Annotated in this window: 91 protein-coding genes (2 of these 91 only partly in view); 50 read left to right on the top strand and 41 right to left on the bottom strand. The window is 61.5% G+C overall.

Features of this window, described 5'->3' with window-relative positions; all coding sequences use genetic code 11:
* The 6 genes from atpG to glmS all read left to right on the top strand — a co-directional run.
* Positions 1-496, top strand: partial view of a F0F1 ATP synthase subunit gamma gene (gene atpG, locus AC1M7R_RS11155; RefSeq protein ID WP_072397487.1) — the 3' portion only. The gene continues 365 nt to the left of window position 1, outside the view; the window shows 496 of its 861 coding nt (coding positions 366-861); its start codon lies beyond the left edge, outside the window; the stop codon is at positions 494-496.
* Positions 497-523: 27 nt separating this feature from the next.
* On the top strand, positions 524-1,900 hold the full coding sequence (gene atpD, locus AC1M7R_RS11150; RefSeq protein WP_053149215.1) for a F0F1 ATP synthase subunit beta: 1,377 nt from the start codon (positions 524-526) through the stop codon (positions 1,898-1,900).
* 45 nt (positions 1,901-1,945) lie between these two features.
* On the top strand, positions 1,946-2,371 hold the full coding sequence (locus AC1M7R_RS11145) for a F0F1 ATP synthase subunit epsilon (protein ID WP_072397485.1): 426 nt from the start codon (positions 1,946-1,948) through the stop codon (positions 2,369-2,371).
* A 114-nt stretch (positions 2,372-2,485) separates the two neighbouring features.
* A complete protein-coding gene (gene glmU, locus AC1M7R_RS11140; protein WP_072431321.1) occupies positions 2,486-3,853 on the top strand; it encodes a bifunctional UDP-N-acetylglucosamine diphosphorylase/glucosamine-1-phosphate N-acetyltransferase GlmU in 1,368 nt (455 codons plus the stop codon).
* 201 nt (positions 3,854-4,054) lie between these two features.
* On the top strand, positions 4,055-4,831 hold the full coding sequence (locus AC1M7R_RS11135; RefSeq protein ID WP_072431322.1) for a DeoR/GlpR family DNA-binding transcription regulator: 777 nt from the start codon (positions 4,055-4,057) through the stop codon (positions 4,829-4,831).
* A 1-nt stretch (position 4,832) separates the two neighbouring features.
* Positions 4,833-6,665, top strand: coding sequence for a glutamine--fructose-6-phosphate transaminase (isomerizing) (gene glmS, locus AC1M7R_RS11130; RefSeq protein ID WP_490610407.1), 1,833 nt, complete (start codon positions 4,833-4,835; stop codon positions 6,663-6,665).
* A gap of 85 nt (positions 6,666-6,750) precedes the next feature.
* Here glmS and AC1M7R_RS11125 read toward each other — a convergent pair whose 3' ends face one another.
* Positions 6,751-7,176, bottom strand: a complete 426-nt coding sequence (locus AC1M7R_RS11125; protein ID WP_490610406.1) for a VOC family protein — start codon at positions 7,174-7,176, stop codon at positions 6,751-6,753.
* A 163-nt stretch (positions 7,177-7,339) separates the two neighbouring features.
* On the opposite strand from AC1M7R_RS11125, the gene nudK reads away from it, so the two are divergent.
* On the top strand, positions 7,340-7,936 hold the full coding sequence (gene nudK / locus AC1M7R_RS11120; RefSeq protein WP_072397475.1) for a GDP-mannose pyrophosphatase NudK: 597 nt from the start codon (positions 7,340-7,342) through the stop codon (positions 7,934-7,936).
* A 23-nt stretch (positions 7,937-7,959) separates the two neighbouring features.
* Here nudK and ftrA read toward each other — a convergent pair whose 3' ends face one another.
* The gene (gene ftrA, locus AC1M7R_RS11115; RefSeq protein WP_072431325.1) at positions 7,960-8,955 is read right to left on the bottom strand and encodes a transcriptional regulator FtrA; all 996 of its coding nucleotides are present in this window, start codon (positions 8,953-8,955) and stop codon (positions 7,960-7,962) included.
* Positions 8,956-9,283: 328 nt separating this feature from the next.
* On the opposite strand from ftrA, the gene AC1M7R_RS11110 reads away from it, so the two are divergent.
* The 5 genes from AC1M7R_RS11110 (at position 9,284) to AC1M7R_RS11090 (ending at position 14,181) form a co-directional block, all read left to right on the top strand.
* Positions 9,284-10,510, top strand: coding sequence for a cation:proton antiporter domain-containing protein (locus tag AC1M7R_RS11110; protein ID WP_072397471.1), 1,227 nt, complete (start codon positions 9,284-9,286; stop codon positions 10,508-10,510).
* Positions 10,511-10,568: 58 nt separating this feature from the next.
* Positions 10,569-11,363: a HalD/BesD family halogenase gene (locus AC1M7R_RS11105; protein WP_072397461.1), complete on the top strand. Its 795-nt coding sequence runs from the start codon at positions 10,569-10,571 to the stop codon at positions 11,361-11,363.
* A gap of 82 nt (positions 11,364-11,445) precedes the next feature.
* Entirely contained in the window at positions 11,446-12,192 is a 747-nt protein-coding gene (locus tag AC1M7R_RS11100) for an iron-containing redox enzyme family protein (protein WP_072397459.1), read from the top strand.
* Positions 12,189-13,118 (top strand): EamA family transporter RarD, encoded by a 930-nt coding sequence (rarD, locus tag AC1M7R_RS11095; RefSeq protein WP_072397457.1) that lies wholly within the window; start codon positions 12,189-12,191, stop codon positions 13,116-13,118. Before AC1M7R_RS11100 ends, rarD begins: the two co-directional genes overlap by 4 nt.
* 73 nt (positions 13,119-13,191) lie before the next feature.
* Positions 13,192-14,181: an aspartate-semialdehyde dehydrogenase gene (locus AC1M7R_RS11090; protein WP_072397455.1), complete on the top strand. Its 990-nt coding sequence runs from the start codon at positions 13,192-13,194 to the stop codon at positions 14,179-14,181.
* Between the two features lie 59 nt (positions 14,182-14,240).
* On the opposite strand, the gene AC1M7R_RS11085 is transcribed toward AC1M7R_RS11090, so the two are convergent.
* Entirely contained in the window at positions 14,241-16,454 is a 2,214-nt protein-coding gene (locus tag AC1M7R_RS11085) for an LTA synthase family protein (protein ID WP_083526362.1), read from the bottom strand.
* 228 nt (positions 16,455-16,682) lie between these two features.
* Between AC1M7R_RS11085 and AC1M7R_RS11080 the strand changes: the two genes are divergently transcribed.
* Both AC1M7R_RS11080 and AC1M7R_RS11075 read left to right on the top strand, forming a co-directional pair.
* The gene (locus AC1M7R_RS11080; RefSeq protein ID WP_490610405.1) at positions 16,683-17,585 is read left to right on the top strand and encodes a LysR family transcriptional regulator; all 903 of its coding nucleotides are present in this window, start codon (positions 16,683-16,685) and stop codon (positions 17,583-17,585) included.
* Between the two features lie 126 nt (positions 17,586-17,711).
* Positions 17,712-18,338: a glutathione S-transferase family protein gene (locus AC1M7R_RS11075; protein ID WP_072431329.1), complete on the top strand. Its 627-nt coding sequence runs from the start codon at positions 17,712-17,714 to the stop codon at positions 18,336-18,338.
* Positions 18,339-18,416: 78 nt separating this feature from the next.
* On the opposite strand, the gene AC1M7R_RS11070 is transcribed toward AC1M7R_RS11075, so the two are convergent.
* The 8 genes from AC1M7R_RS11070 to AC1M7R_RS11035 are packed head-to-tail and all read right to left on the bottom strand — an operon-like array spanning position 18,417 to position 27,415.
* On the bottom strand, positions 18,417-19,547 hold the full coding sequence (locus AC1M7R_RS11070; RefSeq protein ID WP_490610404.1) for a glycosyltransferase family 4 protein: 1,131 nt from the start codon (positions 19,545-19,547) through the stop codon (positions 18,417-18,419).
* A gap of 1 nt (position 19,548) precedes the next feature.
* Positions 19,549-20,679, bottom strand: a complete 1,131-nt coding sequence (locus AC1M7R_RS11065) for a glycosyltransferase family 4 protein (protein ID WP_072431331.1) — start codon at positions 20,677-20,679, stop codon at positions 19,549-19,551.
* Complete coding sequence (locus AC1M7R_RS11060; RefSeq protein ID WP_490610403.1) at positions 20,670-22,031, bottom strand: glycosyltransferase family 4 protein; 1,362 nt, start codon at positions 22,029-22,031, stop codon at positions 20,670-20,672. Before AC1M7R_RS11060 ends, AC1M7R_RS11065 begins: the two co-directional genes overlap by 10 nt.
* The gene (locus AC1M7R_RS11055) at positions 22,028-23,293 is read right to left on the bottom strand and encodes an ABC transporter ATP-binding protein (protein WP_072431333.1); all 1,266 of its coding nucleotides are present in this window, start codon (positions 23,291-23,293) and stop codon (positions 22,028-22,030) included. Before AC1M7R_RS11055 ends, AC1M7R_RS11060 begins: the two co-directional genes overlap by 4 nt.
* On the bottom strand, positions 23,293-24,090 hold the full coding sequence (locus AC1M7R_RS11050) for an ABC transporter permease (protein ID WP_072397409.1): 798 nt from the start codon (positions 24,088-24,090) through the stop codon (positions 23,293-23,295). The genes AC1M7R_RS11055 and AC1M7R_RS11050 overlap by 1 nt, the downstream gene beginning before the upstream one ends.
* Positions 24,090-25,532, bottom strand: a complete 1,443-nt coding sequence (locus tag AC1M7R_RS11045; protein WP_072397408.1) for a mannose-1-phosphate guanylyltransferase/mannose-6-phosphate isomerase — start codon at positions 25,530-25,532, stop codon at positions 24,090-24,092. The genes AC1M7R_RS11050 and AC1M7R_RS11045 overlap by 1 nt, the downstream gene beginning before the upstream one ends.
* A 3-nt stretch (positions 25,533-25,535) precedes the next feature.
* Entirely contained in the window at positions 25,536-26,504 is a 969-nt protein-coding gene (gmd, locus tag AC1M7R_RS11040; protein WP_072397407.1) for a GDP-mannose 4,6-dehydratase, read from the bottom strand.
* Entirely contained in the window at positions 26,501-27,415 is a 915-nt protein-coding gene (locus AC1M7R_RS11035; protein WP_490610402.1) for a GDP-mannose 4,6-dehydratase, read from the bottom strand. Before AC1M7R_RS11035 ends, gmd begins: the two co-directional genes overlap by 4 nt.
* Positions 27,416-27,822: 407 nt before the next feature.
* Between AC1M7R_RS11035 and AC1M7R_RS11030 the strand changes: the two genes are divergently transcribed.
* From AC1M7R_RS11030 to AC1M7R_RS11000, 7 genes are all read left to right on the top strand, one after another.
* Positions 27,823-29,460, top strand: a complete 1,638-nt coding sequence (locus AC1M7R_RS11030; protein WP_072431335.1) for a glycosyltransferase — start codon at positions 27,823-27,825, stop codon at positions 29,458-29,460.
* The gene (locus AC1M7R_RS11025; protein WP_072431336.1) at positions 29,454-30,746 is read left to right on the top strand and encodes a glycosyltransferase; all 1,293 of its coding nucleotides are present in this window, start codon (positions 29,454-29,456) and stop codon (positions 30,744-30,746) included. The genes AC1M7R_RS11030 and AC1M7R_RS11025 overlap by 7 nt, the downstream gene beginning before the upstream one ends.
* Positions 30,743-31,624 (top strand): class I SAM-dependent methyltransferase, encoded by an 882-nt coding sequence (locus AC1M7R_RS11020; RefSeq protein ID WP_072397384.1) that lies wholly within the window; start codon positions 30,743-30,745, stop codon positions 31,622-31,624. Before AC1M7R_RS11025 ends, AC1M7R_RS11020 begins: the two co-directional genes overlap by 4 nt.
* On the top strand, positions 31,621-32,775 hold the full coding sequence (locus tag AC1M7R_RS11015) for an acyltransferase family protein (RefSeq protein WP_072397585.1): 1,155 nt from the start codon (positions 31,621-31,623) through the stop codon (positions 32,773-32,775). The genes AC1M7R_RS11020 and AC1M7R_RS11015 overlap by 4 nt, the downstream gene beginning before the upstream one ends.
* A complete protein-coding gene (locus AC1M7R_RS11010; protein WP_072397366.1) occupies positions 32,769-33,581 on the top strand; it encodes a class I SAM-dependent methyltransferase in 813 nt (270 codons plus the stop codon). Before AC1M7R_RS11015 ends, AC1M7R_RS11010 begins: the two co-directional genes overlap by 7 nt.
* 80 nt (positions 33,582-33,661) lie before the next feature.
* Positions 33,662-34,855: a DUF3142 domain-containing protein gene (locus tag AC1M7R_RS11005; protein ID WP_072397365.1), complete on the top strand. Its 1,194-nt coding sequence runs from the start codon at positions 33,662-33,664 to the stop codon at positions 34,853-34,855.
* Positions 34,842-37,004, top strand: coding sequence for a hypothetical protein (locus AC1M7R_RS11000; protein ID WP_271900307.1), 2,163 nt, complete (start codon positions 34,842-34,844; stop codon positions 37,002-37,004). The genes AC1M7R_RS11005 and AC1M7R_RS11000 overlap by 14 nt, the downstream gene beginning before the upstream one ends.
* Before the next feature lie 57 nt (positions 37,005-37,061).
* Here AC1M7R_RS11000 and lpdA read toward each other — a convergent pair whose 3' ends face one another.
* Positions 37,062-38,462, bottom strand: a complete 1,401-nt coding sequence (lpdA, locus tag AC1M7R_RS10995; protein ID WP_072431339.1) for a dihydrolipoyl dehydrogenase — start codon at positions 38,460-38,462, stop codon at positions 37,062-37,064.
* A 209-nt stretch (positions 38,463-38,671) separates the two neighbouring features.
* Between lpdA and hflK (AC1M7R_RS10990) the strand changes: the two genes are divergently transcribed.
* The 5 genes from hflK (AC1M7R_RS10990) (at position 38,672) to cfaB (ending at position 45,981) form a co-directional block, all read left to right on the top strand.
* On the top strand, positions 38,672-40,633 hold the full coding sequence (gene hflK, locus AC1M7R_RS10990; protein ID WP_072431340.1) for a protease modulator HflK: 1,962 nt from the start codon (positions 38,672-38,674) through the stop codon (positions 40,631-40,633).
* A 29-nt stretch (positions 40,634-40,662) separates the two neighbouring features.
* Positions 40,663-41,664 (top strand): protease modulator HflC, encoded by a 1,002-nt coding sequence (gene hflC, locus AC1M7R_RS10985; protein WP_168199063.1) that lies wholly within the window; start codon positions 40,663-40,665, stop codon positions 41,662-41,664.
* Entirely contained in the window at positions 41,661-42,713 is a 1,053-nt protein-coding gene (gene hflK / locus AC1M7R_RS10980; protein WP_072431341.1) for a protease modulator HflK, read from the top strand. The genes hflC and hflK (AC1M7R_RS10980) overlap by 4 nt, the downstream gene beginning before the upstream one ends.
* Complete coding sequence (locus AC1M7R_RS10975; RefSeq protein ID WP_490610401.1) at positions 42,710-44,605, top strand: heavy metal translocating P-type ATPase; 1,896 nt, start codon at positions 42,710-42,712, stop codon at positions 44,603-44,605. Before hflK (AC1M7R_RS10980) ends, AC1M7R_RS10975 begins: the two co-directional genes overlap by 4 nt.
* Positions 44,606-44,793: 188 nt before the next feature.
* Positions 44,794-45,981, top strand: a complete 1,188-nt coding sequence (cfaB, locus tag AC1M7R_RS10970) for a C17 cyclopropane fatty acid synthase CfaB (RefSeq protein ID WP_072397355.1) — start codon at positions 44,794-44,796, stop codon at positions 45,979-45,981.
* Between the two features lie 89 nt (positions 45,982-46,070).
* On the opposite strand, the gene cls is transcribed toward cfaB, so the two are convergent.
* A complete protein-coding gene (cls, locus tag AC1M7R_RS10965) occupies positions 46,071-47,510 on the bottom strand; it encodes a cardiolipin synthase (RefSeq protein ID WP_490610400.1) in 1,440 nt (479 codons plus the stop codon).
* Between the two features lie 141 nt (positions 47,511-47,651).
* On the opposite strand from cls, the gene AC1M7R_RS10960 reads away from it, so the two are divergent.
* On the top strand, positions 47,652-48,173 hold the full coding sequence (locus tag AC1M7R_RS10960; RefSeq protein WP_072397352.1) for a DUF3617 domain-containing protein: 522 nt from the start codon (positions 47,652-47,654) through the stop codon (positions 48,171-48,173).
* Positions 48,174-48,186: 13 nt separating this feature from the next.
* Here the strand turns inward: AC1M7R_RS10960 and AC1M7R_RS10955 are convergent, their stop codons facing one another.
* The 5 genes from AC1M7R_RS10955 to AC1M7R_RS10935 all read right to left on the bottom strand — a co-directional run bounded on the left by AC1M7R_RS10955 (position 48,187) and on the right by AC1M7R_RS10935 (position 52,005).
* Complete coding sequence (locus AC1M7R_RS10955) at positions 48,187-49,062, bottom strand: metal ABC transporter substrate-binding protein (protein ID WP_271900316.1); 876 nt, start codon at positions 49,060-49,062, stop codon at positions 48,187-48,189.
* A gap of 10 nt (positions 49,063-49,072) precedes the next feature.
* Entirely contained in the window at positions 49,073-49,939 is an 867-nt protein-coding gene (locus AC1M7R_RS10950; protein ID WP_490610399.1) for a metal ABC transporter permease, read from the bottom strand.
* Positions 49,939-50,607: a metal ABC transporter ATP-binding protein gene (locus AC1M7R_RS10945; protein WP_076405897.1), complete on the bottom strand. Its 669-nt coding sequence runs from the start codon at positions 50,605-50,607 to the stop codon at positions 49,939-49,941. Before AC1M7R_RS10945 ends, AC1M7R_RS10950 begins: the two co-directional genes overlap by 1 nt.
* A complete protein-coding gene (gene folE2, locus AC1M7R_RS10940; RefSeq protein ID WP_092180484.1) occupies positions 50,604-51,500 on the bottom strand; it encodes a GTP cyclohydrolase FolE2 in 897 nt (298 codons plus the stop codon). The genes AC1M7R_RS10945 and folE2 overlap by 4 nt, the downstream gene beginning before the upstream one ends.
* A gap of 106 nt (positions 51,501-51,606) precedes the next feature.
* Positions 51,607-52,005: a glutamine synthetase gene (locus AC1M7R_RS10935; RefSeq protein WP_490610398.1), complete on the bottom strand. Its 399-nt coding sequence runs from the start codon at positions 52,003-52,005 to the stop codon at positions 51,607-51,609.
* Between the two features lie 128 nt (positions 52,006-52,133).
* Between AC1M7R_RS10935 and zigA the strand changes: the two genes are divergently transcribed.
* Positions 52,134-53,342, top strand: a complete 1,209-nt coding sequence (zigA, locus tag AC1M7R_RS10930; protein ID WP_490610397.1) for a zinc metallochaperone GTPase ZigA — start codon at positions 52,134-52,136, stop codon at positions 53,340-53,342.
* Positions 53,342-53,989, top strand: coding sequence for a DUF1826 domain-containing protein (locus tag AC1M7R_RS10925; RefSeq protein ID WP_176776507.1), 648 nt, complete (start codon positions 53,342-53,344; stop codon positions 53,987-53,989). The genes zigA and AC1M7R_RS10925 overlap by 1 nt, the downstream gene beginning before the upstream one ends.
* A gap of 73 nt (positions 53,990-54,062) precedes the next feature.
* Here the strand turns inward: AC1M7R_RS10925 and AC1M7R_RS10920 are convergent, their stop codons facing one another.
* On the bottom strand, positions 54,063-54,416 hold the full coding sequence (locus AC1M7R_RS10920) for an NADH:ubiquinone oxidoreductase (protein ID WP_072397335.1): 354 nt from the start codon (positions 54,414-54,416) through the stop codon (positions 54,063-54,065).
* 28 nt (positions 54,417-54,444) lie between these two features.
* Here AC1M7R_RS10920 and AC1M7R_RS10915 point away from each other — a divergent pair, with 28 nt between their 5' ends.
* Positions 54,445-55,410 carry a CobW family GTP-binding protein gene (locus AC1M7R_RS10915; RefSeq protein ID WP_072397333.1) on the top strand — a complete coding sequence of 322 codons (966 nt, stop codon included), beginning with the start codon at positions 54,445-54,447 and terminating at the stop codon, positions 55,408-55,410.
* Positions 55,411-55,422: 12 nt separating this feature from the next.
* On the opposite strand, the gene AC1M7R_RS10910 is transcribed toward AC1M7R_RS10915, so the two are convergent.
* Positions 55,423-55,845 (bottom strand): DUF3301 domain-containing protein, encoded by a 423-nt coding sequence (locus AC1M7R_RS10910; RefSeq protein ID WP_072397331.1) that lies wholly within the window; start codon positions 55,843-55,845, stop codon positions 55,423-55,425.
* A 119-nt stretch (positions 55,846-55,964) separates the two neighbouring features.
* Between AC1M7R_RS10910 and pdxY the strand changes: the two genes are divergently transcribed.
* Entirely contained in the window at positions 55,965-56,837 is an 873-nt protein-coding gene (gene pdxY / locus AC1M7R_RS10905) for a pyridoxal kinase PdxY (protein WP_072397329.1), read from the top strand.
* Between the two features lie 21 nt (positions 56,838-56,858).
* Here pdxY and AC1M7R_RS10900 read toward each other — a convergent pair whose 3' ends face one another.
* Positions 56,859-57,344 (bottom strand): acyl-CoA thioesterase, encoded by a 486-nt coding sequence (locus AC1M7R_RS10900; protein WP_072397327.1) that lies wholly within the window; start codon positions 57,342-57,344, stop codon positions 56,859-56,861.
* A 259-nt stretch (positions 57,345-57,603) separates the two neighbouring features.
* Here AC1M7R_RS10900 and AC1M7R_RS10895 point away from each other — a divergent pair, with 259 nt between their 5' ends.
* Positions 57,604-59,367 carry a cation:proton antiporter gene (locus tag AC1M7R_RS10895; RefSeq protein WP_072397325.1) on the top strand — a complete coding sequence of 588 codons (1,764 nt, stop codon included), beginning with the start codon at positions 57,604-57,606 and terminating at the stop codon, positions 59,365-59,367.
* 13 nt (positions 59,368-59,380) lie between these two features.
* Here the strand turns inward: AC1M7R_RS10895 and AC1M7R_RS10890 are convergent, their stop codons facing one another.
* From AC1M7R_RS10890 to uvrD, 3 genes are all read right to left on the bottom strand, one after another.
* Positions 59,381-59,788: an SMI1/KNR4 family protein gene (locus tag AC1M7R_RS10890; RefSeq protein WP_072397323.1), complete on the bottom strand. Its 408-nt coding sequence runs from the start codon at positions 59,786-59,788 to the stop codon at positions 59,381-59,383.
* A gap of 139 nt (positions 59,789-59,927) precedes the next feature.
* Complete coding sequence (locus tag AC1M7R_RS10885; RefSeq protein WP_072397321.1) at positions 59,928-60,803, bottom strand: Tim44 domain-containing protein; 876 nt, start codon at positions 60,801-60,803, stop codon at positions 59,928-59,930.
* Between the two features lie 296 nt (positions 60,804-61,099).
* Positions 61,100-63,283, bottom strand: coding sequence for a DNA helicase II (gene uvrD, locus AC1M7R_RS10880; RefSeq protein ID WP_072397314.1), 2,184 nt, complete (start codon positions 63,281-63,283; stop codon positions 61,100-61,102).
* Positions 63,284-63,542: 259 nt separating this feature from the next.
* Here uvrD and AC1M7R_RS10875 point away from each other — a divergent pair, with 259 nt between their 5' ends.
* From AC1M7R_RS10875 to AC1M7R_RS10865, 3 genes are all read left to right on the top strand, one after another.
* Entirely contained in the window at positions 63,543-66,434 is a 2,892-nt protein-coding gene (locus AC1M7R_RS10875; protein ID WP_072397312.1) for a putative bifunctional diguanylate cyclase/phosphodiesterase, read from the top strand.
* 145 nt (positions 66,435-66,579) lie between these two features.
* Positions 66,580-67,446, top strand: coding sequence for a transcriptional regulator HexR (hexR, locus tag AC1M7R_RS10870; RefSeq protein ID WP_003187110.1), 867 nt, complete (start codon positions 66,580-66,582; stop codon positions 67,444-67,446).
* A gap of 173 nt (positions 67,447-67,619) precedes the next feature.
* Positions 67,620-67,829: a PA3496 family putative envelope integrity protein gene (locus AC1M7R_RS10865; RefSeq protein ID WP_072397311.1), complete on the top strand. Its 210-nt coding sequence runs from the start codon at positions 67,620-67,622 to the stop codon at positions 67,827-67,829.
* Here AC1M7R_RS10865 and AC1M7R_RS10860 read toward each other — a convergent pair.
* Entirely contained in the window at positions 67,771-68,733 is a 963-nt protein-coding gene (locus AC1M7R_RS10860; protein ID WP_072431353.1) for a LysR family transcriptional regulator, read from the bottom strand. The genes AC1M7R_RS10865 and AC1M7R_RS10860 overlap by 59 nt on opposite strands.
* A gap of 188 nt (positions 68,734-68,921) precedes the next feature.
* On the opposite strand from AC1M7R_RS10860, the gene AC1M7R_RS10855 reads away from it, so the two are divergent.
* Positions 68,922-70,337: an acetyl-CoA carboxylase biotin carboxylase subunit gene (locus AC1M7R_RS10855; RefSeq protein ID WP_053149054.1), complete on the top strand. Its 1,416-nt coding sequence runs from the start codon at positions 68,922-68,924 to the stop codon at positions 70,335-70,337.
* 12 nt (positions 70,338-70,349) lie between these two features.
* Positions 70,350-72,158, top strand: coding sequence for a sodium-extruding oxaloacetate decarboxylase subunit alpha (gene oadA / locus AC1M7R_RS10850; protein ID WP_072431354.1), 1,809 nt, complete (start codon positions 70,350-70,352; stop codon positions 72,156-72,158).
* A gap of 180 nt (positions 72,159-72,338) precedes the next feature.
* Here oadA and AC1M7R_RS10845 read toward each other — a convergent pair whose 3' ends face one another.
* The 3 genes from AC1M7R_RS10845 to AC1M7R_RS10835 all read right to left on the bottom strand — a co-directional run bounded on the left by AC1M7R_RS10845 (position 72,339) and on the right by AC1M7R_RS10835 (position 76,328).
* Positions 72,339-74,462, bottom strand: coding sequence for an autotransporter outer membrane beta-barrel domain-containing protein (locus AC1M7R_RS10845; protein ID WP_490610396.1), 2,124 nt, complete (start codon positions 74,460-74,462; stop codon positions 72,339-72,341).
* Positions 74,463-74,673: 211 nt separating this feature from the next.
* Positions 74,674-75,510, bottom strand: a complete 837-nt coding sequence (locus tag AC1M7R_RS10840) for an amino acid ABC transporter permease (protein ID WP_072397296.1) — start codon at positions 75,508-75,510, stop codon at positions 74,674-74,676.
* Positions 75,507-76,328, bottom strand: coding sequence for an ABC transporter substrate-binding protein (locus tag AC1M7R_RS10835; RefSeq protein ID WP_072397295.1), 822 nt, complete (start codon positions 76,326-76,328; stop codon positions 75,507-75,509). The genes AC1M7R_RS10840 and AC1M7R_RS10835 overlap by 4 nt, the downstream gene beginning before the upstream one ends.
* A 111-nt stretch (positions 76,329-76,439) precedes the next feature.
* Between AC1M7R_RS10835 and AC1M7R_RS10830 the strand changes: the two genes are divergently transcribed.
* Positions 76,440-77,339, top strand: coding sequence for a homocysteine S-methyltransferase family protein (locus AC1M7R_RS10830; RefSeq protein ID WP_103894719.1), 900 nt, complete (start codon positions 76,440-76,442; stop codon positions 77,337-77,339).
* 528 nt (positions 77,340-77,867) lie between these two features.
* Positions 77,868-83,015 carry an OTU domain-containing protein gene (locus AC1M7R_RS10825; RefSeq protein ID WP_490610482.1) on the top strand — a complete coding sequence of 1,716 codons (5,148 nt, stop codon included), beginning with the start codon at positions 77,868-77,870 and terminating at the stop codon, positions 83,013-83,015.
* A gap of 127 nt (positions 83,016-83,142) precedes the next feature.
* Here the strand turns inward: AC1M7R_RS10825 and AC1M7R_RS10820 are convergent, their stop codons facing one another.
* Genes AC1M7R_RS10820 through AC1M7R_RS10810 form a run of 3 tightly spaced genes read right to left on the bottom strand, consistent with a single transcriptional unit; the run spans position 83,143 to position 84,924 of the window.
* Positions 83,143-83,823 carry a GNAT family N-acetyltransferase gene (locus AC1M7R_RS10820; RefSeq protein WP_072397292.1) on the bottom strand — a complete coding sequence of 227 codons (681 nt, stop codon included), beginning with the start codon at positions 83,821-83,823 and terminating at the stop codon, positions 83,143-83,145.
* Between the two features lie 10 nt (positions 83,824-83,833).
* Positions 83,834-84,280 carry a GNAT family N-acetyltransferase gene (locus AC1M7R_RS10815; protein WP_072397290.1) on the bottom strand — a complete coding sequence of 149 codons (447 nt, stop codon included), beginning with the start codon at positions 84,278-84,280 and terminating at the stop codon, positions 83,834-83,836.
* 2 nt (positions 84,281-84,282) lie between these two features.
* A complete protein-coding gene (locus tag AC1M7R_RS10810; RefSeq protein WP_072459035.1) occupies positions 84,283-84,924 on the bottom strand; it encodes an FMN-binding negative transcriptional regulator in 642 nt (213 codons plus the stop codon).
* Between the two features lie 99 nt (positions 84,925-85,023).
* On the opposite strand from AC1M7R_RS10810, the gene pdxR reads away from it, so the two are divergent.
* On the top strand, positions 85,024-86,589 hold the full coding sequence (gene pdxR, locus AC1M7R_RS10805) for a MocR-like pyridoxine biosynthesis transcription factor PdxR (RefSeq protein ID WP_490610395.1): 1,566 nt from the start codon (positions 85,024-85,026) through the stop codon (positions 86,587-86,589).
* Positions 86,590-86,624: 35 nt separating this feature from the next.
* Here pdxR and AC1M7R_RS10800 read toward each other — a convergent pair whose 3' ends face one another.
* From AC1M7R_RS10800 to AC1M7R_RS10780, 5 genes are all read right to left on the bottom strand, one after another.
* On the bottom strand, positions 86,625-91,238 hold the full coding sequence (locus AC1M7R_RS10800) for a dermonecrotic toxin domain-containing protein (protein ID WP_076405907.1): 4,614 nt from the start codon (positions 91,236-91,238) through the stop codon (positions 86,625-86,627).
* A 123-nt stretch (positions 91,239-91,361) separates the two neighbouring features.
* Positions 91,362-92,462, bottom strand: coding sequence for a polyamine ABC transporter substrate-binding protein (locus AC1M7R_RS10795; RefSeq protein WP_076405909.1), 1,101 nt, complete (start codon positions 92,460-92,462; stop codon positions 91,362-91,364).
* Positions 92,463-92,473: 11 nt separating this feature from the next.
* Complete coding sequence (locus AC1M7R_RS10790; RefSeq protein WP_072431363.1) at positions 92,474-93,505, bottom strand: histone deacetylase family protein; 1,032 nt, start codon at positions 93,503-93,505, stop codon at positions 92,474-92,476.
* A gap of 347 nt (positions 93,506-93,852) precedes the next feature.
* Complete coding sequence (locus AC1M7R_RS10785) at positions 93,853-94,212, bottom strand: DUF6124 family protein (protein ID WP_072397282.1); 360 nt, start codon at positions 94,210-94,212, stop codon at positions 93,853-93,855.
* Positions 94,213-94,750: 538 nt separating this feature from the next.
* Positions 94,751-95,743 carry an AraC family transcriptional regulator gene (locus AC1M7R_RS10780; protein ID WP_072397277.1) on the bottom strand — a complete coding sequence of 331 codons (993 nt, stop codon included), beginning with the start codon at positions 95,741-95,743 and terminating at the stop codon, positions 94,751-94,753.
* Between the two features lie 176 nt (positions 95,744-95,919).
* Here AC1M7R_RS10780 and AC1M7R_RS10775 point away from each other — a divergent pair, with 176 nt between their 5' ends.
* Positions 95,920-99,345 (top strand): dermonecrotic toxin domain-containing protein, encoded by a 3,426-nt coding sequence (locus AC1M7R_RS10775; RefSeq protein ID WP_490610394.1) that lies wholly within the window; start codon positions 95,920-95,922, stop codon positions 99,343-99,345.
* Between the two features lie 45 nt (positions 99,346-99,390).
* On the opposite strand, the gene AC1M7R_RS10770 is transcribed toward AC1M7R_RS10775, so the two are convergent.
* From AC1M7R_RS10770 to aspA, 3 genes are all read right to left on the bottom strand, one after another.
* Entirely contained in the window at positions 99,391-100,395 is a 1,005-nt protein-coding gene (locus AC1M7R_RS10770; RefSeq protein ID WP_072431365.1) for an asparaginase, read from the bottom strand.
* Positions 100,396-100,527: 132 nt separating this feature from the next.
* Complete coding sequence (locus tag AC1M7R_RS10765; protein ID WP_072397272.1) at positions 100,528-101,973, bottom strand: alanine/glycine:cation symporter family protein; 1,446 nt, start codon at positions 101,971-101,973, stop codon at positions 100,528-100,530.
* Positions 101,974-102,421: 448 nt separating this feature from the next.
* Positions 102,422-103,846, bottom strand: coding sequence for an aspartate ammonia-lyase (gene aspA / locus AC1M7R_RS10760; RefSeq protein WP_072397269.1), 1,425 nt, complete (start codon positions 103,844-103,846; stop codon positions 102,422-102,424).
* 204 nt (positions 103,847-104,050) lie between these two features.
* On the opposite strand from aspA, the gene AC1M7R_RS10755 reads away from it, so the two are divergent.
* The 5 genes from AC1M7R_RS10755 (at position 104,051) to AC1M7R_RS10735 (ending at position 107,861) form a co-directional block, all read left to right on the top strand.
* Entirely contained in the window at positions 104,051-104,968 is a 918-nt protein-coding gene (locus AC1M7R_RS10755) for a LysR substrate-binding domain-containing protein (RefSeq protein ID WP_072397267.1), read from the top strand.
* Positions 104,969-105,301: 333 nt separating this feature from the next.
* The gene (gene purE, locus AC1M7R_RS10750) at positions 105,302-105,793 is read left to right on the top strand and encodes a 5-(carboxyamino)imidazole ribonucleotide mutase (protein WP_003196369.1); all 492 of its coding nucleotides are present in this window, start codon (positions 105,302-105,304) and stop codon (positions 105,791-105,793) included.
* A gap of 12 nt (positions 105,794-105,805) precedes the next feature.
* Complete coding sequence (locus AC1M7R_RS10745; protein ID WP_072397265.1) at positions 105,806-106,891, top strand: 5-(carboxyamino)imidazole ribonucleotide synthase; 1,086 nt, start codon at positions 105,806-105,808, stop codon at positions 106,889-106,891.
* A gap of 100 nt (positions 106,892-106,991) precedes the next feature.
* Positions 106,992-107,237 (top strand): GlsB/YeaQ/YmgE family stress response membrane protein, encoded by a 246-nt coding sequence (locus tag AC1M7R_RS10740; protein ID WP_039593587.1) that lies wholly within the window; start codon positions 106,992-106,994, stop codon positions 107,235-107,237.
* A gap of 87 nt (positions 107,238-107,324) precedes the next feature.
* On the top strand, positions 107,325-107,861 hold the full coding sequence (locus AC1M7R_RS10735) for a DUF3299 domain-containing protein (RefSeq protein ID WP_072397263.1): 537 nt from the start codon (positions 107,325-107,327) through the stop codon (positions 107,859-107,861).
* A gap of 73 nt (positions 107,862-107,934) precedes the next feature.
* Here AC1M7R_RS10735 and AC1M7R_RS10730 read toward each other — a convergent pair whose 3' ends face one another.
* Complete coding sequence (locus AC1M7R_RS10730; RefSeq protein WP_072397582.1) at positions 107,935-108,834, bottom strand: D-hexose-6-phosphate mutarotase; 900 nt, start codon at positions 108,832-108,834, stop codon at positions 107,935-107,937.
* A 57-nt stretch (positions 108,835-108,891) separates the two neighbouring features.
* Positions 108,892-109,296 (bottom strand): acyl-CoA thioesterase, encoded by a 405-nt coding sequence (locus tag AC1M7R_RS10725; RefSeq protein ID WP_024777863.1) that lies wholly within the window; start codon positions 109,294-109,296, stop codon positions 108,892-108,894.
* Positions 109,297-109,766: 470 nt separating this feature from the next.
* On the opposite strand from AC1M7R_RS10725, the gene AC1M7R_RS10720 reads away from it, so the two are divergent.
* The 4 genes from AC1M7R_RS10720 to pstA all read left to right on the top strand — a co-directional run.
* Entirely contained in the window at positions 109,767-111,065 is a 1,299-nt protein-coding gene (locus AC1M7R_RS10720; RefSeq protein ID WP_072397261.1) for an MFS transporter, read from the top strand.
* 158 nt (positions 111,066-111,223) lie between these two features.
* Positions 111,224-112,222: a phosphate ABC transporter substrate-binding protein PstS gene (locus tag AC1M7R_RS10715; protein WP_072397249.1), complete on the top strand. Its 999-nt coding sequence runs from the start codon at positions 111,224-111,226 to the stop codon at positions 112,220-112,222.
* A 467-nt stretch (positions 112,223-112,689) separates the two neighbouring features.
* A complete protein-coding gene (locus AC1M7R_RS10710; RefSeq protein ID WP_172834652.1) occupies positions 112,690-114,723 on the top strand; it encodes an ABC transporter permease subunit in 2,034 nt (677 codons plus the stop codon).
* Between the two features lie 15 nt (positions 114,724-114,738).
* A protein-coding gene (pstA, locus tag AC1M7R_RS10705) for a phosphate ABC transporter permease PstA (protein WP_072397246.1) crosses the window boundary here: on the top strand, positions 114,739-115,343 show its start. 1,066 nt of this gene lie beyond the right edge of the window; only the first 605 of its 1,671 coding nucleotides appear in the window; its start codon is at positions 114,739-114,741; its stop codon lies off the right edge, out of view.

The raw sequence follows: 115,343 nt of genomic DNA, 5'->3' as shown, positions 1-115,343 counted from the left end.
TGCGGCTTTCTTCCGCAACTTCGGCGGTAACGTCGTCGCCGCTATCAGCCACCTGGGTGAAGAGCCGTCGATCAATGACTTGATCGGCAGCGTCAAGGTGATGCTGGATGCTTATCTGGAAGGCCGGATCGACCGCCTGTCCGTGGTATCCAACAAGTTCATCAACACCATGACGCAACAGCCAACCGTGGAGCAGTTGATTCCACTGGTGGCGACCCCGGAACAGGAACTCAAGCACCACTGGGACTATCTCTACGAACCCGATGCCAAGGAGCTGCTTGACGGCTTGATGGTCCGCTACGTGGAGTCGCAGGTGTACCAGGCGGTGGTCGAGAACAACGCAGCCGAACAGGCCGCGCGGATGATCGCGATGAAGAACGCTACTGACAACGCCGGTGATCTGATCAGCGATTTGCAGCTGATCTACAACAAGGCGCGTCAGGCTGCGATCACCCAAGAGATCTCGGAAATCGTCGGCGGCGCTGCCGCGGTTTAACGGTTCAAATATTCAGAGGATCCAGCTATGAGTAGCGGACGTATCGTTCAAATCATCGGCGCCGTTATCGACGTGGAATTTCCACGCGACAGCGTACCGAGCATCTACGACGCCTTGAAGGTTCAAGGCGCCGAAACCACCCTGGAAGTTCAGCAGCAGCTGGGCGACGGCGTGGTTCGTACCATTGCGATGGGCTCCACCGAGGGCTTGAAGCGCGGTCTGGACGTCAACAACACTGGCGCAGCCATCTCCGTACCGGTCGGTAAAGCGACCCTGGGCCGGATCATGGACGTACTGGGCAACCCGATCGACGAAGCTGGTCCGATCGGCGAAGAAGAGCGTTGGGGCATTCACCGTCCTGCGCCGTCCTTCGCTGAACAGGCTGGCGGCAACGACCTCCTGGAAACCGGCATCAAGGTTATCGACCTGGTCTGCCCGTTCGCCAAGGGCGGTAAAGTCGGTCTGTTCGGTGGTGCCGGTGTAGGCAAGACCGTGAACATGATGGAACTGATCCGTAACATCGCCATCGAGCACAGCGGTTATTCCGTGTTCGCCGGTGTGGGTGAGCGTACTCGTGAGGGTAACGACTTCTACCACGAGATGAAGGATTCCAACGTTCTGGACAAAGTGGCACTGGTCTACGGCCAGATGAACGAGCCGCCGGGAAACCGTCTGCGCGTAGCCCTGACCGGCCTGACCATGGCCGAGAAGTTCCGTGACGAAGGTAACGACGTTCTGCTGTTCGTCGACAACATCTACCGTTACACCCTGGCCGGTACCGAAGTATCCGCACTGCTGGGCCGTATGCCTTCGGCAGTAGGCTACCAGCCGACCCTGGCTGAAGAGATGGGCGTGCTGCAAGAGCGCATCACTTCGACCAAGCAAGGTTCGATTACTTCGATCCAGGCCGTATACGTTCCTGCGGACGACTTGACCGACCCGTCGCCGGCGACCACCTTCGCCCACCTCGACGCCACCGTCGTACTGTCTCGTGACATCGCTTCCCTGGGTATCTACCCAGCGGTAGACCCACTGGACTCGACTTCGCGTCAGCTGGACCCGAACGTGATCGGCAACGAGCACTACGAAACCGCTCGCGGCGTTCAATACGTACTGCAGCGCTACAAAGAGCTGAAGGACATCATTGCGATCCTGGGTATGGACGAGCTGTCGGAAACCGACAAGCAGTTGGTTGCCCGTGCTCGTAAGATCCAGCGCTTCTTGTCGCAGCCGTTCTTCGTGGCTGAAGTCTTCACCGGTGCTTCGGGTAAATACGTTTCCCTGAAAGACACCATTGCTGGCTTCAAAGGCATCCTCAACGGTGACTACGACCACCTGCCAGAACAAGCGTTCTACATGGTGGGCGGCATCGAAGAAGCGATCGAGAAAGCCAAGAAACTGTAATCCCGGCGCCCGGCAACGGGCGCTAATTTAGGTTGAGGCAATCAGATGGCTATGACAGTCCATTGCGATATCGTCAGTGCGGAAGGAGAAATTTTCTCCGGTCTGGTCGAGATGGTGGTTGCGCATGGTGAGCTGGGGGATCTTGGTATCGCCCTGGGTCACGCACCGCTGATCACGAATCTGAAACCAGGTCCGATCCGCTTGATCAAGCAGGGCGGGGAAGTCGAGGTGTATTACATCTCCGGTGGTTTCCTCGAGGTTCAGCCGAACATGGTCAAGGTCCTTGCCGACACCGTGCAACGTGCTGCCGACCTGGACGAAGCCTCCGCTCAGGAAGCCGTCAAGGCTGCCGAAAAGGCGCTGAGCGAAAAAGGTGCAGACTTCGACTACGGTTCTGCTGCTGCACGTCTGGCCGAGGCTGCAGCCCAGCTGCGCACCGTCCAGCAGATCCGCAAGAAGTTCGGCGGTTAAGCCGTCAGCTTTCTGTGCGATTGATTAAAAAGGGTAGCCTCGGCTACCCTTTTTTCTTTTCTGACACTCATTATCTGGTCGCAGCCGCTGACCACCCAGGATTGGTAGCCAGTCATGTCTCTCGAAATCGTTATCCTCGCGGCCGGTCAAGGCACTCGCATGCGTTCGGCGCTGCCCAAGGTCCTGCACCCGGTTGCCGGTAATTCCATGCTTGGCCACGTTATCCACAGCGCCCGCCAACTCGATCCACAGCGAATCCATGTGGTGATCGGCCACGGTGCCGATGCGGTTCGCGAACGCCTGGCGGCTGATGACCTGAATTTTGTCCTGCAGGACAGGCAACTGGGCACCGGCCACGCGGTGGCCCAGGCCGTGCCGTTCATCAGCGCCGATACCGTACTGATTCTCTACGGCGACGTGCCGTTGATCGAAGTCGATACCTTGCAGCGCCTGCTCGAGCATGTCACCCCGGACCAACTGGGTCTGCTGACCGTCGAGCTGGACGACCCGACCGGTTATGGCCGCATCGTGCGCAATGCCGCTGGCCAGGTTACGGCTATCGTCGAACAGAAAGACGCCAATGAAGCCCAGCGGGCTATCATCGAGGGCAACACCGGGATCCTGGCCGTACCGGCCAAGCGCCTGGATGGCTGGCTGAGTCGCCTGTCGAACAATAACGCACAAGGTGAGTACTACCTGACCGATGTGATTGCCATGGCTGTCGCTGACGGCCTGGTGGTGGCCACCGAACAACCCCTGGACGCCATGGAAGTGCAGGGGGCCAACGATCGCCGGCAGTTGGCCGAGCTGGAGCGCCACTACCAATTGCGCGCGGCCCGTCGCCTGATGGCCCAAGGCGTGACCCTGCGAGATCCCGCCCGTTTCGATGTACGTGGAGAGGTCAGCGTGGGCCGCGATGTGGTCATCGACATCAATGTCATCCTCGAAGGCAAGGTTGTCATCGAAGACGACGTGGTCATCGGCCCGAACTGTGTCATCAAGGACAGTACCTTGCGCAAAGGCGCGGTGATCAAGGCCAACAGCCACCTTGAAGGCGCGGTGATGGGAGAAGGCAGCGACGCAGGCCCGTTTGCCCGCCTGCGCCCTGGCAGCGTGCTGGAAGCCCGCGCCCATGTGGGTAACTTCGTCGAGCTGAAGAATGCTCATCTGGGGGAAGGCGCCAAGGCCGGGCACCTGACCTATCTGGGAGACGCGGAGGTTGGCGCTCGCACCAACATTGGGGCCGGTACCATCACCTGCAACTACGACGGGGCCAACAAATGGAAAACCGTGTTGGGCGAGGATGTGTTCATTGGCTCGAACAATTCCTTGGTAGCGCCTGTGGATATCTCCAGTGGTGCGACCACGGCGGCCGGTTCCACCATCACCCAGAATGTGGATAATGCCCAATTGGCGGTGGGACGGGCTCGTCAACGGAACATCGATGGCTGGAAACGACCGGAAAAGATCAAGAAGCCCTGAAAGTTATCCACAGTCCCATTTGAAAGCGGGCTTGCCTGCGAAATGATGTGTCATTTCACTGCTCCGGTGCCTGACATGCCCCTTCGCGAGCGAGCCCGTTTTTGCATCGAATTTCTGAATTTTTCTTCCTCCGTCTTGACGGAAACTCCGCAATGGGTTTTGATTAGTTACGTTATCTTTCGAATCGAAACTTAGGCCGCCATGTCCAAGCGCAACACACCACAACGTCGCCACAATATTCTGGCGCTGCTTCAAGAGCAGGGCGAGGTGAGTGTGGATGAGTTGGCCAAGCGCTTCGAAACCTCGGAAGTTACGATTCGCAAGGATCTGGCCGCCCTGGAGGCCAATGGCCTGCTGCTGCGCCGTTACGGTGGTGCTGTACCGATGCCGCAGGAGCTGGTGGCGGAAAACGGTCAAACCGTTTCCAAATACAAACAGGCCATTGCCCGGGCCGCCGTGAAGCGGATCCGCGAACACGCGCGGATCATCATCGACAGTGGCAGCACCACCGCCGCCATGATCCCTGAACTCGGCTTGCAGCCTGGGTTGGTGGTGATGACCAATTCCCTGCACGTCGCCAATGCCTTGAGCGAACTGGAACACGAACCGGTGCTACTGATGACCGGTGGCACCTGGGACCCTCATTCCGAATCGTTCCAGGGCCAGGTTGCCGAGCAAGTTTTGCGTTCCTATGACTTCGACCAGCTGTTCATCGGTGCCGACGGCATCGATCTGGTTCGCGGTACGACCACCTTCAACGAACTGCTGGGCCTGAGCCGCGTGATGGCTGAGGTCGCTCGCGAAGTGATCGTGATGGTGGAGGCCGACAAGATCGGTCGAAAGATCCCCAACCTGGAACTGCCGTGGAGCAGCGTCCATACCCTCATTACCGATGATCGCCTGCCCGTGGAGGCACGCGATCAGATTCAGGCCCGCGGCATCCATGTGATCTGCGCGTCTGTCAGCCAGGAGAAATAACATGTGTGGAATCGTCGGCGCCGTCGCTGAACGCAACATCACGGCCATCCTGCTCGAAGGCCTCAAGCGCCTGGAATACCGCGGCTATGACAGCGCCGGCGTGGCGGTTTTCACCAACGATGAACAATTGATGCGCATGCGTCGTCCGGGCAAGGTCAGCGAGTTGGAGCAAGCGCTGGACGCCGAGCCACTGATCGGTCGCCTAGGCATCGCCCACACCCGCTGGGCCACTCACGGAGCGCCTTGCGAGCGTAATGCCCACCCGCATTTCTCCGGTGATCTGGCGGTGGTGCACAACGGCATCATCGAAAACCACGAAGCCCTGCGCGAACAGCTCAAGGCCCAGGGCTATGTCTTCACGTCGGACACCGATACCGAAGTCATCGCTCACCTGCTCAACCACAAGCTCAAGGAACTGGCTGACCTGACCGTGGCGCTCAAGGCGACTGTCAAGGAACTGCACGGTGCCTATGGCCTGGCGGTTATCAGCACCAGTCAGCCAGATCGCGTGGTGGCGGCCCGCAGCGGCAGCCCGCTGGTGATCGGCCTGGGCCTGGGGGAAAACTTCCTGGCGTCCGATCAGTTGGCGCTGCGTCAGGTCACCGACCGTTTCATGTACCTGGAAGAGGGTGACATCGCCGACATCCGCCGGGACAGCGTGCAGATCTGGGACCTCGATGGCAAAGCCGTCGAGCGCGAGACCGTCCAGTACCGTGACGGCGCCGAGGCCGCCGACAAGGGCGAGTTCCGCCATTTCATGCTCAAGGAAATCCACGAGCAACCGGCCGTGGTGCAACGCACACTCGAAGGCCGCATGAGCCAGAACCAGGTGCTGGTCCAGGCGTTCGGTCCACAAGCGGCCGAGTTGTTCGCCAGGGTTCGCAATGTGCAGATCGTCGCCTGCGGCACCAGTTATCACGCCGGCATGGTTGCCCGTTACTGGCTGGAAGAGCTGGCGGGTATTGCGTGCCAGGTCGAAGTGGCCAGCGAATTCCGCTATCGCAAGGTGGTGGTACAGCCGGACACCTTGTTCGTCACCATTTCCCAGTCCGGCGAAACCGCCGATACCCTGGCGGCGCTGCGCAACGCCAAGGAACTGGGCTTCCTCGCCAGCCTGGCGATCTGCAACGTCGGCATCAGTTCACTGGTGCGTGAGTCCGACCTGACCCTGCTGACCCAGGCCGGCCGGGAAATCGGCGTGGCGTCCACCAAGGCGTTCACGACCCAACTGGTGGGCTTGCTGTTGCTGACCCTGTCCCTGGGCCAGGTACGTGGCACGCTGGCGGCGGGCGTCGAGGCAAGGCTGGTGCAAGAGTTGCGTCGTCTGCCGGCTCGCCTGGGCGAGGCGCTGGCGATGGACAGCACCGTGGAAAAAATCGCCGAGCTGTTCGCCGAGAAGAACCACACCCTGTTCCTCGGGCGTGGTGCGCAGTTCCCGGTGGCGATGGAAGGAGCGCTCAAGCTCAAGGAGATTTCCTATATCCACGCCGAGGCCTATCCGGCCGGCGAGCTCAAGCATGGTCCGCTGGCGCTGGTGGACAACGACATGCCGGTGGTCACCGTGGCACCGAACAATGAACTGCTGGAAAAGCTCAAGTCAAACCTGCAGGAAGTGCGTGCCCGTGGGGGCCAGTTGATCGTCTTCGCCGACGAAAAGGCCGGGATGACCAATGGCGAAGGCACCCACGTGGTGCATATGCCGCACATCCACGACATCCTGTCGCCGATCCTCTACACCATCCCGCTGCAGTTGCTGTCGTACTACGTCGCGGTGCTCAAGGGCACCGACGTGGACCAGCCGCGCAACCTGGCGAAGTCTGTGACGGTGGAGTGAGTGGATTGCGCCGGGTGGCTGTACACACACGCTTAAGCCGCCCTGCCGTTAACGTGCTTACGCAAACGGATCTATCCGGCGCACCTCATCCCCGAGGGCCTGAAACAGGAGGCCCTTTCAGCTCCACCTTGTTGCCATCCGGATCATGGCAATAGATGGACGGACCGTTGCCTTCAGCCCCGTAACGCGTGGCGGCTTTCTCCGCCGGTACGCCTACCGACGCCAGGTACTGAAGGATATCTTCCTCGACGAACGGTTCGATGCGCAGGCAGACGTGGTCCACGTTCGAATGCTGATGATCGGCGAATCCGCCGCCCTCCCGGTCGAGGGGACCGTTCAGGTCCACCAGGTCGATCAGCGAAGAACCTGCGGCGAGGTGAATCATGCCCAGGTCATCGCGACGCTTCTGGATGGGGCATCCGAGTTTTTCCGTATAGAACTCCAGGCTGCGGTCCATGTCGAGAATACGCAGTACGACATGGTCGATATGACTGACTTTGAAGGGAGTCATTTTCCTATCTCCAGGGGGCGGGGTCTTCTCCAGTTGCCTGGGCCGGTGAGGCATGGACAAGACTATCAGGAAGTCGTCCGGCACGATTTGTTGTCTGTTCAAGTCGACAGGCTGGCAGGTGCGCTATCGTGCCTTTGGTTTTTCATCCTGATGGAGCGGCTCAATGACACAGGCAAGCAATACCCGGGATCGTGTCCGTATCAAGCAGGTCGAGGTCCTCTCGGACAATTGGTATGTGCTGCGCAAGACTACCTATGACTACCTCGGCCGCAATGGCCAGTGGCGCGAGCTGACGCGCGAGACGTATGACCGCGGCAATGGCGCCACTATCCTCCTGTATAGCAAGGCCAAGCAGACCGTGGTGCTGACCCGGCAGTTTCGCTTCCCCGCTTTCGTCAACGGGCACGATGGCCTGTTGATCGAGACCTGCGCCGGCCTGTTGGACAATGACGATCCGCACACCTGCATCCGCAAGGAAACCCAGGAGGAAACCGGTTACGTCGTCCAGCATGTGCGCAAGGTGTTCGACGCATTCATGAGCCCGGGGTCGGTGACCGAACGGGTGCATTTTTTCGTCGGCGAATATTTCGACGAAGACAAGCAACACGAGGGCGGTGGGCTTGAGGCCGAGGGCGAAGAGATCGAAGTGCTGGAACTCCCGCTCGATCAGGCCCTCGGCATGATCGAGACCGGAGAAATCTGCGACGGCAAGACCATCATGCTGCTGCAGTACGCCAAATTGCATCGGCTGTTGGATTAGATCCGGCAGGGCGCCTGGTGGCTTCAATAGTTGGCCACCCAGGCCGCCTGAGCGCTGACCTCGCCGCCGCCGAACCTTTCCCGATAGGCCGAGGGCGGCAAACCGACAGCGTTCCTGAACGCCGCCCGGAAACTTTCCACCGACCGATAGCCACAGGCCTGGGCGATACCGGCTGTGCTCTGGTCGGTGGTTTCCAGCAGTTCCCTGGCCCGGTTGAGTCGTTCCTGTTGCAGCCAGGCCTTGGGTGAAAGGCCCGTGGTTTCAATGAAGCGACGCAGGAAGGTGCGCTCGCTCATGGCAACGCGGGCCGCCATCTCGCACACGCTCAGGGGCTTATCCAGGTTTTCGCGGATCCACTGCAGCACGCGACTCAGTTCGTTGCGAGGCGACTTGCATACGGGCGCGACGATGAATTGCGACTGGCCCCCCGTTCTCTGCGGGGCCATGACCAGGCGGCGAGCCACGGAGTTGGCAATATGGGTGCCGAAATCCCGGGCGATCAGGTGCAGGCAGGCATCGATGCCCGCTGCGCTGCCGGCGGAGGTGATGATTTGCCCGGAGTCGACATACAGCACGTTCGGGTCCACCTTGATGAGCGGGAAGCGTTCGGCCAGTTCGCGGGAAAATTGCCAATGGGTCGTCACCGTCTCGCCGTCGAGCAATCCGGTAGCGGCGAGCACGAACACCCCCGAGCAGATCGACAGCAGGCGGGCGCCCCGGGCATGGGCCCTCCTGATGGCTTGCAGCAAGGCTTCTGGGGGCGGATCACGACGATTGCGCCAGCCGGGGACGACGATGGTCTGTGCCGTTTCAAGCTCTTCCAGCCCCGCATCGACGGAGATCTGCAGGCCGCCCAAGGCATGCATCGGCCCCGGATCGACTGCGACGATCCGATGGCTGTACCAGGGGACATCCAGCTCTGGACGAGGCAGGCCGAATATTTCCAGGGCGATACCGAATTCGAAGACGCACAGGCCTTCATAAACAAGGATGGCCACAGTTCCGGGTTGAGCGTGCATTTGGCGTAAAATCACCGTTTATTGTCGTCTGCTGCACTGTAGCGGACTGGCCCATGTCCCTACAATCGCTGACAGGCAATCAGGAAAAAACAAGACGGTTGCACCTTACAAAGGTGACAGTCGCATGACCGGTGTCCACCCCAACACACCGGTAGGGATTGTCACCTTCCAGAATTATTCCTGCTTTATACAAAAAATCGATTGAACGAGTGGTTGATGCGCGCGCGCCCCATTGAGGTTTCTCAAGGATGTTGTCTGGCTGGCGATGGCGTTGCGGAAGTTTGACGGTTGTATCCGGATTAACCTGGACGTTGTGAAGGAATGGACTATGTTGCTGATCCAGATACTGTTTGTGATGTTGTCGGCAAAGCTTCTGGGCGCGGTATTCAATCGCTTGGGGCAACCTCAAGTGGTTGGGGAGATGATTGCCGGTTTCGTATTGGGGCCCGTCGTACTGGGGCAGTTGTTTCCGGTATTCCATCAACAACTATTCGATAGTCAGGCCATTACCCAACTGAAGGTACTGAGTGAACTGGGCATTCTATTGTTCATGTTCGTCATCGGTGCCGAGTTCCGTTTCCCATTGACCCAGAGCCGGACTGGTTTAAAGGCGATCATCATCGGTTGCTTCAGCATTGTCATTCCCTTCTCTCTGGGCGCCGCGATTGCCCCCTGGCTATTCGAGCATTTCGCCACGCCCCAGGTCTCCAGGCTGAGCTTCGTCCTTTTCATCGGCACGGTGTTCTCGGTCACTGCCTTTCCGGTGCTGGCGCGGATCCTCAAGGAGCGCGGGATGCTCGGCACGCAAACCGGTGCGATTGCCTTGTTGGCCGCCGCCATGAGCGATGTGGTGGCCTGGATGCTGATTGCCGCCGTGGCGATGGTGAACGGCCAGGACAGCAACTGGATGGCGCTGGCAGCCCGTGGCGCCTGTCTGTTGCTGCTGGTGGCGTTCTCTTTCCTGGTGCTCAAGCCGCTGCTGGCCCGCTGGCTCGCCGCCGAAGGACGTCTCGCACAGCCCATGGTGCTGGTGGCGTTGCTGGCCGGTGTGCTGATCTACGGCAGCCTGACCCATGCACTTCAGGTGCACGCGGTGTTCGGCGCCTTCCTGTTCGGGCTATGCCTGCCACGGGAGCAGCGGTTGCTGGACATGATCATCGAACGTCTGGAGCACGTCTCGCTGATCATCCTGATGCCTTGTTTCTTCACGCTCGCGGGATTGAGCACCACCGCTTCGGCGTTCTCCGGCCTGGGCCTCCTGGGATTGCTGGTAATCCTCCTGGTGGCAGTGGTCGGCAAGGTCGCCGGCAGTGGGCTGGGCGCTCGGCTGGTGGGGTGCTCCTGGTCGACATCGTTGACCGTCGGCGCCCTGATGAACACCCGCGGGCTGATGGAACTGGTGGTGCTCAAGATCGGACTGGACATGGGCATCATCGGGAACGGGCTGTTCACGGCCCTGGTGATCATGACCATCATCACGACGCTGATGACCGGTCCGCTGATGAGTCTGCAAAACAGGAAAGTGTTTTCTTCGTGGGCCCTGAGCAAACCGTGATGCGCGGTACCCACATGGATTTGTACAACCGACCGATAACAATGGAATGGAGCGATAAATGAGCGAACAAAAATCCAGCCTGGTAGTCGAGGTAATGGAGCAGCAACTTTCCAAACACTTCCAGGCCCTCTTGCAAGATGAAAACCGCATGAAGCAGATTCGTAATGAATTTCGCCGCGATGGGTATTTCAACTTCAAGAATTTCTCGTTTCTCCCCAAGGATCTTCTGCAGAACGTTCACACTGAAGTTCATGCGCTGTTGGATGAGTACTCGGTCCGTCGCGATGTCACCGTTCCCTCGACCGGTAATACCTATCGCAAGATGTATAACGTCAACCAACCGGAAATCGCCGAGGGTGGTCAATACATTCCGGCGCTCTACAAATCTGAATCGCTGCGCAATTTCCTGGGCAACATCGCCGGCGACGACCTGGCCTCCTGCTGGGAGCAGGAGCAGTACCTGATCACCAAGCTGAGCCATCCAGGCGATACCCACGGCTGGCACTGGGGCGACTACCCCTACACCATGATCTGGATCATCGAAGCCCCCGAGGACCCGGCGATCGGTGGCGTCCTGCAATGCGTGCCGCACAGCGAATGGGACAAACAGAACCCACGGATCTGGGAATACATCCTGAACAATCCGATCAAGTCCTATCACCACCTCAAGGGCGACGTGTACTTCCTCAAGTCCGATACCACCCTGCACCACGTCGTGCCGATCCAGCAGGAAACCACCCGCATCATTCTCAACACCTGCTGGGCCAGCGCCCACGACCGCCGCACCGACGTGGCCCATGAAAGTATCGAAGTGATCTGGGATACCAAGGCCAGGACCGCCGAAGAGGCCTGACCAGTGAACGACCGGGCGGACGGGTGTCCGTCCGGTTTTCTATTCGAATCAACGTTGCCCCCGGGGCTCAAGGAAGCAGGCCATGTCCATTACTCAAGAAACCTTTCAATCCGAAACCGCCTACGTCGTGCGCAACGAAGGTGTCGACCTGGAGCTCAAGCTGTTCATGGATGAGCAGATCGACTACATCCTCAAGCACCGGGCCACCGAACACCCGTTCCTCAATACTTACGCGCAGCACGGCCTGCCGCCGGAGCAGAGCAAGGTGCTGTACCTGGAGACCTTGCACTACTTCAAGTACCTGCCGTTCTACGTGTGTGGCATTTCCACCATCACCCGCGACGAAGCGGTATTGCGCACCATCGCGTTCAACGCCCGTGACGAACTGGGCGAAACCCAGTCCCACTCGGACCTGTATCGCAAGTTCCTGCTCGACAAGGGCATCAGCGAAGAGCAGATCGACTCCTACAAGTGCCTCCCCAGCACCCAGGCCCTGAACGACGGTATCTGCGCGCTCTACAGCAAGCCACCGCTGCAGAAGGCGCTGGGCGGCCTGTTCGCCGACGAAGCGATGTCGGCGTCGATGGTTTCCAAGTACAACGACGGCTTGATCAAGGAAGGCGTGAGCGAGCGCGGCCGTTTCTTCTGGACCTTGCACATGGAAGTCGAAGTCGGCCACTCCAATGCCGTGTTCAACGTCATGGAGAAGCACCTGCAGACCCCGGAGGAGCGTCGTCTTTTCGCCGAGGGCATCGAACAGTACCTGCACCTGATGGAAGTTTACTGGGACGGCATCGAGCGCAAACTCAACAGTGAGGTACGTCAATGACCGTCAAGAACGAATCCGGGCAAGGCGTGGCCTTCGGGCTGGGCGCCACACTGCTCTGGGGATCCTACCCACTCTGGTACAAGCCCCTGGCCGGTCTCGACGCCTACCACCTGCTGTCGTGGCGGGTGGTGTTCGCCGAGCTGTTTCTCGTGGCCCTGGTACTGGTGACCGCACGGGTCGCAACCTTGCGTTCCACCCTCAAGACGGTTCGCCCGACCAACGTGCTCACCGTATCCGCCGTGCTGGGGCTGTGGTGGCTGATGTACATCTACGGAATCATGACCGGGCGGGTGCTGGAGGTGGCTTTCGGCTATTTCCTCAGCCCGATCATGAGCATGGTGGTGTCGCGGTTGATCTTCAAGGAGCGCCTCACGACCTTGCAGACCTGGGCCATTTTCCTGGCCGTCACGGGCGTGACCCTCATGGCGTTCGAGCTGCTGAACCTGCATTCCTTCCCTTGGATCGCATTGGTCATCGGCTTCTGCTATTCCTTCTACGGCATCTTCAAGAAGAAGGTTCCCGGCGATCCGGTGGTCATCCAGACCCTCGAAATCGCGGTACTGTTGCCGTTCGCGGCAGTGTTCCTGCTCTGGGCACAGGCCCAGGGGATGGGGCATCAGTTCCTGCAGTCGGGTACCCGGGATCTGCTGCTGGTTGCGACGGGGCTGATCACAGTATTGCCTTTGTGGTGGTACAGTCTGGCTGCCAAGCAACTGTCGATGATCACGCTGGGCTTCTTGCAATTTGTCCCGCCAATCTGCAACTTCCTGTTGGCGGCGTTCGTTTATGGTGAACCGGTCTCGTCGTTGAAACTGGCGGCTTTCTCGTTCATCTGGCTGGCGCTTGCGCTGTTTACCTGGAACTCCATCCGGGTCCAGCGCGCAGCGGCAGCCGCCAGGTTGTCCGTGCAGATGCGCACGGCATGACGTACCTGCCCGTGCCGCCGCCTGGCGGCGCGGGTTTGTCGGATAAGGTTTTGGATAAGGGAATCGAGTCGAAATGAAGAAAGTGGCCGTAGTGGGTTGTACCGGTGCAGTGGGCATGACCATGCTGCAATTGCTTGAGAACACCGATTACGAAGTGGTCTGCATGGCCTCTGAGCGTTCGGCGGGCAAGCGTTTGAAAGCGGGCAATACCGAGCACCTGATCGAACCCTTTTCGGTCGAAGGCTGTGCCTCGTGCGATATCGTTTTCCTGTGTGTTTCCGGCTCCTTCGCCCTGGAATATGGCGAGCGTCTGGCCGAAAACTCCTATGTCATCGACAACTCGTCGGCTTTCCGTTACCACAAGGACATTCCGCTGCTGGTGCCGCCGATCAACGGCCAGCGCTACAAGGGTGAGAAACTCATCGCCAACCCCAACTGCTCCTCGGCCATCGCGCTGATGGTACTGGGACCGCTGCATGACACCTATGGGCTGGAAAGCGCCATCATCTCCACCTACCAGGCCGCCAGCGGTGCGGGTCAGCCGGCCATGCTGGAACTGCGGGAGAAGGCCAAGGCCTTCAGCGATTATGGCGACCAGGACGGCAGCGAGAACTTCGCCCATAACCTGGCGTTCAACGTGATTCCCCAGGTCGATTCGTTCGAAGACAACGGCTACACCCGTGAAGAAATGAAAGTGGTCTGGGAGCTGCGCAAGGTCCTGGACGAGCCGGAACTGGCCATCAGCACCACCGCCGTCCGGGTGCCAACCCTGCGTTCCCACGCCGAGAGCCTGAGCCTGCGCTTCAGCAAGCCGATCAAGTCACTGGAGCAGGTGCGCGAATTGTTGCGCGCCGCGCCGGGGGTCGAGGTGGTGGATGAGCCTGCGAAGAGCATCTACCCGATGCCGATGACATCTACCTACAAGCACGCCGTGGAAGTCGGGCGGATCCGCTACAACCTGATCTATGGCGAGCACGGGCTGGACCTGTTCATCAGCGGCGACCAACTGCTGCGTGGTGCGGCGCTGAACGCGTTCGAGATCATGCAGTTGGTCAATGACTGATCGATCAACGCCCTGAACAGAAAACGCGCAGCCACATCCAGTGACTGCGCGTTTTTTGTTCAACTGGATTGCGCTTCGCTGTCGTCCTGCATGTCGTCCAGGTATTCCGGCTGGTCCGTCTGCTCCGGCAGTTCGGTGACGACGCTGAAGTCACTGATTTCGATGGCACCCTCCCCATGGCCCAGCAAGTGGAAGGAAAACGCCTTGCGCGCTTGAGGGTTATCGAAACTGATGTCCATCACCAGCGGCTGATCGGAGGTCACCGCCACGTCTGTCGGCAGGTCCATCGGCACATCCCGTTCGAACTCCTTGGCCTTGAGGGAAATGTAGGCCGCATGGTTCGCGTCCACGGCGCGGATATTCAGGCTGACACGGGTCTGGGAACCCTTGGGCATTTCCAGGTACTGGGCGCCGATCAGGTTATCGGTCCAGTCGTTGGAAACCTGGGCTGGAAGCGGGATCCTCTCGGAGCTGCCGAACTGATAGCGCTGGTTCAGGGGCGTGGGCAGCAGGGTCTGGTCCAGTGCCACGGCCCGGGCCTTGATCAACCGGGCGCGCCGGCCGCTGTATTGCCCGGCATAGGTGGCCTGGTCGGCGACGAAGCCTTCGCTGGCGTAATAACGGCACCGTTGCAGGAAGTCGCACTCGGTGAACGTGCCCTTGCCGTCGTGATAACGCAGCTTGCCGTTGGTGAACGACATGATTTCCCGACCCGTCGCGTAGTCCCTGAACAGCGAGCGGCCGGACAGTGACGTAGGCACCGCAAAACCGAAGTAATCGAGGACCGAGGCGGTCAGGTCCACATGGCCGTGCACACCGGGCTTGATCCTGGGCAACGGTTCCGGCGCCAGCGTCAGGTTGAACCCCCAGGACGATGCCAGGCGTATGTCGTCCAGCCCGTGGGACTCGTCCGAGGTAATGACCACCAGCGTATTTTCCAGGATGCCCTGACGTTCCAGGCCCGCCAGGAAACTGTCCAGGGCATCGTCCAGGTAACCCACGGCGGCCTGCTTGGCAGTGTCGTAGCGCAGCAAATAGTCTTCCGGCGCGGAATAGGGCTGATGCGTACCGACCGTCAGCAGGGTGAGCATCCAGGGCTTGTCCGTTTGTTGCAGCTGCCCGACGTAGTTCAGCGCGCCTTCGAAGAATGTCCTGTCGTCCTTGCCCCAGGGGAAATCCAGGTAGGCCGGCTTGGTGAACCACTCCATGCCCAGGGTCGTGTCGAAACCGATATGCGGCATGATCCGGTCCTTGGCCATGAACCGCAGGCCAGCCCCTTGCAGGAAGTGAGTGGAAAACCCGTGCTGGCGCAGCTGCGCCGGCAGGCAGGCCCGGTTGCGCTGGGTCTGGTTCAGCATCTCGACACCCTTGGGTGTGCCGTCGTCGAGCTTGTCGTAGTCGCCACATAGCATTGCATAGAGGCCACGGATGGTCTGGTGGCTATGCAGGACATAATCGGGGGTGTTCATGCCGCGTTCGGCCCAGGCACTGAGGCGCGGCATCAGGTCTTCCTGGTAGCTGCTTTTCAACGCCTGGCGGTTGGCGCTTATGTAGGCGCCGGGGATGCCTTCCAGGGCAATGATCAGGACGTTGCGCGCCTGCCCCGGCGCTGCCAGCAGTCTTTGTCCATCGAGGTCCAGCCGGGTAAGGCCTTCCATTGGTGGAGTGAGGACGTCTTCACCGCCGTCGAGCCATAGCTGGGCCCGTTCCTGCCCGGCGGCAATGCCTGCGGTCACGAGCTGATGGGGCAGGTTGAACAGGTTCCACTGGTCTGCCTCGCTGGGGCGCCAGGATTGCACCGCGCCGTGGGCCAGCAACAGCAGCGTGGGCAATGCCCAGGCGTGGCGTGGCAAGCGTGGCGCCAGGGGCGGTGGGCTAGTCTTCTGGACCGCCAGCCAGAGCACCAGCGCCGTCAGCTGGAGGGCTGCCAGCCAGGGATGGGCGAAGCCACCGCTGGTGGAGTTCTCGACGAATTGCGGGTCGAGCAGGTAATGCAGGTCCGAAGGGTTGGGCATTCGACCGACCGCGCTGATCAGTTCGATATTGGCCAATGTCAGTGCACTCCAGGCCAGCAGTACGGGCAGTACCAACCATCCGGGACGACGGTGGAGCAGCGCGATCAGCAAGCCGCCGCTGCCCAGGTCCGACAGGTAACCCAGGGGCTCGGACCAGCCCAACGCCAGGCGCATGACCAGAGGAACGAGCAATACGCATCCGGCCAGGGCGACAAGGGAGGCGAGGGGATGGGTCAAAGCACGGTAAGTCTTGTTCATGAAACAGGCCTTTGAAGGGAGTCAGCCGCACACCAACCCTGGGAAGCAGGCTTGTCCACAGGGTTTTGACTTGTCATTGAAAAGGGAATGGTAACAAGCGAAGCCGTCTATGGCCGATTGTCCTGGCGCGTTGCGCTGTGGTTCGCTTGCCCGAGCCTCTACAATGGCCGTGCGGTGCGGCTTCGGGGGCGCACAAAACTTGTATCAGGATTTCTCGTCGGGGGATGGATGGACAGGTTCCAGGAAATGCAGGTGTTTGTCGCCGTGGCCCAGGAGTCGGGTTTTTCCGCGGCTGCGCGGCGTCTCGGATTGTCGGCAGCCAGTGTCACCCGTGCGGTGGCCGCGTTGGAACAACGCATTGGCACGCCTTTATTGGTACGCACCACTCGTAATGTGTATATGAGCGAAGCAGGCCAACGCTTCCTCGAGGACTGTCGGCGGATCCTGACCGACCTGCAAGAGGCAGAAGACTCGGCGGCCGGCAGTCACGCCCAGCCCCGCGGACAGCTGACGATTACCGCCCCCGTGCTGTTCGGCCAATCATTCGTTACCCCGGTGCTGGTGGATTACCTGCAGCAGTACCCCGAAGTCAGCGTCAATGCCTTGCTGCTGGATCGAGTTGTCAGCATGGTGGAAGAGGGCATGGACGTTGCCTTGCGGATCGGCGAGTTGCCGGACAGCAACCAGCATGCGGTGCGTGTCGGCGAAGTACGACGGGTCGTTTGCGCATCCCCGGATTTCTTTACTCGCCATGGCCGGCCCCGGCATCCGGAGGATCTGGAGCGCATGCTGGTGGTGGCATCTTCGGCCATTGGCCAGATCAGGCATTGGACCTTCCTCGACGCCGGGCAACCGTTGACGGTCCGGCCAGTGCCCCGCCTGGTGGTGACGGCCAACCAGGCCGCCATCACGGCGGCCTGTCGAGGCCTGGGGATGACGCGGGTCCTGTCTTACCAGGTGGCGAGTGAGGTCCAGAGCGGGGCGTTGGAAATCGTGCTGGCCGACTTTGAACTGCCGCCCCTGCCGATTCACGTGGTGTACCAGGGAGGGCGCAATGCGCCGGCGCGGGTTCGCAGTTTTGTCGATTTCACGGTTAACGCTCTGCGCAAACACCCGGCCTTGAAAGGCTGAGGCATTATTTCTCTTGGTGAAATGATGGATTGCGTTTCCGGGTGATTCTCCGATGTCCGGTGGAAGGGGAAGATGACCCCATCGACGCCGTTCTGCTGATGGCGTCACTTCCAGCGGAGTCGCCCCATGAAACCCATCAAGCTCTATCATTTCCCCCTTTCCGGCCATGCGCATCGTGTCCAGCTGATGCTTTCGCTGCTCGAACTGCCTGTCGAAGTGATCTTCGTCGACCTGGCCAAAGGCGCGCACAAGCAACCGGATTTCCTGGCCATCAACCCGTTCGGGCAGGTGCCGGTGATTGACGATGACGGAGTGATACTGGCCGATTCCAACGCCATCCTGGTGTACCTGGCACAGAAATATGGCGAAGGTCGCTGGCTGCCCACCGATCCGGTCGGTGCTGCCCAGGTGCAGCGCTGGTTGTCGGCGGCGGCCGGGCCGATTCATTCGGGGCCAGCCACCGCACGCCTGATCACGGTGTTCGGCGCGTCTTACAACGCCGAAGATGTGATTGCCCGCTCCCACGCATTGCTCAAGGTGGTCGACCAGCATCTGGGTGGTAGCGCTTATCTGGCGGGTGATGCCGTGACGATTGCCGACATCGCTGGCTACACCTACATTGCCCATGCTCCGGAAGGCAATGTATCCCTCGAGCAATACCCTCATGTGCGTGCCTGGCTGGCGCGCATCGAAGCCTTGCCAGGGTTCGTGGGCATGCCGCGTACCGCCGTGGGCCTGCAAGCACATGCCTGAAGAAGTGGTCATCATCTGGGGTGGGGGGACGGTTCCTCTCACCCCTTTGGCTTGTTTCCCCTTCGCAGAAAGACCTTTTCAGGCATAGCTGAGCGCTTTTTCCTGCAGCAGCCCTTCATACAACTCCACCCATTTGCGGCCCATTTCTTCAGCGGTGAACAACTGCTTGTAGCGGGCTTCTGCCTTGATACCCATTTCCTGGGCCCTGGTGGGGTTTTCCCACAAGGTGCGCATCGCCTCACGCAATGCCTCGGGCTGACTGGGGGGGACGACAAGACCGGTTTCGTTATGGATATTGATGTAGCTGGTGCCCGTACCGATCTCGCTGGAGATCATCGGCTTGCCGTACATCGCGCCTTCGAGCAGGGAGATCCCGAAGGCTTCGGAGCGCAGGTGCGAAGGAAACACGATGGCGTAGCTCAGTTCCAGCAGGGCCACTTTGTCCTCGTCCCCCTGGTAGCCGAGAAAATGCAAGTTACGTAGCCCCAGCGCCGCCGCTTGGGCATGCAATGCCTTTTCCAATGGACCTGCTCCCACGATGACGACCGGATAATCCACCCCCTTGAGGGCGTCGAGCAGGATATGCAGGCCCTTGTAGTAACGCATCACACCAACGAACAGGAAGAAGCGTTCACCCAGTTTCGCCCTCCACCGGGCCATGCGCTCGGCGTCGGGTTGTGAATAACGGGCTTTGTTCAAGCCATAGGTGATGACCCGGGTCTTTTCGCGATAGGCCCTTAGTACCTCGCTGGTCTCCACATAGTTGGGAGACGCTGCGACGATGCGATCGGCGCCGTTGAGAAAGCGCCGCATCAAGGGACGATACAACTTGAGCAGGTGCCGCTGGCGAACGATGTCCGAATGGTAGGTCACGACGTAGGGCTTTTTTATGAAACTGCAGAAGTGCACCAGGTCCATCATTGGCCAGGGGAAGTGGTAGTTGATCACGTCGACTTCAGCGGCCAGTTCGCGAAACTTCCTGAACACGCTGTAGGAGAAACCGGTGGAAGCCAGCTGGAAATCCATCCGGGTCTGATGGACATCATGCCCATGGATCCTGATCGGCCCGAGGGCGGGATGTTCGCTCAGAGTCAGCACCGTGTTATCGATGTTCAATCGGTCGGTGCTGTCGCATAGTTGGAAGATGGCCTGTTCGATGCCGCCAATGGAGTCGGGTAGATAAGTTCTATAGAAATGCAGGACTCGCAATTCAGCCTCCCAACACCTGGCGATATGCCTGGGCAGTTATCTTCGCACACCGTTCCCAAGTAAAAAGGGCCGCTTGTTGCAGTCCTGCTTCCTGACAGGCCTGCCAATGCAACCGATCCTCTATCAACCGGCACATGGCGTCACGCATGCCTTGCGGATCGTCGGGCTGGCAATAATTGCCTGCGCTCCCGGCCACTTCCGGCATCGCCGAGCAACGGGTCGTGATGACCGGTATGCCGCTGGCCATGGCTTCCAGCAACGGAAGGCCGAAGCCTTCATAAAGCGATGGGAAGATCAATGCCCTGGCCCCCGCCAGTAAATGGGCGACCTGTTCATCGGGCAGGTAACCTGCCAGGCAAACATGACCGCTGGCCATGGCCTTTTTCAACTCGTCGTTGAGTTGTGCGTGTTGCCATCCGCTCATTCCCACAATGAACAAAGGAAAAGCCTGACGGATGGATTCAGGTAACCCAGCGTGCGCCCGTAGGGCCAACGACAGGTTCTTGCGCGGTTCCAGGGTGCCGACACATAGGAAGTAGCGGCCTGCTTCCAGGCCATGGGCCTTGAGCACGGAATCGACCGTCTCAGGGCTGCGCGGGTGGAAGCGCGCCGCAACCCCCAGCGGGGCAACCCTGAAGCGCTCGGTCGGCAGGCCGAAATGTCGCTGTGCTTCGTCGGCGATGAACTGCGAGTCGGTCAGGATCAATTGCGCCTGTTGCACCGCATGGTCCAGCCGCCGCTCGATTTCCCTGAGCCGCGCCGGCGGTTGCGTATCGGGGTGGCGCAGGTGAGTCAGGTCATGCAGGGTCATGACCGTAGGCCCTTCGAAAGCCAGCGGCCACAGGCTTGGCTCGTGGTACAGGTCGATGGTCTCGCAGCGACGTTGATCGAAGCGCCGCTGTTCCATCCAGCGTCGCGCCCGATACGCGCCTGGAACCTGTCGAAGCAGGGGAGCAAGGCGCGAATAACCCGGCAGGGTCGCTTGCGGCAGCTGTGAACTCCAGCCCCAGCCATGGAACAAGGACAGCTGCACGTCCGGTTCCCGGGCCAGGGCGGTGGCCAGTTCCGCCACATAGTGGCCGATGCCGGTGCGAGGCCCCCTGAGGATTTGTGCATTGAGGGCTATCCGCATACCGGTTCTCTGTCGGCGAGCACATTGTGTCGCTCGATGCGTTCCACCAGTTGCTCACTGGCCTGGCGCCAACTCAACCATTGCCATTGATCCAAGGGGCGGGTGGCCGGAAAAACGCCGCTGTGCTCCATGCCGGTGACCAGGTCCGCCAGGCTTTGAGGATCGTCGAGATCGAAATAGGCCATGAATTCACCCCCGATTTCGCGAAACACCTCGATGTCGCTGCCCATCGCCGGAAGCCCGCGCTGCATGGCTTCGACCAACGGCAGGCCAAAGCCTTCCACATAGGACGGAAACACCAATGCGGTGGCTTGCAGGTAAGCGTGTTCCAGGCTCTGGTCCGAGGCATCGTTGAACACGAACAGGCGCCGATGCAGTTGTGGATGGCGACGGATGCGTTCGATCAGGGCTTCGCATTTCCAGCCGATCTTCCCGATGATGCACAGCCGTGCCTGCGAGCCGGCAGCCCAGGCCCGTTCGAATGCATCGAGCAGGTACGAGTGGTTCTTGCGTGGTTCGATGGTGCTGACCATCAGGAACACCGGTTCGGGCTGCTCGAACAGGCGCTGTAGCTCCCGGTCAACGGCGCCATCGGCGTCCGCCAGGTCCAGTTCGCTGCCCAGGTGGAAATATTCGAACCAGCGCTCCTCCACGCGCTGTTCGCCGATACGGCGCACCATTTCCTGGCGTACCTGGTCCCGGATGGTGGCGGAAATGGCGACATAGCCGTCAGCCGTGCGGGCGATCCAGTCGAACCAGCGGTTGAACACCTTGACCAATCCTTCGTCGCAGAATTGCGGATGGGTCAGGGGGATCAGGTCGTAGATCACCGAAACGATCCGGACGCCATCGCGCTTGAGCTGCTCGGCCAGCGGAAAGAAGTCCGCGTGCCAGGAGGAGTCCAGCAATACCAGGATGTCGTCGGGCCGGTGTTGCAGGGGCACGATGCGTTTCGGGGCGGGGTTACGCCTGAGGAGGTGATCGATCAAGCGGATCGGAAGACTCAGGCAACCGAAGACAAACAGCCGGCAGCCAATGTACAACAGGCCTCTGGCCCACCGGGAGTGGCTGAAGGGGCGTCGTGATTCCAGGGTCCGGTGTCTGAGCCAGAAAAGATTGGCTGCGCGCTCCAGCCACCCGCGTAGGCTGACCAGGTCCAGCCCTTTGTAGGGCAGTGGTATAAGGCTTTTTACTTCGTAGAGCTTGCCCTTGAGCATTACCACAGGCAAGCACTCGCGCTCCTGGTTTCTTGCTTGCAGTTCGTGAACCACATTGCGCACGACTCGTTGGATGCCGGAGTTGGCCTTCGGGTTTTCATAGACGTAGGTGCATTCCACCAGCAGGCGGCTCATGGCAGCTCCTCTTGTGTTAAAGCTTCGGTGGTGGACAGGCCTTGCCTCTGGATGCTGGTACGGGCCTGGAGCCAGGAGCAGCCGACGAAGTCTTCCTGACGGTTGTTGATGACGTGGAACACCAGCCCGTAGTCGCGCCACTCGAAATTGCGATCCAGGTGTGAATCCAGGCGCGACAGGCTCAACGCCACGGAATAGTTGCCCTTGCCCAGGCGCATGTCGAAATTGAAACGGAAAGTGACGTGTTCGCCGGCCAGCAGGTCGGTCACGGCCTGGTCCTGGCGATGGGTATTGATGCCGTACATGGGTTGTCCCAGGCGGTCCTTGATCAAAAATCCCAGCACCAGCCGCTCGATGTCCTGGCGCACTTCGACCCGGACCTGCAACACCACGGGCTGGCCGACTTCAGCCACTTCCACTGGTTGTCCCTGGCTGTTGAGCAATTGAACGTCGAGGATGCCGGCTTCGCCGGTACCGGAGATGGTACGCACCTGGCCATTGGCGAGCATCTCCTGGCGCACCACCTGGCCTTCGCGCTGGGCCAGCATGGCGTTGTAGTAATCCATCACTTCTTCCGGCTTGCCGCGCATGGCCATGCGCCCGTTTTCAAGCAGGATGGCGGTGTCGCAGATCGATTGAATCGCCGAGCGGTCGTGGGACACGATCAACAGCGTGGTCCCGGCCTTGCGGAAGCTGCGGATGCGCTCGAAGCTCTTGTGCTGGAAGTAGGCATCGCCAACCGACAGGGCCTCGTCGACAATCAGGATGTCCGGGCGTCGGGCGGTGGCGACGCTGAACGCCAGGCGCATCTGCATGCCGCTGGAATAGGTTCGTACCGGCTGGTCGATGGCGTCGCCGATCTCGGCAAACCCTTCGATCTGCGGCATCAGCGTTTCGATCTCCTCGACCTGCATGCCCAGCAACTGACCGGCCATGAGGGCGTTCTGGCGGCCAGTGAAGTCCGGGTGAAACCCCATTCCCAGTTCCAGCAGCGCGGCGACACGCCCCTGCAGCCGGATGTGGCCGCAGGTGGGTTGGGTCGTGCCGGTGATCATCTTGAGCAACGTGCTCTTGCCCGCGCCGTTGACGCCGACGATCCCCACGGCTTCACCGGGCTGGATCTCGAAATCCACCCCCTGCAGGACCCAGTGCAACTGATGGCGCTGGCGGGAAAAGGGGATCAGCCATTCGAACAGCCGGCTCCAGCGGTTCGGATACTGCTTGTAGGCCTTGCCCAGGCCACTGACGTGCAAATATCCCATCAGAGTTCATCCACCATTTCACCGCCGCGCAGGCGAAACATCCGCAAGCCCAGCACGCACAGCAGCAACCCGGCGACCAGCAACGGCAGCAGGGACTGCCAGGCCGGCCACTGGTTGTAAAGAAACAGGTTCTGGTAGCCCTGCATCAGTGCGGTCATGGGATTGAGGGCCAGCAATCGCTGGATCGGCTCTGGCAGGATGGTGATCGGATAAACGATCGGTGTGAGCCAGAACCAGAACTGCAGGCAGATGCCGAACAACTGCCCCACATCGCGGAAAAAGACGTTGAGGATCCCCAGCAGCAGGCCCAGCCCTGCGGCGAATATCATCTGCACCGCCAGCAACGGCAGCAATGCCAGCAACGCCATGCCAGGCCAGCGGCCGGTCAACAGGAGAAAGCCGAGGAACAGCCCGAGGATGATCGCGAAATTGATCCCCGCGTTGAGCAGCACGATCAGTGGCAGGCAGATCCTGGGGAAACTGATCTTCTTCAGCAGATTGGCATTCTCCAGAAACATGCCCTGGCTGCGGGTAGTGATTTCCGCGAAGAAACCCCAGGTGAGCAAGCCGGCGCAGAGGTAGACGCTGTAGGCCATGCCGTCTTCCACCCCCGGCAGGCGCGCACGCATGATGTGGGAAAAGATCACGGTGTAGACCAGGATCATCGACAGCGGGTTGAGCACCGTCCACAGCGCGCCGAAGAGCGAGTTGCGGTACCGGGCCTGGAATTCGCGCTTGACGCTGCCCAGGATGAAGCCGCGATAGCCCCACAGGGCGCGATGCAGGGTCAGCAGCATCAGACGGCCCTGCCGTAGTGGTCTTCGAAGCGGACGATGTCATCTTCGCCCAGGTATTCGCCGCTCTGCACCTCGATGATCACCAGGTCGATCACCCCCGGGTTTTCCAGGCGGTGGCGATGTCCGGCGGGGATGAACGTGGATTCGTTCTTGGCCACCAGGTGTGGGTCGGAGCCGTTATTGGTGACCTTGGCCATGCCTTCGACCACCACCCAATGCTCGTTGCGGTGATGGTGCATCTGCAGTGACAGTGCCGCGCCGGGCTTGACCACGATGCGCTTGATCTTGAAGCGCGGGCCCTGTTCCAGCACGGTGTAGCTGCCCCAGGGGCGGCTGACGGTGCGATGCAGGCGGTAGGATTCGTGCTCCTTGTCCTTGAGCTGGCGTACCACGCAGCGTACGTCCTGGGCGCGGTCGGCGTGGGCGACCAGGATGGCGTCGGCGGTGTCGACGATGATCAGGTTTTCCACACCCAGTGTGGCCACCAGCCGGCCTTCGCCCTGGACGTAATTGTTCCGGCTGTCGATAAACAGCGCCTCGCCGCTGACGCGGTTGTTCTGGGCATCGGCGGGCACCAGCCCGGCGACGGCGCTCCAGGAACCTATGTCGCTCCAGTCGAAGGCCGCCGGGATCACCACGACATTGCCGGAGCGTTCCATCAGGGCATAGTCGATGGAGATATCCGGCATCTCGGCGAAATGGGTGGCGGACAGCTCCTGCTGCACGCAGCCCGAGGTTTCCACGGCAGTGCTGACCGCCACGCAGGCCCGGGCCTGTTCGAGCAGTTCGGGGGCGTGGATCTGCAACTCGGCGAGCAGGGTCTTGACGGAAAAACAGAACATGCCCGAATTCCACAGGAACCGACCGCTCTCCAGATACTGAGTGGCGGTCTGCAGATCGGGTTTCTCGACGAAGCGCACGACCTTGGCCGCACCTTTGGTATCCAGGGGCTTGCCCCGTTCGATATAGCCGAAACCGGTTTCCGGCGTGGCAGGCAGTACGCCGAAGGTCACCAGGTGGCCGCCTTTGGCCAGTTCCATGGCGTGCTCCACCGAGGCCTTGAAAGCGGCTTCGTCGCGGATCAGATGATCGGCAGGCATCACCATCAAGATGGCATCGTCCCCATGCATGGCCTGCACCGCGAGCGTCGCCGTGGCGATGGCCGGCGCGGTGTTGCGACCCGTGGGTTCGAGCACGAAATGACCGCGATGGCGGGTCAGATTGGCGCTTTGATAGTGGTCGCGGCTCTGGAAGTAGTACTCGCGATTGGTCACGGTGACAATGTCGCCCCGGCCATCGAACAGGCTGGCGGCGCGACGGTAGGTCTTGCCCAGCAGGGACTGGCCATCGGGCAGGCGCATGAACGGCTTGGGTTGGCCCTCGCGGGATACCGGCCACAGCCGCGTCCCGGCACCGCCGGAGAGAATCACGGGAATCAGCATGGCCTACTCCTTGGCGACGCGTTTCATGTCCGCATCCATCATCATGCGGATCAGGGTGTCGAGATCGGTCCTGGGCTTCCACCCCAGGACTCTTTTCGCCTTGGCCGGGTTGCCGAGCAGCACCTCGACCTCGGCCGGGCGGAAAAACGCCGGGTCGATCTTCACGAAGTCGCGGTAATCCAGGCCCACATGTTCGAAGGCGATCCTGCACATTTCCCGCACGGTCGTGGTGACGCCGGTAGCGACCACGTAGTCGTCGGGTTTGTCCTGCTGCAGCATCAGCCACATGGCTTCGACATAATCCCCAGCAAAGCCCCAGTCGCGCTTGGCGTCGATGTTGCCCAGTCGCAATTCCTGCTGCTTGCCCTGCTTGATGCGGGCCGCCGCGTCGGTGACCTTGCGGGTCACGAACTCGATGCCGCGCAGGGGCGATTCATGGTTGAACAGGATGCCGCTGCTGGCATGCAGGCCGAAGCTTTCGCGATAGTTGACGGTGATCCAGTGTCCGTACAGCTTCGCGACGCCATAAGGGCTGCGTGGGTAGAACGGCGTATGTTCATCCTGTTGCTCGGCCTGGATCAGGCCGAACATTTCACTGGTGGACGCCTGGTAGAAGCGGGTGCCCGGACTGAACTGGCGAACGGCTTCGAGCAGGTGGGTCACCCCCAGCCCGTCGACGATGCCCGTGGTGACCGGTTGGTCCCACGAGGCCGCGACAAAGCTCTGGGCCGCCAGGTTGTACACCTCGTCCGGTGCGGCCTTGATGACCGCCCGTTGCACCGAACAGGCGTCGGCCATATCGCCATCCAGGTAAACGATCGCGTCTTCGATACCCATCTCTCGCAGACGCCAGCGCGAATCGCTGCTGCGTCGCGCCACCAGACCATGGACCTTATACCCCTTGTCGAGCAACAACTTGGCCAGATACGCGCCATCCTGGCCGGTTATCCCTGTGATCAATGCACTTTTCATTCTTTTTGTACCCGTATCTCCCAGTCGGACAGGATCGCCCGCAAGGATTGTTGTGTTGTTGTTTCAGGTGTCCATCCAGTGGCTTGTTGGAGCTTGGCAGGGCTGCCATACACGCGTCGTTGTTCTGCGCGGCGAAGACGCGCGGGGTCCTGGATCAGTTGCACATCGACCTGGGCAAGATCTCCCAGGTATTCGATCAGGCTGCGAATGCTCTGCTCGCGACCCGAGCAGATGTTGTAGATCTGTCCTGGCGTACCTTGGTCCAGCAGCGCCAGGTAGGCCGAGATCACGTCGTCTACATCGAGAAAATCGCGGGTGACGTCAATGTCCCCCACTTGCAGGCGGGGTGGTTGCAGGCCCTGCTTGATACGGCTGATCTGCCGGGCGGCGCTGGCGATGACAAAACTGTCCTTTTGCCCGGTGCCGATGTGATTGAACGGGCGCGCCACGATCACAGGCCAACCTTCGCTCATGCCCCATTGCAGGCTCAGCAGCTCGGCGGAAAGCTTGCTCACGGCATAAGGGTTGCGTGGTGCGGGAGTGTGCAATTCGGTAATCGGCAACTGGTGGTCGCCGACCTGGCCGTAGACATCGCCGGAGCTGACATACAGGAACGTGCCAGTGAATCCCCGGGCCTTGAGGGCCTGAAGCAGATTCAGGGTGCCAAGCAGATTGATCTGCAGAGTGCGCGCCGGATCGCGAAAGGCTTCGGGAACGAATGTCTGGCCGGCGAGGTGTATCACCGCATCAGGCACGTGCGACCAGAGATTTTCCAGGGTCTTGCCATCAGTGAGGTCGTAGCGAGCGGACACGGGCATCACTTGCCACGTGCAAGCGCAGGTATCCAGGCGCGATTTGATATGACGTCCCACGAAACCGCCGAGGCCCGTAACGAACAGACGTTTTTTCAAGCATCAGCCCTCTTGAGGCAAAACTTCGTCTGTCGCTGCATAAGTAGGAAATATCCGTAAGTTCGGAGAAATCATTCCCAAAAACAGCCCAGATGAAGGGTTTTGTAATTATTTGCTTATCAATCTGTGCCAATTTTGCGGCAATTTCAACACTGCAAGTCGTGACCGGTCAGTTCTCATATTTATAGTCGTTTTATTCTCGCCGATCGGTTCACGAACCTTGGGAGGATGTGTTTAGAATGCCCCTCGTCAATATGGCTGCCCCGGTTCGATTTCGATTCGAACGACAGGGTGCAGGCCGCTAATAACAAGAACGAGACGGGCTGGTGGACACTCGACAAGCGCGGTGCGGTCCACCACCGTCATGAAAGGAAGTTGCCGGGATTGCGGCTTCCTGATGGGATGCCATGAACTTCATCATTTACTCGGACGTAAACGATCACTCCATCAGCCAGAGCCTTGGCCGCCCTGAGTACAGCTATTACTTCGTACTCAAGGCTTATCGCCCCGTGCTCGAAAGCTTGGGGCGGGTACATGTGGTGGCATCGGTCGCCGAAGTCGATCCGCTGTATCAGACCTTGCAGCAGTCCGGAGAGGATTGCCTGTTTCTCTCGTTTTCACCGCCCCACAAGACCCCCACCGACCTGCTTTGCCCGATGGTCTGCGTGGTGGCCTGGGAGTTCGATTCGATTCCGGCCGAGCACTGGGACAACGATTTGCGCCATGACTGGAGCCGTACGCTGGCCCGCCATGGCCGCGTCATTACCTTGTCCAGTCATACGGCCGAAGCAATCCGCAGGTCGCTGGGCGAGGATTTCCCGGTGCTGGTCCTGCCGACACCGCTGTGGGAGCGTTTCGCGGCGATTCGTGAACAGTACCCGAGTACGCCCATCAATCCGGGCACGGTCCTGGAGATCAAGGGATGCATCATCGACAGCCGACCCCTTGGCCTGTCGGCGGACGGTTTGATCGCGCCCCTTCTCGAAGACGCGCCGCCGGCGGATCCTGTCGTACCTCAGGCTCCTCCTGAGGACGTCGTCCAACCGCTCATCGAGACGCCAGCCCCGACCTGGCGACGTCGTGCATTTCTCAGCCGTCATTACTTGCGCGAAATCCTCCGCGCCTTCAGGGACGACAGCGAGCAAGGACCGTTGTGGCTGGTCAGGCACAACCTGCTGTGCTGGTACCGCGAAGCGGTGCGTGACCTGGTGCCGGTGCCCGTGCGCATTGCCGTGAGCCGGCTTCTGAGGGGGCCGGCCGCGCCCGTGCTGGACGTTGCGTTGCACATCGCCGAGCCGACACCGCCCGAACATCCCCAGGCAATCCTGCCGGATACCAGTCAGAGGGTGGAAACCGAAGTCAGCGGAGTGGTGTACGTCAGCGTGTTCAACCCCGATGACGGTCGAAAGAACTGGCATCACCTCATCACGGCCTTCTGCTGGGGCCTGCGGGACGTCGAGGATGCCACGCTGGTGTTGAAAATGACCCAGAACGACCTGTCGACCTATTACGTCGAGCTGCTCACCTTGTTGTCCCAGTTGTCGCCGTTCAGTTGCCGAGTCGTGGTGATGCATGGATTCCTGGAGGACGAGCAGTTCGCCCGGCTGTATGGCGCGGCGAGTTTCTATGTCAATGCCTCCCGTTGCGAAGGGCTGTGCCTGCCGCTGATGGAGTTCATGTCCTGCGCCCGGCCGGCGATCGCCCCGGACCACACGGCGATGCGTGACTACATCGATCCCCAGGTGGCCTTTATCGTCAAGTCCAGCCGCGAGCCGACCATCTGGCCGGAAGATTCGCGCATCCTTTACCGCACCTTGCGCCATCGGCCCGACTGGGGTTCGTTGAAACTTGCCTACCAGCAGAGCTACGCCCTGGCCCGGCATCAGCCCCAGGCCTACCAGGCCATGGCCTTGGCAGCGAGCGAGCGCATGCGCGGCTATTGCGGTTTCGACCCGGTGCGCCAACGCCTGGCGGATTTCCTGGCGGCGCCCGGTTGCGACGATCCATTGCCGGACGTGATCGAAGCGGGGGCCGCCTCATGCTGATCATCATTTATTCGGAAACCAACCAGAGCAATATCCTGGAAAACCTAGGCAAGCCCGAATACAGCTATTACTTCGTGCTCAAGGAGTTTCGCCCGGTTCTGGAACGGCTGGGGCGGGTGATCGAAGTGACCCGGCCGGACGACGAAGTGGATCAGCTTTATGCCGACTGCCTGGAGCGCGGCGAGGCGTGTGTGTTCCTGTCGTTTTCCCCGCCCCACCGCACCGCGGTCCACTATGCCTGTCCGACGGTTCCGGTATTTGCCTGGGAGTTCAGCACGATTCCCACTGAAAGCTGGCTGGGCGAACCTCGGCACGACTGGCGCACGGTGCTCGGCGCGACAGGCAGGGCGATCACCCATTCCAGTTTCACCGTCGACACTGTCCGCGCGGCGATGGGTGCCGACTTTCCCATCGTCGCCATTGCCGCGCCGGTCTGGGATCGCTTTGCGGCCCGTGGTGCGCTGCTGGCGCAAAGACCGACGGTGGAGCACATGCGTCTGCAACTGCGCGGCCTGTTGATCGACAGCCGCACCACCGACCTGCGGCCCTATGGCCCGCCAGTGCACCGGGCCGGCACCCCGGTGGTGCTCGATGGTCCGGCACAGGATCACGAGTTGCTGCTGGACGGCGTGATCTACACCTCGGTGTTCAACCCGTACGACGGGCGCAAGAACTGGAAGGACATGATCAGCGCGTTCTGCACCACGTTTCGCGACGTGGCCGATGCGACCCTGGTGCTCAAGCTGACTCACCACGATGTCGCCGAAGCGCTGGAGGACATGCTGCACCACGTCTACAAGAACCAGACGTACCGCTGCCGCATCGTGCTGATCCACGGGTACCTGGCCGATGCGGACTACGAACGGCTGGTAGAGGCCACTCGCTATGTGGTCAACAGTTCCTACGGCGAAGGGCAGTGCCTGCCGCTGATGGAGTTCATGTCCTGTGGCCGGCCGGCGATTGCGCCGTTGAACACGGCGATGGCCGACTACATCGACCACGACAATGCCTTCGTGGTGGATTCCACCGAAGAGCTGACCGCCTGGCCTCACGACCCTCGCGCGGCATTTCGAACCTTGCGCTATGTCACGGATTGGGACTCGTTGTGTTCGGCCTATCGTGCCAGCTATGACGTGGCGAAAAACGACCCCGAGCGCTATCGCCGCATGTCGGCCCAGGCCGTGCGCAGCCTGGAGAAATTCTGCAGCCAGGCCAACGCCGAGCAGCGCTTGCGGGACTTTCTCGAGCAGTTGTCCGGGCGGCAGTGGAACGCCGGGCAATCATGATCCGGCGGCTCATGGCCTGGCTCAGGCCTCCCGTGGAGCCCACGCCGCCTGCGCCGGCTGCTGTTTCGCCCCGGGACATCGGCCTTGTCGATGCGACGCTCGACGGCTGGTTCAACAACGCCACCGGCGAATTGCTCAAGGGCTTCGCCATCGGCGCCAACGACACGTTGCTGGATGTGGGTTGCGGTGAGGGCGTGGCCACGTTGTTCGGGATGCGCCAGGGTGCATCGGTGATCTTCACCGACAGCGAATACGACAAGGTGCGCGACCTGGCCCGCCAGGTCGGGCGCCACGCCAGGTCGACCGCAACGCCATTCCTGGGGCTGGTAAGCAATAGCCTGCCGCTGCCCCTGGCCGATGGCTGCGCGGACAAGATCGTGTGCATGGAAGTCCTCGAACATGTCGACCAGCCAGCGCCGTTCATGGCTGAACTGGTGCGCATGGGTCGCCCGGGGGCGCAGTATCTGCTCAGCGTGCCAGCGCCGGTGGGCGAGCGCTTGCAGCAAGGCATCGCGCCGCCGGCCTATTTCCAGGCCCCCAATCATGTGCAGGTATTCGACGCCGAGCAGTTCGCCGCGCTGGTGGAGGACGCCGGCCTGGTGATCGAACATCGCCAGGCCAGCGGGTTCTTCTGGGTCATGGGCATGATCTTCTTCTGGGCCAGCGAAAGGGCGGCCGGACGCATCCTCGAAGGTGCCGTTCGTGACCGGATCCAGGCCCCATACCCGCCGCTGATGCAATCGTGGGCGAGTGCGTGGCAGGCCTTGCTGTCGCAACCCGACGGCCTGGCGATCAAGCAGGTGCTCGATGGGTTCATGCCCAAGAGCCAGGTCATCATCGCTCGTAAACCCGATCCTTGCGCCGAGGCCCCGTCGTGACCAGCAAACGAATCATGGACATCGAATTGCTGCGCGCCGTTGCCGTGATCGGCGTGCTGTTCCATCACATACAAGGCATGCCGTTCCCGGGTGGATGGCCAGGCCTGGCGGCGCTGTCCGGTAGCTTCCAATTGTGGTGGGGCGTGGACCTGTTCTTCGCCATATCCGGTTTTGTCATCGGTCGTAGCCTGATCCCGCAACTGCGCGGTTGCGCAAGCCTCCGGCAATTCTGGGTCGCCACGCGTGCGTTCTGGATCCGCCGGGCGTTCCGTCTGTTGCCGTCGGCCTGGCTCTGGTTGCTGCTGGTGCTGCTTGCAGCGTTTTTCTTCAACCGTTCCGGTGCGTTCGGCAGTGTGCAGGCCAACGTGCAGGCCACCTTGGCCGGGGTCCTGCAGTTCGCCAACCTACGCTTTGCCGATGCGTTCATGCGCTATGAATACGGTGCCAGTTTCGTGTACTGGACGCTGTCGCTGGAGGAGCAGTTCTATCTGATCCTGCCGCTGCTGGTGTTCGTTTCGCGGCGGTACCTAGTCTGGGTGCTGCTGGCCATAGTGCTGGTGCAATTCTTCACCTGGCGTGCGGTGTGGCTGTCGGTCGTGCGTACCGATGCCCTGGCCCTCGGGGTATTGTTGTCGATCTGGAGCCTGCGTCCCGGCTACTGGCGGTTCGAGCCCAGGTGGTTGCGCTGGCCGGGTCTTGGCGTAGCGTTGCTGGCAGGTCTTGGCGGCGTCATGGCCTGGCTCGCCACCGAACAGTTCAATCTGTCCTTCTACCGCCTCGGCGTCATCGCGGTTCTCAGCGCCGTGCTGGTGTGGGTCGCGTCCTATGACCGGGATTACCTGCTGCCCCGTAGCCCGCTGAAAGCCGCGCTGACCTGGGTCGGCAGCCGTTCCTACGGGATCTATCTGATCCACGTCCCGGTGTTTTTCCTGCTGCGCGAGCTGTGGTTCCGTCTTGCCCCGTTGGGGTCGCCGGACCTGGCCAGCCATCCCTGGCTGGCCCTGGCTTGCGGCTTGTCGCTGATCGGACTGTTGAGCGAACTCAACTACCGGCTGGTGGAAATGCCCATGCGCAATCGTGGTGCTCGACTGGTCGAACGCCTTCGAGCCGCACCTTGCGTCCTTCCTGTCTCTGGAGCCCCTTCATGCTGAGCCTTTTGAAGAAACTCACCACGGGCACGCCCGCGCCCGCGACGCCAGCGGCTGACAAGGTCGATCCGTATATGCTCGGGCTGCACGATGCGATGCTCAGCGGCTGGTTCAATCAGCGCACGGGCGAACTGTTCACCGGCTTCCCGGTTACTCCCCAGGACACCTTGCTGGACGTGGGCTGCGGCGACGGCGGCAACGTGCATTTCTGCGGCATGCGAGGCGCGAAGATCATCATCGCCGATATCGATGCCGCCAAGGTCGAGGCCACGCGCCAGCGCCTGGGCGATACGCCGGCGCGAGACATCGAATGCCACGTGACCGATTGCAACCCGCTGCCCATCGCCGACGGCACGGCCACGCGGGTGGTGTCCACGGAGGTGATCGAGCATGTCGACGACCCGGCGCAGTTCCTCGCCGAACTGGTGCGTGTCGGTCGACCCGGTGCGCTGTACCTGTTGAGCGTGCCGCACCCCAGCTCCGAAGAACTGCAGAAGGACATTGCCGCCCCGGAATATTTCCAGAAGCCCAATCACATCCGCATCATCGGTGAAGAACAGTTCAAGGCGATGGTCAGCGAGGCCGGGCTTGAGGTGTTGAGTCACAGCCAGTACGGCTTCTACTGGTCAATGTGGATGCTGCTGTTCTGGGAGGCCAAGGTCGATTTCAGCAATGCCGATCATCCATTGCTCAACCACTGGGCCGACACCTGGCAGGCGGTGCTCAATTCGCCTCGGGGCGCGCAGATCAAGCAGGCCCTGGACGGGGTCGTGGCCAAGAGTCAGGTGATCATCGCGCGCAAGCCTTGATCGATACCTGATTGCTCATAGAATGCCCGGGGCGCTGGACGCCCCCCAGTGTCGATGTGACGCGCAATGCGGTGAAACCCATGACTTCTTTATTCCGGCCAGCGCTGGCGCTCGCCGTTTTGCTTTTATCTGGCTGCGAACGACCCCCGGCTCGTCCTCTCGATCAACAGCTGTACATCTGGCAACGCCAATGGGTTCCGGCCCATGACGCGGCGCTGCGCCAGAGTCATCAGGATTTCTCCGGGTTGCGGGTGCTGGCGTTGCAGGCGTTCCCACAGGCTGGCTGGAGTCGGGCGCGGATCGATGCGGCGTTGCTCAAGGCTGACGGTCGGCCGCTGATTGCCGTGATTCGCCTGGACGGCCAGCTCAAGACGCTGGACCAGGACGAGATCGTCGCGCAGATCCAGCAGGTGCTCAAGCACTGGCAAGCCCAAGGCCTGGCGCCGACAGGGGTCGAGATCGACCATGACGCCGGTAGCGCCCGGCTGCCGGGCTACAGGACCTTCCTGGCCCGGTTGCGGCAAAGCTTGCCGGCCGATCTGAAACTGAGCATTACCGCGCTGCCGGCCTGGCTCGACAGCCCTGAATTGCCCGGCTTGCTGGAAACCGTGGACAGCAGTGTGCTGCAGGTCCATGCGGTGAGCGATCCGCGGCAGGGGTTGTTCGATCCGAAGCAGGCCCTGCGCTGGGCCGAACGTTGGGACCGCGTCACTATGCGGCCTTTTTACCTGGCGCTGCCGGCCTATGGGGTGGCACTGCTGAGCCAGGAAAGTGGCGCGCCGGTGGTGGAGAGTGAGGTGCCCATCGACCTGGGCGGCGAGCGCAAGGAGTTGTTGGCCGACCCGCAGCAAGTGGCCGGGCTGGCCGCCGGCCTGCGGGCCGATCCGCCGGAACATCTGGCGGGGTTGATCTGGTTTCGCCTGCCCTTGAGCGGCGACCGGCGCGTCTGGAGCCTGACTACCCTTGGCGCGGTGGCTCGGGGGGACAAGCTCGACAGCCGGCTGGCCCTGGAGCTGGAAGAAAAGGGTGGCTTGTACGATATCCGCCTGGTTAACCGGGGCAACCTCGACAGCCCCTGGCCCCAGCGCCTGACGCTGGCGGTAGGTGGATGTGATGGGGTCGATGCCCTGGCTGGCTACACGTTGCAACAAACGCCCGGACTGCTTACCTTCACCCGCATTCAGGAAGGCCGCCTGGCCGCTGGCGCCCAGCGGGCCGTCGGCTGGGCACGCTGTACAAAAATTGAACAAGGAACTTTCAATGTCTACCCCTAAGTGGTCTCGTCGCCTGCTCTGCCTGAGCCTTAGTCTGCCGCTGGGCCTGCCGTGGGGCGAGGCGCTGGCCTGTGGCCCCGATTTTCCCGCGCGCCTGCTGGACAACCGCGCCCAGACGCTGGCCGAATTGCCTGAAGGCAGCTTTCGTTTCGAGGTCAGCCGCCTTGGCCAGGCCATCGCGGGGCTCAAGTCGGCCAGCGAGGCGACTCGCAACCCGGACTACAACTATGACGACATGCCTGGCTACATCGCCCAACGTGACCAGGCCGAGCGGATCGGTCTGACCCCACCGCAGCAAGCGGTGGTGGAACGGGTGCGGGCTCTGAACGATATTGACCAGGCCCGCGCCGAAGCGGCGAACCTGCCTGCCGAGTTGCGGCTGTATGCCATTGGCGCGGCGGCGTTCAACCTGGGCGATCACCAGCAGGCGGCGCAGGCCTTCCAGGAGTTGCTGGCGCTACCGGCCGATCAGCGCCCGTTGCGCAGTACCTGGGCCGCATATTCCCTGGGGCGGTCGTTGTTCGCCATGAGTACCGAGGCAGGGCGCGGCGAGCCGGCGACGTTGCGCGATCAGGCGCGTGCGGCATTTCGCCAGGCCCGCGAGCTGAGCATCGGTGGTTTCAGCGACCCGCTGGAACTGGGAATCGCCAGCCTCGGCGAAGAGGCCAGGGTGGCCTATACCGCCGATGACTGGGACAGCGCCATCGAGTTGTACGCGAGCCAGTTCCTGCATGGATCCCAGGTCGGCTACAGCTCGTTGCTGTATCTGGCTGCCGACCTGGCTGCGCAGCCGGACGAGCGTCTGGATGCATTGCTCAAGCGTGCGGGTGTGCAGCGGTTGCTGACCGGTTATCTGCTCAGCCGTGTCGGTTGGTGGGACGGCGAGGAGCCGTCCGGGGAGAAGCGCCTTTTCCAGCGCCTGCAGGCCAGCAGCCGTGCAAGCCTGGACAACGCCGACCGGTTGGCGGCGGTCAGTTATCAGCACGGTGACTACGCTGGGGCCAAGGCCTTTGTGGAGAAGGCCGGCGATACCGGGTTGGCGTGGTGGGTTCGGGCCAAGCTGGCCTTGCGCGACGCGGATAAAGCGGCTGCGGCGGCGGCCTACGCCAAGGCGGCCCAGGCTTTTCCCCAAGAGGAAACCTGGGGCGGCCGGCGCAACGCGGATTGGGATTTCGAGGTGGTGCAGCCCAAGTGTCGGGTCGAAGGCGAAAGCGCGATCCTGGCCCTGCAACGGGGCGATTACCTGCAAGCCTTCGATCAGCTTTACCGTGGTCAGAGCAATTACTGGTACGACGCCGCGACTGTCGCCGAACGGGTGCTGACGGTGGATGAATTGAAACAGTACGTCGACCAGCAAGTCCCGGCCCCGCCGGCGTTGAGCCAGGAGGATCGCGACAATTACGTGCCATTGCCGGTCGCCGCGAGCCTGCGCAACCTGCTGGGCCGCCGCTTGCTGCGTGAGGGGCGCTACGACGAGGCGCCGGCCTATTTCGACAATGCCGACCTGCAGGCCAAGGCCCGGGCCTACGCCCAGTTGCTTCAGCAAGCCGAGTCCAAATGGTGGCCAACCCGCCGGGCCGAGGCCTATTTCAACGCTTCCTGGATCGCGCGCCGATGGGGCATGGAACTGCTCGGCTACGAGATGGCTCCGGACTATGCCACTTTCGAGGGCAACTACAGTCTCGAACCTGTCGAACTCAAGGTGGGGCCGCTGATGGCCGAGGGTGAGGTAAAACGCCAGCAAGCCAGCGCCGCCCAGCCAGACCTGCGCTATCACTATCGTTTTGTCGCCACGGCGTTGGCCAGTCAGGCGGCTGACAACCTGCCCCATACCAGCCAGGCGTTCGCGGCGGTGCTGTGCAAGGCAGTGGGGTACAATTCCAGCCTGGAGGAGCAAAGCGCGTTGTATCAGCGTTACGTGAAAGAGGGGCCCTATGTGACCTGGGCGGGTGATTTCGGTCATCAATGCCAGGAGCCGGATTTCCGCAGCGCTGACAAGCGCTACGTCACCCAGGCCCTGGAGTCGCTGCGCTCTGCGCTTCGACCGTATAAGCGCTGGTTGCAGGTTGGCGGCCTGGCGTTGGTGGTCGCGGTCGGGCTTGGGTTGATCAGCCGGCGGCGCAACAAGGCGCGGGTATCGGCCAGCTGAAGAGCCGCTGTCCTGACTGTCCCGCGGGAACCGCTCCCACGGGACCGTCCTTGGAAGCTACATCTGCGTCGCCATGCCCTCCACATCCATCGCCGCCTGGCGTAATGCTTCCGAGCGGGTAGGGTGTGGATGGCAGGTCAGGGCGATATCCTCGGCCGAGGCGCTGAACTCCATGGCGACGCAATATTCGCCAATCATTTCACTGACGCTCGGGCCTACCAGGTGCACGCCGAGGATTTCGTCAGTCTGCTCATCGGCCAGGACCTTGGCGAAACCTTCGGTCTCGTGGTTGATTTTCGCCCGGCTATTGGCCGTGAAAGGAAATTTGCCCACCTTGTAGGCGCGACCTTCCGCCTGGAGCTGTTCCTCTGTCTTGCCGACGCTGGCCAGTTCCGGGCGGGTGTAGATGACGCTGGGAATCAACGCATAGTTGACCTCCCCGGCCTTGCCGACGATCTGTTCGATGCAGGCCATGGCCTCGTCTTCAGCCTTGTGAGCCAGCATCGGCCCGGACGTGACGTCGCCGATCACCCAGACGCCAGGTGCTTCGGTTCGATGTTGCCTGTTGGCGAGCATGCCGCGTTTATCGGTGCTCAGCCCGACGTTCTCGAGTCCCAACCCCTGGGTGTAGGGCCGACGACCGATGGCCACCAGCACATAGTCGGCTTCGAGAAGCTGCATCTCGCCGCCGGTTGCAGGCTCGATCTGCAACTGCACGCCTTCTGCCGACGTGACGGCACGGGTAACCTTGGACCCCAGCTTGAACTGGATGCCCTGTTTGCCCAAGGCCCGCTGCAGGGTTTTCGCTGCCTCGACGTCGGTGCCTGGGCAAATGCGATCCAGGTATTCCACGACTGTCACCTGGGCGCCAAGCCGCCGCCAGACCGAGCCCAGTTCCAGGCCGATGACCCCTGCGCCGATCACCACCAGGTGCTGCGGCACTTCACTCAAGGACAGTGCCCCGGTGGAATCCAGGATGCGCTGGTTATCGATCTCCACCCCGGGCAGTGGCGTGGGTTCTGAGCCGGTGGCGATAACGATGTCTTTGGCGCTCAGTTGCGTCTTGCTGCCGTCGTCGCCAGTGACGGTCACTTTTCCAGGGCCGTCGATATGGCCCCAGCCTTTGATCCAGTCGACCTTGTTCTTGCGAAACAGAAATTCGATGCCTTTGGTCAGGCCTGCCACGCTGGCGTCCTTCTGTTTCATCATCTGCGCGAGATCGAGAGTGGGGCTGACCTTGATGCCGAGATTGGCGAACTCCGATCCTGCGGCCGCTTCGTAGAGTTCCGAGGCGTGGAGCAGGGCCTTGGAAGGCATGCAGCCGACGTTCAGGCAGGTGCCGCCCAAAGTGGCCCGACCTTCGACGCAAGCAGCCTTCAAGCCCAGCTGGCCGGCGCGAATCGCCGCGTTATAGCCACCCGGGCCGCCGCCCAGAATGATCACGTCATAATTGCTCATCGCTGCTCTCCCGTTCGGCCAAAAAATTATGAACGTAATATGAGCGTTTTCGAGGATTACGGTCAAGGCTTCCCATGTTGGCTTGGCGCAGCTTTCATGAAGCAAACAACACAGAAATTTCACAGGAATCGTTATAGGGTAACGTTCCTCAACGAAGCGGCCGTGGTTTCGCCCACAGCCCGATTCTGTTTCCTTGAAGCTGGGGTGGTATGCAAGTCGATCTAGATGGCGAAGGGGTGAGTGCGGTTGGGCTACCGCGTTTCCAACAGGCACCGTTCCAAGGGCGGCGCCTGAAGGGCATGGCCTGGGTGCTGGGCACCCTGGCGGGCCTGGGGTTGGTGCTGGCATTTTTTATCGGGCTGTTCGCACCGCAATCATTGTGGCCTGCCCTGCTGGTAAGCCAGTGCGCTGCCTTGCTGGTGCTGGTCGCGGGCTTGCAATCGGCCTGGTGGGTGACGCGGTGGCGTACCCGGGCGCTGCTGCCGAGCCAGGATATCCCGGCGGCTGACATTGAGCCTGTGGATGAACTCGGTTGGTACGAGCGACTCCTGGACGGTATCAGTACGCGCTGTGGTCGCCTGCTGGGCTATATCGGTGCCCCTACGCTGTGGTTGATCGGTTGGGCAATGGTGGTGCTGTTGAGCCTGGAACAGGCCTGGAACCTGGCGTTGCCACCCGCCACGCTGGGTGTGGCGGCCAGTATTGGCGCGGTATTTTCATTGACGCTGGCGTTCGGTTTACTGGTTTTCGAACGCCAGTTGGGTCAGCAATCCATCCTCGAATGGCCGGAGGCGCCGCCGCTGGCGCAGCTGACGCGGCTGGCGATTATCGTCCTGGTCATTTGCGCCTTGTGCCTGTTGTTCTCCTCGCAAACGTCCATTTGGCCGGTACGGTTGGCGGTGTGGGCGGGGGTGTTGCCGGGCGTGGTGGCCGTGGAGCTGCTGCTCAGGGCATTGCTGTCTGTGTTCAGCCCACGCCGGGACGCCCTTGAGCCGACGCTGCTGGGGCGTAGTGTCCTTGCCGACCTGCTGCGCTGGCCGCCGCGTCCCTTGCAGGCGTTGCAACATGAATTGCACAACCGTTTCGGCATCGACCTGCGGCAAGTCTGGGCTTTCAGTTACATGCGCCGTGCCTTTTTCCCGGTGCTGATGTTGGTCTCGCTGGTGGGCTGGTTGTTGACGGGGGTGTATGAAGTGCCACTGCAGGGGCGTGGTGTCTACGAACGGTTCGGTGAGCCGGCCCAGGTCTTCGGTCCGGGCCTGCATGTCGGATTGCCTTGGCCATTGGGCCGGGTGCTGGCTGTCGAAAATGGCGTGGTCCATGAGTTGGCCACCAGCGTTGGCGACAACCGCGGGCCTGCGCAAGCCGAACCGGCGGAGGGGCCAGCCCCGGCGATTGCCAACCGGTTGTGGGACGCCAGTCATGTGAACGATAAATCCCAGGTCATTGCCAGCCGCCGGGCCGACCAGCAGGGCTTCCAGATCATCAACATGGATGTGCGCTTCGTCTACCGCATTGGTCTTGACGACAAGGCCGCGCTCGCGGCGACCTACCACAGCGCCGATGTGCCCGCGCTGATCCGCAGTACCGCCAGCCGTATCCTGGTGCATGAATTCGCCTCGCGCACCTTGGACGGTTTGCTGGGAGCGGATCGTGTCAGCCTGGCCGATGAGATCGGCCGAGCGGTGCAGGCCGATTTGCAGGCCCTGGACAGTGGTGTGGAGATCCTGGCCACAGTGGTGGAAGCGATCCATCCACCGGCAGGTGCGGCCAACGCCTATCACGGGGTGCAGGCGGCGCAGATCGGCGCCCAGGCATTGATTGCCAGGGAGCGCGGCGCGGCAGCGGAGCAGACCAGCCAGGCGCAGTTGCAGGCCGCCATGGCCTATGACCAGGCCCAGGCCAGCGCTCGGGAAATCAATGCCACCGCACAGGCCGCCGACCTGCGCTTCGGTGCTGAGCGCAAGGCCTTCGCCGCTGCGGGTCATGCCTTCGTGCTTGAACAGTACCTCAGCCAACTGAGCCAGGGCCTGGGCCAAGCCAGGCTGCTGGTGCTCGACCATCGCCTGGGAGGCAGCGGCAACGCACCGACCATTGACCTGCGGACCTTCACCTTACCGGCCGACCCTGCCGAGCCGCGTAATCTTGCCCAGCCAGGAGCTGTCCATTGAGCCCTTTTCCCCACGATCACCACGACCACATCGGTCACGATCACGGCCACGCCGGACATCATCACGGACATCATCACCATCATGGTGAACCCCAGGAAGCCGGGCCGTTCCCTTGGCGCCGAATGGGCTGGGCAGCACTGCTGGTGGCGTTCGCGGTGGCGGCTGCGAGTCTGGTACAAGTGCGGTCCGGAGAGGCCACCGTCATTACGCGTTTCGGCAATCCGGCCAGGGTCCTGCTGCAACCAGGCCTGGGCTGGCGCTGGCCGGCGCCGTTCGAGGCGGCAATCCCGGTGGACTTGCGGCTGCGCACCACTTCCAGTGGTTTGCAGGATGTGGGGACCCGAGACGGATTGCGGATCATCGTGCAAGCCTACGTGGCGTGGCAGGTACAGGGCGACCCGGACAACGTCCAACGCTTCATGCGAGCGGTGCAGAACCAGCCGGACGAGGCGGCACGGCAGATTCGGACCTTCGTAGGCTCGGCGTTGGAAACAACCGCTGCCAGTTTTGACCTGTCGGACCTGGTCAACACCAACGCCAGCCAAGTGCGCATCGGCGAATTCGAGACCCAATTGCGCCAGCAGATCGATCAGCAACTGCTCGCCACGTATGGGGTGCGGGTGTTGCAAGTGGGCATCGAACGCCTGACCTTGCCTTCGGTGACCTTGACCGCCACAGTGGATCGCATGCGCGCTGAGCGCGAGACCATCGCCACTGAGCGCACCGCCATTGGCAAGCGCGAAGCGGCGCAGATCCGCTCCGCTGCCGAGCGTGATGCGCGGATCATGCAAGCCGATGCCACTGTGAAGGCTGCCGATATCGAGGCGCAGTCTCGAGTCGAAGCCGCTCAGCTTTACGGCAAGGCCTACGCCGGTTCGCCCCAGCTCTATAACCTGCTGCGTTCCCTGGACACCCTCGGCACCATCGTTGGCCCTGGCACGAAACTGGTTCTGCGGACCGACGCGGCCCCGTTTCGAGTGTTGGTGGACGGGCCGCCGGCCGTGGAACCAAAAGGTGGAACACAACCATGAGTGTGGTTCCACGTGGAACAAACGAGTTGTCCAGCCCCTGGATCCAGGCCGGACGCCTGACATTTCTGGCGCTTTACGCGGTTACGGCCCTGGCCGCTGTGGCCTGGGCGTTTTCCAACGTCCGGCAGATCGATCCGCAGGAACGGGCTGTGGTGCTGCATTTCGGCGCACTGGATCGGATCGAAAACGCCGGGCTTCTATTGGCCTGGCCTCGTCCTGTGGAACAGGTGGTTTTACTGCCTGCGGCGGATCGGGTTCTGGAAAGGCGCGTAGAGAGCTTGTTGCGTTCGGACGCCGCCCTGCAGGCGGACCGAGTCGCCAGTTTCGCTACGCCGGTCAGCGACGCACTGGCCGGGTCCGGTTATCTGCTGACCGGCGACGCAGGGTTGGTGCAACTGGATGTGCGCGTGTTCTACAAGGTCACCGAACCCTATGCCTTCGTACTTCAAGGAGAACACGTGCTGCCGGCCCTGGATCGACTGGTGACTCGTAGCGCTGTCGCATTGGCTGCGGCTCGGGACCTGGACACGATTCTGGTGGCTCGGCCAGAGCTGATCGGCAGTGATAACCAGGCCGCCGAACTTCGCGAGCGCCTGCGTGGCGATCTGGTTCAGAGCATCAACCGTCGTCTGGCCGAGCTGGCGACCACGGGACAGGGGTTGGGAATCGAAGTGGCGCGGGTCGATGTGCAATCGAGTCTGCCGGGGCCTGCGGTGAGTGCGTTCAATGCAGTGCTGACGGCCAGCCAGCAGGCCGACAAAGCCGTCGCCAATGCGCGAACCGAAGCCGAAAGATTGACCCAGTCCGCCCGTCAGGAAGCGGACCGGGCCCTGCAGGTCGCCCATGCCCAGGCCAGTGAGCGGCTCGCCAAGGCGTCGGCCGATACCGCTACGGTGCTCGGCCTGACCAAGGCTCAGGGTAGTGATCCGCAGATGCTGCTGCGCCTGTATCGCGAACGCGTGCCAGCCATTCTTCGCCAGGCCGGTTCAGTGACAACGGTCGATCCGAAAGACGATTCCCACCTGATCATCCAGGGAGCAGAACAATGACCGCACCCACCATTGCCGCTCCGATGTTGTCTCGCGACGAGCAACGTACTGCCGCGCGGCAACTGACCCTGGCCATGTTGGCCCTTGGTCTGCTTGCGTTGGGTCTGGCCTGGCGAGGATGGGCACCGGAGCAGTCGGGCGTCAGCCAATTGCTGCTGGGGGTCGCCTCGCTGTTGGTGGCTATGCCAGTGATGAGGTCGGCTTGGTACAGCCTGCGCTATCCGAGCCTGCACGGGATCACCGACCAGTTGATCGCCCTGGCCATGCTAGGCGCCTGGGCCACGGGGGATCTGCTGACGGCCGCGCTGTTGCCGATCATCATGATCTTCGGCCATGTGCTGGAGGAGCGAAGCGTGATTGGCTCCCAGGAGGCCATCCATGCCCTGGGCCGATTGACTCGCAGCCAGGGTCGCAAGGTTCTGGCGGACGGTTCGATCGTCGATGTCGACAACGCGACGCTCCAGCCGGGCGACCTGGTGGAGGTCAGGGCAGGGGACCGGGTGCCCGCCGACGGTCGGGTAGTGTCGGGCCAGGCGAGCCTCGACACGGCTCCCATTACCGGCGAGTCGGTACCGTTGGAAGCGGCGGTGGGCACTCAAGTGTTCGGCGGCGCGATCAATCTCGATGGGCTGCTGCGCCTTGAAGTCACGCGAACCGGCAACGAATCGACGTTGGGCAAAGTCATCGCCCTGATGCAGAACGCGGAGCGCTCCAAGCCACCCATCACCCGGCTGCTGGAACGTTATGCCGCAAGTTATCTGGTGCTGGTGTTGCTGCTGGCGGCAGTGACCTGGTTCATCACCAACGATGCCCAGGCAATGCTGGCGGTGCTGGTGGCCGCGTGTCCGTGTGCACTGGTGCTGTCGGCACCGGCGACGGCGATTGCCGGCATCGCGGTGGCGGCGCGTCATGGCATCCTGATCCGCAGCTCGGCTTTCCTGGAAGAGTTGGCGGACCTCACGTCCCTGGTCGTGGACAAGACCGGCACCCTGACCTACGGTGCCCTGCGTCTGCAATCCATCGAGAGCGACTTGGAGGATCGCGCCTTCCTGCTGCCGTTGGCGGCCAGCCTCGGTTCGGCCAGCAGCCATCCTGTCAGCCGCGCATTGGCCGGGTTGGTGGAACAGGACCAGCGCCTGTCCCTGGCACAGATTCAGGAGCGCCAGGGACTGGGCGTGGTCGCGATGACCGAGCGGGGTGAGGCAGCGCTTGGACGGCCGGAGCTGTTCGCCCGGTTGGGGATCGAGACCTCTGCGATCCCCAACCACGACGGCCCGATAGCCGGATTGGCCCTGAATGGACAATTCCTCGCCTGGTTGCTGTTGGCCGACAGCGTCAAGCCGGAAGCACAACTGGCCATGACCGAATTGCGTGCGTTGGGCCTGGGGCGACAATTGCTGCTGACCGGTGACCGCGAGAGCGTGGCCAAAGCCCTGGCTCGGGACATCGGCATCGGCGATGTACAGGCCCAGGCTCTGCCGGAAGACAAACTCAAACGGGTCATGGCGGAAATCGATCACGGTTTCCGTCCCATGGTGGTGGGCGACGGTATCAATGATTCACTGGCGCTCAAGGCCGGTGTCGTCGGAATCGCGATGGGGTCGGGAGGTGCAGACATTGCCCTGGCGTCGGCGGACGTGGTGTTGATCGGCAGCGACCTGAGGCGGCTCGGTACCTGCGTGCGGCTCAGCCGCCAATGCCGTCGTACGCTGCAGGTCAACGTAATGATTGGCCTGGGCTGGACCCTGGCGATCGTCGCTTTTGCCGCTTTCGGCTGGCTCGGTGCGGCAGGAGCGATGATCGCTGCGCTGCTGCATAACCTGAGCACTCTGCTAGTGTTAGGTAATGCCGGACGGTTGTTGCGCTTCCATGAGCCTTTGTCGAAAGTTTGAAAAGCGGCCCATTGGACAGAACTGCGCGCGATGTGCAATCAAGGGTGGAAAGGGTATGCATCAGGGCCGTCCCGGCTCAAGGAGCGACTTCGGGAGGTAATAGAAAAAGGCTATATATTCGATAGGCAGCTATTTTTCTACGATGGTCTACCCTGATTTCAGACGTCTGAAACAAGGGGGGATATCTCATGCTCGCGCAACTTCCACCGGCCTTACAGAATCTGCACCTGCCGCTTCGGCTACGGCTCTGGGACGGCCATGAATTCTCGCTGGGTGCCGACCCCAGCGTCACGATCGTGGTCAAGGACCCACAGATGGTCGCGCAATTCACCCATCCCAGCCTGGATGCCCTGGGCGCGGCGTTCGTAGAAGGCAAGCTCGAGCTTGAAGGCTCGATCAACGAAGTGATCCGGGTCTGCGACGAGTTGAGCCAGGCCCTGGTGGACGAAGAGGGCGACAACCCTCCGGTGCGCTCGGTCCACGACAAGGAAACCGACGCCAAGGCCATTTCCTATCATTACGACCTGTCCAACGCCTTCTATCAGCTATGGCTCGATAGCGACATGGTCTATTCCTGCGCCTATTTCGAGACGGGCAGCGAAACCCTCGAACAAGCCCAGCAAGCCAAGTTCCGACATCTGTGTCGCAAGCTGCGGCTGCAGCCGGGTGACTACCTGCTGGATGTAGGGTGTGGATGGGGCGGCCTGGCCCGTTTTGCGGCACGGGAGTTCGGCGCCAAGGTGTTCGGTATTACCTTGAGCAAGGCGCAATTGGCACTGGCCCGTGAGCGGGTCAAGGCCGAAGGCCTGGAAGACCAGGTCGAACTGCAACTGCTCGATTACCGCGACCTTCCCCAGGACGGTCGCTTCGATAAGGTGGTCAGCGTCGGGATGTTCGAACACGTCGGCCATGCGAACCTGGAGCAATACTGCAAGACGTTGTTCGGCGCTGTGCGTGAGGGTGGCCTGGTGATGAATCATGGCATCACGGCCAAGCACACCGACGGGCGTCCGGTCGGTCGCGGCGCGGGTGAGTTCATCGAGAAGTACGTCTTCCCCAACGGCGAGTTGCCGCATCTGGCGATGATTTCCGCTCACATCAGCGAAGCGGGCCTGGAGATCGTCGACGTGGAGAGCCTGCGCCTGCATTACGCGCGTACGCTGGATCACTGGAGCGAACGGCTGGAAGACAACCTGGAAGCAGCGTCGAAGGAAGTCTCTGAGCAGGCCCTGCGCATCTGGCGTCTGTACCTGGCCGGCTGCGCCTATGCGTTTGCCAAGGGTTGGATCAACCTGCATCAGATCCTGGCGGTGAAGGCCCATGCTGACGGCAGTCATGACCTGCCTTGGACCCGAGACGACATCTACCACCCCTGATCGGGCCGTTACGAAAAGCCTTGATACTCGTTCATGCAGCGTTGAAACCGCCTCGCCTGACCTTCGTCTCAAGCTTTTTCGTACGGAGCCTAAAGTACCGGGGAAATGAGCCGGGCGACCCGCATGCCGATCTTTTGCAGACGGTGGGTCTCCCGGCTTTCCTGTTTGGCGATTTCGTGGGCCTGGGCGAAATCTGCCTCCAGCATCTGCTCGACCTCTGTGGCGAAGGGGGTATCCACCGTCAGGAGCATCACTTCAAAATTCAACCGGAACGAGCGGTTGTCCAGGTTCGCGCTGCCGATGGCGCTGATTTCCCGATCGATCAACACCACTTTCTGATGCAGGAAACCCGGCTCGTAGCGGAACACCCGTACCCCGGCGCGGACGGCTTCGAAGGCGTAGAGGCTGGAGGCGGCGTAGACGATCCTGTGGTCCGGCCTGGAGGGCAACAGAATGCGCACATCCACCCCCCGCAACACCGCCAGGCGTAGCGCGGCGAATACCGCCTCGTCAGGAATGAAATACGGCGTCGTGATCCATACCCGTTCGCTTGCCGCATGGATCGCTTCGACGAAAAACAGCGAGCACGTCTCGAAGGCATCCGCCGGCCCACTGGCCAATAACTGGCACAGCACGCCGTCCTCCGGATAGGTGTCAGGCAGGATCAGGGGCGGCAATGAGCGGGCAACCCAGAACCAGTCCTCGGCAAATGATTCTTGCATGCTTGCAACCACTGGGCCGCTCACCTGGACATGGGTGTCGCGCCACGGCGCCAGGGGCGGCATCTCCCCTAGATATTCATCGCCCACGTTATGGCCGCCGACGAAGCCGAGGACCCCGTCCACGGCGACGATCTTGCGGTGGTTACGAAAGTTCACCTGGAACCGGTTTAGCCAGCCACTGCGGGTCGCGAAGGCTTTGACCTGAACGCCTCCGTCGCGCAGGGCCTGGACATAACGGTGGGGCAGGGAGTGACTGCCGATACGGTCATACAGCAGATAAACCGCTACACCTTCGGCAGCTTTCTTCAACAGCAACGCCTGCAGACGTTGACCGAGGCGATCGTCATGGACGATGAAGAACTGAATCAGGACGGCTTCCCTGGCGTTATCGATGGCTTGGAAGATGGCCTCGAAAGTGGCCTGTCCGTCGATGAGCAAGCGTACCTGGTTGTTCGCCAGGCAGGGCGTGCGCCCCAGTTTCGGCATGGCGCGCAGCGAGGCGTACGCCTGGGAAGCGCGTGCGGCCAGCGCCTCTTCCACCCAGGGGCGCCAGTTCAGCTCGGAGACGGCCTTGCGCATTTCATCGTTGGCCTGCCGGCGTGCCTGGATGTAGCCGTCGAAGGTACTGCGGCCGAAGACCAGATAGGGAATCAGCGTCAGGTATGGGATGAACACCAGTGACAGGGCCCATGCGATCGAGCCTTGGGCCGTTCGCACCGTCAGTACCGCATGAACCGCGGCGATGGAACCCAGGGTATGAAGCAGCGCGATGAGGTAACCGAAAACATGCGGGCCGAAATAGTCCATGGAGTCGTCTTGCTCCTGAGTTCCAATTGCTTAACAGACCATGTTCCAGGACGAATGTCGCTAATTAATTCACCTGTGCCAAGCCTGAACCGAAGCCCATGGACGACGTCTAACGGCCACCTGTCCTCTGGAGTTCTTGCAATGAATGTTCGTCTGCTGGGTTTGGCCTTGGCGGTTGGCTTATCTGTTCCTATGGCCGCTCAGGCGCAGATGCTTCAGCCAGGCTTGTGGGAATTGACCACTAGCAACATGAAAGTCGATAACCAGAACCTGCCGGACCTGCAGCTGATCCTGGGCCAGTTGCAGAACCAGATGACCCCGGAACAACGGGCCATGCTGGAGAAGCAAGGCATCACCATGGGCGGGAAAGGGATCCGGGTGTGCCTGACGCCCGAGCAGGTCCAGACCAATGACATCCCCTTGCAGGACCCGCAATCGGGATGCAAGCAGCAGATCACCGAGCGCACCGGTAACCAGTGGAAGTTTCGCTTCAGCTGCCCGAAAGCCCAGGGGAGTGGGATCGCGACATTCCAGAGCGATCGTGAATTCACCACCAAGGTCAACGGTACGTTCAATGCCACCGGCATCCAGCAGAACGGCAGCCTGGACACCCGTGCAGTCTGGCTGGGACAGGATTGCGGAACGGTCAAGCCGAGGGCTTGACCGACCGCTTGAGTCAAGGCCGACTCAACGCGTCGTACAAAGTGTTGAGGTTGTATTCGAACAGGCCGATAAAGGTGCTGGCCGACCCACTGGCAGCCAGGGCATCGGAATACAGCGTGCCACCGATATGCGCGCCACTTTCGTCGGCGATCTGCTTGAGCAGGCGCGCATCCTTGATGTTCTCCATGAATACGGCCTTGACCTTCGCCTGGCGGATCTGGGTAATCAGCGCTGCGACTTCAGCGGCCGATGGTTCCCGTTCGGTGGACAGGCCCTGGGGCGCCATGAACTCGATGCCGTAGGCCTGTCCCAGGTAACCGAAGGCATCATGGGACGTCACGATCTTGCGATTGCCGGGTGGCAGTGAACCGAACCGGGTCCTGGCTTCAGCGAGTAGCGCATAGATCTTGTTCAGATAGGCTTCGCTGTTGCGCACGTAGTCGGCTTTGTTGGCCGGATCCGCGGCTTCCAGCGCCTTGCTGATGTTGCGTACATACAACTGCGCATTCGCCAGGTTGTGCCAGGCGTGCGGGTCGGGGACTGTCTCGCCGTCTTCGTCCAATGAACGGGGAATCACTCCGCGGCTGGCGCTGATCACCGGCGCAGCGGTTTCGGTACTGGCCACCAGGCGATCCAGCCACGGCTCGAAGCCCAGGCCATTCTTGATGATCAATTTTGCACTGAGCAGCGCCTTGGCATCGTCGGGTGTGGGTTCGTAGGTGTGGGCATCGGCGTCGGGCCCCACCATGTTGGTGATCTGGACATGCTCGCCACCAACCTGTCGGGTCATATCGGCAAGGATGCTGAAACTGGTGACTACCTGGAGCCTTTCGGCGGCGGACAAGGACGTGGATAACAGCAGGCTGAACAGTACGAGCAGGGCGCGCATCGGAAACACCTCATGGGGATGTGAGCAAAGGCGGGCGGCGCAGCAAACCATGTACCGGGCCGAACACCACGGACAACAGATACAACCCGCCCGCCACCAGTACGATGGCTGGCCCGCTGGGCAGCGAGAAGTAAAACGACAGCAACAGGCCGAACCCTACCGAGAGACAGCCGAGCATTGCCGCAATGAGCATCAGCCTCGGCAGGCGACGGCTCCAGAAACGCGACGCGGCCGCCGGCAGCATCATCAAGCCTACGACCATGAGTGCGCCGATCGCCTGGAAACCGATCACCAGATTCAGGACCACCAGAGTCAGGAACACGCCATGGGCCAACGGTCCGAGCCGGCTTACGGTTTGCAGGAACAGCGGATCCAGGGTGTCGAGCAACAGGGGGCGGTAGATCAGCGCCATGGCCATCAGGCTGATACCCGACACCCAGAGCATGCCGGTGAGTGTCGGTTCGTCCACCGCCAGGGCCGAACCGAACAACAGGTGCAGCAGGTCCAGGCGTTTGCCCGCCACCCCCAATATCAGCACACCGGCCGCCAGTGAAATGGGATAGATCGCTGCGAGACTCGCATCTTCTCGCAGCCCGGTGCGGCGGGTGATCCAGGCAGCCAGTCCGGCCATGCCCAGGCCCGCGCCGAGTCCCCCCACTGTCAGGGCGGGCAGGCTCAGGCCGGCGAACCAGAACCCCAGCGCGGCGCCGGGCAGGATGCCGTGGGCCACCGCGTCGCCGATCAGGCTCATGCGGCGCAGGATCAGGAACACACCCAAGGGCGCCGTGCTGCATGCCAAGACCAGGCCGCCAAGCAAGGCCCGTCTCATGAACACAAACTCCTGGAAAGGCTGCCAGAAGTGGATGGCCGCAAGCATCAGGCCACCCTTGTGCAAGGTTGCTGTGCGATCAATTCATGGCTGCGTCCCAAGGTGCAGCCGGAGTGCTTGATTAACAACGTATGGGGAATATGCTCGCGCACCGCAGCCAGGTCGTGGCAAACCACTACGAGCGTGCGCCCCTCGGCATGCCAGCCATGGATGTGTTTCCACAGCAACGCCTGGCCTTGTTCATCGAGGGCGGCGTGGGGCTCGTCGAGCAATAGAAGTGGCGCTTCGGTCAGGCTCAGGCGAGCGAGCAGGGCCCGTTGCAGTTCGCCTCCCGACAGCGCCATCAGCGGGCGATGTTCCAGGCCACGCAACGCCCAATCTTCCAGAACGGTGTTGAGCCGCTGGCTGCGCAAGGCTGGCGAATCCCTACGACCCCATGCGCCAGCAACCACCAGCTCCTGAAGGCTGATGGGGAACTGACGATCCAGATGTTGTTGCTGCGGCAAAAACGAGACGCCACCGCGGTGCCGGACTTTCAGCGTGATCTTGCCGGACAGGGGCTTTTGCAATCCTGCCATCACTTTCAGCAGGCTGCTTTTGCCAGAACCATTGGCGCCGACAATGGCCGTCAGGCTGCCGGCGGGCCGTTCCAGATACAGCGCGGGCGTTAGCGGTCGTCCTGGAGGCCCCCAACGCAAAGCCTGGCAGTCGATCATGACCGCTCCCGGTTCCAACGACTTTCGGCAACTGCATCATGGGCGTGAAGGCTTTCGGCATGAACCACACGGACATCGAATGCGACAACGTCTTTTGAACGGCGCAAGGCCAGACTGAGTCGTCGAGCGGCATCCTCGCAGAACATCAGGTTCTGGCCGTTGGCGAGGGCGAATGCCTGTTCGTCGGCGCGCTTGACTGCGGTTTGCACGGCGGTGCCCAGCGCCGCTTCGGCTTCGTTGATCAAAAATTGCAACGGCAACTCAATCACGGTCGTAGCCAAGCGTATACCCAGGGTCGCTGTGCTGCGCTGGCTATGAGGGGTGGCGACGATGCCTTTTGAGGATCCTAGCCAGGCCAGAATTTCTGCATGCTCAAGGGCCTTATTGGCAAAGTCGTTCACAAACTGCTGCTGAATCAGCTGACGAGCGAGGGCCGCCGAACAGGGGCACGTAGATGAGTAGGGAATCTCGATGTTCAGTTCCACGTGGAACATTGCATGTTTCTGATGAGCCTTGATGCTTATCGGATAGCGTTTCCAGCCGCCAAGGGGACTGACCAGCGCCGGGCGTTTGAGTAGCAATTCGGTATGGACGGTCAGGGACGCAGAGCTCGAAAGGCCTTCATGGCTGGCGAGGAATTGCTGCAGTACTCGCTCCAGCAAGGAAGGCGACAAGGGCTCGCTCTCGAGCATTTCCAAGGCAAGATACAGCCGGGACATGTGAATACCCCGGGCATCAGCGTCATCCAGGCTGACTCCAGCGTCTGCCCTTGCACTCAGGCGCTGGCCTTCGATCAATACCGGTATCGCGACGCCGTGCATGCCCACCCAATCGAGAGGACCGGCTTGGCGTGAGGCCTGCGCAGCGACGTCTGGCAGCGTTAACGCGTTCATGGGTTAGATCCATCGTGAGGTCAGATCTAATGTTATAGTGTAACAATTAGCCCGGCCAGATCTTTTTCATGAATAGAGTTTTAATCTGTTCGTTCCACGTGAAACATCAGCGGGAATCCTGACAACCGCTGACGCGTCCGCATACAAATTCTCCTGCGCTACCACCGGAGCTGGAGAAGCGATTGATGGTCGTCCAACCGACGCGGCGGCTGTAGCCAACCCAGCTTTCACCGTCGGAAGCCAGTCCTGTGAAAAAGGTCAATTGTCCGTAGCGACTGTTGGTCTGCGCCCAGTAGCGGCGCGTTTCTGCGTCAAACCCCCGAAGATAAATTGTATTGCCAGCAGTCATCACGCTGTAGGTATTGCCGCGCTCATCCGCACACGACAGCAAATTCGCGCTACGGGTGCAGTTTGCCGATAAAGCGCTCTGGCCCTGGGGCGATGCCAGTGATGAAAACGGTAGAAAAAGCGCGCAGGGCAATAAAAATACGAAAAAAAACCGCATGGGGATTTCCGATGATGGACATTGCAGGGTGGCGTAGATTTATTGTTATAGTATAACGTAAATCACAGAACGAGTCGCAGCACGCTGATGCAGCGTCAGCAACGGCCGCCCCGATGAGGATACAACCCATGCCCAATCGCCTTCCTGTTACGGTGCTGTCCGGATTTCTCGGCGCCGGCAAAAGTACGCTGCTCAACCATGTGCTGCGCAATCGCGAACAACTGCGTGTTGCCGTGATCGTGAACGATATGAGCGAAATCAACATCGATGGCAGCGTGGTTCAGCGCGATGTCACCCTTAGCCGCGCTGAAGAAAAACTGGTGGAGATGAGCAATGGTTGTATCTGCTGCACGCTGCGCGAAGATCTGTTGGCCGAAGTCGGCCAGCTCGCCAGGGAGGGGCGCTTCGACTATCTGCTGATCGAATCCACCGGCATTTCGGAACCCTTGCCCGTGGCGGAGACCTTCACTTTTCGCGATGAAGAGGGGCGTAGCCTGGCCGATGTTGCCCGACTCGACACCATGGTGACGGTGGTCGACGGAGTGAACTTCCTGGCTGATTACCAGGCCGCCGAGAGCCTGGCCGCCCGAGGTGAAACCCTCGGCGAAGAAGATGAGCGCTCCATCACAGACCTGCTGGTAGAACAGATCGAATTCGCCGACGTGATCCTGATCAGCAAGATCGATCTGATCGGTCGTCAGGAACGGGAAGAACTGACCGCGATTCTCCAGCGTCTCAATACCCAGGCACGGATCCTTCCCATGGTCATGGGGCAGGTGCCGTTGGAGGAAATACTCGACACCCGTCGTTTCGACTTCGAACGCGCAGCACAAGCACCCGGCTGGCTACAGGAATTGCGTGGCGAGCATGTGCCGGAGACCGAAGAGTATGGCATCGCCTCGGCGGCCTATCGGGCACGCCGACCGTTTCATCCCGAGCGTTTCTTCAGCCTGATCGACCGCCCATGGACCAACGGCAGGCTCCTGCGCTCCAAGGGTTTCTTCTGGCTGGCCAGTAAGCCGGAAGAGGCGGGCAGTTGGTCCCAGGCTGGAGGTTTGATGCGTCATGGATTTGCCGGCCGTTGGTGGCGATTCGTGCCCAAGAGCCAGTGGCCACGGGACGAAGAAAGCACTGCCGCCATCCTGAAGAACTGGCTCCCGGGCACGGGAGATTGCCGCCAGGAATTGGTCTTCATTGGCCAGCACATCGATTTCGAATGTCTCACCGCAGCGCTGGACGCCTGTCTGCTTACGGACGAGGAAATGGCCCTGGGAGTCGAGGGTTGGCGGCTGCTGCCGGATCCATTCGGTGCATGGCACGACGAGGTTGCGGCGTGATCTTGGCGGCCGGCCTGGAACGCGGACAGGTCCGCCAGGTCCAGGGCGATACCCCTCGGGCCCTGACGCAGATTCTGGACGATGGCGTCAATCTGGCGGTGTGGCAACGCCAACTCCCGCTGCACATCAGCGATTTTGCCGCGATGGTGCTTTCCATGGAACAGTCTCTGGCGCAGTCGTGGGTGCTCGATCTGCCAGAGGAGGACTCCCAGCCGGAGCTGAACGGTCTGGCTGCCGGTTTCAGCGATCTGCAAGGCTACGAAGGGTTCAGGGCTGATGTCGCCTGGCTGGTCGGCGCGTTTGCCTGCCTGCTGGGCGCCACGCGTGTCGGCCTGCGCCTGCGAACCCTGGACAAGGCCATGTGTCCGCGTTTCCACGTCGACCATGTGCCGGTGCGGCTCGTTACCACCTATGCCGGCCCCGGCAGCCAGTGGCTCGAGGAAGGCGCCATGGATCGCCGATGGCTCGCCCACCCTGAGGCCGAGCCCAGGGATCCACAGATGATCCAACAGCTTGGCCACGGTGACGTGGCCCTGCTCAAGGGCGAGAAATGGCTGGGCAACGAGGGATTTGGCCTGATCCATCGCTCGCCGGAACCGACCCAGGGGGAGCGCCGACTGATTCTTACGCTGGACTGGCTTGCCTAGGCTCTTGCAGCTCTGTACTCGGCCGCGCCCCGTTTCGCCTGCCTGGCCTTCCTCACGGGACTTCGCATAGCGCCTAGGGTTTGAGCCAGCTTCCCTGGTTTTTCCCTTCACAGAACGGCTTGAGGTAGGCGGCGTCACTGGCCACACCGTAATAGTGAATATCCTGGCGATAGGGCATATTGGCCACCTGGGCGTCGCTGCAGATGCCGAACGCACCGCCAGGACACTGATCGACGTATTGCACCTCGACTTTCTGCCCGGCCAGGCTTGGCTGGCAGAACCCGTCGGCGAACAGCTTTGGTGGAATGCTGCGGTTCTGCTGGCATACTTTCACGTCGAGCCGCTCCGCCTGGCTATGGACCACGCAAGCCTGGGCCAGCACCTCGCTCGAAGCCAGTGCCAGTAATAAGCAGCCAATCACCCGCATTTTTCACCTCCATCGAAAGCCGTCGCCCATGCTGCAGAACATTCCCACCCATGTCATCGCAGGGCCGTTGGGGGCTGGCAAGACCAGCCTGATCAGACAATTGCTCGCCCAGCGCCCGGCCGACGAACGCTGGGCCGTGCTCATCAACGAGTTCGGCCAGATCGGCCTGGATGCTGCGCTACTGACCCAGGCGGCCGATGGTATCGCACTGGGGGAGGTTGCCGGAGGCTGCCTGTGTTGCGTCAACGGTGCGCCGTTTCAGGTTGGCCTCGGTCGATTATTACGCAAGGCCCGGCCGGACCGATTGTTCATCGAACCTTCGGGCCTCGGTCATCCGGCGCAATTGATGCGCCAATTGCGGCAAGCGCCGTGGCTCGGCGTGCTGGCGGTCCAGCCATGCGTGCTGGTGCTGGACGCCCGGGCATTGTCAGACGACAAGCCGTTGGCTGATGCGCAACGACAGACGCTTCCCACCGCCGGACTGCTGGTGCTGAACAAATCCGAAGGTCTCACGGACGCCGATCGTGCCCGCGTGATGGAGCGGCTGCCGGCGATTCCATCGTATTGGACACAGCAGGCGAACTTGCCCATCAGCCGTTTGCCGGGCCTGGCCGCAACGGGAGGCGGGGTTGTGGGTAACTTGAACGTGCCCAAGGACGTGGGTCAGCTCCCGGCTGTCTGGAGCGATCCAACGGTGCCGATCTGCCTGCACCAGCAGCAGGAGGGGGGCTGGAGCATCGGTTGGCGCTGGCATCCGAGCCAGCGTTTCGACACGGCGGCACTGACGCGATGGCTGCAAGGTCAGGTCTGGAAGCGGGCGAAGCTGGTTATCCACAGCACCGAGGATTGGGTTTCAGCCAATGCACTGGAGGGGGCGGCGCTGGATTGGCAAAGCAGCGAGTGGCGGCAGGATTCCCGGCTTGAATTGATTTTCGGCGAGCCGCAAGACGTTCCGACCCTGCAGGTTGGCCTGGCCAATTGCCGACGGTCATGAGTCAGCGGTGGTTCAAGGCTTCCACTTGTTGTGTTCCTGCCGCCATTGGCTCAACTCGATGACCTCGGCCCGAGGCCTGGCCTGGACCGGTTCAGCCAAGGTTTCGGGCGACTCTTCGAACGGCATCGGATACGGCGCCAGCTCGATGTGTGCGCTGTGGGCGCCGAATTGGGTGATAGTGCCCGAATGGCGGGACTCGCCAGTGACTGTGAACTCGAAATTGTAGATCCGCGCCAGGCGCCGTCGGCCACTGGCATCCTTCACAAACCCGATCTTCTTCAGCGCGACGTTGCCATCCAGCAGCTCGATCCTGAGGTTGGCACAATGCTGCATGACCCTCGCCAATGCCCGTTCGCGCAAGCCGTGGTTGTGCCACAACCAGGCGCCACCGGTAGCCAGCAGCATCAGCACGAAGATGTTTCCAAGAGTCAGCATGAACGAAGTGCTCCAACAAGTTGCCGTCAGCTTAACTGTGTCGCCGGTCTGTCGTACAGGCTGTGTTTAGTCGCATACTGCGCGGCTTGAATTTCAATCGTTTTACGGAAACCACCCGCATGAAACGTACGCCTCATCTGCTCGCCATACAGTCTCACGTGGTATTCGGTCATGCTGGCAACAGCGCCGCCGTGTTTCCCATGCAGCGGGTCGGGGTCAACGTCTGGCCGCTCAACACCGTGCAGTTTTCCAATCACACCCAGTATGGCCAATGGGCCGGGGAAGTTCATGCGCCCCAGCAGATACCGGCATTGATCGAAGGTATTGCGGCGATTGGCGAGCTGGGTCATTGCGATGCGGTTCTCTCCGGTTACCTGGGCAGCGCGGCCCAGGGTCGGGCGATCCTGACCGGCGTGGCCCGGATCAAGGCTGCCAATCCCAAGGCGCTGTACTTGTGCGACCCGGTCATGGGGCATCCGGAGAAGGGCTGCATCGTCGCGCCCGAGGTGAGCGAGTTCCTGCTGGAAGAGGCCGCCGCGGTAGCGGATCTGATGTGCCCGAACCAACTGGAACTGGACAGTTTTTCCGGGCGCAAGGCGCAATCGCTGCTCGACTGCCTGGGCATGGCGCGTGCGCTGCTGGCTCGTGGTCCCAAGGCCGTGCTGGTCAAGCACCTGGCGTATCCTGGCAAGGCCGAGGACAGCTTCGAAATGCTGCTGGTAACCGCCGAAGGCAACTGGCACCTGCGGCGACCATTGCTGGCATTCCCGCGTCAGCCGGTGGGGGTAGGCGACCTGACATCCGGATTGTTTCTGGCGCGGATACTGCTGGGTGACAGCCTGGTGGCGGCGCTTGAATTCACTGCCGCCGCGGTGCATGAGGTATTGCTGGAAACCCAGGCGTGCGCCAGTTATGAATTGCAACTGGTGCGCGCCCAGGATCGCATCACCCATCCACGTGTGCGGTTCGAGGCTGTGCCGATCCACTTGTGACCGACACCGCTCCAGCTTCCGTCAAGGCGCGTCCGCCTTGATCTCCTGATAGCGCTTCTCCAGCTCCTGGCGAATCTGCCGGCGTTGCTGGGCTTGCTCGTAGCGGCGCTTGGCTTCGCTGTTCTGTGGCTGCAAGGGCGGTACGGGGGCGGGTTTGCGCTGGTCGTCCACCGCAACCATGGTGAAGAAGCAGCTATTGGTATGGCGAACCGAGCGCTCGCGGATGTTCTCGGTCACCACCTTGATGCCCACCTCCATCGAGGTGTTGCCGGTGTAGTTCACCGACGCCAGGAAGGTCACCAACTCACCGACGTGAATCGGCTCGCGAAAAATCACCTGATCCACCGACAAGGTCACCACGTAGCGGCCAGCGTAGCGGCTGGCGCAGGCATAAGCGACTTCGTCGAGGTATTTGAGCAGGGTGCCGCCGTGGACATTGCCAGAGAAGTTGGCCATATCGGGGGTCATCAACACCGTCATCGACAGTTGGGCGTTTCCGGGTTCCATAACGTTCTCACGGATCAAGGCAGCGATTAGGGAAGTGCACCTCTGCGGGCGCTGGTCAGTGGCCTGCTCGACCTTTTTGCAAAACCACCGATATCGGGACGCTGCGCCTGTGGCTGCCGTCACGCGTCGATGGATCTGTTTCCTTATATTGCACCGTCTTTTTGTCAGAAGTCGCGGTGTTAACCTGCAAAAGCCCATCGCGAGGGCATTTCCTACAAGAGAAACGGACTTATCCAGTCGGCGACAGGGAGCCCTACAGATGCATGCCATCAACTTCATTCAAGACTTGGCGATCATCATGCTGGCAGCCGGGCTGGTGACGGTCTTGTTTCATCGTTTCAAGCAACCGGTGGTGCTGGGCTACATCGTTGCCGGTTTCCTCATCGGTCCCCATACACCGCCGTTTGGCTTCATCCACGACGAAGACACGATCAAGACCCTCGCTGAGCTCGGGGTGATCTTCCTCATGTTCTGCCTGGGCCTGGAATTCAGCCTGCGCAAGCTGTTCAAGGTGGGTGCCACGGCATTCATCGCCGCGTTCCTCGAAATCGTGTTGATGATCTGGATCGGTTATGAAATAGGCCGCTGGTTCGACTGGAGCACCATGGACTCGCTGTTCCTGGGCGCGATCCTGGCGATCTCTTCGACCACGATCATCGTCAAGGCACTTAACGACCTGAAGATGAAGAACGAGCGTTTCGCCCAGTTGATCTTCGGGGTATTGATCGTCGAGGACATCCTTGGCATCGGTATCATCGCCTTGCTGTCGAGCATCGCTGTCAGCGGTACGGTGAGCTCCGGCGAGGTGTTTTCCACGGTCGGCAAGCTTTCGCTGTTCATGATCGTCGCGCTGGTGATTGGCATCTTGCTGGTGCCGAGGCTGCTGGCCTATGTGGCGAAATTCGACAGCAACGAGATGCTGCTGATCACCGTCCTGGGCCTGTGTTTCGGCTTCTGTCTGTTGGTGGTGAAGCTTGAGTACAGCATGGTGCTGGGGGCTTTCCTGATCGGTGCGATCATGGCCGAGTCCCGACAGTTGCTGAAGATCGAGCGCTTGGTGGAACCGGTACGCGATCTGTTCAGTGCGATTTTTTTCGTGGCCATAGGCCTGATGCTCGACCCGGTCATCCTGCTGCAGTATGCCTGGCCGATCGCGGTGATCACGGTCGCGGTGGTACTGGGCAAGATGCTTTCCTGCGGCCTGGGTGCCTTTATCGCTGGTAATGACGGACGCACATCGCTGCGGGTAGGGATGGGGCTTTCACAGATTGGCGAATTTTCCTTCATCATCGCTTCACTGGGGATGACTCTGCAGGTCACCAGCGACTTCCTTTACCCGGTCGCGGTCGCCGTCTCGGTGCTGACCACGCTGCTGACGCCTTACCTGATCCGAGCCGCGGATCCGTTGTCCGTCAAATTGGCGACCGTGGTACCGCAACGGCTATCGCGGGTATTGGGGATGTATGGCGAGTGGCTGCGCAACATCCAGCCCCACGGTGAGAATGCGTTGATCGCCTCCATGATCAGGCGGATCTTGTTGCAGGTAGGCATCAACCTGGCCCTGGTGATCGCGATCTTTGTCTCGGGCGGCTATTTTGCCGAGCGCATGTCGGTTCATATGCAAGCCTGGATCAGCGACCCAAGCTGGCAGAAAGCATTGATCTGGGGTGGGGCGCTGCTACTGTCGCTGCCGTTCCTGATCGCCGCGTACCGCAAGCTCAAGGCGCTGTCGATGATGCTGGCAGAGATGGGGGTGAAGGCGGAAATGGCCGGCCGCCATACCCAGCGCGTACGTCGGGTGATCGCCGAAGTGATCCCGATCCTTTCGCTGCTGGTGATTTTCCTGCTCCTGGCAGCCTTGTCGGCCAGTATCCTGCCGACCAACAAGTTGCTGGCATTGATTGCAGTGGTGGCAACGGCCGTAGCGGCACTGCTCTGGCGTTGGTTCGTCCGGTTGCACACCAGGATGCAGGTGGCCTTGCTGGAGACCCTGGACAACCACAAGGAGTCGTCCGGGCATTGACCGGCCCAGGGGGTCAGCTCTCCAGCCAGACATCCCGTGCCCAGTGCCAGACGGACTCCCAGGTTTCCTCGGCAAGCAACTCGTCTTCGGCCTGCCACAACACGACGGTGCCGTCTTCTTCGACGCAGTAGTAGTCGTCGCCGTCCTGACAGATCGGGATCAGGCTGCGGTCGACACCGGCATCCCAGGCGTTGGCGGCCACGTCCGGCAGGTAGGTATGGGATTGTGGATCGGTGACGGTCACCGGCTCCAGGCTGCCATAGACGACATCGCTGACGGTCAGCAAAAACTCTCTGAAGACAAACGGGATGTCGATGAACAGCTGTTCTTCGATTTCTACCAGCAGGTCTTCGTCGGGCAACTCCAGTGGAACCGGTACGGGTTCGTTGGCTTCACGCAGTTGTTCGATAATTTCTTCCACGTCCGGGGATCCTCTTTCTCGATGGCGCGGTTTGTATGGAGCGGTTTATACAGTAGCTCGCCATAGATGCAACCGCGAAATAGAAAACCCCGGCCTGAGCCGGGGTTCTCTTATTTCAACCTGCAAAACGCGCAAAGGTTCAACCGTTCTGGCGGATACCTGCCACCAGCCAAGGCTGGTTGTCGCCCTGGGCGCGTTCCATGTTCCAGCTTTCGCTGAACGCTTCGCCCTGGTCGAAGCGAGAGTTCTTCGATACACCGCTGAAGGTCAGGGTAGCGATGGTCTTGTCGGCGCGATCATCGACGCCGTCCAGTTGTACCTGCAGGTTGTCGATGTAGGTGGACTGGAAGCCGTCACCCAGTTCCGCACGCTCGCGCTTGAGGAACTCCAGCAATTGCGGGGTCACGAACTCGGCGATCTTGTCCATTTCGTTCGCGTCCCAGTGTTGCTGCAGGGACTGGAAGTGGGTACGCGCGGCTTCGACGAAACGCTCTTCGTTGAACCAGGCCGGAGCGTTGATCACTGGACGGGCGGCCACCGGAGCGGCCGAGCCACCGAAGATGGAGCCGGCGGAAGGCTGCTGGTTGAATACTTCACGCTGCATCGGTGCATGGCCGGCCGGGGCGAATTGCTCCTGCTGCTTGCGACGACGGGCGGCAATGAAGCGGAAGACCAGGAAGGCGATGACCGCCATGATCAGGATGTCGAAGATCTGCATGCCCTGGAAGCCGTCGCCCATGAACATGGAAGCGAGCAGACCGCCGGCCGCGATGCCGGCCAATGGGCCGAGCCAGCGCGAAGCACCGCTGGCCTTGGTGGCGGCGCCAGCGGCACCGGCCGCGCCTGCGGTGGCGGCAGTGGACCCGGCAGCAGAGGACGGCGCCATCTGGCTGGTCTGGTGAGTCGGGGCCGCGCCCGAGCTTTTACCACCGCCAAAACGCTTGGCGGCATTGGCGTCGATGGCCATCGTCAGGCCGATGCACAACGCCATGGCGATGCTAAGAAAACGTTTCATATAAAGGCATTCCCATTTGTGGATAGCACGCGCGCCATGTTGCACAGGTGAACTGTTGCTGGCTAGCGGCAGAGTGTTTCGGGCTTTTGCGTGACAGGTTAGGTTCAGCTTCAATCGCGCAAGAGGGCTTGTTCGCTTTGGGCTGTAGGAAAGAGGAACAAGTTCTATCGGAAATATTTTCCAGAAAACTGTAGGAGCGAGCTTGCTCGCGATAGCGGTGTCTCGGTCAGCATCCATATTGACTGACCGACGGCTATCGCGAGCCAGCTCGCTCCCACAGGGGCCTACACAACTCTCTAGATCGCTTCCAGCTTGGCGTACCCCAGCATCAGCCATTTGCTGCCTTCGCTGAAGTTCACCTGGACCCTGGCCTGGGCGCCGGCGCCTTCGAAATTGAGGATCACGCCGTCGCCGAATACCGAATGGCGCACGGTCTGGCCCAGGCTGAAGCCGGTCTCCGGGATATCGCTGCCGCCGAACAGGCTGCTGGTGCCTTGCGACTGGCTGCCACCGAATGGTCGACTGACACTGTTGGACAACCGGACTTCCTGGATCAGGCCCTTCGGTACTTCGCGTACGAAACGCGACACCTTGTTGTAGGTTTCGCTGCCGTACAGGCGTCGGGTTTCGGCGTAAGTCAGCACCAGGTTCTGCATGGCCCGGGTGATGCCCACGTAGGCCAGGCGCCGCTCTTCTTCCAGGCGCCCCGGTTCTTCCAGGCTCATTTTGTGCGGGAAGAGGCCTTCTTCCATGCCCACCAGAAAGACGTAGGGGAATTCCAGGCCCTTGGCGCTGTGCAAAGTCATCAGTTGGATGCTGTCTTCATGCTCGTCGGCCTGGGTATCGCCCGCCTCCAGGGAAGCATGGCCCAGGAAGGCCGACAACGGCGACAGGTCGGCGTCTTCTTCGGTGTTCTCGAAGTTGCGCGCGGCGCTGACCAGTTCCTCGAGGTTTTCCACCCGGGCCTGGCCTTTCTCGCCTTTTTCCGCCTCGTGGTAGGCAATCAGCCCGGACTGCTCGATAACGGTCTGGGTCATCAGGTGCAGCGGCATCTCTGCGCACTTGGCCGCCAGGTCGTCTATCAGCTCCATGAAGGCCTTCAGGGCGCCGGCGGCGCGGCCGGTCACGCCTTTGTTGGCCACCAGCTGGCGCATGGCTTCCCACATGGATACGTGGCTATGGCGGGCGTGTTCGCGAATCGCCTCGACGGTCTTTTCGCCGATGCCACGGGTCGGCACGTTGATCACCCGCTCCAGGGCGGCATCGTTGCCGCGGCCCTCCAGCAGGCGCAGGTAGGCCATGGCGTTCTTGATTTCGGCTCGTTCGAAGAAGCGTTGGCCGCCATAGATCCGGTAGGGGATCCGTTCGCGCAACAGGGCTTCTTCCAGGACCCGGGATTGGGCGTTGGAGCGATACAGGATGGCGATGTCGCTGCGGGAGAGGCCGGTCTTCAGCGCGCTCTGGATGGTTTCCACCACATAGCGGGCTTCATCGTGTTCGTTGAACGCGGCGTACAGGTTGATCGCTTCGCCTTCATTGCCGTCGGTCCACAGCTCCTTGCCCAGGCGCCCGGTATTGTGGGCGATCAGTGCGTTGGCAGCCTTGAGGATACCGGCGGTCGAGCGATAGTTCTGTTCGAGGCGGATGACCTCGGCGTCGGGGAAGTCCGCTGAATACTGGTGGATATTCTCGATCTTGGCGCCGCGCCAGCCATAGATCGACTGGTCGTCGTCGCCCACCACCATCAGGCTGTCGCCGCCCTTGGCCAGCAGGCGCAACCAGGCGTACTGCACGGCGTTGGTGTCCTGGAATTCGTCCACCAGGACATGCCTGAAGCGCTTCTGGTAATGCTCCAGCAGGCCCGGATGATCGCGCCACAGGTCCAGAGCCCGCAGCAGCAGCTCGGAAAAATCGATGACGCCGGCCCGTTGGCATGCCGCCTCGTAGGCTTCATAGATGCCGCGCATGGTCGCCAGGAACAGGTCGCCACTGGCCTGGATATGCTGTGGTCGCAGGCCTTCGTCTTTCTGACCGTTGATGAACCATTGGGCCTGGCGGGCGGGCCAGCGCTGTTCGTCCAGGCCCAGCTCGCGGATCACCCGCTTGACCAGCCGCTGCTGGTCGTCGCTGTCGAGGATCTGGAAGGTCTGGCTCAGGCCGGCTTCCTGCCAGTGCGCCCGCAGCAAGCGGTGCGCCAGGCCGTGGAACGTGCCGACCCACATGCCGGCCGGGTTGATGCCCATCAACTGCTCGATGCGATGACGCATCTCGGCAGCGGCCTTGTTGGTAAAGGTCACCGACAGGATCGAATGAGGCGAGGCGTTCTCGACCTGGATCAACCAGGCGATACGGTGCACCAGCACTCGGGTCTTGCCGGAGCCGGCACCGGCCAGGACCAACTGACGGCCCACGGAGGCGGCTACGGCCTGGCGTTGGGCGTCGTTGAGGGAGTTCAGCAGAAGGGAGAGATCATCGCGCATCGGGGCATTCTAGGGCGCGGCGTCACCCCGGGCAAACCAAGCTTTGCAGCAACCGATAAAAGACCGGTCGGGGATGACCGGTCAGTCATGGTGCAGGAGCGTTGCCAGGCCTCGTGCGCAGCGTTCGAGGAACGTCGCAATGGCGAATTTTTTGCGTATTTTTATGAGCCTCGGCAGTGTGGGATAAGCCCGGGCTTGTGTATGCTCGGTGCTCTTTCGGGTTCTCCGTGCCCCTGTGATAAGAACAAGAACAGTGCCTATGACCCTCAATTCCGATCTGGCGGGCCCTTGTGTGGAACCGCGGGTCATTCGCAAGCAGTACGCCACGGAGATGGCGGTAGAGCGTACACGGTTGCTGTACCAGGGCTCGCTGCTGCCAACCTTGTTCATGCTGGTCAACGGCCTGGTCTGCGCGGCGCTGTTGTGGGATCCGTCACGCTATGTCCTGGTCAGCGTCTGGCTGGTGTGGCTGTTGTCCCTGGTGGCGCTGAGGGTGATCCAGGTGGCTGCCTTCGATTCGGCGATCCCGGGCCGCCAGGCGCATCCCATCTGGCTGCGGATGTTTTTGCTGGGCTCGGCGATGACCGGCCTGACGCTGGCCATTGCCGGCATCGCCCTGGCCCCGACCGACAACTTCCAGCAACAGGCCTGGGTGTTCGGCCTGATCGGCGCGGCCACCCTGTCGGCCAGTGTCGCCTATGCGGTGAGCCTTCCCGCCTACCTGTCTTTTACCTTGCCCTGCCTGCTGCCGGCGATCGGTTTCCTGTTCTGGGGCGACGACCAGCAGCAGCACGGATGGGGCTGGCTCGGCCTGGCTGTACTGGTATCGCTGAGCGTGGTGGCCTGGCAGGTCAATCGACTGATGCAGAACGGCATGCTGCGACGTTTCCAGAATCAGGCATTGATCGAACATCTGCAGCAGACACAGATTCGTAGCGCGCAGCTCAACGAGGCGTTGGCCAGGGAAGTCGAACAGCGTCGTCTCGCCGAAGAGCGGTTGCGCGCCGCCCAGGTTGGCCTCGAGGCGCGCGTGGCCCAGCGCAGCCTTGAACTGGAGGTGGCCAGCCAGGCCCTGAGCAAGAGCGAGGCGCGCCTGGCCTTGGCCCTCAAGGCCAGCGAGCTGGGGTTGTGGGACTGGAACCTGCAGACCGACGAAGTCCACCATACCCAGCTCAAGGAGTTGTTCGGGCTGGAGCGCGAATACGTCACGGCGATGCTCAGCCATCTCACGCCCCGCCTGCATCCACAAGATCTGCCAGCGCTCAAGCGAGCCCTGATCGAGCACCTGAAGGGCCGTAGCGAGGACTACCAGATCGAATATCGCATTCGCCACAGCGACGGGCATTGGGTTTGGATCGAAGACCGCGGGCGGGCCGTGGAACGTAGCGCCAGCGGCCGGGTGTTGCGGATGGTCGGCACTCGACGAAACATCAGCGCCAGCAAAGAGCTGGAACAGCAGCGGCAATTGGCTGCTACGGTGTTCGAGGCCGCCAGCGAAGGCATCGTGATTTTCGATCCCAACTACGCACTGCTGGCCGCCAACCAGGCATTCACCCGGGTCACCGGGTTCAATATCGATGACATGCTGGGTTGCAACGTGGTGGATCTTCCGTGCAGTCGAGACGCCCGGCGGCACTATCCGGTCATTCGCCAGGCCCTCAAGGCGCACGGCACCTGGCAGGGCGAACTGGTCGAGGCTCGGGCCAACGGCGAGCTGTACCCGCAATGGCTGCAACTGAACGTCGTGCGCGATGTACGAGGAAATGTCAGTCATATTGTGGGCTTCTTCGCCGATCTTTCGGCGAGGCGCGAATCCGAGGAGCGGATGCGCTACCTCACCCACTATGATGAGCTGACGGGGCTGGCGAACCGGTCGCTGTTCCGCGAGCGGTTGCATGAAGCCCACCAGCGTGTGCGACAGGGAGGGCGGCGCAGCCTTGCATTGCTGCATATCGACCTGGATCGCTTCAAGTTGCTCAACGACAGCCTGGGGCATGACATTGCCGACCAGTTGCTACAGAAAATGGCCCGGCGCCTGATCAACGCGTTGCCCGAGGCCGACACCATCGCCCGACTGTCCGGCGATGAGTTCGGGGTGCTGTTCGATGCCTACGGCAATCTTTCCAGCCTGGCCCGGGTGGCGACCCGCCTGTCCGCCAAGTTGCGCCTGCCGCTGACCATCGAAGGTCATGAGCTGGTGGTCAGCGCCTCCATCGGCATCAGCCTGCTACCCGATAACGCGCGTGAAGTCGCCACCCTGGTCAGCCAGGCAAACATGGCCATGCAACATGCCAAACACCTGGGAGGCAACAATTTCCAGTTTTTCACCGACAGCCTTCAAGCCAGTACGCTGGAGCGGCTGCAGCTGGAAAACCAACTGCGCAAGGCCCTGGAAGAGCAGCAATTGAAGGTGTTCTACCAACCCAAGCTGTGCCTGGCGACCGGTCGTCTGAACGCCGCCGAAGCCTTGGTGCGCTGGGATCATCCGACCATGGGCCGCGTACCGCCGGGGGAGTTCATCGGCCTGGCCGAAGAGACCGGGTTGATCGGGCCGATTGGCGAGTTCGTGTTGCGCCAGGCCTGCTGGCAGGCGTGCGAATGGCAGCGCCAGGGGCTTTCGCCTATCAGGGTCTCGGTCAATCTGTCGGTGCATCAGTTGCGCCAGGGCAAGTTGGTCAGCCTCGTGCGGCAAGTGCTGGAAGAAACCGGCCTGGCTCCTCATTGCCTGGAATTGGAACTGACCGAGAGCCAGTTGCTCGACAGCGTCGAACACATCATCGCCACCTTCCAGCAACTGCGAGACCTGGGGGTCAAGCTGGCGATCGACGATTTCGGCACCGGCTATTCCTCGCTGAGCTACCTCAAGCGTATCCCGGTGGATTACGTGAAGATCGACCAGGCGTTCATTCGTGGGCTGGAAGAGGGTGGCGAGGATGCTGCGATCACCCGGGCGATCATCGCCATGGCCCATGGCCTGTCGCTCAAGGTGGTGGCCGAGGGTGTCGAGCACCAGGGCCAGCTGGCGTTCCTGAAGGCTGAACAGTGCGATGAAGTGCAGGGCTACCTCATCAGCCGTCCGCTCGAGTCCCAAGGCCTGGCCGCGTTGTTGCGCGACAAGCCGGGCGATTCATGGCTCACCTCTGCTACATGACGCGCATGCGGCATGGAATCGGGCGATCGAGTTACGTATCGGGCGGGCAAAAAGGCAATTCATGTAGTATAACTACAAGCTTGGCTACATCACTGCTGCATCCGGCATCTGCCAATAACGCCGCCAATAACAAGAGTCCAGTCCCTTGAACCTGTTGCAACACATCGCCCAGTCACGCCACCTGCTGCGCAAATCGGAACTGAAAGTCGCCGATCACGTACTGCTCGATCCTGCGGCCGTGATGCACAGCTCCATGGCTGACCTTGCCCACAGCGTCGGCATCAGCGAGCCGACCATCGTGCGGTTCTGCCGCGCCATCGGTTGCTCGGGTTTCCAGGACTTGAAGCTCAAGCTGGCGCAAAGCCTGGCGGCCGGCGCAAGCTTCGGTCAGTTTGCGATCCATGAGGACGACTCGGTTGCCGACTACAGCCTGAAGATCTTCGACACCACCTTGCATACGCTGATGGAGGTTCGCGAGAAGCTCGACCCGGTGGCCTTGCAAAAAGCCGTGACGGCCATGTCCCAGGCCCAGCGCGTCGAATTCTATGGCTTCGGCGCTTCGGGCGCCGTGGCGGCCGATGCCCAACACAAGTTTTTCCGCCTGCTGCTCACTGCGGCAGCCTATTCCGACCCGCACATGCAGGCGATGTCGGCGGTCACGTTGAAACCCACCGATGTGGCGATCTGCATTTCCCAGTCGGGGCGCTCCAAGGACCTGCTGATCACCGCCAACCTGGTGCGCGAAAGCGGCGCCTCGCTGATCACCCTGTGCCCGAGCCAGACGCCATTGGCCGAGCTCTCGACAGTGAACCTGGCCATCGACGTGCACGAAGACACTGAAATCTACACACCGCTGACCTCGCGTATCGCGCACCTGGTGGTCATCGATGTGCTGGCGATGGGGGTTGCCATGGCGCGCGGCCCGAGCCTGGTCAACCACCTCAAGAGCGTCAAGCGCAGCCTTCGCAGCCTGCGGCTGTCGCCCAAGTCGGTCAAGGCACTGGACGACTGAGCCAATCATCAAGGCAAGCGCCGTTGTGGCGAGGGGACAAGTCTCCTCGCCACAGGCTCAACCCTCCCCAAGATCCCATCGCTCGAATTCATCGTTCTGTAACCCGCGCGCCGCCAAAACGTCATCCCAAGCCTTCATCTTGAAACTCCCGTATACGTCTTGGGAGTCTCGACATGACCCAGTCCTACGAAGAACGCAGCGCCGTCAAAACCCGTCGCCAGCAGGAAGACCAACGCCGCATGGCGTTCCGTCGTGCGATCGAAGACCGCTTCGAACAGCGCCAGCTCCTGGCCGAAATCAGCGAATTTCCTGACGCGACAGAATTCAATTACTGGCAGGCAACGCCGGTGGCTTCCCGTCGAAACGCTCAACCAGGCCAATGATCTGGGCGCGCTCACCGCGAACGAACGCCAGGAAGGCGTGGGCCACCGGTGACAAACGCTTCGCCCTGGCCTGCACCAGGCACCAGCTTCGGTAGAGCGGCAACTCTTCCACCGGCAGCTCGATGAGTGCGCCGGACGACAATTCCCGGCTCACGGCGTGGCGCGTCAACAACGCCACGCCCAGCCCCGCCACTACGCATTCGCGTTGGGCTTCGGCCGAGGCCACTTCCAGCGTCTGGGTGAAATGCACCCGCTTTTCCTTGAAATATTCCTCGCAGGCCAGCCGCGTTCCCGACCCGGGCTCGCGCAGCAACAGTGTGTAGGGCTCCAGGTCCTGCAGGCGCAATGCCCCCATGTGACACAGTGGGTGATCCGGCGGCGCCACGGCCACGATCGGATTATTGAGAAACGGCAGGAACTCAAGCCCCATGTCCTGGGGCACCATGGACATGATCACCAGGTCATCGCGGTTGTCCGAAAGCCGCCGGATCACTTGTCCGCGATTGACCACAGTAAGGTTCAGGTTGACCTCCGGATGCTGGCGCTTGAACGCGGCGAACAGGTGCGGCACGAAATATTTCGCGCTGGATTCCACCGCCAGTTTCAATTGCCCCTGCAGCGAGCCCTGCATGTCCGAAAGCTGCATATCGAGGTTCTCCAGGCGCCCGAAGATATCCCGGCTGGCGCGTTGGAGGGCTTCGGCGGCTTCGGTCATGTAGAGTTTTTTCCCGACATACTCGAACAACGGCTGGCCAATCAGCTCTTCAAGGGATCGAATCTGTAGGCTAACGGCTGGTTGCGTGAGAGACATTTCCTCGGCAGCACGGCTGTAGGACCTCAGGTCGCACACTTCATTGAAAATTTGCAGTTGACGCAAAGTCATACGCATCAATGACTTACGCATTTTTCACTCACCTTGGTCCGATCCCGATAACGCAACTATAAGTCTTGGCTTATGCGTGACCCAATAAATATTCATTTTTGTTAATCCCCGCCCAGTACTAGTGTGGAGCTGCGACCAATTGTTACATCTGGTCACGCGTCGGCCTGAACGTCCAGGCCGTGGTATCACCGGCTCAAGGGAACCTCCAATTGATAACAAAGATCCTGATCGCCAACCGCGGTGAGATTGCCGTCCGAATCGTGCGCGCCTGCGCCGAGATGGGCATTCGCTCGGTCGCGGTCTACTCCGACGCGGACCGCCATGCCTTGCATGTCAAGCGCGCGGACGAGGCCCACAGCATCGGCGCCGATCCGCTGGCCGGTTATCTCAACCCGCGCAAGCTGGTGAACCTCGCCGTGGAGACCGGCTGCGATGCCTTGCATCCCGGTTATGGCTTCCTTTCGGAAAACGCCGAACTGGCGGATATCTGCGCCGAACGCGGTATCAAGTTCATTGGTCCGGCAGCTGAAGTCATTCGACGCATGGGCGACAAGACCGAAGCGCGTCGCAGCATGATCAAGGCAGGCGTGCCGGTTACCCCAGGCACCGAGGGCAACGTTTCGGGTATCGAGGAGGCGTTGGCCGAGGGCGACCGGATCGGATACCCGGTGATGCTCAAGGCAACGTCCGGCGGCGGTGGCCGCGGTATTCGTCGTTGCAACAGCCGCGAAGAACTCGAACAGGCCTTCCCTCGCGTTATCTCCGAAGCCACCAAGGCGTTCGGTTCGGCGGAAGTGTTCCTGGAAAAATGCATCGTCAACCCCAAGCACATCGAAGCGCAGATCCTGGGGGACAGTTTCGGCAACGTGGTGCATCTGTTCGAGCGGGACTGCTCGATCCAGCGTCGCAACCAGAAGCTGATCGAAATCGCTCCCAGCCCACAGCTGACGCCCGAGCAGCGTGCCTACATCGGCGATCTGTCGGTGCGTGCCGCCAAGGCCGTGGGCTATGAAAACGCTGGCACCGTGGAGTTCCTGCTCGCCGAGGGCGAGGTGTACTTCATGGAAATGAACACCCGGGTTCAGGTGGAGCACACCATCACCGAAGAAATCACCGGGATCGATATTGTCCGCGAGCAGATTCGCATCGCCTCCGGCCTGCCGCTGTCGGTCAAGCAGGAAGACATCCAGCACCGTGGATTCGCCCTGCAGTTCCGGATCAACGCCGAGGACCCGAAGAACAATTTCCTGCCCAGCTTCGGCAAGATCACTCGTTATTACGCGCCTGGCGGTCCCGGCGTGCGTACCGACACGGCGATCTACACCGGCTACACCATTCCGCCGTTCTACGATTCGATGTGCCTGAAACTGGTGGTCTGGGCGTTGACCTGGGAAGAAGCCATGGACCGTGGCCTGCGGGCCCTGGACGACATGCGCCTGCAAGGGGTCAAGACCACCGCGGCGTATTACCAGGAAATCCTGCGCAACCCCGAATTCCGTAGCGGTCAGTTCAATACCAGCTTCGTCGAAAGCCATCCTGAATTGACCAACTACTCGATCAAGCGCAAACCCGAAGAGCTGGCCCTGGCCATCGCTGCCGCCATTGCCGCCCACGCAGGCCTGTAAGGAATCATGACAATGTCCAAGAAGATCCACGTAACCGACACTATCCTGCGCGACGCTCACCAATCGCTGCTTGCCACCCGCATGCGCACCGAAGACATGCTGCCTATCTGCGACAAGCTCGACAAAGTCGGCTATTGGTCGCTGGAAGTCTGGGGCGGCGCGACCTTCGATGCCTGCGTGCGTTTCCTGAAGGAAGATCCGTGGGAGCGCCTGCGCCAACTGCGTGCCGCACTGCCCAACACTCGCCTGCAAATGCTGCTGCGCGGCCAGAACCTGCTGGGTTATCGCCATTACAGCGACGACGTGGTCAAGGCGTTCGTGGCCAAGGCCGCCGTCAACGGCATCGACGTATTCCGGATTTTCGACGCGATGAACGACGTGCGTAACCTGCGCGTCGCCATCGAGGCCGTGAAGGCCGCCGGCAAGCATGCCCAGGGCACCATCGCCTACACCACCAGCCCGGTGCATACCATCGAGGCGTTCGTGGCCCAGGCCAAGCAGATGGAAGCCATGGGTTGCGATTCGGTGGCGATCAAGGACATGGCCGGTTTGCTGACCCCGTATGCCACAGGCGAGTTGGTCAAGGCGTTGAAGGCCGAGCAATCGCTGCCGGTATTCATCCACTCCCACGACACCGCCGGCCTGGCCGCGATGTGCCAGCTCAAGGCCGTCGAGAACGGCGCCGATCACATCGACACCGCCATTTCCAGCTTCGCCTGGGGCACCAGCCATCCAGGTACGGAATCGATGGTCGCGGCTCTCAAGGGCAGCGAGTTCGACACCGGCCTGGACCTGGAACTGCTGCAGGAAATCGGTCTGTATTTCTATGCCGTGCGCAAGAAATACCATCAGTTCGAAAGTGAATTCACGGCGGTGGACACCCGTGTCCAGGTCAACCAGGTGCCCGGCGGGATGATTTCCAACCTGGCCAACCAGTTGAAAGAGCAGGGCGCGCTGAACCGCATGAACGAAGTGCTGGCGGAAATCCCGCGAGTACGCGAAGACCTCGGCTTCCCGCCGCTGGTGACTCCGACCTCGCAGATCGTCGGCACCCAGGCGTTCTTCAACGTACTGGCCGGTGAGCGCTACAAGACCATCACCAACGAAGTGAAGCTCTACCTGCAAGGCGGTTACGGCAAGGCGCCGGGCCAGGTGAACGAAAAACTGCGTCGCCAGGCCATTGGCAGCGAAGAGGTGATCGACGTGCGTCCGGCCGATCTGCTCAAGCCGGAAATGACCAAGCTGCGTGGCGAGATCGGCGCGTTGGCCAAGTCCGAAGAGGACGTGCTGACCTACGCCATGTTCCCGGACATCGGTCGCAAGTTCCTCGAAGAGCGCGAAGCCGGCACCCTGACGCCAGAGGTGTTGCTGCCGATCCCTGAGGCGGGCGGCGTGAGCGCGGCGGCGGGTGAGGGTGTGCCAACGGAATTCGTCATTGACGTCCACGGCGAAACCTACCGCGTCGACATCACCGGCGTGGGCGTCAAGGCCGAAGGCAAGCGTCACTTCTACCTGTCCATCGACGGTATGCCGGAAGAGGTCGTGTTCGAGCCCCTCAATGAATTCGTCGGAGGTGGCAGCAGCAAGCGCAAGCAAGCCACTGCGCCGGGCCACGTCAGCACCACCATGCCGGGCAACATCGTCGACGTGCTGGTCAAGGAAGGCGACGTAGTGAAGGCCGGTCAGGCCGTGCTGATCACCGAAGCCATGAAGATGGAGACCGAAGTGCAGGCCGCCATCGCCGGCAAGGTCACGGCCATTCATGTGGCCAAGGGCGACCGGGTCAATCCGGGCGAGATCCTGATCGAGATCGAAGGCTGAGCGAACAGCCTCGATACAACCGTTTAACCTCGGGGGGGCATGTGCTCCCCTTTTTTTTCGAAAGCCAGGTCACCGGGAGGGTGAAGCCAATTCGCCAAGGCGATGGTGCGACCGACATGCGTGCAGGCGGCTCCACCGCTGTTGCGAGCAGGCCTTTCTCACAGGAAGGCACCGAGGCGATCAGAACATCATTCGCCACTGCCCCATCAAGGCGTGACTGCGGTTGTCGTTGCCCGTTTCACCGCTGTAACCCAATCCCAACGTGTGGCGTGGCGAAACAGCCAGGTCCAGCCCGGCTTCCACCAACAGGCTGTCCCGGTCCAGGTCGGATCCTTGCACCGTATAGGTTCTGCCTCCCTTCACCAGGCTCTGGCGGGCGCTGCCTCTGACATCGCCGTAGAGGTGTCTCCAGCCGACATTCAAGCGAGGGGTCAATTGCGTGCCCTGGTCAAAAGCCAAGGCCGTGGCGAGGCGCAGGCCCAGGGTACTGCTGTAATGGTCCTCGGTCTGGCGATCGACCCTCAGCGCCGAGTCGCCGCCCTTTTCCGTGTAGCGGTCGCGTTGATAGCGCTGATAATCCAGCTGGGCATAGGGTTCAAGATCGTAACGGCCGAGGTCGAAGCGATAGCCGAGTTGCCCGAAGACCTGTTGCGTGCTGGCATCGTAGCGGCCCTTGAGATGATCGTTGAAACCATTGAACACCACATGGCGCTTGGTGCTGCCGTCATGATCGCCATGAACGGCGCCCAGGCGCAGTGCCATCGGTCCGTCCTGGCGCCAGGCGTAAGCGCCCAGGTACCAACTGTCGAGGCCTGCGTCGAGTCGGTGACCGTCCAGCTGTGTCCGGGTCTCGCTGCCCATCATGCCCAGGCGCCATTCAGGGCTGATCGCCCAATCGGTCCCCAGCATCAGGCCCTTTGTGGAATGCTTCAGCGCATCGCTCCCCAATTGCCTGCCGATCGTGCCGCCATGGCCGATGGCCTGGATCCAGACCTGACCGTCGACAGGCCGCTGGCCCATGGCGGACAGCATCCCGGCGCTGATTGGCGCGATGCTGTTCAACGTGGCATTGGCCAGGTTAGCGGTAGTCTGGCCGGCCAGTTGCTCGATGGCATCGGCCGCCACGATTCTGTTGCTTCCCAGCAGCGCGTTGACCGCGGCGTTGGGTGTTCTGGCCGGTGGGGTGACTCGTAGCGCAGCGGCGGGTTTGGAAGGCATGGTGGGCGCATTCGGCTTGGTGGCAACCGCTTTGGCGAGGGCGGGTGTCTCCACGGGCTTGGGCTCTGGTGGCTCGACCGGTTGTGGTTCTTCGATGCTGGCCGCCAATTGCTTCCCGTTGTCGGAAGTTGCGGCGGTCTCGAGGAGGGTGTCGTTGCGGACGTAGGTCAGGCCAACCTGAGTGTCGGTGTAATGCGCAGTGGCCGTCATGAATGGGAGGTTGTCGATGACCGTACCAAACTCACCCACGACGTTGCCCGCACGAATGACGGTATGTTCACTGGAGGAAAGGCTGTCGGCCGGTACGGCGACGATTGTCAGGGTCGAATCATTCAGCGTCGCGGTGCCTTCGACCTGGATCGAGGCACTGCCTCCATTGGCGTCGATGCCATAGACCAGCTCGGCGCTTCTCGACAGTTCGAGATTGCCCGTAATCGAGGGGGCGCCGACATCTGGGCCTACCTCCCACCGTCCCGCCATCGTCAGGAAATCCACGGTTCCGTTGCCGCTGAAACTGGCCGCTTCATGTACATGTACTCCGCCATGCGCGGTGCCTGAATGGGTCATGCGACCCCCTGGCTCGACCATCACGCCATTGGCCACGGCGCCCTTGTTATCGAATGCACCGAGCACCCCGATCCGTCCGTCGATATGTCCGGTATTGACCAGCGTGGCTTGAGGCTCCACCACACCCCAGCCGGCGAAACGAGCGGTGTGTTCCCATTCGCCCTGGGAGACCTGCAAGGCCTCGAAATTACGGGTCTCCCCCAGGACGGGATGCTTGGCCAGGTCCAGTCGCAGCATGTTGGTTCCGCCGCCGCCATCCATGGAACCGGGGAACTTCGCGTTTGCGCTGACAATCACCAGGTCGTTCTTGCCTGTCCATTTCGCGTTGCCTTTGCGGGGGACGTTGGCGTTTTGTTTCCTGGTGTCGGCCGCTTCGGCGAAGGCCTCCAGGCGTTGCTGTTGCTCGGCGGTCGTGGGGATATGAGCCGGTTGCTGAGCCATCGAAACATTGGCGCAACCCAGGGCCAGGGCAATTGCCAGGGCCAGGCGTCGGGGAAGATATGAGTGTTGGATAGGCATCGAGTACGGCCTCTCAAGGGTGGAGGCCGCACTTTAAAAATTCCAACCTGGCCGCGATGCCGGGCGGATTCCCCGACATTGGCGGGAGAGAGCAGATCGAACATGTAGGCTGGTCGGGTCGTGCTCAGGTTATCCGCCGCGTTGCCTTCCACGGCTTGTGGCGTTGCCCTACAGTTTCCTCGGACCTGTGCGTTAGACCGTCCAAGAGCCTTTAGCTGCGTTTGAGATAAGCCTTCCCGTAATGCCGTTCCATCCGCGCCTGGATCAGCTCCAGCGCGATGGACATCAGCCAGTAGATGATCGCCGCCGTGGTGAGCATCTCGATGTAGCGGTAGCTGGAACGTCCGTAGGACTGTGCCAGGAACATGACTTCCCAGACCCCCATCACCGAGATCAGGGATGAATCCTTGAGCATGGAGATGAACTGGTTGGTGGTGGGCGGGATGATGGTGCGCATGGCCTGGGGCAGGGTGACCCGCCAGAAGATCACGGTTTCGCCCATGCCCAGGGCCAGCGAGGCTTCGCGCTGACCATGAGGAACGCCGAGGATGCCGGCGCGGAAGATTTCGCTCAGGTAGGCGCCGTAGTTCAGCGACAGGGCGATCACCCCGGCGGCGATGGCACCCGGCACCACGCCCAATTGGGGCAGGCCGAGGTAGATCAACAGGATCTGGATCAGCAGGGGGGTGCCGCGGAAGAACGATGCGTAGAAGCTGGCGATGCCGAACGCCACGGCGCTGCTGGACAACCTTGCCAGGGCCGCGGCGAAGCCCAGCAAGGACGAAGCGACGATCGAACACAGGCACAGGAACAGGGTCAGCGCCGCGCCTTGCAGGAAGCCGTTGGGCGCCAGATGCAGGCCGATCAGGTTCGGCAGCTTGTCCAGGATGATGGAGAACTTCAGGTCGAAGGTCAGGAAAAAGCTCGCGAACAGCACCAGCATGGCTGCCCAGGTCAGGTACAGCCGTGTGCGGAAACCGAAGATTTTCTTCAGGCGCGACTCAGCCACCGGTTGCGGTGGCTGAGAAGAGGGCGGGAAAGAGGTCATTGGGTGATGTCGGCGCCAATCCATTTCTGCGAGAGTCTGCTCAAGGTGCCGTCCTGTTTCAACTGCGCGAAAACCTCACGCACCTTGCTGTTCCACTGGGCATCGCCCTTTTCGATGGCCACCGAATTCGGCTCGGAATACAGCGGTGCGCCCGCCAGCTTGAAACGTTTGTCTTCGGTCAGGCGCGGCTGGGCGGTCACCAGGTTGGTCAGCACGGCATCCAGCCGTACCCCGGCGCCCAGGCCCAGGTCTTGGAACGCCACGTTGTCGGTGTCGTACGGGGCGATCTGCACGTCGTCGAAGGGATAGCTCAATTGGGTGTCTTCGGCGCCTTCGATCACCAGGTTCTTGTTCAGGTAACTTTCATAGCTGGAGGCGCTGGTCAGACCGACTTTCTTGCCGCTCAGGTCCTTGGCGCCCTGGATGCTGTCGTCCTTGGCATTGACCACGATAACCGCGGGCGAGGCGTAATACTGCACCGGGAAATCGAACACCTCGGCGCGGGCCTTGCTCGGGGTCATGGAGCAGATGCAGATGTCGTAGCGTCCGCTCCAGTGGCCGGCGGCGATCACGTCCCAGGAAGGCGTTTCCAGGCGCAGCTTCACGCCCAGTTTCTGCGCCACGGCCTTGGCCACGTCCACGTCGAAGCCGTCGAGCTGGTTCTGGTCGTTCAGAAACGAGAAGGGCGGGTAGCTTTCCATCAGGACGCCGACCAGTTCTTTCTTCTGTTCGATGCGATCGAGCGTGGCTCCGGCGAGCGCTTGCGACGAAGCGGCCAGCAGAATAAGGCCCAGGGCCAGCAATGGTTGTCGTTTCATGTGGAGTCCCTGGTAGAAAAAAGTTGTGACAAATCGAAGAGTGCGTATTAAATAGTTATAAGAACGACTCCGGTAGTGAGTTATTTTCATAAGCTTATGAGTGAATCGAATATGGGCGCAGCAACCACAGTCATTCTCGACGGCGGCATGGGCCGCGAATTGCAACGTCGTGGCGCACCGTTCCGTCAGCCCGAATGGTCGGCGCTGGCCCTGAGCGAAGCGCCCGAGGCGGTGGAAGCGGTGCACGCGGCCTATATCGCCAGCGGCGCGGACGTCATCACCAGCAACAGCTACGCGGTGGTGCCGTTTCATATTGGCGAGGCGCGTTTCGCCGCCGAGGGCCAGGCACTGGCGGCGCTGGCCGGGGAACTGGCGCGGCGGGCGGTGCAGGCTTCCGGCAAAGCGGTACGGGTGGCCGGTTCATTGCCGCCGCTGTTCGGTTCCTACCGCCCCGACCTGTTCGACGCCTCGCGCGCCACTGAACTGCTCGCGCCTCTGGTGGCCGGCCTGGCCCCGCATGTCGATCTATGGCTGGCTGAAACCCAGAGCTCGACGGTCGAAGCCAAGGCGATCCATGCCGGCCTGCCCCAGGACGGCAAGCCGTTCTGGCTGTCGTTTACCTTGAAGGATGAGGACACCGACGAAGTGCCGCGCCTGCGCTCCGGCGAACCGGTGGCGGACGCGGCGGCGGTCGCGGCCGAGCTGGGCGTCGAGACACTGCTGTTCAACTGCAGCCAGCCGGAAGTGATCGGCGCGGCCATTGATGCGGCGCGAGACACCTTCGAGCGTCTGGGGGTGAAGATCCACATCGGTGCCTACGCCAACGCCTTCCCGCCGCAACCGAAGGAAGCGACGGCCAACGACGGGCTGGATCCGCTGCGTGAAGACCTCGATCCACCGGGGTACCTGCAGTGGGCGGCTGACTGGCAGAAGCGCGGGGCCAGCCATTTGGGCGGCTGCTGCGGGATCGGGCCGGAGCATATTGCGGTGTTGGCGCAACAGCTAGGTTAAAACGCATGACGGTTTTATCGTTCCCACGCTCTGCGTGGGAATGCATCCCATGACGCTCTGCGTCACCTTCCAGAAGCGGAACGCGGAGCGTCCCTAGCGCCATTCCCACGCGGGAGCGTGGGAACGATCAATCCGCGCTAGCCGGTCCACGACTTTGTTCCATGAGCCCTTGCTCCCGCGCCACAGTTCGGAGGACATCCCGGCTTACGCTTTTCTCCGAGCCCGCCAGCCATCCCTATACATATGTATGTCATTTCCGGTCGAACGGCGCGATAGGGTCCCAGCCCTCATCACAACCGGGACACCTCAATGTCTGTCTTTTCTGAACATGAACCTGGCGCGTCGGCGTCTCTTCCTGCCGCGCGCCTGAAGCCCATCAGCCTGCTAGCCAACGGTGCTCGCTTTCAACCGCATGTATTCGCCGATCAATGGCTAGGTCAATGGGGCCTCACCGGCGATGCGCAGGTCAACGTCACGTATCAAGAAGTCGAGACCATCGACTCGGCCGCCGCCACCCAGAGCACCTCGGTGCCTTTGCGTGACGCCGTGACCCAAGGCTTTCTGATCGCCCATCAAAGCCGCGGATCTTCCTCTGGCCATTCGCCGCGTGAAGGTTGGATTTACCCCCACATCAGTCACATGTCCCTGGACTTCTCGGCACTGCGGGTCAACGGCAAGACCCTTGCGCCAGACGTTTTGCAACAATTGCGCGCCGGCATTGCGCCCGGCTATCAGGGCATCGGTCAGCCCGTCATTACTGAGGTGGATGCCCAGGGCAATGTGCTCGGTGCCCGTGAAAAAGAACAGGTCAGGCAATTGGCGTTGCTGGACACCAATCAGGTGAAACTGGCGCGCTTGTTTGCCGCTCTTCCAACGTTCGACTCGGTGCTCAAGAATCTGCTGGCCAGCCGGATCAAGGCGAAGATCCCGGAGAAAAAATTCCGTGGATCGCTGCTTCAAGACATCGATCCGGATCACTGGTATGTGAATCACTTTACCGTGGACGCGGCGGGCGGCCGTTCATTGACCTCGTCGCAGCGTTTTTCCGACGTGATGTTGGACTGCCTGATGACGGATACACCGCCCACTTACTCGGTCGGTAGCGTGGGGTTTTTCAGTCGCCCAGACTCGGTGGAGGAGGTCGACAGCATTTTTGCCGGCCCGCTGGATGCGAAAACGGCAGCGACCCTGGAGGCCGTGTTCTATATCGCCCAGCCCACCGGGAATGAAGAATTGAAACAGCAGTGGCGCGACGATCTCATCCGCTTTCGTAACAGCAGCGGCGCAGACGTTCTCGATACGCCAACCCCGGCGTCCACCACGCACGCGGCACTTGCTCATCTGCTGTCCCGACGTTTTTTGCACTTGTTCGACCTGTACAGGATCGATCGCGATCCAGGCACCCAATCAAGCCCGGACGCCCGAACCCGGCAGGCTGAGGAAGATCGCCTGTTGGATCTCATCACCACCCACCCTTCCATGGCCGATAGAAACCGCTTGCTGCGGGCCCCCATTCCCCATGTCTACGCCGTCATGCTCGATATGGGCAGCGCCGCGCCCCGGAAATGGTCGGCGGCGATGGTGATCAAACGGACCGATAAACCCTATCTGTTCCTTTACTCCCTGGAAGGCGGAATACAGCGATTCGGTTCTGTCCAAGACCTGATCAATAAAGTGAGTCCGATCTACGAAGGGCAGAAGCGTGCGATCCGGGATATCTCCTCTGAATTGTCCGGGCCTGTGTTTGAAGTGGCGGCAGACGACTTGCTGCAGGTTCAAAGCGCTGCCCTGGAAAGGTATTTGAAGACTGCGCAAAACGAGACGGTCGCTTTGACGGCGTTTGCCCTGAGCGCTGAAGATGCGCTGGACTTGCCCATGTTGTCGCTGGCCGGGCCGCTGGCGGTCCGTCAGGAAATCCTGGTTGAAAACAGTCGCGGTGATTTCTATAAAACCGCCACGCGTTTGGAGAAGTCGACCTATCGCAGCCTGGAAACGCAGGTCTTGGAGGCGGCCTATCAATTAGGCCGTAGCGATATCCAGACCTTGTTGCAGTTCACCCGCCAGAAGGTCAAAGAGTACCTGCAAAAAACCGTGCACCCCGGCATCGATGCCGATCCGGACCAGAGCCTGGTCACGTTCTTCTATGGCAAACGCGCCAACCCAAGGCAGTCGCGCAGCGCCAGTCTGACCCAACTGTTGCTCGACAACCTGCGCCCGGCTCAATACCCGAACGGCATGCGCGAAGTGTTGAGCGCTTACCTGGTCGATGAGGACGGCCAACGCATCCGGAATCCGGCCAACGGTTATTTCGTCACGTTGACGGGGCGCGAACTGGCGCGGATGGTGACGAGCATCGATGCCGGTGGCAGCTATCAAGCCATGCTCAAGGAGGCGATGCACAAACCGGAATACAAAAAGGCCTGGCAAAGCGCGTACCTCGCCAATCTGAAATTCAAAGCCTTCGAGGCCTCGCTCAAGGGCGACGACGTATTCAAGGCCGTCCTGATCGATAAGGCTTTCAATCCTCCAAAACTGGCAAAGAAGCTCGCCCTATGGCTCGACGCCGTCCTGCGCTCGCCATCAGCCGAACGTCGCGCACCGGTCATGGGGCGCACGGTTCACGTCTACGGTCTTTTGCTGGGTGGCAGCATGGCGGCGGGCGGGCAGCAGGCCAGGCAGAGCAATGCGACCAGCATCGATGGCGCGCTGATCTTTTCCGATCAGGCGGGGCCGGATATCAAGGGCACCGTCGGCGTTTATTTCCCGGATGCGCCCAAGGGGGAGGACTTTCATGAGTTTGCCGATCTCAGCGATGGCATTGCGCAGCTGTTGCCCCGTGAGGATTGGCAAGAATATTTCCGGGCGCGCATTTCCACCAGCAACCCGGTTGAGATCAAGCGGACATTGGGGCAGCAGGGTGGTCGTCCGTTGATTCGCGGCGCGTTGATCACCGGCGACCTGTTTGAGGCGCTGCATCGGGCGCACGTGCACTTTCACAGCGCCCATGCCGATCACCGTTCCAACAGCAACCGGGATGTTCGCCATCAAACCTATGGCCGGTTCGGGCAGATGGTGATCGAGATTGTCCTGGAACTGGCCGGCCTGTTCCTGGCGCCCGGTATCCAGATGCTCAAGAGCGCCATCAAGACCGGTTTGCTGATATTCAGAACCGGGGCCATTCCTCTGAACCTCAAGACCTTGGCGCTGGTGCACGCCGTAGCGAACCACGGTGGATGGCGCTTGTCCGCAGGCGTGGCGGTGCCCACGCGAAGCCAGTCGTTTTTCCGCGCGGTGACGGCGCGCCAGAGTCCGGAGGAGGCGCAGACCGGACTGCGGTTGGACAGCGCGATCTACGGCCGTTACGCCGTGGCGGATACCTCGGTTATACGGGGCCTGGCAGCCGACACCCGGGGCTTCTATCGTGGGACGGTCAGCGACGTGGCGACAGGTCGCGTGATAGCCCGCCCCGTGTACGTACGCCAACCCGATGGCACGGTGTTCCGCGTGCACGACGCGACGAAACTGAACGCGACCGATGCCATTCTGGTCGACCCGATAACGGGATTGAGCCTGCGCTCCAGTGGGGTGATGAGAAGTACCGTGGCGCGGACGTCCGATGGCGAATGGCGTGCCGTAGGATTTGGCCGGGGCGGTGGAAAACGGCCGGGGGATTTGAACCCCCAGCCAGGCCCTTCGAAACCCAAGAAAGCGGCCATCTCGTCTACCGCGCTTTCCTCGTTGGTGCGAACGCCAGGCCGTTGGAACAACCAGCTCATGGACTTGGTTCCGTCAATCATGACGCGTCTGCGAAGTTGGCCACAAAACCGCAGCTTGCTGATTCTCAACGAACAGACACCTGAGCATGTCTGGTCGGTGCGCTTTACCCCCGGCCAAGACGAAACCATCTATCCGGCAAGCAACCATCCGGACAGGACCGACACCGATGTGGTCCTGAGCCGACCGACCCAGACCCATTACAGCCTGGTGTTGGGGGAGGAGGTCGTGGAGATCCCTGCCGACGGCGATTGTTTCTTCAATGCCGTCACCCGTGGGCTGAATGAAGGACAGGCCCAGGAAACGTTCTCCATGCAAGGCTTGCGAAATGAAGTGGCCGACTATATCGATCAGCATCCACAGATCGAACAATACGTGGCACCGCCGCCCACTGGGACACAAGAGGCGCTCTTCGAGAATGCGTCTTCGCTGGACAACCTGTTGGGTTCGGCGGCGGTGCTCGATCTCACCCGGATCGTCTATGGCGCGCCCAACCCGCATCGCCTGTTCCAACCCACCTTGCGCTACCTGGAGTTGCATGCGAACAGTGCGGTGGGTATGGCACTCACGGCCAATCCAGCCTCCAGATTGCCAACCGAAATCCTCCAACAAGTCGGACGCCTATTGTCGCAGCGGCCGCCGGCGAAATTGGCAGCCAGCGTTTATGCGCCATATTCCGGGGAAGAGCGACAAACCATGCAGCAACTGTTCGAGGACCTCTTGGTGGGGCCCGTTGAGCCTGCACTGATCCAGAAACTGCTTGATGACAAGTACCTGCTGATGACCCCTGACGTGGCCCATATCCTGCTGGAGTACGGCGTGACCGCAAGGCAACTGGTCAATTACCATCCCAATAACAGTTCGGCTTATGTCCTGTATGACGAAGCGCTGCACGGGCATCTGGACGAAGACCAGCTTGAAGCTCTGCTCGATGGGGCCTACTTGGTCAATAGCGATGATCTGGATGATGCCAAGAGTCTGTTGAATGCCGATTCTGGCAAGTACATCAGTGATACTTCGGAGCTGTTCGATCATTTCATTTACACGGACAGGGCCGATAGGACTGTCAACTTGTTCAAGACCGCTCTCGGGCGTTTTCCCGTCTTGCTGAGGCGGGCGAATTTTCTGTTCAGGTCGCCGATCATCGCGCATAACCTGGGCGGTTTGTTGCGGGTCGGCGAAGTGGCCCGGTGGCTACGTAACCCGGCCTTGTCCGATAGGCGTTTCCAGCTTCTTGCGGAGTATGCGAGCACCCGCTACAGCGAATTGCAGCGCACCGAAAGCATTGATGTCGACTGGATGCAGTTGTTTGACGACCGGAACCTGGAGAATATCGTCGTGCATCAAGAAGAGCTGGCGGATTTCCTGGTGTTCCTGGGGGGCGCGTGGGGCAACATCATGGACAACGACATTCCTGCGGTCGCAAAACTGTTCAGCTTTGCGGGGCAGCCGCCGTCCAACGCCAGGGTTGCCCTGTTGTTCGAGACCCCGAATCTGTGGAGCTCTCTGCAGAAACTCCGAAAGGATTACGCCAGCCAGATCTGGGCCGACCTGATCGGGCCGCACTTCAGCGACGCCACCATCCGAAAGACACTGGCCGAACCCCGGGCACTGAATTCCGAGCTGCATCTTGCCCTTGCCTTGAGAAGCAGCCTTGCCCCGGACGAATTCCGCGCCAACCAGATCATGCAGCGCCTGCTCTCCATCGGCCAGCGTCGGGCCCAGCAGTACCTCTACAACTTTGATTTCCCGACCGATCGCCTGGGCCATAGTCGCCTGGATTTTGCCGTGTATGTGGAAAGCCACCTGACCATCCCGGACTGGGCCTGGCAGTACGCAAGACGCGGGGTTACCGCCGATTCGCTCAAGCAGATCGGCGAGGTGAAGCCCAAGCCTGAGTGAATCATGTATTCACCGCCAATCCCTGTGGGAGCGGGCTTGCCCGCGAAAGTGTCGGATCAGCCTGCATCGGTGCTGAATGGATCGACGTCTCGCGGGCAAGCCCGCTCCCACGTTGGGTCCTTGGCGTTCACAAATGCTGCGCCCGGCACTGCGCCAAGCTGCGCACCTGCCCACCCTCGTGCAGGTTCTCCTCGCTCAACCAACGCTCGAACCCCGCGCCAATTGCGGGCCATTCCGAGTCGAGCATCGAGTACCAGGCCGTATCGCGGTTCTGTCCCTTGACCACCATGTGCTGGCGGAACACCCCTTCGAAGGTGAAGCCCAGCCGTTCGGCGGCGTACCTGGAGCGGGCGTTGGCGTTGTTGCATTTCCATTCCAGCCGACGATAACCCAGGGCAAATGCCTCCTTCGCCAGCAGGTAGACCGCCTCGGTACTCTTCGGCGAGCGTTGCATCGACGCGCCGAAGGTCACGTGGCCGATCTCGATGCGGCCCTGGGCCGGAACGATGGACATCAGGCTGAGAATGCCTTGCACGTCGCCACTGGCACGGTCGATCACGGTGAAGAAGTACGGATCGATGTTGCTGGCATGATTCTCTAGCCAGGCATCGAAAGCCTTGCGCTCCGTGAAAGGGCCGTAAGGCAGGTAGTCCCAGAGTTTCGGGTCGGCCCCGGGGCCTTCCAGGGCTTGCCACAGGCCATCGGCATGACGCGCCGGGTCAAGTTTTTCCAGGCGGATGAAACGTCCTTCGATCAACTGGGTGAACGGTGCCGGGACACCTTTCCAGTCGGCGAGTGAAATCGGCATGCGGTGCTCCTCAAAGGGCTTTGCGAAATTGGATGAAGCCTGGGCGTTCGGCGACGCGCTCATACAGCCGGATCGCTGTCGCGTTGGTTTCGTGGGTCAGCCAATGCACCTTGCAGCAACCGTCGGCCTTCGCCGTGGCGTAGACGAACTCGATGAGTTGCCGACCGACCCCGGTGCCCCGGCACTGCTGCGTGACGAGCAGGTCTTGCAGGTAGCAGGAGTTTTCGATGCTCCAGTTCGAACGATGGTAGATGAAGTGCACCAGGCCCACCGCCGTGTCGCCGTCCCAGGCGAGCGCGCCATGGGTCGGCTCGCGGTTGTCGAGCAGCCGCTGCCAGGTACTTTCGCTTACCGCCTCCGGCAGTTTGGTGTCGTAGAACCGCAGGTAGGCCTGCCACAACGGCAGCCACGCGGCATGATCGTCAGCGGTGACGAGGCGGATCCTGGTTTGGCTCATGTTCACTCCTCGGTTGTTGGAGCAGGCATCAGGCGCGAGAGCGCCTGGTCCTGAGGATCTGGGCTGGCGGCGAGCCCGTTGCGTACCCCGGCGACATCGGCGAGGCCGCGGTTCTGGCTGAGCTTGCGTTTACCTTCCAGGCGCTGGATCGGCAGGGCGAAGCCGACGATTGCCTTGAGCATGCCGTCGATATACTCAGGCGGTGCGTCATCGACTGTCCATGGCTGGGCGCGACCGCTTTCGTGGCGGTCGGTGAGGGCGCTCACCAGGTTGCGCAGGCGATGGGCGTCGGTGAAGACTTCGGCGCTGCCGTAGGCATGTACGGCCAGGTAGTTCCAGGTCGGCACGACTTTGCCGTGCTCGGCTTTGCCGGGGTAGAAAGCGGGGCTGACGTAGGCATCGCCACCGGCGAAAACCACCAGCGCCTCGGCACCGGCCTGCAGATCGCGCCACTGTGGGTTGGCCCGGGCCAGGTGCCCGTACAGGGTGCCATGGGGGCCTTGTCGTGGCTCCAGCAACAGGGGCAGGTGACTGGCCTGCAGGCCGTGCTCCCCCTGGGTGATCAAGACGGCCAGGCGGCAGTCGTCGATCATCTGCTGGAGCTGGGGCAGGTCTTGCACGGCAAAGGCTTTAGGGTTGTACATGACATTTTCCTTGGCGAATGCCCACATCCTAGGCAGGCTATTGGTCTGTTGTAAGAGCCACTTTCAACCAATTCAGTAGGACCATTTTCGGGTGCTGTCATGACCAATGCCGTGCCACCGCTGTCCTTCAATCCCGCTGGAATCGAGCTGGATCGCCGCCAGGGACTCAGCCGCCAGCTCTATCAGGCTTTGCGCTCGCGGGTACTGGACGGGCGCCTGGCCGGTGGCACCCGCCTGCCCGCCAGCCGTGACCTGGCGACGGCACTGTCTATTTCCCGCAACAGTGTGGTGCGGGCCTACGATCAGCTCTATGCGGAGGGTTTCATAGAAGGGCGGGTCGGTGATGGCACTTACGTAGCGACTCTGTCATCCGCGACGCTGCCCATCAAAAACATATCCACAAAAGTGTCCACAGGCATATCAACAGGCTTACCCACAGGTTTATCCACAAAAGTCGCTCCGGACTGGTTGGATTTACCGGTGGCCCCCGCCAGTAAAGTTATCCACAGCGACGCCTTGGCGCGTGTCGAAAAACATCACCTGAACCCGCCTCCCAGCGGTCCGCCCCGAGCGTTCAGGGTCGGCGTACCGGCCTTCGATCTGTTCCCATTCGACATCTGGGCCAAGCTGAACGCCGCTTTCTGGCGCAAGCCGGATCTGCAGCAGTTGTGTTATGGCGACTCACAAGGCGATGCACGCCTGCGGGCCCTTATCGCCGCTTACCTGCGTAGTTCTCGTGGTTTGCACTGCACGGCTGAGCAAATGGTAATCACCAGCGGCGCCCAGCAGGGCATCAGTCTTTGTGCACAGCTGCTGGTGGATCCTGGGGACATAGTGGCAGTGGAAAATCCGGGCTATCGCGCCGCCGGGCATGCGTTTTCCGTGGCGGGCGCCGATGTGCGAGGGGTGTCCGTGGACAACGACGGGCTCGATTGCGCGGCGCTGGAGGGGTTGAGCCATTGTCGGTTGGCCTATGTCACACCGTCCCATCAGTATCCGCTTGGTGTGGTCATGAGCCTTGCTCGACGGCTGGAACTGCTGGCCTGGGCCGAACGCAACGATAGCTGGATCGTCGAAGACGACTATGACGGCGAATACCGCTACAGCGGTGCGCCGCTGGCGCCCTTGGCTGCGCTGGATCGCCAGGGCCGGGTGCTTTATGTCGGGACGTTCGGCAAAGTCGCGTTCCCGGCCTTGCGCCTGGGCTACCTGGTATTGCCTCCGGGCCTGGTGGATGCGTTTGCCCGTCGTCGCGCCGTGGATGTGCGCCACTCGGAAGTCAGCACCCAGGCGGTGATGGCCGAGTTCATGGCCGCCGGGCATTTCCAGCGGCACATCCGGCGCATGCGCCGGGCCGCACTGGCACGACGCGATGCGATGCTGGCCGGTTGGCCGAAAGCTGTCGCCGGCGTGGGGCCGCTGCCGACAGTGGTGGCGGGGTTGCATGTCACGGTGCCGGTGGACAGCGTCGAGCGTGAGCGGGAGCTGATCGTCCAGGCGACCCGGATTGGCGTCGAGATCAATGGCTTGAGCAGCTATTGGCTGCCCGCCACGCAGCCTCCCCTGGTGCGCGCCGGGCTGGTGCTGGGGTTCGCGGCCGTCCCGCCAGCGGCCATCGGTGCCGCGCTGACGAGCCTGGCAAAGGCATGGGGCGCCGGGGAATGAACACCGGGCATCGACGGATGCCCGGTGGGCCAGGGCTATGAGGGCCGTTTCGGAAAGAAGACCGCAATGGCTTGATCCACGGCGATCTCGCTGCGGTAATGGTCGATCAGTTGCCGCTGGTTGAGTTCGTTGGTCGAGTCAGCGGCTTTCCCGAGGTTGACCTGTTCCGGTGTCTTCAAGCGTGCGGACAGGAAAGCGTGAGCCGGTACCCAGTCGGTCGAATAGTGGAAATCGGCGAACCAGAGGGTTTTGTTTTCCTTGAGGTCCTTGATCTCATACCGGTCCAGGTAGCCATAGAACGGTCCCTTGATCCGTTGTCGGCTTTTCTGCTTGCTGATGGAAATCTGATTCCGACTCTTGAGCCATGTGACGCTGCTCATGGTGGGCGGACGTTGCTTGATGACCTTGAGCACGGCTTCGAATCCATCGTCGTAAAGGGCCTTCGCGGCTTTCTTGAGTTCCGCGCGCGTGGATTCGGCAATACGTCGCTCGTCTGCGGGAATATCCACCGTTTCGTTCGAAGTGCTGTCCAGCGCTTTCGTGATCGCGGCGCCGACTTTCTCCATCCGGCTGGCATGGGCGTTCAGGATCACGGCGAGCCCTGCAGGAGAGCGCTCAGGCTCCTGGAGGTTTTCCGCGACCTCGGTCTTGAACGCCGTCAAGCCATTGATCAGGGCCTTGCCCTTGGTCACGCTGGTCTTGAGCGGTGGAACCACCGACGGCATGGCGGCCGGCGGGGAGTCGGCATTGATATGGGGCACCCACTCGCCGTTGTCCTTGCGATGGAACGTGGCGATGATCTTGTCCGAGAACGGGTGCTTGACGTCGACCCAGTCGGTTTCCTCCTTCAGCTTCGTCAAACGCGGCTCACCACTGACCAGGCCCCAGAACCGCGCCCTGATGAATCTTTTTCTCGGCCTCGGACGTGCCTCATACGGTGCCCCCGTGGTCCGTTGGTTGCTGCGTTCGTCGAGGGCCTGGGCCAGGTGACGCAGGGTTCGTTTCTTGAGCAGGCCGACCTGCTTGACCAGTCGACTGAGCTCCACCAGGCGAACGCTGTCCTTGTATTCACTGGCGATGTATTCAAGGTGTTCCTCGATGGCGGAGAACTGTTCCGTCAGGCTGCCGAAGGCGTCGATCTGCTCGTCGAGGCGAATCACGCTGCGTTCCTCGATGGCGTCATGCAGGCTCTGGAAAGCGACCGTGACGTTATCCACGACCTGATTGAGGTCCGCCCAGCCTTCGGGCATGGTGCCGACGCTTTCGAGCGACAGGCAAAGATGCCGGTACATGTCCAACTGGATCAGCCGGATGGCGTCACTCCTGTAGGCCGGCATCTTTGCACGGTGCTGGCGCAGGAATTCGAAGCCTTCGCGTCCCAGCTTCTTGAGCCTGGCGAAGCGGGTCTCCATGTAGTCCAGGCGTTCGATCATGTCGTCGCCGACCCTGATCATGGTGTCGGCGGCATCGATATGCTCCTGCTCCAGGATTTCCACACCGGAGGTGGTCATGTCCATGGCCTTCCTCAGGGCCGGGGTGAATCGCTCGTTCAATGCGTCTATCTCCTCGAACGTGAAATTGATCTGCGCATTGAGGTAACCCAGCCTGGCCTGGGGGGCGTCGGGCCTTGATTGGAACACCGGCCATTCGGTCAATATTCGCAAGGCTTCGTCGTAGCTCTCACGTTGTGTCTTCAAGGTGCTGAGGTACACGTCGCGCTTGGTTTCCTTGGCGGCGCCCGATGCCTTGTTCATTTCTTCGGCATTCATGGTCAGCAGCTTCTGGTTCTGCGGTTTGCTGTTTTCGATCCGGTTCAGCTCTGCAAGCAGTTGCGTGCTGAGGCGCTTTGCCTCGGCGACGACCGCCTGCCTGGCGTCTTTCGAACCGATGCCACGCAAACGCAGACGGGTATCGACATGCCATCTTCCATGGGCGTCGCCCATCAAGGCAGGACCGATGCGTGCGGGATTGGCCTCATCGACGATGAAGGCCTGTTCCCCCTCCACCGCCACCTTGAACCAGGTATGCGCCACCTGTGCGTACCAGTCATCGCCCTTTGGGTAGAGCCCTTTGAATGCGCCCTGGGTTTCGGGTTGCTCCAGCCTGTCGGGTTTGTCGATACGGAAGGTTTCCAGGAGCTTCACACCTTGCCCCGACTTGCTGATCAAGGCACCGCTGGAATGAATGACGGCGTAGTGTTCGGGCAACAGCTCGGTACCCTTGAGCGGTGGGCGCTTTTCGATGACCAGCTCGGTTTTTTTCAGGTCTTCCAGCTCGACCACCACCTCCGGCGCCGTCGATCGGCGGCTGCGTTTGCCTTCCCTGGCGCGGGCGATGGCGAACGCGGTGATGGCCATTGCCATGTTCAGCAGCAGGTCGACGAAGGCTTCCCATGTGGCCTGGCTGTTGAACGTTTCGTCGTTCTGCGTCAGCGACTCCACGTCGTCCAGGATCTGCCAGAACCAGGCCGCGGTGCCTACGGCTGAGCCCAGGTAGGGCAGCGCCAGGTTGAAGATCAACCAGCCGGCCTGCTTGAAGGTCTGCCAGCGATGCTCACTGTTGGAAATCGATTGGCGATCGGCCAGTTCCACCAGGGCGTCGGCATTGGCCTTGAACAACTGCGGCAGGAAGTCGGCTCCGAGCGTCTCTTCACTCAAGCTGATGGGGGCGCTGTTGGCCCAGGCCGAAAAAGGATCGGTCACGAAATCGATAATGGTCCAGGGGGAGGGCAGAGGGCCTGAAAACACGTATCGGCTGTAGTTTTCACGCACGCCGTCGGGTAGCCAGGCCAGTACCGACTGGCGCAAGGAAGGGGTTTGCTTGATGGCATAGATCAGGTTGCTGAACGATGGATACTGGCACAGCTGCGGTTCGAGCAGCGGCCGGTACAGCAGGCAGGGGCCGGCATCCGGGTTCTGGGGGCCGATCACGAACATGTTGGTCACGACGTCCTTCGAGTGCCTCTGTTCGGACACGAACGCCAGTTTGCGGATCACGATGGCCTGCCCGTCGATCTTGCGATCGGCCGGCTCGGGCTCCATCAGGGCGCATACATAGCGATAGCCCCGTTCATCGATGTAGCAGGCTCCGCGAATCTTGCTTTCGAGCGCCAGCATGGGTAGCTGGACGCGCAGCTGGGAGGTATACAGATTCTGGCGACGGCTTGACTCCTGCGGGTCGTCCAGCAGCTTGCGCTTGACCAATTCGGGGTAGACACGACCGATATCGATCTTGCCGATGACCTTTTCCAGGTAGTCGATCGTCATCCAGCCAGGCAGGGCGGTACCGTCGATCGATCGAACCGTTCTATCCCCCGGAGGCAGCGCGATGAGGTTTTGCAAGGCCAGTTCAACCAGGCTGAACCGAGCGGTTTCGAATTTCCCCGGCACGATGAAGGTACCCCAGGCAACCAGGCTGCGGATCTGGACCTGGATTTTCTCCAGGTCGAGGCTCTCGGCATCGGCGTGTTCCGATTGCATCTGTTGCTTCAGGGCCGCCAACGTGTAGCGCTTGATAGATGGGATCTCGTCCAGGTAAGTCTTGCCGGCATGAGAACTGCTCAGCGCCGAGAGGCTTTTCATGTGTTGGGCAAACAGCATCTGGTCCGATACCGATGCTGTCTTCAACCAGTCAGGTATCTGCTTCTGGAACCAGTCTTCGGTCGGGTCGTTATCCGTGTCCAGCTCATCGGAAGCGTTCTGCTCGTTCTCGCTGGGTATGAACCTCTGCATGAAGCCCGGGGAGCCGATGATCTCCACTTGCATGGCAATCAACCCGCAAGCCTTGTGATCGAAGATATTGCCGCTGGGTTCGTAGAGCCGCCACTGGATCTTCTTGCGTACCCCGGTCCCCAGGTGAGTGGGCAGGGATTGGCCGAGGGCGTGTTGGGAGTCGAACTTCTCATAGCCGTTGCGCAGCGAGTAGGTGAGGATGACTTCCTGGCCGTCGATTTTGCCGATCAGCACCACGACCGAGTTCTCGTTGACGCGGGACACCTTGTCGCCGTTGACTTCATCGATATCGATCAGATACGCATGGGTGTCGAAGCGGTCATGCTCCTTGCGATCCTGTAGATCGGGATAAAGGTACAGCAGCCTGGCCATGGTGCATTCGGTCGCGGTCCAGCCCTTGACCTGCCTGACGTCCCAGAGCTTGCGCAGCGTGCGGGACAGCTCATGCCAGCGCGGACCGGAGGCGCCGAGGGAGGCGTTCCAGTACAGCAGTTGCTGCTCCTGGCTGGCGGACAACATGGTCGGCACCAGCTCGTTGATCATGTTGCCGATCTGCCCGATGCGCACCGGAAGATGCACCTCGGGCGTGGTCAGCGGCAGTTGGGTCAGATAGTGCAGGCCGTCCACCAGCAAGGTGGAATCGCTCTCGCCCACCCGCTCGGCCACCATGCTGCTCAAGGTTTCGTAGCGTGTGGGGCGCTCGACGATTTCGCCATCGACAATGTCCCAGTCCGGCTCCCCGACGACGGTGTTGTGCGGGTCGAGGTCCAGCGCCGGATAGAGTCGCTTGAGGGCTGTGCGCAAGAGTACGGCGGCCACTTCCGGTGAGGTCGGACCGGCCAGCAATTGATTGAGTACGGCATCCCTGAGGCTGGCTTCGGGCGTGGATTGCCCGGTGGTTCTTAAGGTTCTTGCCATTTGAGTCTCCCTGTCTCGCGGTACATGCAATCCTCGAAGCCAGATGCTTCGGGGATTGCATGCTAGGAGCGGGCAGGACAGGGAGGGTGGTAACTATGTATATGCCGGGTACAAGGTGCCGGGCTATTGGCCGGACTTGATCCGTGTCCAGGTTCGCGTCCGTGCTCGCTCGGCATCCCTGGGCAAGGGTTGCAGGGTGTAGAGCGTAGCCATCGCCGTCTCGGTCGGGTACAGGTTGGGGTTGCTGCGGATCGCGGGATCGACCTTGTCCGTGGCGTCCTTGTTCGGGTTCGGATACCCGACGAAATCGCTGATCGGGGCGATCACCTGGGGTTGCAGCAAGTAGTTGATGAAGGTGTAGGCGTCGCCCGGGTTCTTGGCGTCCTTGGGAATGGCGAGCATGTCGAACCAGATCGGCGCGCCTTCCTTGGGCAGGCGCATGTCCACCGTCACACCATTCTTGGCTTCCTTGGCCCGGTTGGCCGCCTGGGAGAAGCTGCCGGAATAGCCCACCGCCACGCAGATATCGCCGTTGGCGATGTCTGCCATGTACTTGGACGAGTGGAAATAGGTGATGTAGGGGCGGATCTTCAGCATCAGCGATTCGGCCTTGGCATAGTCCGCCGGCTTCTTGCTGTTGGGGTCCAGGCCCAGGTGCTGCAGGGCCAGGGGCAGGATCTCCGACGGCGAATCCAGCAGCGCCACGCCGCACTGCTTGAGCTTGCTGATGTTCTCTTCCTTGAAGATCAGGTCCCAGCTGTCCACCGGCGCATTGTCGCCCAGGGCGGCCTTGACCTTGTCCGGGTTGAAGCCGATCAGGATGGTGCCGTACATGTAGGGCACGGCGAATTTGTTGCCCGGGTCGTTGGCTTCGATCAACTTCATCAGCTTGGGATCGAGGTGGTTCCAGTTGGGCAGTTTGCTGCGGTCCAGGGGTTGGAAGACGCCGGCTTCGATCTGCTTGGCCAGGAACACATTGGACGGCACCACCACGTCGTAGCCGGAATTGCCGGTGAGCAACTTGGCTTCCAGGGCTTCGTTGGTATCGAAGATGTCGTAGACCAGCTTGATCTGGCTGTTCTGCGCCTTGAAGTCGTCCAGGGCCTTGGGCGTGATGTAATCGAACCAGTTATAGACCCGCAGGGTTCGTTCCTCGGCCTGGGCCGTTGTGCAAAGCAGCGCGGCGCACAGGGCCGGGGCCATTAGACGCTTGAGTCTTTTCATGCTTGTGTTCCTCATTGGGCGCTTTGGAAACCTTCGAGTACGTTCACGGCATTGATGCCGATCTCAGCCACCGCATAGCCGCCTTCCATCACGAACAGGGTCGGCTTGCCGAGCGCGGCGATACGTTTGCCCATCGCCAGGTAATCCGGGCTGTCGAGCTTGAACTGGGAAATCGGGTCGTCCTTGAAAGTGTCCACGCCCAGGGACACGACGATGACATCCGCGTCGTAGCGCCGGGTTTCGTCGCACGCCTGCTCCAGGGCCGCGCTCCAGGTGTCCCAGCCCGAACCGGCTGGTAGAGGGTAGTTGAAATTGAAACCTTTCCCGGCGCCTTCGCCGCGTTCATCCGCGTACCCCAGGAAGAACGGAAACTCGGCCTCCGGGTGGCCGTGGATCGAGGCGAACAACACGTCGCTGCGCTCATAGAAAATCGACTGGGTGCCATTACCGTGGTGGTAATCCACATCGAGGATCGCAACCTTCTCGTGACCTTGGTCGAGGAACGCCTGGGCGGCGATGGCGGCGTTGTTGAGGTAGCAATAGCCGCCCATCAAATCGCTGGCGGCGTGGTGCCCCGGCGGGCGGCACAGAGCAAAGGCACTGCGGGCGCCGCGCTGGATTTCAGCCTGGGCGGTGAGGGCCACCTGGGCGGCGCTGTAGGCCGCTTGCCAGGTGCCGGCGGTGATCGGCGCACCGCCGTCGAAGCTGTAATAGCCCAGCTGGCCATGCAGGCTGCGGGGGATGACAGTGCGCAGGGTCCGGGCCGGCCAGGTGTAGGGCAGCAAATCGCCTTCGCGGTTGTACTCGACCCAGCGATCCCAGGCCCCGCGGAAAAACTCCAGGTAGGCCGCGGTGTGGATGCGCTGGATCGGTGCGAGGCCAAAATCCGTTGGCGCCTCCACCGGGCCCAATGCCCGGGCCTTGACCCGTTCCAGCACATGATCGGCCCGGGAGGGCATTTCGAAGCAAGGCATCAGTTGCCCGTCCATCAACTCGCAACGGCCATGGTGTAAGTGGTGATCATCCGAGTAGATCGTCAGCATTTGTTGTTCTCCGCAAAGGGCTGATCGGTTGACCACAGTCTTGCGGCGGGCGGCGTTTCAGAGAACGGCAGGAGAGGCCAAAAGGGGATCGAAATGGCCAAAAGGTTTGACCGTAAATCGCCCCTTGATGGCGCAGTTGTGCGCGGGGTTGGGGCATGAGTGATGCTCCGATGGTTGTCCGCAACGTGGCGAGGGAGCTTGCTCCCGTTGGACGCTCCAAATGCCTTGAGCGAAACCGCCTCAAAAAGTCTGGCGCATGCTTTCAGCCCCGCCGCATCGACCGGTTTGAGACGCTAGCGCCGTCGAGCGGGAGCAAGCTCCCTCGCCACAGGTGGATGGTGTCGCGGTTAGCGTGGGTCGACGTTATCCAGCGCTCGGTTTGCCAGCAATGAACTCAGTTCGATCAATTGCTGAATACCAAGAACGAAGTGGCGTTTTGAGCCTTCCAGTTCGAAAGCCAGGTCGCTGATCATCGCATCAGCCGAAGCCAGGGTCTCGCTGAGGTTGACAAGCAGGCATTCGCTGTCGATGTCCTGTATGACGGTGAAGAGCTGGCCCGGCTGGGAGCTGGCCTCGCGATTCTCCGGCTTTGGCAGCAGGTAGAAATCCAAGGCGCGCTTGGCGGCTTCGTCCTGCTTCTTGTTTTTCGGTTTACTGGAAGGCGAGGGGCGGGCTGTTTCAGGAGGATTGGGGGTGACCTTGAACATGTGGTGCTCCTTTCGTCTGAGGAACCATCACCGTCTGCCGCCAAGCAGATTGAGGTGACGGATTACACAAGGTTGGCGGACCGGAACGAAAGGAACCCGGCATCCCCGAAGGGATCCTTGCGCAACCCGCCATAACACAGGAGTGCCAATGCCAGAAGCATCGCAATCATATTGAGGGGCGTTGCACCTTTCGTCTAACGGGCCGCCAAGCCCGACCACTGATGGGCAGTGGCAGGGAAACGATAGAGACCGGGGGCAAGGCGCACAAGCGGGCGGATTCTGGCGTAGTTGTGGGCAATGGCGCAAGGATTCGTAGCTTGGTGGACGCGTTGGTGGAGGGCGAATAAACAAGGCTCCGGATTGCCCCGGGATTCGTGGCGAGGGAGCTTGCTCCCGCTCTGCGGCGCAGCCGTCGTAAATCGGCCGGTGCGGTATCTGCGCACAAATGCGTCAGTCTGTTTTGGGGTGACTGCGTACCCAACGGGGATAAGTCCCCTCGCCACAGGGGGATGTTGTACATGAAAGCGATGTAGGGGGATCAGGGCCTGAACTGACTCGGCGCCACGCCGCTCCAGCGCACGAAGGCGTGACGGAAGCTGGCTGTTTCGCTGAAGCCCAGTCGTTCGGCGATACGGTAGATGGGCAAGCGATCCTCGCAAAGCATCTGCTTGGCCCGTTCGAAGCGCAGGTCGTCCAGCAGTTCCTGGTAGCTGCAGCCGCAGTCCTTGAGGTGCCGGCGCAGGGTGCGTGCCGAGCAGTTCATCTGTTCGGCCAGGCGTTCCAGGCCTGGGGCGGCGTCCAGCTGGACGGCGAGCAACTGGCGGATCCGCCCCAGCCAGGCCTGGCGTCCGGTGAATTCGGTGTTCTGCTTGCGGCAGCGTTCGACCATGGCGTTGTGGGTGATGGGGTCGGCCAGGGGCAGGGGGCGGTCCAACCAATGACGGTCGAAGGCAAAGGCGTTGACGGTGGCGTCGAAACGCACCGGGCAGTCGAAGTAGGCCACGTAGCGTGCCCGGTACTCCGGTGCAGGATGTTCGAAGCGCGCTGCATGCAGCGGCAATGCGCGGCCAAGCAGGTCATTGCAGATGACCTTCAGCGAGACCATGCAGAATTCGGCATTGAATGCCGCCAGGGCGGGATTCTCCCGGTAATCGCTGGCGCTGAGCCAGATGTGCTCGCCATCGTCCTCCAGGGCCAGGTCGAACAGTGTTCCCAAAAGAGCCGGATAGCGCAGTGCCAACCGCAAGGCGTCACCTAAGGTGGCACTGGTGAGCAAGGCATAGCCGAGCATGCCGTAGGACGAAACATGCATGCGCAAGCCCAGGTCCAGGCCGATGTCGCGCTTGAGGGCCACGGCGTTGGCGCAGACCTGCATTTCCTGGTTGGTGGTGATGCGCGTGTCGGCCCGGTTCAGGTCGGCCGCACTGATGCCGCTGCCGGCCAGCAACGCTTCACTCGGCAGGCCTTCGTGCTTGAAGGCATCAAGCACCAGGGAGACGGCGTTGAGAGTAGTGAGGTGGGAATGAAGCATGTTCGTTTCCAGCCTTGGGGAGGCTGGATATCGAGCAAGTTGTATGCCGGGAAAAACGATAACCCGATACCGCACAACGCCCCAACGGGCTGCTTACGCTCGCAGGTAACGGTCGCGGTTCGCTTCTTTAGGCGCGCTGAAGACTTCCACTCATTGCCTGCCAATGGAAAAAAGCCATGTCGACTTCAAGCCCCACTCCTTCGATGACAAGCTCGCCACGCCCCCTGCGAACCGATGATGAGATCACCTCATGGGCCCTGAACGTGCACCTGCTGTTCGCGTCACGCCCGTCGCTGACGGACGTCGCACGGACGACGCTGCAAGCGCTCCTCGATGAACGTTACCCAACGTTGGCGCCAGCCGCCGCAACCGCCGTGATCCTTGAACCTCAATGGCGCATGGACGGCGGGCAACCGCACAAGGTCGGGTACAACACCCATGGATTGGCCGACCTGTTGCTCGAGCGCTGCAGGGGCGTGGGGGCAAGGACGTTCAGCCAGGGCAGCTTTCTTGCGAAATTCCCTGGCGCAGAGACGCCCCAGGGCGAAAAGGTCCCCTTGGATGAACTCCAGCAAATGCTCGAAGAAGGGGCCTCCACGCTGCTTGAGGGCTATCAACAGCACCTGGTGGATTTCTGGAGCACGGACGCTCCCAGTGTCTGGCGACAACTGTCCGATCTGTTCAAGGCGCAGTTGCAACAGGCCGCTTCGGCGCTCGTAGGCGAGGAACTCGCCACCGTCCAGGCCGTCCTCGACTACCCGGAGCCGGCTCGGCGACAACGAGCCCTGGGGCAGGGCACCACCCGAGCCTGCGTCACGTTTGTCTACGAGGGCGACAGCAACGTTCCTCATCCGAGGGATGTGCTGGTGCTGGCCATGTCGCGCCGTCTGGGTGAGCGAGAAATCGCTTTGCTCTACACATTGACGGGCGGGATCGAGGTGTTCGGCTCGGTGGCGGCAATGGAAGCGTCCTGGTTCGGTGCGCGCCGGGCGGACGATTCGAAGCTGAGAAACTACACCCCCGAGCAGGACATCTTCGACGCCTTGACCCTCTGCCTCCTGGAGCGTCAGTTGCAACTGCTCGCCAGGATCAAACCCTCGGCTTATCCCGACACGGCCAGTCTTGAACGCGAAGTGGCGCTGGTTTCCGGTCCCGGCACGCTGCTGGGGGCCTTTCGCTCGGGGCATGAGGCCAGGCTGTCGAAACTGCAGCAGGTGCTTCCATCCTGGCTGAGGAATGCACCGTTGGCGGATCGCGGCGCCTACGGTCGTTTGTTGTCATCGCTGGCGGCGCAGCATCGAAGGTCTGTGTCATTCATGGCGGGTATTTCGAACATCCTTGAGTTCGCTGACCAGGCCTTGAAGGAAAAGATGCTGGAGGATGACCCTTCGCGCACGGATATCTCGGTGAACGGAATTGAAGTGACGTTATCCCGGTCGAGCAATTCCCCGTTCGAGATCATCGATCCGCCGTTTCCGTCCCCGCGCAGTGCAACTCAAACCCGGACTTTCCCCGAGATGGCGATCCGAAATCTCGAAGCTTTTCCCTGGAGCCCATCGAAGATCACTTACCAAGGGGGCGAACCACCCGCCTGGATGACCTATGAATATCTGCGGGACCTGACCTCGCGAGCCGACATCGGCCAGCACTATCCCGAACTGCTGCAGCGCAAGTTACTGAACGATCCCCTGGATGTGGCCCGCAGGCAGCAACATTTCGCTGATCGCCTCGCCATCCTGCTGCCATTGCAGGCATTGGAACTGAAGATCAAAAAGAACCTTACCGATATGGCTTATCGCTTTGTCGTGGCGGTGTTGCGGCCGACCCTGTCGGCCGGTTTCGCTGCCGGGTATGAACCGGTCATCAGGCCCCTGGCTTTCCTGACCGATGCCCAGGCAACGCCCAATGTGGTCGCCGACATGTTTGTGATCGGCCCCGAGGATGCCAGCCTGGGCCCTCATGTGCTTTACAGGCCTGCTTCGTCAACGCCCCTGATGGAATTTGCCTCGCGAGCCGCTCTTTTCGATGCCATCAAGCAGGCCGGAGCGTTACAGGACAGCGTACTTGCCGGGCTTGAACCTTCTGCCCGTCGGGTCTATGCCAACGGTGGTTTCCAGGAGCCGCACATCGGCCGGGTGCTGCTTTCGGATGCCACCGCTCCCCGGTCTCCGGAACCTGCATTGCTCGGCCGCGAGCCGTTACAAGGCGATATCGTCGGTGCGTTGTACAAAGCCTGTGCCCGGGCCTTGATCGAACAGGCCAAACGGGCTTCGGTGTCCGACTCGCAGACGCGCTGGGACAGGTTCATGCAGTTTGGCTGGGTAGCGTTCAACCTGTTGCTGCCGCTGCTGGATGGTCCGGTAATGATGATCGGTTTGCTGGCCCAGCTCACGGAGCAGCTTGATGAGTTCATTGACAGCGAGGGGGTGCAAGACAGCGCGGAAGCCTTGGCCGCGGCGTTGATGGGCCTGGCGTTGGTGCTGGTGCAGGGAGGGGCGCGCCTGGGAGCGATCAGCCGACTGGAGTCGCGGGCGAGGATCGAGCATGAGGCTCCGGTTGCCTTGCCTGGCAACGCGATCATCAAAGAGCCGGCGTTAGCTGCGTCCGCTAGCCCTTACGGGGCGAAAGCGCGGCTGGTCTATGGCTGGTCGAGCCCTCGTACCCATTTTTCCGCCCCTGAGCTGGCCCGCCTCGATACTTTCCAACTGGCATCTCCTTCTACGTCGCAAGGCCTGGTGGTTTCGGGTGAATACCAGGGGCTCTATCAACGGGGCAGCCTGTGGTTTGCCCAGGTCGAAGGCAAATGGTATCGAGTGTCACGCCGGCTTGAGGGGGTGGTGATCATCGACGCCGCCCATCCGGCGCGGACCGGTCCCTGGCTTGAACATGACGGGCAGGGTCGCTGGCGCCTGGGACTCCGCCCGCGATTGCTCGGTGGTGCGGGTGGGCTGAGTATCCGTGCCGCAAAGAAACTCAAGAGCCTGGAGAAGAAAGGGCGCGATCTGCTGGGCACACTTGATCAACAAATGTCTGACGTCGGTTGGTTGTCCAGAAGTGAGCGTCCCCCTATCGACGTAGAGGATCTCATCGTAGGCAAGGCAACCGGGTTCGACCGCTGTGCCGAGGAGATCGAGCAGTTGACGCAAGCGCTGGGTGACCAGGCTCCGCGAATGTTGATCGAGGAGCTGAGGGCCGGTGCCAGGCGTCTGCGGGAGTTGGGGCGAACCACCCGCATCATGATGACCAAGGCGAAGCTGCCCAACGTTGGCGCGGTGGAGTACTTGCTACAGGAACAGGAGATCAGCATCCGCAAGGCCGGTGGCCGGGTGGATATTTCAGACAATAAAGGTAACGACTTCCTGCAGGTCTACGAGATTCGCGAGAGGCGCAACAACCGCGTGCTGTGGTTCGCTCACTTCCATTATCTGAAACAGGATGCAGCGGCGGATGCCTTTACCAAGGCTCACCTGAAGACATTCGAGCAGGGCGGGCGGGGGCTTGAGTTCCAGAAAGCCCAGCAGAAGGCCGGCCAGGCGGTTGAGCGGATCTGGCGTGCCGACATTGGCAGCGCCGCCGCCAAGGCGTTGTTCCTCTCGGTGTAGCGGTGTGAGGCGCGAGGAGACTCGCGCCTCAGCGGTTTGCAGGGCTCAGCTCAGCTCGCCGCATAGGTCCAGCTCAACCAGCCGGCGGACATCCTCCACGGCCAGCCCGGCGCCTATCAACGCTTGCAGCTTGCCGAACGCCGCCTCGCGGGTCATGCCGCCACCGGACAGCACCCCAACGCCTCGCAAGCGGCTGCCGGCTTCGTACACGTCCAGTTCCACGCCGCCTTCATGGCATTGAGTCACCGCCACCACTACCACGCCGCTGTCCCGTGCCCGCTCCAGGCTGGCGAGGAAGGCCGGGTTGTCGCTTGGCCCGGTGCCGCTACCGTAGCACTCCAATACCAAACCCTGGATACCACTGCCGAGCAGGCCATCGAGGATCTCGGCGCTGATGCCGGGAAACAGAGGCAATGCCGCGATATTGGCCAGTTGTCTTGGCTGCCGGTAATTCAGCTCGGCCGGCAGGAACGTGGCTTTCGCTGCGCCGCCCTGGCGCTCCAGGCGCTTGAACGGATGGCGACCGAAACTGCGCACTTTCGCGCACCGGGTCGGTGCCAGCAGCTCCCCGTGGAAGTACAGGTGCACGCCCGGGGCCAGGCCCTGGCCGAGGGCGACCAGCGCGCCGCTGAGGTTCTCCCAGGCGTCGCTGTCGGTCACGCCGGCGGGCAGCATGGAACCGGTGAAACATACCCGGGCATGCAGGCCCAGCAGTTGGAAACTCATCGCCGCCGCGCTGTAGGCCAGGGTATCGGTGCCGTGCAGGATCAGCACGCTGTCGCAACCCTGTACATCCACGGCATCGACCACCGCTTCGCGCAGTTGCTGCCAGTAGGCCGGGGTCATGTTGGCGCTGTCGATCAGAGGCGACATCTCCCGGAAGCGCCACTGCGGGATCACGAGTTCGGGTTGGCTGTGCAGGTAATCGCGCATGCGCGCTTCGAAGCCGGAAGCCGGGGCCAGGCCCTGGGCGCTGGCCTGCATGCCGATGGTGCCGCCGGTATAGAGCACCATGACGTGCTGGGCGGCAGGGTAGGTCGAGCAATTCATGGTTGTTCTCCGAGGACGAAAGCGGCAGCTTCGTCGAGCTGCCCCAACATAAGGTCGAGCATGACGCCGACCTTACGCTGTGTCACGCCGGGCGCAGGGGATGCGCCCGGTTTTTTGCAACAAGCCTGCCGATCAGCGTTGCGCTGCGGTCGCGCCGGTCACTGCTTCAGGCTGGGGAGCCGAAGACGGGTTGGCTGGCCAGGCCTTGCGGTCCAGATCCAGGTCCGGGAACCTGGCGGAGTCGAAGACCGGTACCTTGATGCCGCAAGAGCGCTGGTCGTCGTAGTCGCGCAGGATGCGCATGCCGACCTTGAACAGCAGGAACAGCGCGATCAGGTTCACGAACGCCAGCAGGGTCATGGTGATGTCGGCGAAGGCAAACACGGTGCTGAGGTTTTCGATGGCACCCCAGAAGATCAGCACCAGGACCAGCGCGCGGTAGCCGATCAAGGCCTTGCGGTTTTCACCCACCATGAAGCGCAGGTTGTTCTCGCCCAGATAGTAGTTGTAGAGAATCGAGGTGAAGACGAACAGCGCCAGGGCCACGGAAATGAACATCCGGCCCCAGTCGCCCACGACGGCAGCCAGGGAGTTCTGGGTCAGGGCAATGCCGTCGCCTTCGAAGCCAGGGGTGTAGAAGCCCGACAGCAGGATCAGCAGCGCGGTGCAGGTGCAGATCACGAAGGTGTCCAGGAAAACACTGAACGCCTGGACCACGCCCTGGGCGACCGGGTGCTCGACCGAGGCGACAGCGGCCACGTTAGGCGCACTGCCCAGGCCCGCTTCGTTGGCGAAGACGCCACGCTTGACGCCCATGACGATGGCGCTGCCGATCAGGCCGCCGAAAGCCTGGTCCAGGCCGAAGGCGCTTTTGACGATGGTCACGAGCATGGCCGGTACATGGTCGAACTGCAGCACGATCACGTAGATGGTCACGGCGATGTAGGCCAGGGTCTTCACAGGCACCAGCAGGTCGGCGACCTTGGCGATACGCTTGATCCCGCCGATGAACACCAGGCCCAGCAGCACCGCCAGGCCCAGGCCGGTGTAGGTGGTGTCGAGACCGAAGGCGTTGTTCAGCGAGTGGGTCACGGCGTGGGCTTGCAGGCCGTTGAAGGCAAAGCCGAAGGTGACCAGCAGCAGGAACGCCATGATCATGCCCAGCCAGCGTTTCTGCAGGCCGTGCTGGATGTAGTAGGACGGGCCGCCACGGTACTGGCCTTCGGAGTCGCAGCGCTTGTAGAGCTGGCCGAGGGAGCATTCGAAGAAGCTGCTGGACATGCCGACCAGCGCGGTCACCCACATCCAGAACACCGCGCCGGGGCCGCCGAGAGTCACGGCGATGCCGACACCGGCGATGTTGCCCGCGCCGACACGACCGGCGAGGCTGAGCATCAGGGCCTGGAAGGAACTGAGCTGGTCGGTGCTGCTCTTGAGGCTGTCACGGAACACCGAGAACATGTGGAAGAAATGACGGAACTGGACGAAACGCGAGCGGATCGTGAAGTAGCCGCCGAGCCCGACGATGAGCACGATCAGCACTTTCCCTGAGAGGAAGTCGTTGATGACTTCAAGCATGAGTATTCCTCGCTGTTTTTTGTTTAAGCAAATGCTGGCCATTTGGAAACATCACGTTACATCCGTCGGCGCACGGCTTGACAGGTGAGGCGAGGTTTCGTCCCGGTCCAATTCGCGGGTTGTTATTAGTTCGGGTTTCGCATGTTTAAGGTCTCGCTACCGACGACCACTCATGCGAAGAGGGGCGGCACTATACCTATCAGTGCCTTGCCCGTCTGCACGGTTGTGGTGCAAGCGACGAAACGTCGTGCCGCAATCGGTACGAATCGCAGCCTTCGACAGCCCATCAAAGGAGCTGTCGAAGGCTGAGATCTGTCCCGATGTTGTCAATTTCGGCATAAGCCCTCCCTGGCGATGGCAAAAAAAGGGCTTGGGGAAAAAATTCCCCAAGCCCTCAAAAGGTGAGAGGTGTCTAGTCCCTCGACCTGGTGAGCAATGCTCGCATCTGTCACGCCTTGAGCGGGACCAGACGCGGAGCGATCATGTTTTCCGGGCGCAGGATGTCGTCGAGCATGGCGTCGTCGAGCAGACCTTCTTCGCGCACCAGTTCCAGCACGCCGCGTCCGCTTTCCAGCGCGACGCGGGCAATGCGAGTGGCGTTTTCATAGCCGATGTACGGGTTCAGCGCGGTGACCAGGCCGATCGAGTGCTCGACCAGTTCACGGCAGCGCGCTTCGTTGGCGGTGATGCCGACGATGCAGTGTTCGCGCAGCATGTCCATGGCCCGTTGCAGCAGGCGGATCGAGTCGAAGATCTTGAAGGCGATCAGCGGCTCCATCACGTTCAGTTGCAGCTGGCCGCCTTCGGCCGCCATGGTCAGGGCCAGGTCGTTGCCGATGATCTGGAATGCCACCTGGTTGACCGCTTCCGGGATCACCGGGTTGACCTTGCCGGGCATGATCGAACTGCCTGGCTGACGGGCCGGCAGGTTGATTTCGTTGATGCCGGTGCGCGGGCCGCTGGACAGCAGGCGCAGGTCGTTGCAGATTTTCGACAGCTTGACCGCGGTGCGCTTGAGCATGCCGGAGAACAGCACGAAGGCCCCCATGTCGGACGTGGCTTCGATCAGGTCGGCGGCGGGCACCAGCGGCTGGCCGCTGATAGTGGCCAGGCGCTGCACGGCCAGGGCCTGGTAGCGCGGGTCGGCGTTGATGCCGGTGCCGATGGCGGTGCCACCCAGGTTCACTTCGGTGAGCAGTTCGGGCGCCAGGGTTTTCAGACGCGCCAAGTCTTCGCCCAGGGTCGTGGCGAAGGCGCGGAATTCCTGGCCGAGGGTCATCGGCACGGCGTCTTGCAGCTGGGTGCGGCCCATTTTCAGGACGTGGCTGAACTCTTCGCCCTTGGCGGCGAATGCCTGGATCAGGCTTTCGAGGCTGGCCAGCAACGCATCGTGGCCCAGCAGCAGACCCAGGCGGATCGCGGTCGGGTAGGCGTCGTTGGTGGACTGCGCCATGTTCACGTCGTTGTTGGGGTGCAGGTATTGGTACTCGCCTTTCTGGTGACCCATGGCCTCCAGCGCGATGTTGGCGATGACTTCGTTGGCATTCATGTTGGTCGACGTGCCGGCGCCGCCCTGGATCATGTCCACCACGAATTCTTCGTGGAAATCGCCGCGGATCAGACGGGCACAGGCTTCGCTGATGGCTGCATGCTTGGCTTCGCTGAGCTGGCCCAGCTCGCGGTTGGCATCGGCGGCGGCCTGCTTGACCATTGCCAGACCGACCACCAGCTTGGGGTAATGCGAGATCGGAACGCCCGAGAGGCGGAAGTTGTTCACCGCTCGCAGGGTCTGGATGCCGTAATACGCTTGCGCTGGTACTTCGAGTACGCCAAGCAGATCTTTTTCTGTGCGGAATGATGCAGCGGAAGACATGATGGAAAATCATCTCGATAAGGACCCGGACTGTGCCGGAACGCTGTGGATCCTAGGCCTTCAGGAAAATAAGGGCCAATGCTGTTAAACACTGCCCTATGCATATTCGGCATAATGCACATGTGACGCCGGGCGAACGGCGAACGTGTGACCTGTTTTGGTGCGTGTGTCGTGCATGCGTTGGGCATGTGCAGGGAGAACGTGATGAATCTTGAAAGCAAATGGCTCGAGGACTTCAGTGCCCTGGCCGCCACTCGCAGTTTCTCCCAGGCGGCCGAGCGCCGCTTCGTGACGCAACCGGCTTTCAGCCGACGCATCCGCAGCCTTGAGGCGGCGCTGGGGCTGACGCTGGTCAACCGCTCCCGCACGCCGGTGGAACTGACGGCGGCGGGGCAGTTGTTCCTGGTGACGGCACGCACCGTGGTGGAGCAACTGGGCGAGGTGCTGCGTCACCTGCATCACCTGGAGGGTGGACAGGGCGAGGTGATACAGGTGGCGGCCGCGCATTCCCTGGCCCTGGGCTTTTTCCCACGCTGGATCGCCCAACTGCGCAATGAAGGCATGAACATCGCCACCCGGCTGGTGGCCACCAACGTGGGCGATGCCGTCCATGCCCTGCGCGAAGGCGGCTGCGATTTGATGCTGGCCTTCTATGACCCGGATTCGGCCATGCAGATGGATCCGGAGATCTTCCCGTCACTGCACCTGGGCCAGACCGAAATGCTGCCGGTATGCGCCGCCGATGCCGATGGCAGGCCGCTGTTCGATCTCGAAGGCGAGGCCAGCGTGCCGTTGCTGGCCTACAGCGCCGGGGCGTTCCTCGGACGCTCGGTGAACCAGTTGCTGCGCCAGCGGGCGCTGCGTTTCACCACGGTCTACGAAACGGCCATGGCCGACAGCCTCAAGAGCATGGCCCTGGAAGGCCTGGGCATCGCCTGGGTGCCGCAACTGAGCGTGCGCGCCGAGCTGGCCCGAGGTGAACTGGTGATCTGCGGCGGTACCCAATGGCATGTACCGCTGGAGATCCGCCTGTATCGCTGCGCCCTGGTGCGCAAGGCCAATGTACGACTGCTCTGGCGCAAGCTCGAGGGGGGCGTGGCCCAGGGTGCCATCGGATCCTGAAAACAACACGCAACCCCTTTTGGGAGCGAGCTTGCTCGCAATGGCGTTGGCTCTGCAGCATCGATGGCGACTGACACACCGCTATCGCGATCAAGCTCGCTCCCACAGGGATGCGGGCTGTTCCCTCGCTGACCTGCGAGTCAATAAAGCCGCCGCTTCAGCCCAAATGACAGATGGTCGGCGAAGGTGCGTTTAACGCACCGTTTTCGGTATACTGCCCGGCCTTCGGTCGGTTCGCCCGGCCATAATTCGTACAACAAGCCACGCTGGTTTCCCGCGTGGCTTGTTGTTTTTTGACGCGCCCGCGGGCGCCCAGAGAGAAGAGGCACGACGATGAGTGCACTGGTTGGCGTGATCATGGGCTCCAAGTCCGATTGGTCCACCCTTAGCCACACCGCCGATATGCTGGAAAAGCTCGGCATCCCCTATGAGGTGAAAGTGGTTTCCGCCCACCGCACCCCGGATCTGCTGTTCCAGTACGCCGAAGAGGCCGAGGCTCGTGGCATCGAGGTGATCATCGCCGGTGCCGGTGGCGCGGCCCACCTGCCGGGCATGTGTGCGGCCAAGACGCACCTGCCGGTGCTGGGCGTGCCGGTACAGTCGTCGATGCTCTCGGGAGTCGATTCGCTGCTGTCCATCGTGCAGATGCCGGCCGGCATTCCGGTCGCGACCCTGGCCATCGGCAAGGCTGGCGCGATCAACGCGGCCCTGCTCTCGGCGAGCATCCTGGGCGCCAAGCACCCACAATTTCATACCGTATTGAAGAAATTCCGCGCTGAACAGACAGACAGCGTCCTGGACAATCCGGACCCACGCATTGCCTGAGGTGGTTGACGAATGAAGATCGGTGTAATCGGTGGCGGCCAGTTGGGCCGCATGTTGGCCCTGGCGGGTACGCCGCTGGGGATGAACTTCGCTTTCCTGGACCCGGCCCCGGACGCTTGTGCCAGTGCCCTGGGCGAGCATCTGCGGGCTGACTACGGCGACCAGGACCACCTTCGCCAACTGGCCGATGAAGTCGATCTGGTGACCTTCGAATTCGAAAGCGTCCCGGCCGAGACCGTTGCCTTCCTGTCCCAGTTCGTTCCGGTCTACCCGAGCGCCGAGGCCTTGCGCATCGCGCGAGACCGCTGGTTCGAAAAGAACATGTTCAAGGACCTGGGCATTCCCACCCCGGCCTTCGCCGACATTCAGTCCCAGGCCGACCTGGACGCCGCCGTCGCGTCCATCGGCCTGCCGGCCGTGCTCAAGACCCGCACCCTGGGCTACGACGGCAAGGGCCAGAAAGTCCTGCGCACGCCCGAAGACGTGGCCGGTACATTCGCCGAGCTGGGCAGCGTGGGCTGCCTGCTGGAAGGCTTCGTACCATTTACCGGGGAAGTCTCGCTGATCGCCGTGCGTGCCCGCGACGGTGAGATCCGTTTCTATCCGCTGGTGCACAACACCCACAAGGACGGCATCCTCAAGCTGTCCGTCGCCAGCACCGACCACCCGCTGCAGGCACTGGCCGAGGACTACTCCAGCCGGGTGCTCAAGCAGCTCGATTACGTCGGCGTGATGGCGTTCGAGTTCTTTGAAGTGGACGGCGGCCTCAAGGCCAACGAGATCGCCCCTCGGGTGCACAACTCCGGGCACTGGACCACCGAGGGCGCCGAGTGCAGCCAGTTCGAAAACCACCTCAGGGCGGTGGCCGGGCTGCCCCTGGGTTCGACCGCCAAGGTCGGCGAAAGCGCGATGCTCAACTTCATCGGCAAGGTGCCGGACACCGAGAAAGTCCTGGCAATCGCCGACTGCCATCTGCATCACTACGGCAAGGCGTTCAAGGCCGGACGCAAGGTCGGCCACGCCAACCTGCGGTGTGCCGATCGGGCCACGCTGGCCCAGCAGATCATCAAGGTCGAGACGCTGATCGCCGAGCATTGATCCGCAACATTTTGGAACCATTCGTCGGCAGGATTCTCTCATGGCAAGGTGCCAAAGCCTGACTAGGCTTTGGCATGAGTCCTACTCAAGAGGAAATGCCATGGGAATCATCGGAACCATCTTTATCGGCTTGATCGTTGGCCTGCTGGCGCGCTTCCTGAAACCGGGTGATGACAGCATGGGCTGGATCATGACCATTCTGCTCGGTATTGGCGGTTCGTTGGCAGCCACCTATGGCGGCCAGGCCCTGGGCATCTACCAGGCGGGCGAAGGTGCCGGCTTCATCGGTGCCCTGGTGGGCGCGGTCGTATTGCTGGTGATCTACGGCCTGATCAAAAGAAACTGAATCAAATGCGTCAAGGCCCTCTCTACGGCGCGTAGAGAGGGCTAGAATGCCCGGCGTCCTACCTTTCACTCTTTGCCGAGCCCTTTCATGCGCCGTCTAGTGTTGACCCTTCTTTTGCTGGGCAGTGCCTTGGCCCATGCAGCCGAACTGCCGGAAACCGACTGGCTCGAGCTGATGCCCAAGTCGGACCAGAAAGCCCTCGAGGCCATGCCCGAGATCGACCACAACTCCCCGGAAGCCGATGGCACCTTCACTCAGAAAGGCGGCCTGAAACAGAGCAAGGGCTTGCCGGCGGTGATGTATTCGACCAAGACCGTGGCGTCGATGAACGACAAGCACATCCGCATCGGCGGTTATCCGGTACCCCTGGAAACCGATGCCAAGGGTCACAGCACGCTGTTTTTCCTGGTGCCATACCCTGGCGCCTGCATCCACGTTCCGCCACCGCCGCCCAACCAGTTGGTACTGGTGCGTTACCCCAAGGGCCTGAAGCTGGATGACATCTACACCCCGTTATGGGTGACCGGCACGCTGAAGATCGAAAAGGTCGACAACGACCTGGCGAGCGCGGCGTATGCGCTGGACGCGCAGAAGGTGAGGGTAGTGCAGGACGCGGATCTGTAACCGACTGCTCGGCTGACCCAAAACCATGCGGGAGCGAGCAGGCTCACTCCCACTGTGGTTTTTGTGGCGTGGCTTAGAGCGGCTTGCTGCAGATGCTCACGCCAAGGGTATGGCTGGCCTCTGGCAGCAAGGTCACCACATCGTCCATCACATTCGCCGTTTCGATGCACAGCATGCGCTGCCAGCCATCGTCGGCCATGTCGCTGAAGGCCTTGGCGCGTTCGGTCCAGGGGTTCCAGATCACCGCCGAACGCGAACCGCTGCTGGTCAGTTCGATCCGTCGTGCCCAGTGCGGGTCCACGATGCTCAGCGTCGGCGGGGTATCGAGATAGATGCGATCCGTCTCGCCGGAAAAATGCAGGTCACCGGCCTGGGTCGCTGTGTTCCAGTCGTCCAGGGTCTCGATGTAACTCAGGCCATCGACCCCTTGGACATGCACGTTGCGGACATCGCTGACGGCGAAATAGCTGTGTAGCGCCTGGCTGAGGCTGACGGTCTCGCTGCCACGGTTATGGCTGGTGAGGCTGATGTGCAACTGCGTGTCCATCACGATGGCCAGCGTCAGGTCCACCTGATGGGGCCAGCCCGACAGGCCATTCTCAGGATAAGGCAGCACGAACTCCACCTTCAGGCTGTCGCCTTCGGCTTCGATGCCCTTCAATGTCCAGTCCATAGCCCGCACCAGGCCGTGGGCGGTGGCTGGCTCGTTGCTCACGCGCATGGCTTGTACGCTGTCGGGGTTGCGGGTGAGGTTGCCGAACCATGGCCAGCACACCGGTACACCGGCGCGGATGCTCTTGCCGGTCTTGAAGGTGGCCTGGTCGTTGAGCCAGATCAGCGGCGGCTGGCCGTCCACTTGATAGCTGAGGATATGCGCGCCTTGCTGGGCCACCAGCAACTCGGCCTGGCCGTGGCGAATGCGCCATCCATTGAGTTCATCCAGTTTGACGGCTTCGACATTGGGCGTAGGCATGCTGCAAATCTCGCTCGGGAACAGGAACTGCAATGGACCGCAAAACGGTCGCCGTGTTTAACGGGCGCGGGGCGGAACCGAACGGGTGCGACCGCTGCCATCGATGGCGACGAACACGAACACGGCCTCGGTGACCTTGCGCCATTCACTGGACAGCGGATCGTCGCTCCAGACCTCGACCATCATCTGGATCGAGCTGCGACCGATTTCCAGGGTCTGGGTGTAGAACGACAGTTGTGCACCCACCGCTACCGGCACCAGGAACGCCATGCGATCGATCGCCACGGTCGCCACGCGCCCGCCGGCTACCCGGCTGGCCATTGCCGTGCCGGCCAGGTCCATCTGGGACACCAGCCAGCCGCCGAAAATATCGCCAAAGCCGTTGGTGTCACGGGGAAGTGCGGTGATCTGCAGGGCAAGGTCGCCTTGCGGGATTGGATCTTCTTGCTCGAGCTCTATCATGCCGAAGGGGCCTCTGACCCGTAACTCTGTCTTGTACTTCAGGTGAATAGCCGTCTTTGTAAAAAACGATTCAGCCCGAACATGCCGCGTTCGTCACGTTTTTCGTAAAGGCGTGCCAAAGGGATACTCTGCGAAACCGGCTGGTTTTTCATTGCGCCCACCAACGACGTTTTCGCACAGCAACCCCTTACAGAGTGTCGCAAGCTTGCGAGTATATCGGGCGATAGACGTCGAGACGACCACTAGTGCCCTCATTCCCCAATAAGGTTCTTCTTTGATGGCGTCCCTCGCCGTCATGCTGCATTGCCGCTTCTCAAGGCGCCCGTTTGCGCAACTGGACACCCGGCTCCGATTTTCGATGCCCAAGGGCACGTCTCCATGTGCTTTTTCGAACAATTTGCTATCGTGCCAAACCTTGCCCCAACCCGTATCGGTGGGTTGCGGAACCGACTATAAGAGAAGCCCCTCCCATGACCACTGCGCCTTCGAGCACGGCAACACCCGCGCAACCCGCCCGTCCGCTGACCCGCAATGATTACAAGACCCTGTCGCTATCGGCCCTGGGCGGCGCGCTGGAGTTCTACGATTTCATCATTTTCGTGTTCTTCGCCACTGTGGTCGGGAAATTGTTCTTTCCCGCCGAAATGCCCGAGTGGCTGCGCCTGATGCAGACGTTCGGCATTTTTGCCGCCGGTTACCTGGCCCGTCCGCTGGGCGGGATCATCATGGCTCACTTCGGCGACCTGCTGGGACGCAAGAAGATGTTCACCTTGAGCATCTTCATGATGGCGGTGCCTACCCTGATCATGGGTCTGTTACCCACTTATGCGCAGATCGGCATGTGGGCGCCGATCCTGCTGTTGCTTATGCGGGTGATCCAAGGGGCGGCCATCGGTGGCGAAGTGCCGGGGGCTTGGGTATTCGTTTCCGAACACGTTCCGGCGCGCCACATCGGTTATGCCTGCGGCACCCTCACTTCCGGCCTGACGGCGGGGATCCTGCTGGGGTCGCTGGTGGCCACCGCCATCAACAGCCTTTATACGCCCGTGGAAGTGGCGGAGTTCGCCTGGCGGATTCCGTTCCTGCTGGGCGGCGTGTTCGGTCTTTTCTCGGTGTACCTGCGCCAGTGGCTGCACGAGACTCCGGTATTCGCGGAGCTGCAGCTGCGCAAGGCGTTGGCCGAAGAAGTGCCGTTGCGCGCAGTGCTGCGTGACCATCGAGGCGCCATCATCGTTTCCATGCTGCTGACCTGGTTGTTGTCCGCCGCCATCGTGGTGCTGATCCTGATGACCCCGACGGTCCTGCAGACGGTCTATCACTTCCAGCCGACCACCGCCCTGCAGTCCAACAGCCTGGCGATCGTGATGCTGAGCATCGGCTGCATCCTGGCCGGTGTGCTGGCCGACCGCTTCGGCGCGGGACGTGTCTTCGTGTTCGGCTGCGCCGCATTGCTGGCCAGTAGCTGGACCTTCTACCACAACCTGGCCGAGCATCCGCAGTGGCTGTTCCCGATGTATGCCCTCACCGGTCTTCTGGTGGGCACCATCGGCGCGGTTCCCTATGTCATGGTCAAGGCCTTTCCGCCGGTGGTGCGCTTCAGCGGCCTGTCGTTCTCCTACAACGTTGCCTACGCGATTTTCGGCGGCCTGACGCCAATGATCGTCAGCCTGCTGCTCAAGGAAAGCCCGATGGGGCCGGCCTATTACGTGGCGGTACTGTGTGGCGTCGGGATGGTGGTAGGGGCCTATCTCTGGAAAAAAGGGCGCTAGACCCGGTTCTGTGGCGAGGAGATAAATCCCCTCGCCACGACATCTTGTAAAACTCGATGCTGGCCTTTCATCCAATTGTCATATTTCAGCCATAGAGTGTTCACACGGCTTACAGATACTTGGCCGACTTAACACACCCTATCTGCTAGGAGTAAGGCATGAAACTGAAGCGTTTGATGGCGGCAATGACTTTTGTCGCTGCTGGCGTTGCGACTGCCAACGCGGTTGCCGCTGTTGACCCTGCGATCCCGAGCTACACCAAGACCACTGGTGTGTCGGGCAACCTGTCCAGCGTCGGCTCCGATACCCTGGCCAACCTGATGACCTTGTGGGCCGAGAACTACAAGAAAGAATACCCGAACGTAAACATCCAGATCCAAGCCGCCGGTTCCTCCACCGCGCCGCCCGCACTCACCGAAGGCACCTCCAACCTGGGCCCGATGAGCCGCAAGATGAAGGACAACGAACTGCAGGCCTTCGAACAGAAGTACGGCTACAAGCCAACCGCTATCCCGGTTGCCGTGGACGCCCTGGCCGTATTCGTGCACAAGGACAACCCGATCCAGCACCTGACCATGGAGCAGGTCGACGCGATCTTCTCCTCCACTCGTCTGTGCGGCGGCAAGACCGACGTCAAGACCTGGGGTGACCTGGGCGTGACCGGTGACCTGGCCAACAAGCCGGTCCAACTGTTCGGTCGTAACTCGGTATCCGGCACCTACGGCTACTTCAAGGAAGAAGCCCTGTGCAAAGGCGACTACAAGCCAAACGTCAATGAGCAACCAGGTTCGGCTTCGGTCGTGCAGTCCATCAGCTCTTCGCTCAACGGCGTGGGCTACTCGGGCATCGGCTACAAGACCGCCAGCGTGAAGACCGTGGCCCTGGCCAAGAAAGGCAGCACTGAGTTCGTCGAAGACACCGAAGAGAACGCCCTGAACGGCAAGTACCCGCTGTCGCGTTTCCTCTACGTGTATGTCAACAAGGCTCCGAACAAGCCTCTGGCTCCCCTGGAAGCCGAGTTCGTGAAGCTGATCCTGTCCAAGCAAGGCCAGGAAGTCGTGGTCAAGGATGGCTACATCCCACTGCCAGCCAAGGTAGCCGCCAAGGCCCTGGCTGACCTGGGTCTGTCGGAAGGCGGCAACGTCGCCAAGAAGTAAGCCCTGAGCCCGGGCCGGCGCCCGGGCTTTGTGGAAGCGGGCCTGCTCGCGAAGAGGCCGGTGCATTCGACGTCGATGTCGACCGGCCCGATGCTGTCGCGAACGGGCTCGCTCCCACACACAAATTCCTGTCCGCTGCCGGTTTGTTCGGCGGCGGATTTGTTGCGTCACTGCATTGTCATCTTTCTGTCATACAGGATCGCTAGGGTGTGCGCATGAATGATCTGGCCAATTCCACAATGACTACGACTTCCCCTCCCAAGCGCATTGATTTCAATACGCCTGAGCTTCAACGCAAGCGTCGCGTCCGCGCGCTCAAGGATCGCCTGACCCGCTGGTACGTGCTGGTGGGTGGCCTTGCCGTCCTGGCGGCCATTACCCTGATTTTCTTCTTCCTGGCCTATGTCGTGCTCCCGCTGTTCCAGGGTGCGGACCTGACGGCCAAGGACTCCATCACGCCGGCCTGGATGCAGGACGCCGGCAAACCGCTGATGATCTCCATCGAAGAGCAGAACCAGGTGGCCATGCGGGTTTCCGACAAGGGCCAGGCGCTGTTCTTCGACCTGACCAGCGGCGCCGAACTGCGCCGTGTCGACCTGCCGGTCCCGGCCGGCGCCAGCGTGACGTCCATTGGCGAAGACCAGCCCGGCAGCCCGCTCGTGGTGATCGGCCTGTCCAATGGCCAGGCCCTGGTGTTCCGTCATACCTATAAGGTCACCTACCCGGACGGCAAGAAAACCATCTCGCCTGCCGTCGAATATCCTTATGGTGAGACGCCGATCGTCTTGAGCGAGCAGGGCGCGCCCCTGGAGCACGTCAGCCTCAACGCCACCGATTCGACCCTGTTGCTTGCCGGTTCCAGCGGTGCCCAGTTGCAGGTGCTGTCGCTCACCAGCGAAGAAAACATGATGACCGGCGAGATCACCAGCGAGCAGACGCGCATCGAGCTGCCGCAGATGACCGAGCCGGTGAAGAACATCTTCGTCGACCCTCGCCAGCAATGGCTGTATGTGGTCAACGGCCGGGCCCAGGCCGACGTGTTCAACCTGCGGGACAAGAGCCTCAACGGCCGCTACAAGCTGCTGGAAAACGCCGAAGCCCAGATCACCGCCGCCGCCCAGCTGGTGGGGGGGATCTCGCTGATCTTCGGTGATTCCAAGGGTGGCCTGGCCCAATGGTTCATGGCCCGCGATGCGGACGGCGAGCAACGCCTGAAGCAGATCCGCACCTTCCAGATGGGCACCACGCCGATCGTCGAGATCAGCGCCGAAGAGCGCCGCAAAGGCTTCGTCGCCCTCGATGCCGCCGGCAAGCTCGGCGTGTTCCACAGTACCGCCCACCGCACCCTGCTGGTGGACCAGGTGGTCGATGGCCAAGGTCTGTTCGGCATGTCGCCGCGGGCCAACCGCCTGATCGTGGAGCAGGGCGGCAAGCTGCAGCCCCTGACCCTGGACAACCCGCACCCGGAAGTGTCCTGGAGCGCCCTGTGGAGCAAGGTCTGGTACGAGAACTACGACGAGCCTAAATACGTCTGGCAATCGACCGCCGCCAACACCGACTTCGAACCCAAGCTGAGCCTTTCCCCGCTGACCTTCGGTACGCTCAAGGCCGCGTTCTACGCCATGCTGCTGGCCGCGCCGCTGGCCGTCGCCGCCGCGATCTACACCGCCTACTTCATGGCCCCCGGCATGCGCCGCAAGGTCAAGCCGGTGATCGAACTGATGGAAGCGATGCCGACGGTGATCCTCGGTTTCTTCGCCGGCCTGTTCCTGGCGCCGTATGTGGAAGGGCATCTGCCAGGTATCTTCAGCCTGCTGATGCTGTTGCCCATCGGCATCCTGGTGTCCGGATTCGCCTTCAGCCGCCTGCCCGAGTCGATTCGCCTGAAAGTGCCGGACGGCTGGGAGAGCGCGCTGCTGATTCCGGTGATCATGTTCGTGGGCTGGCTGTCGCTGTACATGAGCCCGTACATGGAAGCCTGGTTCTTCGGCGGCGACATGCGCATGTGGATTTCCCATGACCTGGGCATCACCTATGACCAGCGCAACGCCCTGGTGGTGGGCCTGGCGATGGGTTTCGCGGTGATCCCGAACATCTACTCCATCGCCGAAGACGCCGTATTCAGCGTACCTCGCGGCCTGACCCTGGGCTCCCTGGCCCTGGGTGCCACGCCGTGGCAGACCATGACCCGGGTGGTGATCCTCACCGCCAGTCCGGGCATTTTCTCGGCACTGATGATCGGCATGGGCCGGGCGGTGGGCGAGACCATGATCGTGCTGATGGCCACCGGTAATACGCCGGTCATGGAAATGAACCTGTTCGAAGGCCTGCGCACCCTGGCGGCCAACGTGGCGGTGGAGATGCCCGAGTCTGAAGTCGGTGGCAGCCATTACCGCGTACTGTTCCTGTCGGCACTGGTGTTGCTGCTGTTCACCTTTGTCATGAACACCCTCGCCGAGCTGATCCGTCAGCGTCTGCGCAAGAAATATTCGTCGCTTTAAGAAAGGTAGAAGTCTGTGAAACAGCACTCCCTGAAAGGATGGTTCAAGAGCGGCGCCCCCGGCGTCTGGATCAGCGGTGGCGCGGTGTCCATCGCGGTGATCATGACCATTGGCCTGCTGGCAGTGATTGCCGTGCGCGGCCTGGGCCACTTCTGGCCGGCGGACCTGATCCACGCCAGCTACAACGTGCCGGGCATGCCCAGTCACCTGGTGGTCGGCGAAGTGGTGCAGAAAGAAGAAGTGCCTCGCGAGCGGCTGAAAAGCGCTGGCCTGCCGGTGCCCGACGAAGGCCCCGAGTTCATGACCCGCGAGCTGGTGAAGGTGGGTAACCGGGACCTCAATGGCACCGACTTCACCTGGATCGTCGGCGACTGGCTGACCAACCAGACCACGCCACCGGAGCTGATGGCCATCGAGCGCCGCGAGTGGGGCAACTTCTACGGCTACCTGGTCAACGTCAAGGAGGAGGGCAAGGTCGTTGCCGAAGGCGAGGCCGCCTGGCCGCAGTTGCAGGCCCGGGTGGAGCGCGTCAACCAACTGGCCGCGGAGCTCAAGACCCTGGAGAAGGTCGAGATCGGTGCGATCAACGCCGGACTGGAGCGTATCCGCCTGCACGGTCG

It is taken from the genome of Pseudomonas sp. MS01C9 (genome assembly GCF_058202755.1).
The sequence above is the reverse complement of the archived record's forward strand: the minus strand, read 5'-3'. Positions and strand labels throughout refer to the sequence as shown.

Bases quoted from the DNA above. Each gene is read 5' to 3' on its own strand.
- atpD (WP_053149215.1), top strand. From the start codon at position 524: ATGAGTAGCGGACGTATCGTTCAAATCATCGGCGCCGTTATCGACGTG.
- AC1M7R_RS11145 (WP_072397485.1), top strand. From the start codon at position 1,946: ATGGCTATGACAGTCCATTGCGATATCGTCAGTGCGGAAGGAGAAATT.
- glmU (WP_072431321.1), top strand. From the start codon at position 2,486: ATGTCTCTCGAAATCGTTATCCTCGCGGCCGGTCAAGGCACTCGCATG.
- AC1M7R_RS11135 (WP_072431322.1), top strand. From the start codon at position 4,055: ATGTCCAAGCGCAACACACCACAACGTCGCCACAATATTCTGGCGCTG.
- glmS (WP_490610407.1), top strand. From the start codon at position 4,833: ATGTGTGGAATCGTCGGCGCCGTCGCTGAACGCAACATCACGGCCATC.
- AC1M7R_RS11125 (WP_490610406.1), bottom strand. From the start codon at position 7,176: ATGACTCCCTTCAAAGTCAGTCATATCGACCATGTCGTACTGCGTATT.
- nudK (WP_072397475.1), top strand. From the start codon at position 7,340: ATGACACAGGCAAGCAATACCCGGGATCGTGTCCGTATCAAGCAGGTC.
- ftrA (WP_072431325.1), bottom strand. From the start codon at position 8,955: ATGCACGCTCAACCCGGAACTGTGGCCATCCTTGTTTATGAAGGCCTG.
- AC1M7R_RS11110 (WP_072397471.1), top strand. From the start codon at position 9,284: ATGTTGCTGATCCAGATACTGTTTGTGATGTTGTCGGCAAAGCTTCTG.
- AC1M7R_RS11105 (WP_072397461.1), top strand. From the start codon at position 10,569: ATGAGCGAACAAAAATCCAGCCTGGTAGTCGAGGTAATGGAGCAGCAA.
- AC1M7R_RS11100 (WP_072397459.1), top strand. From the start codon at position 11,446: ATGTCCATTACTCAAGAAACCTTTCAATCCGAAACCGCCTACGTCGTG.
- rarD (WP_072397457.1), top strand. From the start codon at position 12,189: ATGACCGTCAAGAACGAATCCGGGCAAGGCGTGGCCTTCGGGCTGGGC.
- AC1M7R_RS11090 (WP_072397455.1), top strand. From the start codon at position 13,192: ATGAAGAAAGTGGCCGTAGTGGGTTGTACCGGTGCAGTGGGCATGACC.
- AC1M7R_RS11085 (WP_083526362.1), bottom strand. From the start codon at position 16,454: ATGAACAAGACTTACCGTGCTTTGACCCATCCCCTCGCCTCCCTTGTC.
- AC1M7R_RS11080 (WP_490610405.1), top strand. From the start codon at position 16,683: ATGGACAGGTTCCAGGAAATGCAGGTGTTTGTCGCCGTGGCCCAGGAG.
- AC1M7R_RS11075 (WP_072431329.1), top strand. From the start codon at position 17,712: ATGAAACCCATCAAGCTCTATCATTTCCCCCTTTCCGGCCATGCGCAT.
- AC1M7R_RS11065 (WP_072431331.1), bottom strand. From the start codon at position 20,679: ATGCGGATAGCCCTCAATGCACAAATCCTCAGGGGGCCTCGCACCGGC.
- AC1M7R_RS11060 (WP_490610403.1), bottom strand. From the start codon at position 22,031: ATGAGCCGCCTGCTGGTGGAATGCACCTACGTCTATGAAAACCCGAAG.
- AC1M7R_RS11055 (WP_072431333.1), bottom strand. From the start codon at position 23,293: ATGGGATATTTGCACGTCAGTGGCCTGGGCAAGGCCTACAAGCAGTAT.
- AC1M7R_RS11050 (WP_072397409.1), bottom strand. From the start codon at position 24,090: ATGCTGCTGACCCTGCATCGCGCCCTGTGGGGCTATCGCGGCTTCATC.
- AC1M7R_RS11045 (WP_072397408.1), bottom strand. From the start codon at position 25,532: ATGCTGATTCCCGTGATTCTCTCCGGCGGTGCCGGGACGCGGCTGTGG.
- gmd (WP_072397407.1), bottom strand. From the start codon at position 26,504: ATGAAAAGTGCATTGATCACAGGGATAACCGGCCAGGATGGCGCGTAT.
- AC1M7R_RS11030 (WP_072431335.1), top strand. From the start codon at position 27,823: ATGAACTTCATCATTTACTCGGACGTAAACGATCACTCCATCAGCCAG.
- AC1M7R_RS11025 (WP_072431336.1), top strand. From the start codon at position 29,454: ATGCTGATCATCATTTATTCGGAAACCAACCAGAGCAATATCCTGGAA.
- AC1M7R_RS11020 (WP_072397384.1), top strand. From the start codon at position 30,743: ATGATCCGGCGGCTCATGGCCTGGCTCAGGCCTCCCGTGGAGCCCACG.
- AC1M7R_RS11010 (WP_072397366.1), top strand. From the start codon at position 32,769: ATGCTGAGCCTTTTGAAGAAACTCACCACGGGCACGCCCGCGCCCGCG.
- AC1M7R_RS11005 (WP_072397365.1), top strand. From the start codon at position 33,662: ATGACTTCTTTATTCCGGCCAGCGCTGGCGCTCGCCGTTTTGCTTTTA.
- AC1M7R_RS11000 (WP_271900307.1), top strand. From the start codon at position 34,842: ATGTCTACCCCTAAGTGGTCTCGTCGCCTGCTCTGCCTGAGCCTTAGT.
- lpdA (WP_072431339.1), bottom strand. From the start codon at position 38,462: ATGAGCAATTATGACGTGATCATTCTGGGCGGCGGCCCGGGTGGCTAT.
- hflK (WP_072431340.1), top strand. From the start codon at position 38,672: ATGCAAGTCGATCTAGATGGCGAAGGGGTGAGTGCGGTTGGGCTACCG.
- hflK (WP_072431341.1), top strand. From the start codon at position 41,661: ATGAGTGTGGTTCCACGTGGAACAAACGAGTTGTCCAGCCCCTGGATC.
- AC1M7R_RS10975 (WP_490610401.1), top strand. From the start codon at position 42,710: ATGACCGCACCCACCATTGCCGCTCCGATGTTGTCTCGCGACGAGCAA.
- cfaB (WP_072397355.1), top strand. From the start codon at position 44,794: ATGCTCGCGCAACTTCCACCGGCCTTACAGAATCTGCACCTGCCGCTT.
- cls (WP_490610400.1), bottom strand. From the start codon at position 47,510: ATGGACTATTTCGGCCCGCATGTTTTCGGTTACCTCATCGCGCTGCTT.
- AC1M7R_RS10960 (WP_072397352.1), top strand. From the start codon at position 47,652: ATGAATGTTCGTCTGCTGGGTTTGGCCTTGGCGGTTGGCTTATCTGTT.
- AC1M7R_RS10955 (WP_271900316.1), bottom strand. From the start codon at position 49,062: ATGCGCGCCCTGCTCGTACTGTTCAGCCTGCTGTTATCCACGTCCTTG.
- AC1M7R_RS10950 (WP_490610399.1), bottom strand. From the start codon at position 49,939: ATGCTTGCGGCCATCCACTTCTGGCAGCCTTTCCAGGAGTTTGTGTTC.
- AC1M7R_RS10945 (WP_076405897.1), bottom strand. From the start codon at position 50,607: ATGATCGACTGCCAGGCTTTGCGTTGGGGGCCTCCAGGACGACCGCTA.
- folE2 (WP_092180484.1), bottom strand. From the start codon at position 51,500: ATGAACGCGTTAACGCTGCCAGACGTCGCTGCGCAGGCCTCACGCCAA.
- AC1M7R_RS10935 (WP_490610398.1), bottom strand. From the start codon at position 52,005: ATGCGGTTTTTTTTCGTATTTTTATTGCCCTGCGCGCTTTTTCTACCG.
- zigA (WP_490610397.1), top strand. From the start codon at position 52,134: ATGCCCAATCGCCTTCCTGTTACGGTGCTGTCCGGATTTCTCGGCGCC.
- AC1M7R_RS10920 (WP_072397335.1), bottom strand. From the start codon at position 54,416: ATGCGGGTGATTGGCTGCTTATTACTGGCACTGGCTTCGAGCGAGGTG.
- AC1M7R_RS10915 (WP_072397333.1), top strand. From the start codon at position 54,445: ATGCTGCAGAACATTCCCACCCATGTCATCGCAGGGCCGTTGGGGGCT.
- AC1M7R_RS10910 (WP_072397331.1), bottom strand. From the start codon at position 55,845: ATGCTGACTCTTGGAAACATCTTCGTGCTGATGCTGCTGGCTACCGGT.
- pdxY (WP_072397329.1), top strand. From the start codon at position 55,965: ATGAAACGTACGCCTCATCTGCTCGCCATACAGTCTCACGTGGTATTC.
- AC1M7R_RS10900 (WP_072397327.1), bottom strand. From the start codon at position 57,344: ATGGAACCCGGAAACGCCCAACTGTCGATGACGGTGTTGATGACCCCC.
- AC1M7R_RS10895 (WP_072397325.1), top strand. From the start codon at position 57,604: ATGCATGCCATCAACTTCATTCAAGACTTGGCGATCATCATGCTGGCA.
- AC1M7R_RS10885 (WP_072397321.1), bottom strand. From the start codon at position 60,803: ATGAAACGTTTTCTTAGCATCGCCATGGCGTTGTGCATCGGCCTGACG.
- uvrD (WP_072397314.1), bottom strand. From the start codon at position 63,283: ATGCGCGATGATCTCTCCCTTCTGCTGAACTCCCTCAACGACGCCCAA.
- AC1M7R_RS10875 (WP_072397312.1), top strand. From the start codon at position 63,543: ATGACCCTCAATTCCGATCTGGCGGGCCCTTGTGTGGAACCGCGGGTC.
- AC1M7R_RS10865 (WP_072397311.1), top strand. From the start codon at position 67,620: ATGACCCAGTCCTACGAAGAACGCAGCGCCGTCAAAACCCGTCGCCAG.
- AC1M7R_RS10860 (WP_072431353.1), bottom strand. From the start codon at position 68,733: ATGCGTAAGTCATTGATGCGTATGACTTTGCGTCAACTGCAAATTTTC.
- oadA (WP_072431354.1), top strand. From the start codon at position 70,350: ATGTCCAAGAAGATCCACGTAACCGACACTATCCTGCGCGACGCTCAC.
- AC1M7R_RS10845 (WP_490610396.1), bottom strand. From the start codon at position 74,462: ATGCCTATCCAACACTCATATCTTCCCCGACGCCTGGCCCTGGCAATT.
- AC1M7R_RS10840 (WP_072397296.1), bottom strand. From the start codon at position 75,510: ATGACCTCTTTCCCGCCCTCTTCTCAGCCACCGCAACCGGTGGCTGAG.
- AC1M7R_RS10835 (WP_072397295.1), bottom strand. From the start codon at position 76,328: ATGAAACGACAACCATTGCTGGCCCTGGGCCTTATTCTGCTGGCCGCT.
- AC1M7R_RS10830 (WP_103894719.1), top strand. From the start codon at position 76,440: ATGGGCGCAGCAACCACAGTCATTCTCGACGGCGGCATGGGCCGCGAA.
- AC1M7R_RS10820 (WP_072397292.1), bottom strand. From the start codon at position 83,823: ATGCCGATTTCACTCGCCGACTGGAAAGGTGTCCCGGCACCGTTCACC.
- AC1M7R_RS10815 (WP_072397290.1), bottom strand. From the start codon at position 84,280: ATGAGCCAAACCAGGATCCGCCTCGTCACCGCTGACGATCATGCCGCG.
- AC1M7R_RS10810 (WP_072459035.1), bottom strand. From the start codon at position 84,924: ATGTACAACCCTAAAGCCTTTGCCGTGCAAGACCTGCCCCAGCTCCAG.
- pdxR (WP_490610395.1), top strand. From the start codon at position 85,024: ATGACCAATGCCGTGCCACCGCTGTCCTTCAATCCCGCTGGAATCGAG.
- AC1M7R_RS10800 (WP_076405907.1), bottom strand. From the start codon at position 91,238: ATGGCAAGAACCTTAAGAACCACCGGGCAATCCACGCCCGAAGCCAGC.
- AC1M7R_RS10795 (WP_076405909.1), bottom strand. From the start codon at position 92,462: ATGAAAAGACTCAAGCGTCTAATGGCCCCGGCCCTGTGCGCCGCGCTG.
- AC1M7R_RS10790 (WP_072431363.1), bottom strand. From the start codon at position 93,505: ATGCTGACGATCTACTCGGATGATCACCACTTACACCATGGCCGTTGC.
- AC1M7R_RS10785 (WP_072397282.1), bottom strand. From the start codon at position 94,212: ATGTTCAAGGTCACCCCCAATCCTCCTGAAACAGCCCGCCCCTCGCCT.
- AC1M7R_RS10780 (WP_072397277.1), bottom strand. From the start codon at position 95,743: ATGCTTCATTCCCACCTCACTACTCTCAACGCCGTCTCCCTGGTGCTT.
- AC1M7R_RS10775 (WP_490610394.1), top strand. From the start codon at position 95,920: ATGTCGACTTCAAGCCCCACTCCTTCGATGACAAGCTCGCCACGCCCC.
- AC1M7R_RS10770 (WP_072431365.1), bottom strand. From the start codon at position 100,395: ATGAATTGCTCGACCTACCCTGCCGCCCAGCACGTCATGGTGCTCTAT.
- AC1M7R_RS10765 (WP_072397272.1), bottom strand. From the start codon at position 101,973: ATGCTTGAAGTCATCAACGACTTCCTCTCAGGGAAAGTGCTGATCGTG.
- aspA (WP_072397269.1), bottom strand. From the start codon at position 103,846: ATGTCTTCCGCTGCATCATTCCGCACAGAAAAAGATCTGCTTGGCGTA.
- AC1M7R_RS10755 (WP_072397267.1), top strand. From the start codon at position 104,051: ATGAATCTTGAAAGCAAATGGCTCGAGGACTTCAGTGCCCTGGCCGCC.
- purE (WP_003196369.1), top strand. From the start codon at position 105,302: ATGAGTGCACTGGTTGGCGTGATCATGGGCTCCAAGTCCGATTGGTCC.
- AC1M7R_RS10745 (WP_072397265.1), top strand. From the start codon at position 105,806: ATGAAGATCGGTGTAATCGGTGGCGGCCAGTTGGGCCGCATGTTGGCC.
- AC1M7R_RS10740 (WP_039593587.1), top strand. From the start codon at position 106,992: ATGGGAATCATCGGAACCATCTTTATCGGCTTGATCGTTGGCCTGCTG.
- AC1M7R_RS10735 (WP_072397263.1), top strand. From the start codon at position 107,325: ATGCGCCGTCTAGTGTTGACCCTTCTTTTGCTGGGCAGTGCCTTGGCC.
- AC1M7R_RS10730 (WP_072397582.1), bottom strand. From the start codon at position 108,834: ATGCCTACGCCCAATGTCGAAGCCGTCAAACTGGATGAACTCAATGGA.
- AC1M7R_RS10725 (WP_024777863.1), bottom strand. From the start codon at position 109,296: ATGATAGAGCTCGAGCAAGAAGATCCAATCCCGCAAGGCGACCTTGCC.
- AC1M7R_RS10720 (WP_072397261.1), top strand. From the start codon at position 109,767: ATGACCACTGCGCCTTCGAGCACGGCAACACCCGCGCAACCCGCCCGT.
- AC1M7R_RS10715 (WP_072397249.1), top strand. From the start codon at position 111,224: ATGAAACTGAAGCGTTTGATGGCGGCAATGACTTTTGTCGCTGCTGGC.
- AC1M7R_RS10710 (WP_172834652.1), top strand. From the start codon at position 112,690: ATGCAGGACGCCGGCAAACCGCTGATGATCTCCATCGAAGAGCAGAAC.